We start from the raw sequence: 111,072 nt of genomic DNA on the forward strand, positions 1-111,072 counted from the left end.
TTACGCTGGGACCCGCGGCCACCAGCCGATCAGGGTTAGTCCACACAACCGACCATGATCAACTGGTGGCCGCACCTGTCTACGGGCAGCCCACCAGCGACATCACGAAGTCCGGCTGGAGTACTAGCCGCCACTTCGCCGCGAGTTCCGCCGCGGCGCATACGCCGACGTCGAGCAGGTACGGTCCGGCCTGACCGCAACCGGAACCCGGCGCGATCGGCTGGCCGTGCCCCATCCCGTTGACGGCGTGCGTGTCGACGGCGGCGCCGACGTCGGTCCACTGCTCGGAAAGCTCGCGCATGTTCATCGAAGCGACCGTGTAATCCGCGGTCCCGTGCCAGACGCTGACCGGCGAACGCGGGCCGGTGCTCGCGGCCCGGACCTTGTCACCCCACTGCTTCGGGGTCAGATCCTTGCCGGGATTCATGCACGAGTACGCGTCGACCATCGAGGCCGCGCACCCGTACGGCAGCCCGGCGACGACACCGCCACCCGCGAACAGTTCCGGATACGTCGCCAGCATCACCGAGGTCATCGCCCCGCCTGCCGACAGACCGGTCACGTAGGTCCGGCTCCCGGCCGCGTACCGCGCCATCTGCGCGATCGATTCCGCCTCCCCTACCCCGCGTTTGATGTCGCCCGCCTGGAACCAGTTGAAGCATTTGTTGAAGTTATTCGCCGAAACCTGTTGCGGCAGAACGAGTTTGAACCGCAGCTTGTCCGCGAGCCCGATCCAGCCCGAGCCACGCGCGTACCCGGCGGCGTCCTGGGTGCAGCCGTGCAGCACGATGACCGCCGGACGTCCGGACGGTAGCCCGTCAGGAACGTATTCGAACATCCGCAAAGCACCGGGATTGCTCCCGAACCCGGTCACGGGACGGATCGTCGCCGCCTGTGCCGGAGCCGAAGAGAGAAGGACCACTGTCGAAACCACCGCGCCGATGAGGAGTTTTCGCATCACCTCAGGCTAAAACCGCCGAGGCCGGGTTCCCACGTGGACGACCACCACAGCGGTCGCGCGTTTTGTGTGGTCACACCGGATACCGATCCCTGCCGGAGGCGCTTACCGTCGGCCGATGCGGCTCATTCTGGTCCTCGCGACGATGCTGGCCCTGATCACACCCGCCGAAGCGGCGGCGAGCGGATGCGCGAACGTACGCGTGCCCGGGGCCGCCAACCAACGATTGTCCTGTTTGGACGATCTGACCACCACCGGCACCCTCGCCACCGGGCACACCGTCCAGGCCGACTGGGCCGGGCTGACCTCGGCCGGTTTCCCGGTCACCGACGCCGTTCCCGGCATTCAGATCGACGGCTATTTCCCTGACACGTCGACGGCCAACACCACGCACGGCTGGAACCACGACGCGCAGTTCGTACTGCGGCTGCCCGATCGCTGGAACGGCGGCCTCGTGGTCTCGGGATCGCCCGGCGTCCGACGCCAGTACGCGAACGACCGCGCGATCGGCGACCAGGTCCTCGCCGACGGCTACGCGTTCGCCGCGACCGACAAGGGCAATACCGGCGCCGACTTCCACACTGACGGACGGCGCCCCGGCGACGCGCTCGCGGAGTGGAATTCGCGGGTCACCCAGCTGACCATCGCCGCGAAGGTCGCCGTGGCCCACCGTTACGGGCGCCTGCCGAACCGCACGCTCGCGGCCGGGATGTCGAACGGCGGCTACCTCGTCCGCTGGCAACTTGAGAACCGCCCGTGGCTCTACGACGGCGGAATCGACTGGGAAGGCACGCTCTGGCGCGAGGACGGCCCGAACCTGTTCACCTTCCTCCCGCCCGCGATCAAGGCTTACCCCGCCTACGCCGCCGGTTCCGAGGCAGCGCACCAAAAGATTCTCGACGCGGGATTCGCACCAGGCTCGGAGTTCCTGTGGCCGTACCACAACGACGTCTACTGGGGTCTGACCCAACGCATCTACCAGGCCGAATTCGACCCGGCGTTCACCGGGACCGACTACGACTACGCCACTCGGCCCCAGGCCGTGCACCGGGCGGTCGAACGGATCTCGCTGACCGGACGGATCGGCAAACCGCTGATCACCCTGCACGGAACCCTCGACACACTCCTGCCGATCAGCCACGATTCCGACGTCTACCAGCGGATGATCGCCGAGCGTGGCCGCGCCGGACTCCAGCGCTACTACCGGATCGTGGACGGCAACCACGTCGATGGCCTGTACGACGTCCATCCGGACAAACTGCGTCCCATCGGGCCTTGTTTCCGTACTGCTTTCACCGCACTCGAAGGCTGGCTGGACGGCGTCTCCCCGCCCGCCTCCGCGACGATTCCCCGCGCGAACGGTGACCTCGCGACCACTTGCGCACTAAGGGGTCCTAACAGAATGATCTCGAGTGTGGTTTGATGCTGTGTCTCGGTGATCGTTGTGTGAGGGGTGGGCTGGGTGGGGCAGCGGCGTCCGTGGGAGGTCGATGATGGTCTGTGGGAGCGGATCGAGCCGTTGTTGCCGGGGGTGGAGCGTCGGTTTCGGCATCCTGGGCGTAAGCGGTTGGACGACCGTAAGGCGTTGTGCGGGATCATGTTCGTGCTCTATACGGCGATTCCGTGGGAGTTTCTGCCGCAGGAGCTGGGCTACGGGTCGGGCATGACGTGCTGGCGCCGGCTGCGGGACTGGACCGAGGCCGGGGTGTGGCAGCAGCTGCACGAGCTGCTGCTGGCGGAGCTGCACGCGGCCGGCCAGCTGGACTGGTCACGGGCGGCGGTCGACGGGTCGCATGTGCGGGCGTTAAAAGGGGGCCGAAAACCGGACCCAGCCCGGTAGACCGAGCCCGCACCGGGTCCAAGCACCACGTGATCACCGACGGCACCGGTATCCCGCTGGCGGCGACCTTGACCGGCGGGAACCGGCATGACGTCACCCAGCTGATGCCGTTGATCCACGCGGTCCCGCCGGTCCGGGGCCGCCGTGGGCGGCCTCGCCGTCGGCCGCGTCGGATCTACGCCGACCGCGCCTACGACCACGACAAGTACCGCCGCCTGGTCCGCGCCGCGGGAATCACGCCTGTCATCGCTCGCCGCGGCGAGGAACACGGCTCCGGCCTCGGCGTCTACCGGTGGGTCGTCGAGGGCGCGTTCGCCCTGCTGCACTGGTTCCGACGCCTGCGCATCCGCTGGGAAGTCCGCGACGACATCCACGAAGCCTTCCTCACCCTCGGCTGCGCCATCATCTGCTGGCGCCGACTCAAAACCCACTCAATCTGTTAGGACCCCTAAGCTGATCGTATGGAATTCCAGGACGTCGTACGACGCCGTCGCATGGTCCGGAAGTTCACCGACGAACCCGTCGCCGACGAGAGTCTGCGGCGCATCCTGCGCAACGCGCTGCGCGGACCGTCGGCCGGTTTCTCGCAGGGGCAAGGATTCCTTGTCCTCACCGGTGAAGAACTCAAGCGATTCTGGGAGTTCGCGGCCAGCTGGGCACCCGCGTCGGTGACGACGGCACCGGTCGCGATCGTGCCGCTGTCGGTCAAGAACGCCTACCTCGACCGGTATGCCAAGCCGGACAAGGGTTTCGCCGCGGGCGACGACTCGTGGTGGCGCGTGCCCTACTGGGACGTCGACACCGGGATGGCGGCGATGCTGATCCTCCAGACCGCGGTGGACGAAGGACTCGGCGCGGTCTTCTTCGGGCTCGCGCCGGAAAGCGTGGAGCGCGTCCACAGCGAGTTCGGGGTGCCGGAGGATCACGACCCGATCGGCGTCATCGCGCTCGGCCACGGTGACGAACCCGGTCCGTCGCCCGACTCGTCGGCGAGGACGATCCGGCGCCGCGACTTCTCCGAGGTCATCCGCTTCGGTCACTGGTGAGCCGGTGCAGCCTGAGCGCGAGCTGGAGTTCCAGCGCGCGCTCGGGCGCCTGCCACTCCTCGCCCAGCAGCGACGCGATGCGGTCCAGCCGCTGCACGACGGTGTTGACGTGCACGTGAAGCAGATCTTTGGCCCGCGTCAAGTTGCCGCCACAGGCGAAATACGCCCGAAGTGTGCCGATCAGATCCGTGCCACGCCGTTCGTCGTAATCGAGCACCGGTCCGATCGTGGCCGTCACGTACGCGTCGAGATCGGCGTGTTCGCCGAGGAGCAGCCCGACGAACCCGAGGTCGGCCATGCTCGCGCCTTCGCCCGCCCGACCTAGGGCCAGCAACGACGCGACACATCGTGCCGCTTCGGCGTGTGCCTCGGCCAGTGCCCGCGGGGAAGTAGCCGGGCCCGCCGCGCCCACCGTCACCAGACAGTCCATTGTGGACGTCAGTTCGACGGCAACGGATCTGGCCAGTGCCCCGGGATCCTCGCCCCGGACCAGCAGGACGACCTCGTCGGCGTGGACTCCGACCAGAGCCGCGTGCCGTGCGGCGGCCATGGCCAGCCGCCGCCGGGAGACGTCGTCGGAATGCGCGATCAGCACCGCGTGCGATGTCGATAAATCGACTCCAAGGCGCTGACCTCGTGCCAGCAACGCGGCGGGATTGCGGCCGGGCGCGGTGAGCAGGTCCGACAGCAGTTCCCCGCGCACCTCGTCCTCGGCCCGAGCGACGGAACGCCGTTGCATCAGCAGCACCGCGGTGACCACGCCCGCCCGCTCGAACAGCCGCCGGTCGGCCTCGCCGAGCGATCGCCCGCCACCCAGCACCAGACTGCCGAGGAACTCTTGCCCCGCTTGGACGGCACACACCCAACCGTCCTCAGTGGACACCGCGCGCCCACTGGCGCGCGACGCCGAGACCGCGGCCCGTGAAAGGCGCAGCTCACCAGCTGTCGAAGCCAGCGCGTCGCCGTCGGCGTCGAAAACGGCGATCCCGCCGCCCAGCACGCCCGCCACCGCGGCGGCGACCTCGGCCAGATCACCGCCGCGCAGCACGAGATCCATCAGCCGGTCGTGCGCTTCTTCGGCACGGCGCATCGCGTCGTTGTGCGCGCTGATCGTCGCGTTGGCGGCGTTCAGTTCGGCGACCGCGCGACGCGTCTCGTCGAGCAGATGCGCGTTGTCCAACGCGATCGCCGCGTGGTCGGCCAGCGACGACAGCAGCGCGACCTCTTCCGGGCTGAACTCCCGCGTCGTCCGGTCGGAGGCGAACAGCACCCCGATCACCTTGCTGCCGATCGCCAGCGGCACGCCGAGGATCGCGGTCAGCCCCTCGTCGAGCACCCCGGTGTCGATCGACGAGGTGTGGTGGAACCGCTTGTCGTTGAAGTAATCCGCCGTCGCGTACGGCCGCGCGGTCTGCGCGACCAGCCCGCCGAGCCCCTCCCCCATCCCCAGCACGATGTCCTGGAACAGCGCGGAAACCGACCCGTCGGTCACACGGACGTAGGTGTTGCCCTCGGTTTCGTCGTTGAGGCTGAGATAGGAGACGTCCACCCCGAGCAGCGCCCGCGCCCGCCGCACGATCGACCGCAGGACGGCATCCGGATCGTCCAGCCGGGCGAGGTCACTGGCCGTGTCGAACAGCGCGGCCAGCTCCGCCTCGCGCCGCCGGTGCTCGGCGACGGTGTCCCGGATCCGCAACGCCAGCTCGGTGGCCTTCGGGTCGACAGGGACGTGCGCCAGCTGCTCGCTGCCCGCCCCGGAGGCGAGCAGTTCGAGCAGCCGGCGCAACTGCGCGGAACTGTCCACAACGGTCATGCTGACACGTGACTGCGCTCCGTGAGAACTTCGGAGTGCAGGGATTCCCCCTTCGTCTCGCGGGCGACGAGCAGCGCGATCACGGTCAGCGCGCACATCGCGACGACGTAGAGCGAGACCGGGACCGTGCTGCCGAACTCCTTGAACAACGCGACCGCGATGAGCGGCGCCACCGCGCCCGCCGCGATCGACGACAGCTGTCCGCCGACCGAAAGGCCGGTGTAGCGGACCCTCGTCGGGAACTGCTCGGAGAAGAACGCGGCCTGCGGGCCGTACATCGCGCCGTGCAACACGAGTCCGACGGTCGCGGCGAGAATGATGACACCGGAATTCTTGGTGTCGAGCATCGCGAAGAACGCGAAACTCCACGCGGCCATACCGATCGCGCCGAACAGATACACCGGGCGGCGTCCGATCCGGTCGGAAAGAATGCCCCACAAGGGAATGGTCAGGAAATGCACGGCCGAACCGATGAGCACCGCGTTGAGTCCGGCCGATTTCGACAGCCCCAGTCCGGTGGTGACGTAAACGAGAATGAACGCGGTGATCACGTAGTACGAAACGTTTTCCGCCATCCGCGAGCCGATCGTGATCAGCACCGCGCGCCAGTGGTTCCGGAACACCTCGACGACCGGCGCGTGCTCGGGCTTGCTTTTCTCCTGCGCCGCCAAGAAGACCGGCGATTCGCTGACCGCGAGCCTGATCCACAGCCCGATCACCACGAGGGCACCGGAAAGCAGGAACGGGATCCGCCAGCCCCAGCTGAGGAACGCCTCGTCGGACTGCGTCGCCGCGAGGATCGCGAGGACGGCCGTCGCGAGCAGGTTCCCGCCGGGCGCGCCGCACTGCGGCCACGACGCCCAGAACCCGCGGCGCTTGTCGTCACCGTGTTCGGAGACGATCAGCACCGCGCCGCCCCATTCACCGCCGAGCGCGAAACCCTGCACCAGCCGCAGCAGTGTCAGCAGGATCGGCGCCAGGACACCGACGCCTCCGTACGTCGGGAGGATGCCCATCGCGCAGGTCGAACCGCCCATCAGCAGCAGGCTCAGCACCAGCAGCTTCTTACGGCCGACCCGGTCCCCGAAATGCCCGAACACCAGCCCGCCGATCGGCCGCGCGAGGAAACCCACGGCGTAGGTCAGGAACGCGAGCAGCGTGCCGGTCAGCGGATCGTTGGTGGGGAAGAACAATTTGCCGAACACCAGCGCCGCGGCGGAGGTGTAGAGGAAGAAGTCGTACAACTTGATGCCTGGTGGACGCCACCTGGGGCCGAACGGGTCCAAAGGTGCTCTGACCTGCGTTTTCCGGCCGGTTGTGTCCTGTTGTGTCCGGCCGTGTCCTGACGTCTGACGGCCTGTAGACGGCCTGGCGGTGATCTTGGTGTCTGCTGTCGGACCAGGTTCGGCGGGCCGCTGCGATGCACAGCAGGACTCGGTGAAGGAGGCGGGTGGGCCTCGGCGGGATGCTGTTCTCCGGTCCTCGGGTGACTGCGGTCTCGGCGGGTCGGGGTTCAGCGCAACGGCCGAGTTCGTAGCGGCTCCACAAGGCGGTCTGGTGGGGGCTGAGCTGGCGGCGTAGCTGCTTCATCCCGATGCTCCCGTGAGTCGACGGCGGTGGCTGAGATGTCCGGGTTGCTGTTCGCTCCCCTTTCCCTCGCCCCTGCCGCGTCCTTGCGCTGAGTCGGTCGTGTCAAGGCATCTTTCCCGCCTTGATGCGGGCGGCTCGGCGTAAGACACTGAGAAGCGAGGGACCCCAGGTGAGTCGCGTTGCGTTCACCTGTCGGCGAGTTGCGGCCTCCACTTGCGGCGACAAGACTGGAACTCGGACCCCCTCAGTGCCTCCCTCCCCCTCTGGGCGCTGAGGGGGTTCCGCATGTCTCGGGGATGTGTCGTCGTCGTTGGCGGCGCGCTGCGGATGCTGCCCTGCGGCGGGCTCGCCCGGCGGCGCCTGCCGAGAGCGGAGCGGTAGGCCGGCGTCGCCTCTTGGGCGTAGCCCGCCGGACGGCAGGTGACCCGCGCGCCGCCAACGGCGGCGCCTTGATCCCATAGAGCCAAATTCGGCAAGCAACGCATTACCGGACTAGCTGCGCGGATGTGGAAGTATGGCCCCATGACTGAGAGCTCGGGGACCGTGGCCGCATCGCTGCCGGAAACGCTTGTCCTGTGGGACGTAGATCACACGCTGATCGAGAACGGCGGCGTCAGTAAAGCGACCTATGCCACCGCGTTCGAGCTGCTGACGGGGCGTTCGCCGGAGGTACGTCCGCAGACTGACGGCCGGACCGATTTTCAGATCATGCGTGAGCTGCTGGCGGCGAACTCGGTAGACGTCGAGGGGTATACCAGTATCTCGCAGTTCGAGGAGCCTCTCATCAAGGCAATGGAGCAGAACGCGCCGGATCTTCCCCAGCTTGGCTATGTCTTGCCGGGTGTGGTTGCCGCTTTGACGTCGCTCTCGACTGTTCCGGCCGTTGTGCAGTCGGTTCTTACTGGCAATATCGCTCCGAACGCGCTGGCCAAGTTGGTGCCGTTCCACCTGGACAAGTGGGTTGACCTGGAGGTCGGCGGCTACGGTTCAGATGATGTAGTTCGGTCCAATTTGGTCGGTGCAGCGCGCGGGAAAGTGCAGCGGAAGCACGGCCGGATTTTTGACGAGTCGTCTACCGTGCTGATTGGCGACACGTTGCTAGACATCAAGGCCGCGCATGACGGCGGCGCCAAGGTTATCGCGGTTGCGACAGGGATTTACGGCGTCGATGAACTCACTGCGGCTGGCGCGGATGCGATTCTTGAGGATCTTTCCGACTTGGATCGCTTCCTGGGTGCGCTGCATCGCGTCCGAACTGGAAACACCCCTGCGTAGCGTCTTACTGCTCGGTTCGCGCGTCCCGAATGTCGTACGCTTCTTCGTCCCACACCAGGTTGAGACTCTTCATATAGGTGTCGAAAAGGTCGCCCTCAGGCGCCTTTTGAAGATGAAGGATAGGGGCAATGTATCCATAGGTGCCATAGATGTGCTGGTTTACGAGCATCTGGTCGTCATAGCGAAATACCGAGTTGTACAGCGACGTTCCATGTAGCCGGAAATCGATTCCGTCAATACCAACCAAAGGTCGGTAGTAGGCAAGAGCCATACGGATACGACCGACTAGCCCTTCAAAGAGACGTTCCTCTTTACCGCGTAGCTCCATCGCGGGTTGCTCGGGGTCGCCGAGCAAGATTCGGATCTTCACGCCGCTTTTCGCCTTGTTCTTGATGATCTGAATTGCTTCCGGGTTATCTTCCGGTAGGAACAGGCTGGCATTGGCAAACAGATCAATTCTTTCCTGTGCACCGGTGAGTAAGTCCATCCAAAGTTGCTTGGGGACGTTCGCTCGATGTGCATAGAGGGCCACCATGTCGGATGGCTGATTGGCGTGCGTACTCACTGGCTCGCTGGCCACTGGAGCGGACAACTCCGGACTGGCGCTCGGCGGCTCGGGTACGAACTCGATTCCGCCGTCATGTGGCTCAAAAAGTTGTTCGACCTGCCATCCTGGAAGCATTCCTTCGAGGATGCGGCAGTGGTCAGCGTATGGCAGGCCAACCATGTGGCCGGATAGCCATCGGTAGAACTGAGCCTTGCTGGGGTGGCCGCCCCTGAGGGTCTTATCGACCTGTTCGGCCACCTTGTCGTACTCGCGACAGAACGCACGGTAGCTCTGCAAGTGCCGTCCCCTGAGCAGGACCTTAAGGACGATCGGGCGGACCTCCGCCGTGGCTGTGTCGATGCTCACGAGACCAATCTACCACGCGAGACAAGACCAGATGAGACCAAGTGAGTACTACATGCGTTCAGGCGAGTACTCCATGGTGTCGTGATGAGACACACGTTTGGCCGATTGTTGTAGGTACGCCGGTAAAGGCGTGTCCGACAAGCGGGAAGGTTTCACACAGCATGGCTATCAACAAAGGTATCCGGTTCGGCATCTCGCACGATGAGGCGTTTCCTCTGGGTTTGGTGATGGTGGGTGAGGTGTCGGCGGACAACGAATATCAGTCGCGTGAGGACCGGGCGGCGGGTCGGCCGGTGCGGCAGCGGGTTGATGAGGTCTCGGGTAAGCGGCAGTGGAAGTTCACAGCGACGGATCCGAGCGAGGAGAAGGCGAAGCGGGCGTCGTTCGAGGTGACGTTGCTCGCGGATGTTCAGCCGGTGCCGACGGTGGGTGAGGTGATGCCCGGTATGCGCCCGGTGGAACTGGAAGGGCTGACGGCGGAACCGAAGGTCGCGGGACAGGGTGAATACAAGTACCTGTCGTATGCGTTCCGCGCAACGGGGTTCAAGGCGGCGGGCAGCGGCAGCGGTTCGTCCTCGGGCGGGAAGGGATCGCGTCCGGCCTCGGCGGCTGCTGGCGAGTCGGCGGCCAAGGCCGCGTAGGCGGCATTACTTCAAGTCGGGAAGTGGTGTCGTTGTGCCGAAAAAGAAGCGCGTGCCGCGTGAGGAAATGTGGAGGACGGCGTACTACGCGTATAACGACGCGTCGAATGCCTTAGCGAGGGTGCGGGGCTCGAATACTCGGGAGTTGGTTCAGGCGGCGTCGGCGTCGCGGGCGGTGGCTCGGTTGTGGCGGGATCTGGCGGCTGGGCCTGATGTTCCGTGGTGGACGTATGCGGCGGTGGTGTCGGCGGTCCGGGTGTTCGAGGGACAGGCGGCAGTGTGGGAGCGACGCGCGGAAGGGAGTGACAATGTGGGACAAGCCGGGCCTGACCTGGGTGATCGGCCCGTGGGACGAAGTGACAGTCGAGGAAACGGGACCGGACCCGGCTTTCCCGCCAGTGATGATGATCTCCGGCACGTCGGGTCTCTTGACGATTCGTCCCCCAAGCACGCCAAGCACGTGGATAACCCGCGTGTCGTTCCTTCACCAACTCCGCGACGGAGCGGACGAACTAGCGGCATTATTGGCGAAACGGGCGATCGAGTAAAACAAATCGGGGGCCGTAATGAGTAAGGAAAAAGTGTCCCACGGCCCCGATTTTCCACGCACTCTTCTTGAGGCTCGGGGGGATATGGTGATGCGTACTCCCTCGGGTGAGGACGATTCGGTTGATTGGGTGAAGTATCACCGCCATAACGTGACGATGTTCCAGGCGGTCGCGGTTTCTGATCCTGATCACAAATGGGAATGCCTGGCGTGGGCCGATATCGAACGGCGGCGGGTGGAGGAGTTCACGAACCGGCCGGAATGGCGGCAGGCAGATGATGGGCCGTCGGAGGTGGTGTTGTGATGGTGGCGCGGCCGAACGCCTGGGGTAAGCCGTCGGGGCAATCGGAGTTCGGCGCGGCCGAGTATCTGCGGAGCCAGCGGGAGCGGATGAACTGGAGTCAAGCAGAGCTGGCCGCGCGGGTGGGGGTCAGCGACGCGACTATTTCCCGGATCGAGACCGGTCAGAGGCCGATTACGTCGTTGGAGACGTTGATGCGTTTGGCTCAGGAGCTTGCAATTGGTTTCGATGATCTGCTGTCGCTGGTAATCGGCGACTACCGGATGAAGGCGGGAGGCTGGCGTGACCGGACGTGAAACGGCTCAGGAGTTCGAACAGCGAATGTGGCGCATGTGGTCGGATCGTCCGTGTCCGGACACGTCGCGCGCCGGTGGCTGGATTCGGTGGCTGCGTGTCACTCGGGGTTTGAGTGCCGTTGAGGTCGCGGACCGCGCGGATATCTCGACTCAGTTCATCTATGAGGTGGAACGTGGTAGGCGGCGACTGAAATCAACGGACAAGGCTCTGCGTTTGGCGGACGCGTTGAATCACGACCCGTTGCGGTTCATGCTTCGCGTGCTGGCTGACATTCTGGAGGACCAGAAGTTATACGTTCCGGAAATCGGTGAGCGGGCGTGAACGGTCGCGACTCGGAAAAGGTGCCTCTCCTGCATGACGGTTCGGCGCTGGACGGGATGACGGCGGCGCAGTGGTTGCGGCGGGCTCGAAAGTGTCGACGTCTGACGCAAGTGCAGCTGGCCGAGCGATCCGGCGTCAGCAAGAACCATGTCAGCCTGTTGGAGCGGGGCGAACGGGCGTTGTCGACAGTGGATACGGTGGTCCGGCTGGCGGATGGCCTGAAGATTGCGCGGGAGCAGGTTTGGCTCGTCGCGCTGCGGGAGTTCGAGCGCAAGGAGCGTGCCCGCTCGAAGAAATGATCACGTAGTCGAGAATTGAATATCAACAATTTTCACACGTGGGGACGCGTGTTAGATAAACGCGTCCTCACGTGGCTAAAAGTGTCCCTATAAAACGCAGAACCGGCCGGTCGGCAAACTGAAACCGGTTCTGCGCCTGTCCACTGGAGCAGTGAACAATGACGAAGATAAATGATGACAAGCGGTGCGAGTCAACGGGGGTCACCCGAACGCGCTGCCCTGAATGCAAGAGGTTCGCTCGGCTGCTGCCGGGTGAGGAGAAATGCTCCCCGTGTCTGGGGATGCTGCCATTGCCGATCGTGGTTCCCGTTGCTGGTCTGCGGGGTGGTCGGCGATGAACACGCAGGAGATCATGACCACGCTTGCGGTCGGTGGTGGGCTGGCGGTGGTGTTGTGGGTGCTGGCGAAGGTCGGGCGTGTGCTGGCGGCTGTGTTCGAGGCGCTGGCCGCGTTGGCGGTGCTGGGTGTGGCGCTGTGGGGTCTGCTGCGGGCGGTCGGCTGGGTTGTTCGGCAACTGGTGACGCACTGGCGTACTTGCCTCGCCCTGGTGGCCTCGTGGGCCTGGTGCACGATGCTGGGCTGGGTCTCCCTGGCTGTCACGGTCGGCGTGCTGGCGGTCGTACAGCTCGTGTGGTGGCGCTGGGACGCGGTCGGCTATGACCAGTGGTGCGGCCGGTGGCTGCGGGCGTGGTGGCTGCGCTGGGCGCTCTACGGGCGGAAGCTGGCCGGTTGGTTGCACGCCTGCGGGCTGACGGTGCGGGATGAGGCGATCCCGGTCGACGTGACGGTGAACCTGGTGTCTCGGCGTCGTCGGCGTGAGGCGGTCGCGAAGGCTCGTCAGGCGTCCGGGGTGGCGGTGCCCAAGCTGCTGTCGGTCCGTTCCGGTCCGTCGTGGGATGAGGTCCGCGTGCGGCTGGTTCCGGGGCAGAAGCCGGAAGATTTCGATGAGGTCGCGCGGGAGCTGGCGGTGGCGCGCAAGGTCCAGCGGTGCCAGGTGCGGGAGCTGGAGCCGAATGTGGTGTCCATCGACTTCATGCGCCGCGATCTGCTCGACTCGGCGGTGATGTGCCTGCCGGTTCCGGAACTGATGCCTACCGATGGCACAGGCGTGGATCTGCGGGCCGTGTACGCGGGGTCGACGGAATACGGGACGCCGTGGACAGTGCCGTTGATGGGCCGTGGCGCACACACGCTGGTGGCTGGTGCGACGGGTGCGGGCAAGGGATCGGTGATGTGGTCGCCGCTGGTGTCGGCTGCCCCCGCGATCCGCGCCGGTTTGGTACGTCCGTCGGGGATCGACCCGAAGGGAATGGAGTTGTCGTACGGGCGCGGGATCTTCGCCCGCTACGGGCAGTCGGGTAAAGAGGCCCTGGAGATCCTGGACGCGCTGATCGATGAGCTGGAGAACCGTAAGCGCGTCTTCGCCGGTAACACCCGTGAGGTTCCGCTCTCGACGGAGTATCCGTTGGAGTTGCTGGAGTTCGATGAGATCGGCGCCCTGACCCGGTACACGGATCGGAAGACCCGTGAGGCCATTGTGGAGCGCGTGGCGGTCCTGGCCACGCAAGGCCGTGCGTTGCTGTTCACGGTGCGTGGGTATGTGCAGGAGCCGACGAAGGAGACGGTTCCGGTGCGGGAGTTGTTGCCTCGGCGGGTGGCGCTGCGGGTGACGTCGAAGACACAGGTTCCGATGGTGCTGGGTGATGGCGCCTATGAGCGTGGGGCGTGGGCGAACCGGATTCCGGAGGGCGCGGCTGGTGTCGGCTACGTCTGGGGCGAAGGCATCCGCGAACCTCTCCGTGTTCGGGCGGGCTGGGTGTCGGACCAGACCATCAAGCACCTTGAGCACTACGTCACCAACGGTGGCGCCTCGGTCGTCCACCTGTCAGACCGGCGCGGCGAGAGGGGGACGGCATGACCACCGTGACCACGAATCAGCAGGTCGAGGCCGCAAACGAGCGATTCCGCGGGGCGTTGTCCGCAGACGTCGTGAAGGCCACGGCGGAGAAGCACGGCGTGTGTGTCCGGCCGTTCACGATGGAGGTCGGCGACACCGACACCGGAGAGATTCGCTACGTCCCGGTGCCGTGCGGGTCCACAGTGGAATCGGTGTGCCTTCCCTGTGCTCGCAAGGCAAAGGCGCTGCGGCAGGCGCAGTGCCGTGAGGGCTGGCACATGACCGAAGAACCCGTGATCACCCGGGAAACCCCGTCGGAGACACAGACGGAGCTGGTGGCGTTCCGGGCGGATCTGGCGGCGGCCTACCGGGAGAGGGTGGCGGCCGGTGATGAGGTCGAGGTGGAAGAGATCCGCGCGGAGGTCGCCTCGGTGGATGAGGAGCTGCGGGCGTCGGGCATGACGGGTCGCCTGCCTGCCCTCGACGTGCCGGAACGGAAGGCGGTGAAGCGGTCCACGAAACGGCGGCAGGACGCGCCGAACCTGCCTCGTCGGAAGGTGTCGGCGTCCACGGTGGGACGCGAGTACGCGGGGCGGTTCCGGCCGTCGATGTTCGTCACGCTCACCTGCGACACCTACGGCCCGGTGCGGTCGGATGGTTCGCCGGTGAACCCGGCTTCGTATGACTATCGGCGGGCGGCTCGGGATGCGGTGCACTTCTCGGCGTTGGTGGACAGGTGGTGGCAGAACCTGCGGCGCGTGGTCGGCTGGGACGTGCAGTACTTCGCCACCGTGGAACCCCAACGGCGGGCGGCTCCGCACCTGCACACCGCCCTCCGTGGCTCCATCTCCCATGAGGTGATCCGCATGGTCACTGAGGCGACCTACCATCAGGTGTGGTGGCCCAACCACGACGAGATCGTCTACACGGATCGGGAACCGTTATGGGACATGAATTCCCGCTCCTTTGTGGACCCGGACACCCGGGAGTCGCTGCCGTCGTTCGATGAGGCGAAAGAGGCGGTCGAGAAACCCGCGCACGTGGTCACGTTCGGCCGTCAAGTCCACTCGAAGGGAATCCTTGGTGGCACGGAGGAATCCGGACGGCACATCGGCTACCTCACCAAGTACCTGACCAAGTCCACGGGTGAGGTGGTCGACGCCGACACCGCCGCGCAGCGGGATCACCACGACCGGTTGCACGCTGAGCTGGCGGTGACCCCGTGTTCGCCCCGGTGCGCGGTGTGGCTGCTCTACGGGATCAACCCGAAGGGGGCCAACGGAAAGACTGTCCCCGGGCACTGCAAGGGACGTGCACACCGCCGGACCACGTTGGGGCTGCCGGGGCGGCGGGTACTGGTGTCGCGGAAGTGGTCGGGCAAGACCGTGGCCGATCACAAGGCGGACCGGAAAGCGTTCGTGGTGTCCGCTCTGGCGGATATCGGTGTGGTGAAAGAGGAACCGGCGGCGGATCGGTTCGTGTGGCGGAAGGTCGAACCCGGCGACACTCACTGTCCTCCTCGGGATCACTTGGTGATGCGGGCGATCGCTGAGCGGATCACCTGGCGGGCCGAGTACGACAGGGCACTACTCGCCGCGCAAGGGCCACCCGGTGACGACGGGCCGGAAACTTCGGCAACTCGGCTGCGGGCTGCTTGATCGAGGGGAAGGGGGATCAGGTGAGCACGGACGTGGCTGGGGTTGAAGCGTTGTGGACGCCGGATGATCTGGCGTCGTTCCTGCGGATACCGGAGAAGACGTTACGAAATTGGCGGTCGGAGGGTGAATCGGGTCCGCCGTTTGTGAAGGTCGGGCGGCATGCGCGGTACGTCCCTGCGGAGGTGCGGGCGTGGCTGGCGAAGCTGTCCCGCTGAATCGGGTAGAGACCTGGGCCGTTCTGTCACGGATGGCCCGGGTCCCTTTCCCGCGTTTGCGTGTGAGCGCACCAAGTGTTTCGGCAATTCGACAATGAGAGGAACCTTCGATGAAGGGTCATGTTCAAGACCGGTGGTGGCGGCAGAAGAAAGAGGGCACACGGCTTGTCGTGGACGCCAACGGCCGTCCGGTGCGGGAGAAGACGGACCTGTTCGGCATAGGCGACCGGTACAAGGTCCACTTCTATGACGAGCACGACAAGGAACGGTCGAAGTCGTTCCCGGACAAGGAATTGGGCAGGGCCAAGAAGTTCCTGACCAAAATGCAGCACGATGTGCTGGCGGGCGAGTACATCGACCCGAACGCGGGCAAGATCACGCTCCGTGTCTACGTGAAACAGTGGCTGAAAGGACAGTCACAGGATGCGGCGACCATGCAGACGGTGGGGCATCGGCTGAACGCCCGGGTGTATCCGAAACTCGGTGATCTGCCTTTGGAGGTCGTGGCGAAGGTCGACACGCTGCGGGATTGGCTGGAATGGCTCAAAGACGGCGACGGAACGACTGGGGGCGTGGAGGCGTCCTACCGTGCCCAGTTGTGGGATCTGCTCTCGGCGATCCTGGAGTCGGCCGTGGCGGACAAGAAGATCCGCGCGAACCCGTGCAAGGCCAAGAGTGTCCGGCGCCCGAAACCGGAACAGCGGAAGATCGTTCCCTGGCTGGAATCGAAGATCCATAAGGTGCAGCTCGCGCTACCGCCGATCTACCAGATCATGGTGCCACTCGGTGGCGGGTGCGCGCTGCGGCAGATGGAGATGTTCGGGATGAGCCCGGACGATATCGACCGTGACGCCCTGGAGTTGCACGTGGAGAGGCAAATCAGGTGGATCGGGAGCGTTCCCGTGTTCGCGCCACCGAAGGGCGGGAAAACGCGAACCGTGCCGATCGGGGAAGGTGTCCTGGAAGCTATCGATGACTACAGCGAGAATTTCGAACCCGGCTCGCTCACGCTGCCGTGGCTGCAACCAGGCGGCGACCCGGTCACCGTGCGCGTGCTGATCAACAAACGGGCCTGCGAGATGGGCAAGCATCGGGGCGCGCTGGCCTCGGATGTGTGGCGGGGCGGGAACTTCACGGACGACGTGTGGCAGCCCGCCATCCGCGCGGCCGGATACGTCTACGGCAAACGACGCGACGGCTTGCACGCGCTGCGGCACTACTGCGCGTCGGCATGGCTAGCCAACGGTGTCTCCATCAAGGAAGTCGCCGAACACCTCGGCCACCACGACCCCGGCTACACGCTCCGCATCTACACCCACCTTGTGCCCTCCAGCCACAAGCGCGCCCGGCTGGCGGCCAACAAGACCTTCAAGCCCCGTCGACGGCCTGACACGGCCCCTGAATCCGCGACGGCCTGACGACGGCCTGACAAGATCAACAACACCATAATGGCAGGTCAGAGCACCTCGGAGAAAGTTGTCGTACCACTCGATCGTCGTACCGATGAGGCTGGCGCTGACGACCTTCGCGATCGAGCCACGGTTCTGCGTGGTCACCGGGCGTTCCTTTCCTTGGGGTTTCACGCGGCGGTCCAGCCGCCGTCGAGGGGGATCGAGGTACCGGTGACATGGGCGGCGTGCTCGCCGGAGAGCCAGAGCACGCACGCGGCGACGTCGGCGGGTTCGATGAGCCGCTTGATCGCCGAACGGCGCAGCAGGACCTGCTCGATGACGGCGTCGCGTTCGAGGCCGTGTTCTTCGGCCTGCGCCTGGAGCTGGCCGGTGACCAGCGGGGTCCGGACGTAACCGGGGCTGACGCAGTTGCTGGTCACGCCGTGTTCCGCGCCTTCGAGCGCGGTGACCTTGGAGAGTCCTTCGAGCGCGTGTTTCGCGGTGACGTACGCGGATTTGAACGGGCTCGCGCGGAGACCGTGGACGCTGGACATGTTCACGACGCGCCCCCAGCCGCGGTCGTACATCTGCGGCAGCACGCGGCGGATGAGCAGGAACGGCGCGGTGACCATGAGCGACTGGAGCCGGGTGAACGTCTCCGGCGGGAACTCGTGGATCGGCGCGATGTGCTGGAAACCGGCGTTGTTGACGAGGATGTCGATCTCGGCCGGGAGGGTCTCGATGGCCTGGCCGTCGGTGAGGTCGACGACGTGGGCGATGCCGCTGACCTCGGCCGCCGCCTTCTCGACGGCGTCGTCGATGTCGACGAGGTGGACCTTGGCACCGGCCTCGGCGAGCGCTTCGGCGCAGGCCAGGCCGATGCCGCTCGCCGCACCCGTGACCAGGGCGGACTTGCCGGCCAGATCGCTGTGATACGCACCACTCATGCCGGACGACGTTAGGTCGCTCCGCGCACTTAAGCCATGTGGTTACGCGCTACACCTACTCAAGATCCCGTATGCGATCCCCACACCTCCCGCAACTCGTCCCCTAGTTGCGGTAGTTGGCAGCGCGAACTACCGCAACTAGGGGACGAAACGCGACGGGGGAAGGGGGTCAGCCGGCGGCGTCCGAGATCGACTTGGCCTCGCGAGCGCCGGCTTCGAAGGCTTCGCAAGAGAAGAGCAGCCAGGACCGGACACCTTCGGAAGTCCCGGAACTGAAGGCCGAAGCGGCTTCGAGGTACTTCGGCACACGCCGGAAGTACGCGACCTCAGGCACCGTCAGTGCCTTCGGGTCCAGCCCCGTCGCCACCGCCGAAAGCCGCGCCGCCGCCCGCGCGACGACACCGTCCGCGGAGCCGAAAGGCTTCAGTGCCAACAATTCCCCGTGCACGACGGCGGTCAGCACCGGCCCCGGGACCGACGTCGCGCCGGTGATCAGTTGCGCCAGCATCTCCAGCCGCGGCCCGACATCGCCCGACGACCGCGGCCGCCCCAGCGTGTCGAGATCCGTCACCAGGTCCGACGCGGCGAGAAGGTGCAAGCGCGCCAACGCTTGCAGCGGCGCACGCCGCCACGTCGGGAGCAGGCCCTCCAGCGCTTCCGCGACACGCAGCGCGCCCGCCAGCATCGGATCGGACACCTCGCCGGATTCCGGCAGTTCGGGCGCGGCGCCTTCGATCCCGGCCGACGCCCGCGCCGACCGCACGGACGCTTCGGCGGCTGTCGCCGCGCCACCGCGCAGGTTCGCGGGCAGCCGGTGGACGGCGAACACCGCGTCCTGCGCCGATTTCGCGGCCGCCGCGACGCCTTCGAGGTCCAGCAGCGGCTTCAGCGGGTCGGTCATGCGTCCAGCACCTGGCCCGCGCGCCGCACCACGGGCGCCTGCACCGACCACGGGAAGTTGATCCACCGATCCGTGTGCTTCCAGACGTATTCGCATTTGACGCACGCGCGCGGCTTCTCGTAGACGACCGCGCAGCGCACCTCGGCGACGTGGTCGGCGCAGAAGTCGCGGACCAGCTTCAAGGTCGCGCCGGTGTCCGCGACGTCGTCGGCGACGAGCACCTTCTTCTTCGTCAGGTCGACGACGTTCGGCACCGGCGGCAGCATCACCGGCAGGTCGAGACGCTGGTCGACGCCGGTGTAGAACTCGACGTTCATCACGTGCAGGTTCTTCACGTCCAGCGCGTAGCCGAGCGCGCCCGCGACGAACAGCCCGCCGCGCGCGATCGACAGGATCAGGTCCGGCTCGAAGCCGTCGTCGGCCACGGTCTGCGCCAGATCCCTGCTGGCCGTCCCGAACAACTCCCAGGTGAGCTCTTCCCGCTCCTCGGCCATGCTGCCTCGCCTTCTCGATCGTTCCCGCGAGCATAGGCAACGCCTCAGTGGCCTTCTCGAATGCTTCGAAACTGGCTATCCAGCAAGGCCAATGCCGGGACGTAGCGTCAAGATCGTGACCGACTGGAACGACCACGCGCCCCTGTCCGGCGAACGCGTCCGCCTCGAACCGCTCACCCGCGACCACGCCAAAGGACTCTTCGAAGCCGGATCCGACCCGGCGATCTGGACCTGGCTCAGCCTCCGGCAGCCGCGGGACCTCGCCGTGGCCGAAGCGATGGTCGACGGCATCCTCGCCGACACCGGCCGCCGCGCCTGGGCGCAGATCGACGCGCACACCGGCGAGGTCGCGGGCACGACGTCGTTCTACGCGATGAACGCGCGCCACAAGATCCTTTCCGTCGGCTACACCTGGATCGGTTCCGCGTGGCAGCGGACCGGCCTCAACCGCGAGTCGAAACTCCTGTTGCTACGCCACGCTTTCGACGACCTCGGCGCGAACCGCGTCGCGTGGGAGACCGACATCCGCAACCTGAAGTCACAGAAGGCGATCGAACGCCTCGGCGCGCAACGCGAAGGCGTCCTGCGCGCCCATCGCGTCCGGCCGGACGGAACCGTCCGCGACACCGTCGTCTACTCCCTCACCGGACCAGAATGGCCGGCGGTCCGTACCGCTTTGTCCTCAAGCGGATGAATGCCGCGCGCAACCACGATGCAACCTTTTACTTCGCGTCGTAACGTCGATAGCGTGCCAACGGGCGTGAAGACACGCGAATCACAGGAGGCATCGCACCATGACCGAGCAGTCGCCGGCGCTGGACAATTTGCTCACGGAGAGCAGGACCTTCCCCCCGAGCGAGGCTTTCAGCGCGCAAGCGAATGCCACCGCCGACTTCTACGCCGAAGCCGACGCGGACCGGGAAGCTTTCTGGGCCAAGCAGGCCGACCGTCTCCACTGGGACACCAAGTGGTCGCAGGTACTGGACTGGACCAATGCGCCGGTCGCGAAGTGGTTCGTGGGCGGGAAGCTGAACGTCGCCTACAACTGTGTCGACCGCCACGTCGCGGACGGCCACGGCGAGCAGGTCGCGATCCACTGGGTCGGCGAGCCCGGTGACAGCCGCGACATCACGTACGCGCAGTTGAAGGACGAGGTCTCCAAGGCCGCGAACGCCTTCGAGTCCCTCGGCCTCACCGCCGGTGACCGGGTCGCCATCCAGATGCCGATGGTTCCCGAAGCGATCGTCGCGATGCTCGCGTGCGCCCGCATCGGCGTTCTGCACAGTGTCGTCTTCGGTGGTTTTTCCCCGACAGCACTGCGATCCCGGGTGGACGACCAGGCGGCGAAGATCGTCATCACCACCGACGGCCAGTACCGCCGCGGCAAGGCCGCCCCGATGAAGGTCAACGTCGACGAAGCGCTCGAAGGCGCCGAATCGGTCGAGAAGGTCATCGTCGTCCGCCGCACCGGCGACGAGGTGCCCATCAACGAAGGCCGCGACCTCTGGTGGCACGAACTGGTCGAGAGCCAGTCCGCGGAGCACGCGCCGCAGGCGTTCGACTCCGAGCACCCGCTCTTCATCCTCTACACCTCCGGCACCACCGGTAAGCCGAAGGGCATCCTGCACACCTCCGGCGGGTACCTGACCCAGGCGGCGTACACGCACCACAACGTCTTCGACCACAAGGCGGGCGAAGACGTCTACTGGTGCACCGCCGACATCGGCTGGATCACCGGGCACACCTACATCGTGTACGGGCCGCTGGCGAACCGGACGACGCAGGTCGTCTACGAAGGCACGCCGAACACGCCGCACGAGGGCCGCCACTGGGAGATCGTCCAGCAGCACAAGGTCTCCATCTACTACACCGCGCCCACGCTGATCCGCACGTTCATGAAGTGGGGCAACGAGATCCCGGAGAAGTACGACCTCTCCTCGCTGCGTGTGCTCGGCAGCGTCGGCGAACCGATCAACCCCGAGGCGTGGATCTGGTACCGCGAGAACGTCGGCGCGAACTCCGCGCCGATCGTCGACACCTGGTGGCAGACCGAGACCGGCGGGATCATGATCTCGCCGCTGCCAGGCGTCACCGCCACGAAGCCGGGCTCGGCGCAGAAGGCGCTGCCGGGTATCTCGGCGAAGGTCGTCGACGACCAGGGCGTCGAGGTCGGCAAGGGTGGCGGCGGCTACCTGGTGCTCGACAAGCCGTGGCCGGGGATGCTGCGAGGCATCTGGGGCGACGAGCAGCGTTTCCGTGAGACGTACTGGTCGCGCTTCGCCGACCAGGGCTACTACTTCGCCGGTGACGGCGCGAAGTACGACGCCGACGGCGACATCTGGCTGCTGGGCCGCGTCGACGACGTGATGAACGTGTCCGGGCACCGCATCTCGACCACCGAGGTCGAGTCCGCGCTGGTCTCGCACCCGACGGTCGCCGAGGCCGCCGTCGTCGGCGCGACCGACGCGACCACCGGGCAGGGCATCGTCGCGTTCGTCATCCTGCGCGGCAACGCGGTCGACGGTGGGGACAAGGCCGTCCAGGAACTGCGCAACCACGTCGCCAAGGAGATCGGGCCGATCGCGAAGCCGCGGCAGATCCTGGTCGTGCAGGAACTGCCGAAGACGCGTTCCGGCAAGATCATGCGCCGCCTGCTGCGCGACGTGGCCGAGAACCGCCAGGTCGGCGACGTCACCACGCTGGCCGACTCGTCGGTGATGGACCTGATCTCTTCGGGTCTGAAGTCGGGCAAGTCCGAGGAGTAGCCCCAGGCGTGTTATGAACGGACCGTTTATAACAGGACTTGTTATAAACGGTCCGTTCATAACATCCGACACGCTTAGCACACCCTGCCGCGCGATAGTCGAACGCCTGTTCTAGGATGTGCCGGGTACCACCCCACACCCGGGCAAGGAGACGACACCGACGATGACCGTGGATGCCTTGACACGCACTGACGCCGTGTCCGAAGAAGCGGCTACTGAAGCGCCCGTCGACTCGAAGCCGCAGGCAGAGTCCACCGAGACGGCCGAGAACGCGACGGCCACCGAGGCCGGGGACGCCCCGGCCGAGGACAAGACGGAAACCCCCGCCGAAGCCACGGCGGAGTCCCCCAAGCCCAAGCGTGGCCGCCCGAAGGTCGCCACGACGGCGAAGAAGACCCGCACCGTCGAGCTGATCCTCACGGTCACCGGCACCGCCGACGGCGAGTGGCAGGCCGAGCTCAAGAACGGCAGCAAGTGGGTCGCGAAGGGCCTGGAGATCCCGGCCGCCGCCGTGTCCCGTGCCGCCAAGGAGCTGCACTCGGACCTGTCGGGCCCGATCGATGAGGTCATCAACGCGGCCCGCGAGCTTCAGGCCGCGAAGGTCGCCCAGCTCGAAGCCGAGCTGGAGAAGGCGAAGCTGGCTCTGGCCGAGCTGGACGCGTAAGACTTTCCTCCCGACCGGGGCGGACGCTGGAACTTCAGTGTCCGCCCCGGTTTCTTTTTACCCGCCGATCGGCGGCCGTCCCGGCAGCGGCGTCTTGAACTCGACCCACTGACTGTCCACAATGGCCTCGACGCTGTGCGGGACACCGCGTGGATGGACGATGGTCTCGCCTGCTTCCAGTTTCACGTCCCGCCCGTCGAGTGTGCCGCGCAGTGATCCCGAAAACAGGTACACGATGCTGTCGTGATCGTGGCTGTGCACGGGCGACGCGACACCGGCCGGATAGAAGATCTCGTACGCCAGACCACCTTCCGCCGTGGCGAGCGTCCGGAACCGGCCCTGCCCGCCGATCAGCCGCTGACCCTCCACTGTAGACATTGGAGCCCAGGACGTCGGCTGCCAGCTCATCGCGCGGTCTCCAGCGCCGCTTCCTCTTCACGATCCGGGTCACGGGCGAGGACGACGCCGATGATGCTGACGACCGCCGTCGCGAGCAGGTACACGCCGATCGCGATCCAGGTGCCGTAGCCGGCGAGCAGCGCGGTCAGCAGCAGCGGCGCCGGCGCCCCGCCGATGACTCCGGCGAGGGTGTAGGCGAGCGAACTGCCGGTGTAGCGCAGGCGCGGCGAGAACTGTTCGGTGACGAGCGCGGCCTGTGGCCCGTACAACGCGGCGTGGATCACCAGCGCGAGCACGATGCCGGTCACCAGCATGAAGAACGAACCACCGCTGACCATCGGGAAGAACACGAACGGCCAGATCCCGGCGGCGATGGTCGCGACCAGGTACATCTTGCGCCGCGAGACCCGGTCGGAGAGCGCGCCGAACAGCGGCATCAGGAACAGCTGGAACGCCGAACCGATCATCACCGCGGCCAGTCCGGCGCCGCGCGAGAGGTCGGTGTGCGTGGTGACGTAGGTGAGGACGAAGACGGTGAACAGCGCGTACAGCACGTCCGGGCAGACGCGGATCAGCACGGCCGCGATCAGCGCGCGGCGTTCCGTGTGGAAGACCTCCGAGATCGGCGCCGACGAACGCTCGCCGCGCTCCTGGATCTGTTTGAAGACCGGCGTTTCCTCCAGTTTGAGCCGGATCCACAGTCCGAAACCGACCAGCGCGCCCGACAACAGGAACGCGATCCGCCAGCCCCAGCTGTTGAACTGGTCCTCGGTGAGCAGCGCGGCGAGGACGGCGAGGACGCCGTTGGCGAGCAGGTTGCCCGCGGGCGGGCCGATCTGCGCGGCCGACGCCCAGAACCCGCGTTTGTTCGGGTCCCCGAACTCACTCGACAGCAGGACGGCGCCACCCCATTCGCCGCCGATGCCCACACCCTGCGCGAATCGCAGCAACACGAGCAGGACGGCCGCGAAGCCGCCGATGGTCTCGTACGTCGGCAGGAGTCCGATGAGGAACGTCGCGACACCGGTGAGCACGAGCGTCATGACCAGGATCCGCTTGCGGCCGAGCACGTCGCCGAGGCGGCCGAAGAGGAACCCGCCGAGCGGCCGGGCGAGATAGCCGACGGCGTAGGTGGAGAACGCCGCCATCGTGCTCGCGAGCTGGTCCTCCGAGGGGAAGAAGAGGTGCCCGAAGATCGTCGCGGCCGCCACCGAGTAGGCCGCGAAGTCGTACCACTCGAGCGCTGTTCCCGAGAGGCTGGCCGCGAAGGCCTTGTGCAGCGAGCGCCGGTCACCGGCTGGTGAGGTCATGTCCACATCCCGTCAGTTCGAGGTCCTCAACCCCGCCGGGAGGGGTTGAATTGCGGATATACTCCTTGTATACAAGCTGTATGCGCAACCCCCAATCTCGGAGGAAAGATGCCTGAGCTGCGTTTCACCCTTCCCGACGGCCAGGAGCGGCGGACCGAGGTCCACACGCTGCTGAACGCCGGATACGCCGGTCGCAGCCAGGAAGACGTCGCCGCCCACGTGGCCGAACTGGCCGAACTCGGCGTCCCCGCGCCCTCGGTGATCCCGGCGCTCTACCCGGTCGCGCCGTACCTGGCGAGGCAGACCGGCGAGGTCCCCGTGCAGCACGAGCGGACCTCCGGCGAGGCCGAGTGGGCCATCGTCATCACCGGCCCCGCGCCCGAGGACGTCCTCCTGACCGCCGCCTGCGACCACACCGACCGGGCGCTGGAGGCACACGGCGTCGCGTGGAGTAAGAACGCCGGCCCCGACGTCCTCGCCGCCAAGGCCTGGCGTCTCGTCGACGTCCAGGACCGGCTCGACGACCTCACGTTGTCCGCCTGGGCCGGGGAAACCCTGATCCAGCAAGGAAAACTCGCGGAACTGCTGCCGCCGTCGTACTGGCTGGACGTGCTGCGCGAACGCGGCCTGCACGCTCCGGGCACCGTGCTGATCTCGGGGACGATCCCGATGGTGCACGGCGTCGACCAGTTCGCCGATTCCTGGCGCGTGGAACTGGGCGACCCGGCGACCGGCGAGACGATCGAACTCGCCTACCGCGTGCGGCGGCTGCCCGAACCGATCGGCTGAAGACTTAGGTAAGGCAATAATGAATAAGGCTTGCCTCAATTAACTGAAACGGTTTCCTCTCGCCTGAAACCGTTCTTCGTGTTTCACTGAAACGGTGACCGATACCGTATCGACCGCACATCCGCACGAACCACACGAGGACCTCGGCGGAAAGCTGAACTGGTTGCGTGCCGGGGTCCTCGGCGCGAACGACGGGATCGTCTCGGTGGCGGGCATCGTGGTCGGTGTCGCGGGCGCGACCACCGACTCCACCGCGATCGCGACCGCGGGAATCGCGGGACTGGTCGCGGGCGCGCTTTCGATGGCGGGCGGCGAATACGTCTCGGTGAGCACCCAGCGTGATACCGAACGCGCGCAGTTGCGGCTGGAAAAGCGCGAACTGAAAGAGATGCCAGAAGCCGAAGAACGGGAACTCGCGGAAATCTACGAGTCGAAAGGGCTTTCCCCGGAACTCGCCGCCGAGGTCGCCCGCGAACTGACCGAAAAGGACGCGCTGCAAGCGCACGCCGAGGCCGAACTCGGCATCGATCCGGACAATTTGACGAGCCCTTGGCAGGCGGCGTGGGCTTCACTGGTGGCGTTCACCGTCGGCGCCCTGCTTCCGCTGCTGGCGATCGTGTGGACGCCGACCTCGACGCGGGTCTGGGCATGCGCGTCGGCGGTCGTGGTCGGGCTGGTGCTGACCGGGTTCCTGAGCGCGAAACTCGGCGACGCCCGGGTCGGTCGCGCGATCGCGCGGAACGTCGGTGTCGGCGCGCTGACGATGCTGGTGACCTACTACGTCGGTGTGCTCTTCGGGACGACAGTGGGATAGCCCCAGTGCGATGAAAGGCCCCTTCATCGCAAAATTTGCGATGAAGGGGCCTTTCATCGCACGTCCGAGGATCACTCGTCAGTGCGTCACGAAGAGCGTCTAGTGAACGCCCTTCATCAGCTTGCGGATCATCGGCGTCGCCAGCAGGAGCGCCACACCGACCACAATGGCCACTCCGCCGACGATGCTGAAGTACGGTGCTTCGTCGTCCACCGAGTAGTATTCGGCGAGCTTCCCGGACAGCGCGGTACCGAGTGAGATGGACAGGAAGTTCAGCGCCACCATCTGCGTCCGGAACGCGTCCGGCGCGAGTTTGGTCGACAGCGAGAGGCCGACCGGCGAAAGCATCAGTTCCGCCATGGTGAACACGAACAGGATGCCGGCCAGCGCGAGCAGCGGGCTCGCGTTCTTGCCGCTGCCGACCATCGGGAGGAACAGCAGGAACGCCGCGCCCATGATGGCCGTGCCGAGCACGAACTTGATCGGCGAGGACGGCTGCTTCGAGCCGAGTTTCGTCCAGATCGCCGCGACCACCGGCGCGAACACGATGACGAACACCGGGTTGATCGAGTTGACCCACGCCACCGGCATCTCCCAGCCGAAGACGGTCCGGTTCAGTCGCTCGTCGGTGTAGGCCGCGACGACGGTGAACTGCTGCTGGTACAACGACCAGAAGGCCGCGCTCGCGATGAACATCGGGATGAACGAGTACACCCGGCTACGTTCGTCGGAGGTGATCTTCTTGCTGCTGATGATCACCACGAAGTAGATCACCGAGATGACCGCGACGGTACCGACGACGACGTCGACCAGGTTCGCCGGGTTGATCACGCCGAACACCACGAGCGCCACGATGGCCGCGACACCCACCGCGGTGCCCACGAAGACCAGCGGACGCTGCGACGCGGGCAGCGGGTTGGGGATCTCGCTCGCCTTCTCGCCGAGGTTCTTGCGGCCGATCGTGTACTGGATCAGGCCGAGCGCCATGCCGAACGCGGCGAGCCCGAAGCCGACGTGGAAGCCGATCTCGCTCTGCACGAGCCCGGTCAGCAGCGGTCCGATGAAGCCACCGACGTTCACGCCCATGTAGAAAATCGTGAAACCGCCGTCGCGGCGCTCGTCGTCTGGCGCGTACAGCGTCCCGACGATGGCCGTGGCGTTGGACTTCAGCCCGCCACTGCCGACGGCGACGCAGAAGAGACCCACGCCGATCCCCGCCAGGCCCGGGAGCACGGCGAGGCTGATGTGGCCGATCATGATCAGGATCGCGCTGTAGAACAGCGTCCGTTCGGAGCCGAGTACGCGGTCCGCGACCCAGGCGCCGATCACGGCCGACAGGTAGACCATGCCGCCGTACGCGCCGACGATGCCGAGCGCGGAGGCCTTCGGCAGCGCCAGGCCGCCTTGACTGACTTCGTAGTAGAGGTAGATGGGGAGGATGCCGAGCATCCCGTAGTACGAGAATCGCTCCCACATCTCGACGCCGAAGAGGTTCGCCAGCCCTCGTGGGTGCCCGAAGAACCTCGTGTCTTGCTGGACCTCGGTAGAGGTACTCACCATGCCGTCCTTATCGAAGACATCGTTGTCGGTTTTCAGTTGACATGCTAGAAGCCCAGCATGTGGACGGGACACCGACGTCCGGATGAGGCTTGTGGCAACCGTCATGAACGCGAGATTTCCGCAGCTCGAAGTATTAAAATCACGTCAAGGTGCGCCGGGAAGTCTGGTCGGCAACAGTATTCGTGTTGCCGAAACCGGAGGATGCCGTGACAACCGGCCCCAGCCGTCCCGCGAAAGCCGTCGTCGCCGACTTCGCCCGTTATCTCCGCACCGAGACCACCGGTGGGCTGATCCTGCTCGGGGCCACCGCCATCGCCTTGCTTTGGGCGAATTCACCCATCGACGACTTTTACCGCGCGATCCGCGATTTCCGGCTCGGCCCCGAATTCCTCCACCTGAATCTGACGATCGGCGATTGGGCCAAAGACGGGCTGCTCGCGCTGTTCTTCTTCGTCGCGGGACTCGAACTCAAACGCGAACTCGTGGTCGGTGAACTGTCCCGGTTCAAACAGGCCGTGCTGCCGGTGGTCGCCGCGATCGGCGGCATGATCGTCCCCGCCCTGGTCGCGCTCGCCGTCGGCTGGGGGACGCCGGGGATCGACCGCGCGTGGGCCATCCCGGTCGCCACGGACATCGCCTTCGCGCTGGGCGTGCTCGCCATCACGGCGTCCAACCTGCCGAGCAGCGCGCGAGTCTTCCTGCTCTCCCTGGCGGTGGTCGACGACCTCGGCGCGATCCTCATCATCGCGATCCTGTTCACCGCGAAGTTCGACCTCGTCGCCGCGGGCGTCGCCGTCGCCGCTCTCGCGCTGTACGCGTACTTGCAGCACCGCCGTGTCCGCAGCGCCTGGATCTACGTGCCGCTGGCCCTGATCACCTGGGTCGCGGTGCATTCGGCGGGCGTCCACGCCACCATCGCCGGCGTCGCGCTCGGCCTGCTCACCCGCGTCCGCGCCGACAAGGGCGAGGAGCACGCGCCGGCGATCCGGCTCGAGCACCGGTTGCAGCCGTGGTCGGCCGCGGTCGCGGTGCCGTTGTTCGCGTTGTTCGCGGCCGGGATCAAAGTGGACGGCGAATCGCTCGGCGCGGTCTTCACCACGGCATTGCCGCTGGCCGTGCTGATCGGGCTGGTCGGCGGGAAGCTGATCGGGATCTTCGGCGCCAGCCTGCTCGCGGTGAAGTTCAAGCTCGCGGAGAAACCCAGGGGGATGGGCTGGCGGGACATCGGCGCGCTGTCGATGCTCGGCGGCGTCGGGTTCACCGTGAGCCTGCTGATCGCGGACCTCGCGCTCGACGGGGAATCCGTCGAACTGGTGAAGGCGGCGGTGCTGATCGCGTCGGCCATCGCCTCGCTTTCGGCCGCCGCGATGCTCGTGCACCGCAGCCGCGTGCACGCGCGCGAAGATTGAGAAGGCGACACTCGCCGGTCCGCCGCGCCCGGGATGAGGGCACGTGGCACGATGACCGGTGTGAGCAGCCCCAAGCACGAACGCACCGGCCCCGACGGCGTGGGGGCCGTGCCCTACCTCCCCCTGTCGAGCGATGACGACGTGGTAGCGAGCGAGCAGTCCCTCGGGAAGCTCGTCGGCGATGCCACACAGCACGTTTCGACGCTGATCCGCGCCGAGGTCGAACTGGCGAAGTCCGAGGTCGTCGCGGAAGCGAAGAAGGGCGTCAAGGGCGCCATCTTCTTCCTTGTCGCGCTGGTCATCGGGCTGTACAGCTCGTTCTTCTTCTTTTTCTTCCTCGGCGAACTGCTGTCGGAGTTCCTGCAGCGCTGGGCGGCGTTCCTGATCGTGTTCGGGCTGATGCTCGTCTCGACCGCGGTCGCGGGCTTCCTCGGCTACCTCAAGGTGAAGAAGATCCGGGCGCCGGAGCGCACGATCAACAGCTTCAAGGACACGGCCGCCGCGTTCAAGCGGCACGACGCCGAAGACCAAGACTGAGTTTTCGAGCGGTGCAGGCGACACCGGACCCGTCGATCGTCCGGATCGACGGCCCGTGGACCCATCGTGACGTCTCGGCGAACGGCATCCGGCTGCACGTCGCCGAACTCGGCGAAGGGCCGGTGGTCCTGCTGCTGCACGGGTTCGCCGAGTTCTGGTGGACCTGGCACCACCAGCTGACCGCGCTCGCCGACGCCGGTTTCCGCGCGGTCGCGGTGGATCTGCGCGGGTACGGCGATTCGGACAAACCCCCGCGCGGCTACGACGCCTGGACGCTCGCGGGCGACGTCGGCGGGCTGATCAAGTCGCTCGGCGTCCGCAAGGCCCACCTCGTCGGACATGCCTGGGGCGGCATGCTCGCGTGGACGGTGGGCGCGCTGCACCCCCGGCTGGTCTCCTCGGTGACTGTGCTGGGCGGCGCGCATCCGCTGGCGTTGCGCCGGGCCGTCCGGCGGCCGGGACAGCTGCGGGCTTCCGGGCATCTGTTCCGCTTCCAGTTGCCGATGGCGCCGGAGAAATGGCTGGTCAAGGACGACGCGCTCGCCGTCGAGGAGCTGTTCCGCGCCTGGTCTGGTCCACAATGGACGGATACTTCGAACTTCGCCGAAACCGTGCGGACATTCCGGCAGGCGATGCTCGTGCCGGGGGTTCCGCACAGCGCGCTCGAGTACTACCGATGGGCCTTCCGCGCGCAGTTCCGCGGCGAAGGCCGCCGGTTCGGCGAAGCACTGCGAGGCCGCTACGCCGCCCGAGTCCTGCAACTGCACGGCGAGGACGACCTGTGCGTCCTGCCGGACACCGCGGCCGCGTCACGCCGCTGGGCCCCGGACGCGCGACTCGAACGCTGGCCCGGCATCGGGCACTTCCCGCACCTGGAGGCCCCGGAGCGCACTTCGGCCGCACTGGTGGACTTCCTCCGTATCTTGGAAGCATGACCGAGCGCAAACCGACGGGCGTCTCGTTCGAGTCCTGGGTGGACCGGCAGATCAGTGCCGCGCAGGCGAAGGGCGACTTCGACGACCTGCCCGGCGCGGGGAAACCGCTGCTGAAGACCGACGGCAAGGACACGGCGCTGGCCTGGGTGGTGAACAAGGTCCGCGGCGAAGGGCACGACGTTTCCGCGCTGCTGCCGCCGTCCTTGGCGATCGCCAAGGAACTCGACGACCTGCCGGACACGCTCGCCCGCGTGCGCCGGGAGGCGCGGGTGCGGGAGATCGCCGAGGACCTGAACGAACGGATCCGCACGGAGCACCGGCGCCCCGCGGGCGGGCCGGTGCTGCGGGCGCGGCCTTTGGACGTCGAGGAGACCGTGGCTTCTTGGCGGCAGGGCCTCTCACCGGACCGCTGATCCCCCCTCGCGCGCTATGAAGGACGCTTTCATTGCAAATTTTGCTATGAAAGCGTCCTTCATAGCACGTTTCGCACCCCGGGACGCGGAGAGCTGAAGGGAAAACTCAAGCTCCGGATGAGATGAACGGGGCTTTCATCTCAAATTTTGCAAGGAAAGTCCCGTTCATCTCACGCGCGCGGCAGTGAAAGGGCTAGCTCGCGCAGGGGCCGGTCGACGTGTTCGCGCTCAGCGACGAAGCCGTGTCCACCACCGGCCTCACCTGCTCCGACGTCAGTGTGAAGCCCGTCTCGGGATCCTCGACGGCCGCACCGAACACGACCCCGATGACCTCGCCGTCGGGGTTGATCATCGGCCCGCCCGAGTTACCGCTGCGGACCTGCCCGCGCACGGTGAACACGTCCCGCTGCACGGTGTTGGACTCGTAGATGTCCGGTCCCCGCAGGTTGATCCGGCCGCGCACTCTGGCGGACGTCGCGGTGTACGGGCCGTCGAGCGGGTAGCCGAGCACGATCGCGTCGTCGCCCGCCCGCGCGACCTGCTGTTTGAAGGGGAGCACCGGCGCCTGCAACCGCGGCACCGCGAGCACGGCGACGTCGGCCTCCGGATCGAAGTAGACGACGCGTGCCGCGAACTTGCCCGAAGTCGACTCGATGGCGACCTCGTCGGTGCCCGCGACGACGTGCGCGTTCGTCATCACCCGCTGCGGCGCGATGACGAAACCGCTGCCCTCCAGCGCCCGCGAGCACGAGATCGCATTGCCGCGGATCTTCACTACACTGCCGTGCACCTGCTTGACGATCTGCGTCGCCTGCAACGCGGTGTCCGGCGGGCTCGTGTCCTGGACGTTCGGCTTCTGGAACGGGTCCACAATGGACGGGAAGCCGGACGCGTCGAGCAGTTTCCGCAGTTCGCTCGGGAAGCCTTGGGCCGCCTCCGGCATGACGTCGTTGACGCCGCCGAGCACGACCGAGCTGTTGATCGACTTCGCCAGTCCCGGCACTCCGGAGACCGCCGTGAGCGGCGTCGCGATCAGCCACGCGACCACGAACACGACGGCGGCCTGCACCACCGCGCCGAGGGTCTTGTCGACACCGGAAAGCTTGTCCGGGTTGATTTTCTGCCGCAGTCTCCGCCCGGTCCAGACGCCGAAGGTCTCGCCGAGCGCGACCAGGAACACCACGGTGGCCACCGCGAAGGCGACCTTCGCCGCCGGATGCTCGAAAAGTTCGACGACCAGCGGCGCGATCTTGATCCCCGCGAGCGCGCCCAGCACCACCCCGACCAGCGAAGGCAGCGCGATGATCACCCCCTGGAACGCGCCGGACACGCCCGCCAGCAGCGCGAGCAGGATCACCAGTACGTCAACCCAGTTCACCGGCGCCTACTCCTTCTCCGGCACTTGCCGCCCGTCGACCCGCGCCTGATGTTCGGCCAACGCTACGTCAAGCTCCCGGACGTCGCCGTGGTCCCAGTCGCGTTCCCAGCCGCCGAGCGACAGCGTCATCGCCAGCAGGCCGCCCGTGAAGCCCCAGACGAACAGCCCGCCGACGTCGAACGCGGGGCCCTTCCAGCCGAAACCCTCGCGTTTGACCTGGAACCGGTTGGCCGGGTCGGTGAGTTCGGCGACCGGCACCCTTGCCACCGCCGCCGTCTCGCCGGGGTCGACCGCGTGCACCGGGGACGACGTCCGCCAGTAGGCGAGCACTGGCGTCACGGCGAATCCGGACACCGGCACGAACAGTTCGGGGAAGATCGCCACCGGCAGCACGCCGGAGGGCACCACGCCGGTCTCCTCCTCCGCCTCGCGCAGCGCGGTACCGACCGGCCCGTCGTCACCGGGCTCGGCGCCCCCGCCGGGGAAGGAGACCTGACCGGCGTGCGAGCCGAGGGTGTCGGCGCGGCGCTGGAGCAGGACGTCCGGCCCCTGCGGACCCTCGCCGAAGAGCATCAGGACCGACGCCGGCCGGTAACTGGCGTCCGGCGGGACGCTGAACCGGCTGAAGGTGTCCGCGCCGACGTCTCCGCTGATCTTGACCAGCGGTTGCAACCAGGCGGGCACGGCCTCCGGATCCACGAGAGGGCCGGTCATGGTGTCCCTTCCACAGCGGCGCGCACCTGGTCAGTGTTCAGGAAAACGCGTGGGTTCTCGATGAGCCGGACGTCCCCGGCCGCCGTGACCAGGTACGTCGCGGGAAGGGAGGGAGGGACCTTCAGTGCCGTCCGCACCGGCCCTGACTGCCCGTCACCGTCGAACACGGACGGCAGCCGGACACCCAGTTCGGCCAGCATCGCCAGCCCGTCGGCCCCGGAACTCGCGACCTGGACGAGAAGCACCCGCGCGGCGCCCGGCTGCTCGGCGTACTCCTGGAGTAACGGCAGTTCGGCGCGGCACGGCTGGCACCACGAAGCCCACAGGTTGACCAGCACGGGACCGCCGGAAAGCACCCTGGCGAGGTCGACCCGGGAGCCGTCGCCGAGGCATTCGACGTCGACCCCGCGCAGCTTCGCCACCTCACCCGGTCCGGGCGGCGGACACGCGCTGAGAGCTGCCTTCGCGCGGGCGGCCGTGAGATCGCCGGAAGTCTTGACCGGCCCGTCGCCGTCACGAGTCGTGAGCAACGCGACGATCAAGGCCACCACCAGCACGGCGGCGCCGAGAGCCAGCTTGGTGACTCTGGTCACCGGCGCGCCGCCAGATCGAGGATGTGCTCGCGTTCCTCGCCCTTGACCAGCTTCGCGGCCTCTTCGAACCCTGTCGGGCCGGTTCCGAACGAGGGGCACATCTTGGCCAGCGGACAGGCGCCGCAGGCGGGTTTGCGGGCGTGGCAGACGCGGCGGCCGTGGAAGATCGTCCGGTGCGAGAGGAGCGTCCACTCCTTGCGCGGGATCAGTTCGCCGATGGCGTGCTCGACCTTGACCGGGTCTTCCTCCTCGGTCCAGCCCCAGCGGCGGACCAGGCGGCCGAAATGGGTGTCGACGGTGATCCCGGGCACCCCGAAGGCGTCACCGAGCACGACGTTGGCCGTCTTACGGCCGACACCGGGCAGCGTGACGAGGTCCTTCAGCTTGCCGGGCACCTCGCCGCCGTAGCGCTCCACCAGTGCGGCACCGAGGCCCATCACCGAGTTCGCCTTGGCGCGGAAGAATCCCGTCGACCGGAGGTACTCCTCGAGTTCGGCGCGATCGGCACCGGCGTAGTCGGCGGCGGTTCGATAGCGCGCGAAGAGCGCGGGCGTGACCTGATTCACGCGGACGTCGGTGGTCTGCGCCGACAGCACGACCGCGACCAGCAGTTCGAGCGGAGTGGTGAAGTCAAGCTCGCAGTGCGCGTCCGGGAACTCGTCGTCGAGGCAACGCTTCATCCGCCTGGCGCGTCTCACCAATGCGAGCCGGCTTTCACCCTTACCCCCCGCTTGGGGGGCATTGGTGAGGGCAGGAGGCACCCCGATAGCCTACGGGCGCCATCGGACGAGCCAGTGGGGAGCACCCGCCGGTCGACGGCCGACACGCCAGAGCACCACCTCGGCGCTTCGATCGAGGACGCCATGAGCGAGGATCTGGAGTAATGCACAATTTTTCGGAATTCCCGGGGCAGGGCGCATGACCGTCTGGTTCGTCATCCTCGTTCCCTTGGTGATCATGTTCTTCGCGCTGTTCATGGAACGCGTGGAGACCAGGCTCAAGCACGTCGCGGTGCAGGAGAACGAAGTCGAGGAGTTCCTCGAGCAGGCGCAGCCCAACGAGGTCCGGGCACTTTACGGGCACGGAATCGGGCGCGCGCTCGAGCTGTTCCGGCTGCGCAGGCTGGGCGGGAAGGCGGCCAGGCTTCGCGCGCGACGCGTACGGAGTTAGGCTCCACGTTCGAGCGAGATCGTTCCCGGTACGGACGCGCCTGCGGCGTGCCGACGAGCGATCTCGCGCGCACGACCTAGACTGACGCAAAAGTGAGCGGCGACACGGGTCCCCGGCAGTGGGGGATCGACGTCGTATCTCGATGAGGAGGCACCCGAGGTGGACGAAACCCTGGCCCGAGCGGGCATTTTCCAGGGTGTTGAGCCGGCAGCCGCCGAGGCGCTGGCACAGACCTTGGAATCCGTGGAGTTTCCTCGCGGGCATGTCATCTTCAACGAGGGTGAACCCGGCGACAAGCTTTACATCATCCAGTCCGGCAAGGTGAAGATCGGCCGCAAGTCACCGGACGGCCGCGAGAACCTGCTCGGCATCTTCGGCCCGTCCGACATGTTCGGCGAGCTGTCCATTTTCGACCCCGGCCCGCGGACGTCCAGCGCGACGACCGTGACCGAGGTCCGCGCGGTGACGATGGACCGCCCGGCGCTGCGGCAGTGGATCTCCACCCGCCCGGAGATCGCCGAGCAGTTACTGCGCGTGGTCGCCCGTAGGCTGCGCCGCACGAACAACATGGTCGCCGAGCTGATCTTCACCGACGTCCCCGGCCGTGTCGCCAGGGCGCTGCTGCAGCTCGCGCAGCGGTTCGGCAGCCAGGAGGCCGGTCTGCTGCGGGTCACCCACGACCTGACGCAGGAAGAGATCGCCCAGTACGTCGGCGCTTCGCGCGAGACCGTCAACAAGGCTCTCGCCGACTTCGCGCACCGTGGCTGGCTGCGACTCGAGGGCAAGAGCGTCCTGATCCTGGACCCGGAGCGCTTGGCCCGCCGCGCCCGCTAGCCCCACCAGCACGCGATTCGGAACCTGGTTGCGGTACTTGCACACGCAAGGACCGCAACCAGGTGCCGAATCGCGTTCCAGAGACAACGAAGAGCCGGGCGCCACCCCCGACGTGGCGCACCGGCTCTTCGCTGTGCGCGGACCATCCCCCGACGATCCGCGCTCCCCGCCCTCCGGAAACAAGGCCCCGACCCGTACACCGGAGGGAGCTGGGAGATTGTGTGTTGTCGTACAACCATCCACGGCCTTCGGCCGTGAACTCAAGTTCTTTCACTCTCAAGGACGCCATCTGCGTCGATTTGTTGCCCCGAATGACTCAGAATGGGCCGACTGTTACCCGATCGTGATGAACCGGGGCACCTTAACGCGCGTAGTACCCGAATCCGGTGGTGACCAAACTTACCGCCATAGAACTGGTACTCGCGTACCAAAGTAGTTCATACTGGTACGCGTGTCCCAGTCTGTGTCCGCTTCCGCCGAGAGCCACCGCACCTCCCTCGCCGACTACCGCGCCGCGCTGACCGCGCCCGGATCCCGCGGGGCGGTCATCGCGTCCTTGCTCGCCCGCCTGCCGATCGCCATGATCGGCATTTCCGCGCTGCTCTACGTCCAGCGTGAGACGGGCTCCTTCGCCTCGGCCGGCCTGGTGTCGGCCGGGTCGCTGGTCGGCGTCTCCGTCGGCGCGGTCGTGCAGGGGCGGCTCATCGACCGCTTCGGGCCGACGCGGCCGCTGTTGACGACCACGGTGCTCTTCGCGCTGGCGATGACCGGGCTGGTGTTCGCGATCGAGGCGCACGCGCCGACGCTCGCGCTGGTCCCGCTCGCCTTCGGCACCGGGATCACCGAGCCGATGGTCGGCTCGGCCTCGCGGGCGCTGTGGACACGGCTCCTGCCCGCCGGGCCGACGCGGAACGCCGCGTTCTCGTACGAAGCCATCAGCATGGAGGTCTTCTTCATCCTCGGTCCGGGATTCGCCGGGCTACTGATCGCCGCGCCGTGGGCGGGCACCGGCATCGTGACCGGCGCGGTGACCATGATCGCGGGCGCGGTGCTGTTCGCGCTGAACCCGACCGTGCGGGCCTGGGGACCGGCGCCGTCGGCGGGCGGCAAACTGCTCGGCGCGCTGGCCAGCCCCGGGATGCGCACCCTCGCGATCGCCGCGCTGGGCTTCGGCGCCGTGATCGGGTTCGTCGAGGTCGCCGTCCCGGCGGCCGCCGCGGAAGCCGGGAACACGTCGATCGGCGGACTGCTGCTTTCGGCGTGGTCGGTCAGTTCGGTCGCGTTCGGCGTCGCGTACAGCCTGCGCCCGTGGCCGCGGCAGATGGGCCTGCGACTGCCGGTGCTGCTGGCCGGATTCGGCGCGCTGGTGGCGCTGCTCGCGCTACCGGGGTCGCTCTGGGGCCTCGCGCTCGCCATGCTCGCCGCGGGCGCGCTCATCACACCGCAGTCGACGACGCACTCGGCGGCCATCGAGATCGCCGCGCCGAAGGGCACGGCGGCCGAGGCGTTCGGCTGGGTCCTCACCTCGGTGACCCTCGGTCTCGCGTTCGGCCAGTCGATCAGCGGCTACCTCGTCGAGCACGCGGGTCACGAAGCCGCGTTCCTCGCCGCCGGTGTCGTCGGGTTCGCGCTCGCCGTGGTGGTCTGGCTGCTGCGCGGCACCTTCCGCCCTCAGCCGTCCGGAGCCGTCACCGAAGCCCCCGAACTTGTCGGTGCCGCCCGCTAGCTTGCGGGCATGGACCTGACTGCCGCCACCCGCTCCCTCTCGTCCGCCGTTTCCGCCGCCGCACGACTGCTCTCGGCGCGCTCCGGTCTGCTCCTGCGCGCCGGCCGCGACGGCCTGACCGTCGGCGGCAACGACAGCGAACGAGCGGTCCGCCTGACCAGTGACGCCGTCGTCCACACCGACGGCGAGGTCCTGGTCCCGGCGGGGCCACTCGCGGAGACGCTGCGCATGCTCGACGACGACTTGGTGCGCCTGGTCGTCGAGGGTTCGAGGCTGGCCGTGCGGGTCGAAGGCGGCCGGTTCGCGCTGCCGTTGCTGAGCCGCGAACTCCAGCTCTCGGAGATGCCGCCCAAAGTGTCCGAAGTGGACGGTGCCGCACTGGTGACGGCGTTGCGCACCGTCGCGGGCACGGCGGCCAAGGACGACGCGCTGCCGATGTTCACCGGCGTCCGCGTGCAGAGCTTCAGCCGCGAACTGCGGCTGACCGCGTCCGACCGGTACCGGATGGCCGTCGCCACCCTGCCGCTGCGCTCCGAAGGCGAGCCGATCGACGCACTCGTCCCGGCGGGCCTGCTGGCCGAGACGGCGAAGCAGGCGCGCGGCACCGTCGGCCTGCACGGCGACGGCACCCGGTTCGGGCTGAGCTGGGCAGGCGTCACCGTCACCACCGCCGTACTCGACGCGGGATTCCTGTCGGAGAAGCTGATCGAGGCGTCCACTGTGGACACGACGGTCGAGGTCTCCGCCGACGCGCTGGCCGCCGCCGTGCGCCGGGTCGGCGTCTACGCGGACGAGCGCCGGGTGCTGACGCTGGAGGTCGGCGACTCGCATCTGCGGCTGGCCAGTTCGAAGCAGGACACCGGCGAAGCCGAAGAGACCTTGAAGGCCGAGGTTTCCGGCGGCCGGACGTCACCCTCGTTCCAGGCGCGGTATCTCTTGGACGCGCTGCAAGGATTCGCCGGGGAACGGGTGCGGCTCGGCATCCAGCCCGGGATGCGGGCCTGTGTCATCCGCGCGGTTGAGCCCGGGGATGTGGACCTGACCTACTACGTGATGCCGATGCTGCCGCGCTGACATCGGCCCTCCGGGGGGGCGACCTGCCTACGAGACCTGTCACCCTCTCGACGTCCGTAGGCGGAGGGTGTCGCGAAAGCCACTTTGGGGACATCAGACGTCGCGAAAGTGGCTTTCGCGGCACCCGCTCCCCGTGCTGGAGCCCGCACGCATGCGCCAACAGCGGCCGCCAGTACATGAAGGCCCCCTTCCTTGCGCTAGGAGCAAGGAAGGGGGCCTTCATGTACTTCAGCTGCCAGCGACCTAGGCCGAAGCGGCCTTCACCGCGGCCTCGATCTCCGCGAACGAAGGGTTCACCATCGCCTTCGAGCCCACGAAAACCGTCGGCACGACCTCGTTCCCGTTCGCCACCGAGCGCACCCGCGCGGCCGCGTCCGGGTCCTCCCAGATGTTGACCGCCTTCACCTTGAAACCGCTCTTCGACAGCGGCCGCTCCAGCGCGGCGCAGAACCCGCATCCGGGGCGCCAGTAGAACTCGACCTCGACGTCACTCATTCGCCGTCCTCCGACCTCAGGTAGTCCAACTGCGCCCGCACACTCCACTCGGCGGGCGCCCACAAAGCCTTGTCGACGTCGGCGTAGACGACCTCGACCACCTGGCGCGGGGTGGCGTCCGCGCCGAGCACCTTCAGTGCCGAACGCACCTGGTTCAGCCGTTCTTCCCGGTGCGCCAGGTATTCGCGCGCGGTGGCGGCCAGGTCGGGCAGTTCGGGGCCGTGTCCCGGCAGACCGGTGGTGCCGTCGGGAAGCTCGATCAGTTTCCGCAGCGAGCGCAAGTAGTCACCGAGGTCGTGCAGCACGGTCGTCCCGCGGCCGAGGATGGTGTCACCGGTCAGGATCTGCCCGTCGGACACCAGGCAGATCGAGTCGCCGGTGTGGCCGGGTGTGTGCAGCACCGACAGCCGAACGCCGCCCGCCTCGATCACCTCACCGTCCACAAGGGACTTGCCACCGATGCACAGCGACTCGTCGAAGGCCCGCACCGGAGCCCCGACGCGCTCGGCGAACCAGGGCGCGCCCTCGGCGTGGTCGGGGTGGTGGTGGGTCAGGACGATCAGCTCGACGGCGCCGGTTTCCGCCAGCAACGTCAGGTGTTCGATGTCCTCGTGACCGGGGTCGACGACCACGGAACCGGCCGCACCGGATCCGTGCAGCACCCAGGAATTCGTGCCCTCCAACGTCATCGACGACGGATTGTGCTCCAGCAGCACAGAAGCCGTCGGCGTGACCTGGCGCAGCACGCCGTACGCGGGGGCGCTCACGCCGGGTCCAGCACGACGCGGACCTTGTCGCCGTCGCGCACCAGCGTCGGCATGATCTTCACGATCTCGCGCTCGACGGCCTTGGCCGCGGCCGCCGCGTCGAAATCGCCCAGTTCCGCGAGCGTGATCCAGGTCGGTGGCATGAGCATGCGGCGCCCTTCCTTGGCGTCGGCGATCGCTTCCTCCGGCCGCTGCCAGCCGGAGCTGACGGCCTCGGAGGTGGCGCTGTCCGCCTGTTGCCCCTCGGGCAGCACGGCGACGAAGAAGCAGGTGTCGTAGCGGCGCGGTTCCTGGGGCGGGGTGACCCAGTTCGCCCACGGGTGCAAGAGATCCGCGCGCAGGGTCAGGCCGTTCGCTTCGAGGAACGCGGCGAGCGAGAGTTCGCGCGAGACCAGCTTTTCGCGGGCGTCGTGGTACGGCGTCGTGTCGGTGACGACGGTGTCCCCAAGGCTCGCGAGCAGCACGCCCGACTCCTCGAACGTCTCCCGCACGGCCGCGCACACCAGGGCGCGGGCCAGCGATTCGTCGCATCCGAAGCGCTCCGCCCACCAAGCGGGCCTCGGGCCCGCCCAGCTGACCGAGGCGTCGACATCGCGGGAATCCACGCCACCACCGGGGAAAACGGTCATCCCGCCCGCGAACGGCATGCCCTTCACCCGATGTTGCAGGAAGACCTCGACCCCTTGCGCGCCGTCGCGGAGGAGGATCACGGTCGCCGCGTCCTTGGGTGTCACCGGCTCGCCGTCGGCGTTGGCGCGGGTGCCCACCCCGACCCCCACCGGGATGTCGAATGTCAGTTCTTCAGCCACACCACGCAACCTAACATCGCGATTCGGCACCTGGTTGCGATCGTTGCGCGTGCAACTACCGCAACCAGGTGCCGAATCGCGTAGGGCTTACGAAGACCAGCTCGAGCCGCTGCTGCGCGAAGCACCGTTCAGCCGGATCTTCGCCGCTTCGGCGCGCTCCCGTTCGGCGAGCTCGGCGTGCAGCTCGCGCAGTAGCGCACGGTCGCGCTCGCTCAGGCTGGGGTCGTCGAGGTCGAGAGCGGGCAGCTCGACGACCTCGTGCATGCTCGGCTTGCCCGTGGCGATCTCGCGGCCCTTTTCGGGGTCCTCCTTGAGCGCCTGGCGCAGCTGCGCCACCTCGGCCGGGGTCAGGTCAGCCGTGCGCTCGGCGCGGGTCTCCGCCCGCGACTTGCGCGGCGGCGCCTGCTCCGAAGCCGACGACGGCGCCGGTGACACCGGTGCGGGTGCCTGCTGCACGATCGGCACCACCGGTGCGATGGGTGCGATCGGCTCGATCGGTTCGTGACCGCCGCTGCCGACCGGCCGCAGCCCGTGCCTGCTCGGCTGCTCCTTGACCGGCTCGGGAGCCGGGGCGGGAGCGGGCGGCGGAGTCACCGGCTCTGACCGAAAGTCACTGGAATGGGTACTCCCGGTGACCCAGACAGGACTCGCGGCCGACGACGCGGCCTGGTGGTACGCGGACCGCGCGACGCCGGGTCCCGCGACCTCGACGACCGAGCGGATACCCGCGCGGCGAAGCGCGGTGTCCACGCGGAACGCGACCGCGGGCGGGTTGCCCTCCGGGCCGATCTCGACCAGGACGACCCGCTGCGGCAGCGCGCCGGGCACGCTGCCGGCGGGCGTGTTCCGCCACACCGCGTGCACCGAACGGACGTCCGGCAGCACCTGGAGGGTGCGGTCGAGCGCCTCGGCGAGGCCGAATTCGGGCGTGTTCTCACCGGTGAACCGGTGGGTGAGCACCGACTCGTCCTCCTCGACGAGCAGGTCGTTCGCCAGCGTGGCGTCGGACCGGCTCATCTCGAGGACGAGCGCGAGTTCACGCTGTTCGGACGAGCTCACCGGGATCTTCCCCGCGATCAGGGTGCCGGTGGTGAGCTCCACCGCTTCATCGATGTGCGCACGCGCGATCAGCTCACGCGCTTCGGTCAAAGCACTGTCGTCGATACGACCCGCCAAGGCCAGTAACAGGTTGTGCAGGCGCAGGGGCACCGAGAACCCGTCCATGGGCGGGCCGTCGTGGACCTCCACCATTGCTCTGCTCCCTCCCGGCTCGCCTGGTGGTGCGAGCGTTAAGCGGCGACCAGCCGACTTCCGGTGTCCACCGCGCCCACACAGACCAGCTCGGAGTTGGCGAGTGCGGCGCGGTGATAGCCGGTGAGGTCGATGCTCGGCGGGAGAACCTCGACGCCGGGCTCCTCGTCACCGAGCACGCGCAGGACGCGTTGCAGTTCGCCGGTCAGCCTCGGCAGCCCGTTGAGCGCCGTGACCAAGAGGACTCGTTTCGCCCCACCCTCGCCGACCACACCGAGGTGTCGCCAGCTTTGCCGCACTTCACCCACATCCGGCCGTCCCCGCAACGTCGCGTGGATCAATACGGACACAGAGTCGACGGAGTTCACCCATTCGGGCGCACTCTGCGTGAATGTGTACCTGGTCTCGGTGACGTCGTCTACCCCCAGGGTGGAACTCACCTGATGCCAGTCGGCCCCGTGAGGAATGAGCCCGGCGACTAGCAGGCGATACTCGGTTTGGTCCAGGTCGATCCTGTGCTTAAGCAAAGACCTGGGCAGGGTCCGCGCGAGCGTGCCCATCGCGCCTTCGCCCAGCCAGTCGCGGAACCGCCACAGGAGCTGGTCCGGCAGCCGTCCGGCCAGCCGGAGCAGAAGCTCGTGCGAGGACTTCTCGATATCCGGGTCCATCACTTCACCTCCACGATCAGTTCGATCTCGACCGGCGCCCCGATCGGCAGCTCGGCGACCCCGACGGCCGAGCGGGCGTGGATGCCCGCCTCGCCGAAGATCTCGCCGAGCAGCTCGGACGCCCCGTTGATCACCGCGGGCTGACCGGTGAAGCCCTCCGCGGAGGCCACGAACCCGACGACCTTGACCACGCGCGCGACGTTGTCGATCCCGACGATCGAGTCGACCGCGGCGAGCGCGTTGAGGATCGAAGTCCTGGCGTACTGCTTCGCCTTCTCGGGGCTGACCTCGGCGCCGACCTTGCCGGTCGCTTCGAGCTCACCCTTGACGAAGGGCAGCTGCCCGGACGTGTAGACGTACGAGCCGGTGCGGACGGCGGGCACGTAAGCCGCCAGCGGGGCGGCGACGCCTGGCAGTTCGATACCGAGCTCGGCGAGTCGATCGCTCCAGGTCATGGCTTCAATCCCCTAGTTCTTGGCTCGTTTGAGGTAGGCGACGTGCTGCTCGCCGGTCGGGTTCGGGAGCACGGTGACGAGCTCCCAGCCGTCCTCGCCCCACTGGTCGAGGATCTGCTTGGTGGCGTGGATCAACAGGGGGACGGTCGCGTACTCCCACTTGGTGGCGCTCATGTCCGGGAGCGTAGCCAAACCGGCAACCCCGCCCGACACACATCCGCGAAACCCTCTCGCGACCGGTTCGCCGATTTCCCGCCGATGTGGTTCACTTCACACCTACTCGCGAGTAGATAGGACGTTGACATGCGGACAACGAAGTCCCTTGCCGCCGCCTGCCTGGCCGCGGTCCTGGTCTTGATGGGTACCTCCCCGGCGAACGCGGACGAAAAACTTCCCGTTCCGTGGACACTCGCCGCGGCCCTGCCCGCGCAGGCGGCGAACCCCGGTGGCCCGCCGCCCGGGTCGAACGACTTCGGCTGCCGCCCGAGCGCGTCCCATCCGAACCCGGTCGTGCTGACGCATGGCCTCGGCGCCAACCAGACGGTGAACTGGCAGACGTTCGGCCCGCTGCTCAAGAACAACGGGTACTGCGTCTTCTCCCTGACGTACGGAGTGCCAGGGAAACCGCTGCCGATCTACCAGCCCGGCGGACTCCTGCCGATGGAACAGAGCGCGAAGGAACTGTCGGCCTTCGTCGACAAGGTGCTCGGCGCGACCGGAGCGTCCAAGGTGGACATCCTCGGGCACTCCGAGGGAACGCTGATGCCTTCTTATTACGTGAAGTTCCTCGGCGGGGCGTCCAAAGTGGACAAGTACGTCAGCCTGACCCCGCTGTGGGACGGCACGACCCTGTTCGGCGCCTCGCATCTGTACGCGCTCGCCGTCGCACTGGGCCTCAGCCCCGGCTTCAACGGCATCCTCGACCCCGCCTGCGGATCGTGCCGCCAGTTCCTGCGCGGCTCGGAATTCCTCACGAACCTGCGCGCGGGCAACGGCATTTTCCAGCCGGGCGTGACGTACACGAACATCCTGACCCGCTACGACGAAGCCGTCGTCCCGTACACGAGCGGGCTCGGGAAGGGAAAGAACGTGAAGAACATCGTCCTGCAGGACGGCTGCCTGCTGGACCTGGCCGAGCACGCCGGGGTCGCCGCCGACCGCAACGCCGCGGGGCACGTCCTCAACGCGCTCGACCCGGCGCACGCGAAGCCCGTCCCGTGCGTGCCCGCGACCCCCATCGGAAGCTGACCCCGCGGCGATCTCACGTGATTGCGCGGCGATCACGCGTGATCAGACGGCGATCTGGTTGATGTCCGTCTGATCACGTGAGATCGCCGCGCGATCACGCGTGATCGCCGTCTGATCACGCCGGACAGTTACGGTGGGCCGGTGGAGACCTGGCGCATCGTCGCGACCGTCCTGCTCGCCGTGGCCGGGCTGCCGCTGGTGCTGGTCCTGATGGCGAAGGCCCGAGACCGCACGGACAGCTCGGGGACGGTCGCCGTCACCGGTGCGGTGGCGTTCGTGGTACTCCTGCTGCTCGGTGTGGTGATGCTCACGATCCTGCCCGCGGCTCTGACCTGGGTCATCGTCGGACTGGTCGCGGCTGCGCTCGGCGTCATGATGCTGGCGAGCTGACCACTCAATTAGGGTGGGACCGGTGAGCACTCCCCTTGCCGGCTGGACCGACGAACTCGCGAGAGCACGGCTGCATTTCGTCACCGGCAAGGGCGGGACGGGCAAGACCACGCTCGCCGCCTCGCTGGGCCTCGCGCTCGCCAAGGGCGGGCGCCGCGTGCTGCTGATCGAGGTCGAAGGCCGCCAGGGCATCGCCCAGCTCTTCGACACCGAGCCGCTGCCGTACGCGGAGCAGCGCATCGCGGCCGTTCCCGGCGGTGGCGAGCTGCGCGCGCTGCACATCGACGTCGAAGCCGCACTCCTCGAGTACTTCGAAATGTTCTACAACCTCGGCTTCGCCGGGCGGACGCTGCGGCGGATGGGCGCGATCGAGTTCGCGACCACACTCGCGCCGGGCCTTCGCGACGTCCTACTCACCGGGAAGATCAAGGAATGCGTCGGCCGGACCGAATCCGACGGCCGCCACACCTATGACGCCGTCGTCGTCGACTCGCCGCCCACCGGCCGGGTGGTGAAGTTCCTCGACGTCACCAAGGCACTCACCGACCTCGCCAAGACCGGCCCGATCCGCGGCCAGGCCGACGGCGTCGTCCGCCTGCTGCATTCCGGCGAGACCGCCATTCACCTGGTGACGCTGCTCGAAGAGATGCCGGTGCGGGAAACCGTCGAGGCGGTGGCCGAACTCGACGGTGCGGATCTGCGCCCCGGCGCGGTCCTGGTCAACCGGGTCCGCCCGCCGCGGCTGCCCGCGCGTTCGGTGACCGCCGCAGCCGACGGCCGCGTCGACGCCTCGCGGGTCCGCGCCGGGCTCGCGTCGGCCGGGCTGAACCTGCCTGAGGGCACCCTCGACGCGCTGGTCGAAGAGACCGTCGAGCACGCCGTCCGGGTCGCGGCCGAGCAACGAGCCCGCGAGCAGCTGGCCGAAGCGGACCTGCCGGGGCTGGAGCTGCCGGACCTGACCGACGGCGTCGACGTCGCGGCGCTCTACGACCTCGCCGAAGCACTGACCGAGCAGGGGGTGCGCTGATGTCGGACGTCCTGGAGATCGACAGGCTCATCGACGATCCGGAGAGCCGGGTCATCGTCTGTTGTGGGTCCGGCGGGGTCGGCAAGACGACCACCGCGGCGGCGCTGGCGTTGCGCGCGGCCGAACGCGGGCGGCAGACGGTGGTGCTCACCATCGACCCGGCGCGGCGGCTGGCGCAGGCGCTCGGCCTGCGTGAACTGGGCAATCACCCGAAACAGGTGCAGGTCGAAGGCTTCGAGCCCAAGGGTGAACTCTGGGCGATGATGCTCGACATGCGCCGCACGTTCGACGACATGGTGCGGGTGCACGCCGGCCCGGAACGTGCCGAACAGCTGCTGCAGAACCCCTTCTACCAGACCATTTCCACGTCGTTCTCCGGTACGCAGGAGTACATGGCGATGGAGAAGCTCGGGCAGCTCGCGGCCACCGACGAGTGGGACCTGATCATCGTCGACACGCCGCCGAGCCGGTCCGCGCTGGACTTCCTCGACGCGCCGACGCGGCTCTCCAGCGCGCTCGACGGCCGGATGATCCGGCTGCTCACCGGCCCCGCGAAGGCGGGCGGCTGGGGCTTGCGCAAGGTCGTCAACGCCGGCTTCTCGATGTTCGCGAAGGCCGTCTCGACGATCATCGGCGGCCAGCTGCTGACCGACGCTTCGGCGTTCATGCAGGCCTTCGACAGCATGTTCGGCGGTTTCCGCGAACGCGCGCGCAAGACCTCCGAGCTGCTGCGGTCCGGCGGCACTTCTTTCCTCGTGATAGCCGCGCCGGAGCCGGACGCGCTGCGCGAGGCGTCCTACTTCGTGGAGCGGCTTTCGGAAGAGAGCATGCCGCTGGCCGGGCTGGTCGCGAACCGGACGCATCCGGTGCTCGCGGCGTTGACCGGCCCGGAGGCCGTCGCGGCCGCCGAGCAGCTGGCGAAGAGCGAGACCAGCGCACCGCTGGCCGAGGCCGTCCTCCGCCTGCACGCGGACCGGGTCGCGCTGGCCGAACGAGAGACGCGGCTGCTCGCCAGGTTCACGCGGGCTCATCCCGAGGTCCCGCTGGTGCGGGTGCCCGCGCTCCCCAGTGACGTGCACGATCTCGAAGGCCTGCGCGACATCGGAACCAGGTTGGCCACCCAGTCCTGAAAGTCCGTGAAGGACTCCTTCCCTACCTTGGACTCAGGGAAGGGGGTCCTCCACGGATTCCTGATCACGAGACTCGGACGCGTACGTCTTCTTCTTCGTCGATCCCGGTGAAACTGCGTTTCGCCGCTTCAAGCAGATCTGCCCAGCTGGTCACGTCCGGCCGCCGCCTCAGCAGCGCCCGCCGTTCCCGTTCGGTCATACCTCCCCAGATGCCGAAGTTGATCCGGCCATCGAGCGCTTCGGCGAGGCATTCCGTCCGGACCGGGCAGCCAAGACAGACCGCCTTTGCCCGGTTCTGCTCGGCCCCCCGGACGAACAAACCGTCCGGATCGGTGTCGCGGCACGACGCGTTGACCCGCCAGCTCGACTGGTTGGTTTCCATACCCCCAGCTCCCTACCCTGGTGTTCGACACACCACGGGGGGACGAAAAGCCTGCGCTCCTGCCCCCATGAGCGTGTCTCCCTTGTGCTCACGTCGGTTCGGCCGACACCTCCCCGGTGCCGGTGCCTCCGTTCGGTCGAATGCGACTGCCGCTCGCACTCACCCGTCTGTCGGCTTTTTCATACGTGAGACGTTGACGGACTGTAGGGGCCCTCGGTTCCCCCCGCCAAGACCTAGAATGCCTCCCGTTACCAGCCGTCACCGAATGGGGTCGATTTTGTGACCGGATCCGCACTGTCAGCCAGGTGACGTCACGGTGGGCTAACGGGATCCGCGTACCCTGGTCCGCGTGCGCAAAACGGACGGTCTGCTGAAGCTCATTGGCCTGTGTGTGCTCGCGGGGGTGCTGGTCGCGGGAATGTTGTTCCCGGTGGCGGGTGCCGCGGGTGTGATCTCCAACCAGGCGAGCGAGACCGTCGACAAGACATCTTCGGACCTTGCGGACATTCCGCCGCCACTGGTGACGACGATCACCGACAACACCGGCAAGCAGATCGCGACGCTGTACAAGCAGTTCCGCATCCCCACCACCGAGACGCAGATCAACGACGCCATGAAGTGGGCGCTGATCTCGGTCGAGGACAAGCGCTTCTACGAGCACAACGGGGTGGACTGGAAGGGCACGCTGCGCGCCGCGGTCAGCAACACCACCGGCGGGGACACCCAAGGCGCGTCGACGCTGACCCAGCAGTACGTCAAGAACTACCTGATCAACGTCGTCTACCGGGACGACAAACCGGGCCAGAAGCGCGCACAAGAGCAGTCGGTCGCCCGGAAGCTGAAGGAAGCCCGGATCGCCATCCAGCTGGAAACCAAGCTGAACAAGATGCAGATCCTGACCGGCTACCTGAACGTCGTCGAGTTCTCGCGCGAGATCTTCGGCGTCGGCGCGGCCGCGAACGCGTACTTCAACACGCCTGTCGAGAAGCTCACGGTGCCGCAGGCGGCACTGCTGGCCGGTCTGGTGAACAACCCGATCCAAAACGACCCGTGGAAGAGCCCGGCGAAGGCGACCGAACGCCGCAACCTGGTGCTGGACCGCATGGTCGACAACCAGAAGCTCGCGAAGGCAGACGCGGAACGCTTCAAGGGCGAACCGCTCGGCGTCGTCGAAGGCGGCCCGCAGAAACCGGCGTCGAACTGCACCGGCGCCGGGACCGAAAACGGTTTCTTCTGCCAGTACGTCGAGGACTACCTCCTCAAGAACGGCATGACGAAGGACGACCTCTACACCGGCGGTTACCGGATCAAGACCACTTTGGACGAACGGGCGAACCACGAAGCCAAGATGTCGGCCGAGGCCCAGGTCAAGAAGACGCAGGACAACGTCGCGAACACGCTCTCACTGGTGAAACCGGGCAAGGACCGGCACGAAGTGGTGGCGCTGGCGGCGAACCGTGACTACGGGCTGCACGAAGACCAGGGCCAGACGACGTTCGCGCTGCCTTCCGGCGTCTACAACACCGCGGGCGCGGGCTCGGCCTACAAGGTCTTCACCGCCGCCGCGGCGCTGGAAGCGGGTGTGGCCGGAATCAACAGCTCGCTCCCGGTGCCGGACCTCTACACCTCCAACGTGTTCGCCGGCGGTCCGAAAAAATGTCCCGTGGCTCCCCGGCCCCCTGCCGGGCCAGGTGGTAACTGGTACTGCGTCGGCAACGCGGGCGACTACAACCCCGCCGGTGGGGCCATGTCCATGCAGCAGGCGCTGGCGACCTCACCGAACACCGCGTTCGTGCACCTCGAGGACAGGCTCGGGAGCACCGGGCCGGTCGTGGAGATGGCCCGCAAGCTCGGCATGCGCGACACCATGGCCAGCAACCGGGGCGGTGGCGCCGTCGACCCGAACTCCAAGGACGACGGCGTCAATGTCAATCAGCTCCAGGCGTACGGGCCGAAGCCTGGCTGGAACGGATCCGGTGCGTTCACCCTCGGCGTGAGCCCGCTGTCCGGACTGGAACTGGCGAACGTCGGCGCCACGATCATGAGCGGCGGCGTCTGGTGCCCGCCGACCCCGCTGGCGAGTGTCACCGACCGGGACGGGAAACCGGTTCCGGTCAAGGAAGCCGCTTGCGAGCAGGTGGTGCCCGAAGGCCTCGCCAACACTCTCGCGGTCGGTATGAGCAGGGACAGTCAACCCGGCGGGACGTCGTTCGGCGCCGCGAACGGCGCCAGGTGGAACCGGCCGGTGATCGGCAAGACCGGCACCACGCAGAGCAACGGCGCGGGGTCGTACCTCGGGGCCACTCCGCAGCTCGCGGGCGCGGCGATGGTGTTCCGTCCGAAGGGTGGAAGCGGCGGTCTCTGCTACCTCGGCCCGGGTAACGTGTCCACTCGCGGCTGCGAAAACATGTGGGGCGGGAAGACGCCGGCGCAGACCTGGTTCGGGGCGATGTCGAAGATCCTCGAAGGCCAGGAAGCGCTGCCGTTGCCGCAGCCGGACCCGAAGTACATGGGCGGCGGACGCTGATCGGCCGCGGCCGCGTTTACCAGCGCAAATCACGATGAGTCACCTGGCTCTAACTTTGAGTGAGCGGCTGGCGGCCTAAGAGGGAACAGTGGTCGACGGAATCATGTCGATTGATCACCACACTCCTCGCCGACCACGGAAAGTGAAGAAAAGAGGCCATTCCAGCGATTTTTCATCGTCGCCGGAATGGGGGCGAACGATCACCCCGGACGAGCACGTAAACTGGACATTGTGAGCACGCTCAGTAACAGCAGCAGTTCAGGGAAGACGGTACGGCGCTTGGCCGTGGGAACCGTCGCCCTGGGAGCCGCGACCCTCGGTTACGCGGTCGGCATCGAAAGGCGCCGGTGGACGCTTCGCACCGCGGAGCTCCCGGTCCTCGCGGCAGGGGCGAAGCCCTTCACGATCCTCCACATCTCGGACCTGCACATGCTCCCCGGTCACGTGAGCAAGCAACGCTGGGTAGCCGCGCTCGACGAGCTCCAACCGGACCTCGTCGTCAACACCGGTGACAACCTGTCACATCAGCAGGCCGTCCCGTCCGTGCTGCGCGCACTCGGCCCCCTGCTCAACCGGCCAGGGGTGTTCATCTTCGGCAGCAACGACTACTACGCGCCGAAACCGAAGAACCCCGCGCGCTACCTCATGCCGAAGGGCAAGAAGAAGCGGATCCACGGCGAGCACCTGCCGTGGCGCGACCTCCGCGCGGCCTTCGTCGAACACGGCTGGGACGACCTCACCCACGTCCGGCGCACCATCGAGGTCGCGGACCAGTACGTCTTCACCGCCGGCGTCGACGACGCCCATCTCCGCCGCGACCGCTACGCCGACATCGCGGGCCCGGCCGACACCGGCGCGGCGGTCCGCATCGGCGTCACCCACTCCCCGGAACCCCGCGTCCTCGACGAGTTCGCCGGCGACGGCTACGACCTCGTCCTCGCGGGCCACACGCACGGCGGACAGCTCCGCGTCCCCGGCTACGGCGCGCTCGTCACCAACTGCGAACTCGACCGCACCCGCGCCCGCGGCGCGTCCCGCTGGGGCGCCCAGATGTGGCTGCACGTCTCGGCCGGTTTGGGCACCTCGCCGTACGCTCCGGCCCGCTTCGCGTGCCCGCCAGAGGCGAGCCTGCTGACGCTGGTCCCACGGGGCACGACCAGCGCCGATCACCGGAAAGCATCCCCCCGCAAAGCCCGAAACACCGTCCGCTAAACTTCTCCTCGACCCGCTAAGAAGTATCCGGGGTGTGGCGCAGCTTGGTAGCGTGCCTCGTTCGGGTCGAGGAGGTCGTGGGTTCGAATCCCGCCACCCCGACGCTAGATCGAAAGAGCCCTGCTCGCGTTTGTGAGCAGGGCTCTTTCGCGTTGCGAGGGCTCCGATGCCCCCCATGCGGCATTGGGTGCGCTCAACGCCTCCAATGTGACATTGGGAGCATCCGCCCCAAGCCTCACCGGGTGGCGAGGAGCTCCGTCCAGCACTGCGCGAAGTCACCATCGCCGGATCGCGCCCACGACCAGGCCGAGCGGGCGGCCGAAGCGAGTTGGTCGCGGTCCGGGGTCTTCGCGGTTTCCAGCGCCGTCACCAGCCTCGCCTCCACGTAGGTCGCCAGCGCCCGGTACGTCGCGTCCGTGCGGTAGCGGGTTTTCGTTCGCACGTCGGTGAAACCGGCGGCGGCGACCGCGGCGGGGATCCCGCGGCCGGCGAACGGATCGCCACCCGCGCGGCGACACAACAGATAGTGCCCGCGAAGGGCGGCGTCGACGTTCGCCGTCTTCGGCCGGAGCCGTGCCCGGCTCCAGTCCGAAGTGGACAGTGCGAGCGAGCCGCCCGGTTTGAGAATCCGCCGGATCTCCGCCAGAGCGGCGACCGGTTCCTTCAGATGCTCGAAGACAGCGTGCGCGAAGACCACGTCCGCCGAAGCTTCGGCGAACGGCAGCGCGCACGCGTTCGCCACCAGAAAGTCCACTGTGGACTTTCTGTGCCCGTGACCGATACCGAGGGTGATCGAACCCGGTCCGCAGCCGACGTCGACGACTCCCATCCCCGGCCCGAACAGCGGTTGCGCGAACACGGCCCGTTCGACCGCCTGGCGCGCTGACCGCGCGGACACCGCGGCGCGCGGCGCGTTTCCCTCCAGCACCCCGCACACAGTACGGCTCCGGAGTGGCAGGATCGAGGGGTGAGCACGCAGCCAGGCAACAAATATCCGTCCGCGGCGGTCCCGGACCGCCTGTTCGACGACGCCGAAGCCGAGGCCAGGTGGCGGGCCCGCTTCCACGCGCCGCGCATCTCGGTCCCCGAGTGGGCCATCGACGCCCCGAACGCGAACGTCTACGTCTCCAACGCCAGCGGCGTCTGGGAGGTGTACTCCTGGGACCGTGCGACCGGCGAGCACCGCCGCGTCACCGACCGGCCGGCCGGCACCATGCACGCGACACCGTCCCCCGACGGCCGCTGGATCTGGTGGTTCAACGACACCGACGGCGACGAATTCGGTTCCTGGGTCCGCGAACCGTTCATCCCGGGGACCGCCGCCGAACGCGCGGTGCCGGACGTCCACGACGGCTACCCCGCCGGGCTCGAGATCGGCACCCGCGTGATCGCCGTCGGTGTCTCGACCGACGACGGCAGCGAACTCTTCGCGCATATCGACGGGGAAACCACGAGCTTCTACCGGCATGACGACGACGCCGGGATCGCGTCGCTGTCCCGCGACGAATCCCTGCTCGCGATCTCCCATTCCGAGCACGGTGATTCGCGACACCCCGCGTTGCGCGTCCTGTCCACCGACGGCTTCGCAGCGGTTGCCGACAAATGGGACGGCGAAGGCAAGGGCCTCGGCGCGCTGGAGTTTTCCCCGGTCGCGGGCGACCAGCGGTTGCTGGTGCTGCACGAGCGGCGCGGGCGCGAGGAACTCCTGATCTGGGATGTGGCCGCCGACACCGAGCAGGAGATCGAACTCGACCTGCCCGGTGAAGTAGTCGCAGGCTGGTACCCGGACGCGCACGCGCTGCTGGTCGTCCACTTCCACCAGGGCCGCAGTTCCCTGCACCGGTACGACCTCTCGAGCGGCGGATTGTCCTCTTTGGACACTCCGCCGGGCCGGATCGGCGGCGCCGGGGTGCGGCCCGACGGCACCGTCGAGTACTCGTGGTCCAGTGCCGCGCGGCCGACGGCGGTGCGTGCGCGGACCGCGGGCGGCGCCGACTCGGTGCTCCTCGAACCGCCGGGCGAGCGGGCGCCGGAATCCGCGCCGGTCACCGACGCCTTCGTCGAAGGGATCGGCGGGCAGATCCACGCGCTGGTGTCCCGTCCGGCCGACGCGCCGGAAGGCCCGCTTCCGACGGTCTTCTCCTTGCACGGCGGGCCGCATTCCGCCGACGAGGACCGGTTCTCCGCTTACCGCGCCGTCTGGCTCGACGCCGGTTTCGCCGTCGTCGAGGTCAATTACCGCGGCTCGACCGGCTACGGCTCGGCCTGGCGTGACGCCATCGAGGGCCGCCCCGGCCTGACCGAACTCGAAGACGTCGCCGCCGTGCACGACTGGGCCGTCCAAAGTGGACTCGCGGATCCGGAAAAGTGCGTGGTGAACGGTGCTTCCTGGGGCGGCTACCTGAGTCTGCTGGCGCTGGGCACCCAGCCCGCTCGCTGGGCGGCCGGTGTCGCCGGAGTGCCTGTCGCGGACTACGTCGCGGCATACGAAGACGAGATGGAGCAGCTTCGCTCGTTCGACAGGGCCCTGTTCGGCGGTTCGCCGGAGACGGTGCCCGCGGTGTACCGGGAATGCTCGCCAATCACCTACGTCGAGGCCGTGACGGCGCCGGTGCTGGTGCTCGCCGGGGACAACGACCCGCGCTGCCCGATCCGGCAGGTCGAGAACTACCTCGACAGGCTCGCGAAACGGGAGCTCCCGTTCGAGTTCTACCGTTTCGACGCGGGCCACGGGTCGCTGGTGATCGCCGAGACGATCAAGCAGACGGCGATCGAGGTGTTCTTCGCGTTGCGGGCCGTCGGGCTTCGCTGACGTGTTATGAACGGACCTTTCATAACAAAATTTGTTATGAAAGGTCCGTTCATAACATCGGCGAGCGTGGTCAGCGCTCGGAGAAGAGAGTCCCGCCGGACGCCCAGTGTTCGGCTGGAATCTCGTTGATCGTCACCCAGACACCTTCGGCCTTGCCACCGCAGGTGCGGACGAAGGCGTCGGTCACCTCGCGCACGAGGGCCTGCTTCTGCTCGGCCGTGCGACCGGGGAACATCGAAACACTGATCATCGGCATGGCCGAACTCTAAAGCCCCCGGTCGTGCTTCCGGAGCCTGTCCACCGCGTAGGCGTCACCCTCGAAGGTGAGCCGGGCGGCGTCGCGGCCGAAGACGAACAGCAGCAGCTCGATCGGCGCGCCGATCACGGTCACCGTGTCCGGGCCTTCCTTCACGCGCGCCTCTCGGCCTTCGGGGGTCTTCAGGACCACGCCGACCGGTGATTTCCGCAAGTTCAGTTTCGACGCCTGCTTCGCCGACTTCCACGCCGCCGCGTCCCGCGAGGACTCCGCCGGACGCGGCTCCCAGCCGGGCTGCCCACGTCGGACGTCCTCGTGGTGCACCAGGAACTCCGCGCTGTTCGTCAGCTCGTCGACCGCGCCGATCGACGTCGGCCAGTACCAGGCGGGACCGGACCGGACCTTGCCGACGACGTCGGCCCACGGCCGCGCGGCATAGGAGTCCTGCACCCGCTGCGTGTACGACGCCAGCGCGGGCACCAGGATCCCGGGCATCGCGTCCGGCCGCCGCTCACGGACCAGCAGGTGCGCCGCGAGATCCCGCGTCTTCCAGCCCGTGCACAGGGTCGGCGCGTCCGGGCCGACCTCTTCGAAAAGCTCGCTCAACGCACGACGTTCGTCTCCGGCGACTCCCATACCCCCCGACGTTACGCGCCGGTAGGGCCCCGGGAAATCCGGCGTGACGCAGGGCACCCGGCTCAGTGATGGAACGCGGTCCGCGGTCGCGGGCGGTGATCGAGCTCGGGCAGCAGCCGCCGGAGGTCGGCGAGCAGCAGATCCGCGAGGTCGTGCGTGAAACCGTTGCGTACCACGATCCTCAGCACCGCGAGATCGGTCCGGTGCGCCGGGAACGTGTACGCCGGGACCAGCCAGCCACGCTCGCGAAGCCGCCGTGACACGTCGAAGACGTCGAAGCCCTCGACGTCCGCCTTCGTCGTGAAGGCGAACACGGGCAGCTGATCGCCGCGCGTCAGCAGTTCGAACGGGCCCAGCTCCGCGATCCCGTCGGCGAGCTGGGTCGCCACGTCACGCGAAGCCTGTTGCACAGCACGGAAACCTTCGCGTCCGAGCCGGACGAACGTGTAGTACTGCGCGGCCACCTCGGCGCCGGGACGCGAGAAGTTCAACGCGAAGGTCGGCATGTCGCCACCGAGGTAGTTGACGTTGAAGACGAGTTCCTCCGGCAGCGCCGCCTTGTCGCGCCACACCACCCAGCCGACGCCGGGGTAGACCAGCCCGTACTTGTGCCCGGAGGTGTTGATCGACGCCACCCTCGGCAGGCGGAAGTCCCAGACCAGCTCCGAATCGAGGAAGGGCGCGATCATCGCGCCCGAAGCACCGTCGACGTGCACCGGGATGTCCCAGCCGGACCGTTCCTGGAGCCCGTCCAGCGCGGCGGTGATCTCGGCGACCGGCTCGTAACTGCCGTCGAAAGTGGACCCGAGGATCGCGACGACGCCGATGGTGTTCTCGTCACATCGGGCGATCGCCTCGTCCGCGGTGAGGTGGAAACGGTCGCCGTCCATCGGCACCAGCCGCGGCTCGACCTCCCAGTACTCGCAGAACTTCTCCCAGCAGACCTGGACGTTCGCGCCCATCACGAGGTTCGGCTTCCCGGTGCGGCCCAGCTTCGACCAGCGGCGCTTCAACGCCATCCCGGCGAGCATGCAGGCTTCCGAAGAACCGGTCGTGGAGCAGCCCATGATCGCGGCGGGATCGGGCGCGTGCCACAGGTCGGCGAGGATGTTCACGCAGCGCCGCTCGAGTTCCGCGGTCTGCGGGTACTCGTCCTTGTCGATCATGTTCTTGTCGACGCATTCGGCCATCAGCTCGCGGGCCTGCGGCTCCATCCACGTGGTGACGAACGTGGCGAGGTTGAGCCGGGCGTTACCGTCGAGCATCAGCTCGTCGCGCACCAGCTGGAGCGCGGTGTCGGGCGGGAGCGGCTCTTCGGCGAGGGTGTCGTGCGGCAGGCGGATGCTCGCGGCGAGCGCGGGGTACATGCCGGCGTACAGCGGGTTGGCCCCGCCCTTGCGGTCCGGATCGGTCGGCTTCCCCTTGTGCAGCACCATGGACCGAACGTAGCCCGGTGGCGTGGAACCGGCACGTGGACTCACCCGTGACCGGTGCAATGAAGGACGCTTTCATAGCAAAATTTGCTATGAAAGCGTCCTTCATTGCACGCGAAGTGGTCCGGGACGGGAGGGTCAGGCCTGCTGCGCCTGCCACATCCAGTGCGCCTTCTCGAGTTCCTGGGTGATCGCGATGAGCAGATCCTGGGTGACCAGGTCGCTCTTGTCGGTTTCGTCGATGCGCTTGCGCAGCCGCTCGATCAGCGCCGTGAGGATGCCGACGATCGCGGCGACGGTGGACTCGACGGACTGCCAGTTGTCGGGGTAGGACGGCAGACCGGAGCTCTCGACGACGGCCTTGGCCTGGCCGTTCGGGGAGATGCCGATGGCGTTGGCGCGCTCGGCGACCTCGTCGACGTACTGGCGCGCGGTGGCGACCAGCTCGTCGAGCTGCAGGTGCGCGCTGCGGAAGTTCGCGCCGACGACGTTCCAGTGGGCCTGCTTCGCGATCAGCGACAGGTCCACGAGGTCGACCAGCGTGGCCTGCAAGGCGTTACCGGTGATCTCCTTGTCGGCTTCGCTCAGCGGACTCTTGATCGGGGACTTGCCCATTTTCGGTCTTCCTTTCAGAAATCAGCCGGTTCGGGAATGGACCTGCCGCGTACGGGATCAGACCGACGCGGACAGCGCGACCTCGATGTTGCCCCTGGTCGCGTTCGAGTAGGGGCACACCTGGTGCGCCTGCTCGACGAGTTGGTCGGCCTGCGCCTGCTCCAGACCGGGCAGCGAAACGTTGAGCGCGACGCCGAGGCCGAAGCCCTCGCCCTGCTTGAGCACGCTGACCTCGGCGGTGACGGTCGAACCGTCCAGCTTCACCTTGGCCTGGCGCGCGACGAGCTGGAGCGCGGAGTGGAAGCAGGCCGAATAGCCCGCGGCGAAGAGTTGCTCGGGGTTGGTCTTGTCGCCGCCCGGTCCGCCCATCTCCTTCGGGATCGCCAGCGACTCGTCGATGACGCCGTCGGAGGACGTGACCTCACCGTTGCGGCCGTCGCCGCGAGCGGTGGCCACAGCGGTGTACAGAGCCTCAGCCATTCTTCGCCTACCTCCTGGTCTCAAGACACGCCCCGTTGAGCGTCTCTTCAGTGCCAACGTCCCGCAACCGCGAAACCTTGCCACCCCATGGCAGGCATCACTTCCGGGAATTACCCGGACGACGACCGGAGCAAACGACTAGTGACCGGCGCGACTCAGCGCGAACTCGGCGACCTGGGTCCCGATCAGGCGAAGTGTGCGGACACTCTTCTCGTCCGAGGCGCCGCCGGCTTCGTCGAACTTCGTCTCCGCGGTGTTGATCGAACCACCCAATGGGGTGGCCCAGCCGCGCAGCGCGTGCGTGATCGTGCGCAGCTGCTCCAGCGTGGTGACCGCGGCCTGCCAGCCGAACGCGACGGCGGCGAGGCCGACCGCGCGGCCGTCGAGGTACGGCCTGGCGTCGTCGCGCAGGTCCTCGACGTAGTCCAGGGCGTTCTTGACCAGGCCGGACAACGCGCCGTGGTAGCCGGGCGAAACCACGATGATCCCGTCCGCGCGACGGATCGCCTCGACCAACCGGACGGCCCGTTCGTGCCGCTCTTCCAACGAGATGTCATAGAACGGCAGCACCAGGTCTGGCCCGGCGATCAGCTCGGTGGTGACCCCGGCCTCGGCCGCGCCGCCCAGTGCGATGCGCAGCGCGCGCTCGGATTGGGAACCCTCCCGCAGGGAGCCGCCGATACCGAGGACATGAACCGCGTTCGTCGAAGTCACGCTTTCGAGGCTAACCCCTCTACTTAAGTGGAGGACCAGGATCTGGAACGGAGGCTTGCGTCACACCCGTTCGCCGCAAAGGCCCGGTTCCCGCTGGACGGCATACCTACTCGCAAGTAACCTGACGGGAAGCCCTCAGGAGGAAGCATGGCGATACCGCTCCAGATCCGTGCCGAGGCCGCGTTTTCGCAGCTGGCGTTCTGGCTTCCGAGGCCGGTCAGGAGAGCTATCGCCGGACCGCCGCTCCGCCTGGACGGCCAGGAACTCGCCCTCGACGCCCAGCTTCTGCTTCGCCTGCAGAAGCTGGCGAAGGCATCACTGGTGCGAGGAACCGTCGAAGAGTCACGCAGCCTGCTCCTGGCGAGCAGGCATCTGGTCAGCGGTCCGGTCATCGAGCCGGTCGCCACCAGGGAGCTGCTCATACCGACGGGTGACGGCGACGTGCCTGCCACGCTTTACACCCCGGCCGGGCTGCCGGATCCGTCCGGACTGCTGGTGTTCTTCCACGGCGGCGGCTGGGTGGTCGGCAGCCGCGACTCCCACGACAACACGGTCCGCTACCTGGCGAAACAGGCAGGCGTGCGGGTTCTTTCGGTGGAGTACCGGCTCGCGCCGGAGACGCAGTTCCCCGGCGCCACCGAAGATGCGATCGCGGCCTTCGAGTACGCCTTCGCGAAGGCGCGGGACCTGGGCGCCGACCCGGCCCGCATCGCCGTCGGCGGCGACAGCGCGGGCGGGAACCTCGCGGCGGTGACCGCGCAGCAGGCGGTGAAACGCGGCGGCGGTGTCCCGGCGTTCCAGCTGCTGTTCTACCCGGCGACCGATTTCACCGTGCGCCGCCGGTCCCGGGAATTGTTCGCGGAGGATCTGTTCCTCACCGATTCCGATATGACCTGGTTCGAAGGACATTACGTGCCGAAGGGCACCGATCTGTACAACCCGAAACTTTCCCCGCTGCACGGCGACGTTTCCGGATTGCCACCGGCGTATATCGCGACGGCCGGTTTCGATCCGCTGCGCGACGAGGGTGAGGCTTACGCGGAGAAATTGCGGAAAGCCGGGGTTCCGGTGGCGCTCAGCCGCCAGCCGGACCTGATCCACGGGTACATCAACTTCCTCGGCGTCGGTCAGCGGTTCCGCGAAGCGACGGCCGAAGCGGCGGGAGCCCTGCGGTTGGGCCTCGCACCGAAATAACGGCCAAAGCCCGAGTGAGGAGAAATGTCCCCACTCGGGCTCCGGCCCCCATATCGCGGCCCGCCGCCCTGCACGGCGGAACCTGACGATTCTTGACGGACTACGACTGTCTCTCGGGAGCGCGTCAGCGCGAAGAGAGACTTCACCCCGCGCGCCTCTTTCGGCCGAAGGCCACGGAAACCTTTTGTAGGGCGCCCCTACCTGCCTACGCGAGCTGGTCGCGATCCCGCGCCCTGCGAAAGGTTTCCGTCAGCGCGCGGCGATATTACGGCGTGGGGAGCGGCATCGGCGGAACCGGCAGCGGCGGGACAGGGACTCCGCCGAGTAGGCCGGCGAGGATCCCGGTCACGGCTACGAGCAGGGCTTTCACCAGGTCACTGACGATCTTCAACGGTCCGGGCAGGTCCGGAAGCGACGGGATCGGCACCGGCAGCGGCGGCAGTTGACGTGCCTTGGCCGTCGGGTCGGCCAGCAGCCTGCTGGACTCGACGGAACGACCCTGGGCCAGGTCGCCGAGCTTCTGCGTTTCGGTCTGGATCTGGTAGCGCTTGCCTGCGGCGATGTCGCCGAGGACGGGGCTCAGTTTGTCCAAGTCCGCCCGCGTCTTGGAGACGTCACCGGCGTAGGCCACCTTGGTGAGGCCGTCTCGCATCTGCAGCACCTGTGCGGCGAGCGCCTGCGTGTTCGACGAACCCTTTCCACCATCGGTGCTAGCCGTTGCGGCGCCGGCTGAGGCCACCGCCAACAGACTGCCTGCGGCGACCGCGGCAATCGTCCGGGCAATGTTGCCTTTCATTCCCTTACCTCCTGGCCTCTGGGACCTAACGAGGTAAATCGATACCCGCCGTATCGAAGGAACACCACCCGATCACCGGTTTGCGCCGTTTTCTAACCCTTACGTGCCGGATTCATTCCCAGTGAAGACCCCCACAATTGATTAACGTCGAAATCTTGTGCTTCCCCCTGAAGATCATCTTTTTCGAACTCTTTCATGACCATCCGTGACCGATCGACACGGTCGTGCGGCTCGTTCACCCACAGCGGTGTAAACGGTGATTGTTTGGCTTCATCACTCCGTCGGACAGGCGTGTCGCACTACTCCACTCGGGTTGTCCCCCACGCACGCCACGCCACCTTCTGGTTTCACATGCGAGTGGGGACATGGGAACGCCCCCGGTGCGAGCACCGGGGGCGTTCAGTGGTGGGAGCAGCCTCTCGAAGAGGTCGTCTACTTGCGGAAGGCGTCCGCGACCTTGTCGCCGAGGTCCTTGTCGACGTTCCGCCAGTACTCGAAGACGCGCTCCAGCACCGGCTGCGAGACGTCGTTCGAAGCGTGGCCGATGATGTTGTTCGCGAGCCGCTCACGCTGCTCGTCGTCCATCACCTCGCGCACGAGGGTGCCCGGCTGGCCGAAGTCGTCGTCCTCGGCGTGGAGCTTGTACGCCGACCGGATGACCTCGTCCTCGACGCCGTAGCTCGACGCGGTCTCGGAGGCGATCTCCGCGTTGGCGTGCGGGCCGCCGTAGGAGTTCGGCGCGTACACCGGGTCGCCCGGGTTGTTGTAGCGCATCGCGCCGTCACGCGAGTAGCTGTTCACCGGGGACTTCGGCGCGTTGACCGGCAGCTGCGTGTAGTTCGCGCCGATCCGGTAGCGGTGCGCGTCCGGGTACGCGAACAGGCGGCCCTGCAGCATCTTGTCCGGCGACGGGCCGATGCCCGGCACCAGGTTGGACGGCTCGAACGCGGCCTGCTCGATCTCCGCGAAGTAGTTCGCCGGATTGCGGTCGAGCACCCAGCGGCCGACCTTGATCAGCGGGTAGTCGCCCTTCGGCCACACCTTGGTCAGGTCGAACGGGTTGAAGCGGTAGTCCGCGGCGTCGGCGTACGGCATCACCTGGACGTGCAGCGTCCAGCTGGGGTGGTTGCCCTTCTCGATGTTCTTGAACAGGTCGCGGATGTAGTAGTCGGAGTCCTCGCCCGCGATACGGTCCGCGTCGGCCTGCGGCAGGTAGCCGATGCCCTGGTCGGTCTTGAAGTGGTACTTGACCCAGAACTTCTCGCCGCCGGCGTTCTCCCACAGGTAGGTGTGCGAGCCGAAGCCGTCCATCTCACGCCAGTTCGACGGGATGCCGCGGTCGCCCATCAGCCAGGTGACCTGGTGCGCCGACTCGGGACGCAGGGTCCAGAAATCCCACTGGATGTCGTGGTCGCGCAGGTGGTTGTCGGCGCGGCGCTTCTGCGAATGGATGAAGTCGGGGAACTTGATCGGGTCGCGGATGAAGAACACCGGGGTGTTGTTGCCGACGAGGTCGTAGTTGCCCTCGGAGGTGTAGAACTTCACCGCGAAACCGCGCGGGTCGCGCCAGGTGTCGGGTGAGCCGTTCTCCCCGGCGACCGACGAGAAGCGGACCAGGCTCTCGGTGCGCACACCCGGCTGGAACAGCGCGGCCTTCGTGAACTGGCTGACGTCCTCGGTGACCTCGAGGAAGCCGTGCGCGCCTCCACCCTTGGCGTGCACGACGCGCTCGGGCACGCGTTCGCGGTTGAACTGAGCGTTCTTCTCGATCAGGTAGTGGTCCTGGAGCAGGATCGGGCCGTTGGCGCCCAGCGTCAGCGAGTCGTTGTCGCTCGCGACGGGGATGCCCACATTGTTCGTGGTCGGCAAGGTCACGCAGGTGCCTCCTGGTTCGTGGTGGTGTGCGGTCGGCCGGTCGGGGCGGTGTGTCCCACCCTCTCGCTTATTCTGGAATCAGTCAAGAAAACACCCCGGGCGGGTGACGCCCACCATGCGGAAAAAAACTTGCACGCGCGTACCAAGTTAAGTTCTCATCGACCGTATGGCCCTCGCTCCGTACCGTCGCGTGTTAGCCGTGCCCGGAGTCCCCAGCTCGATGCTGCTGATGTTCCTGGCGCGGCTCCCGATGACGGCCATGGGCGTGACGATGACGCTGTACGTGGTCAACGACCTCGGCCGCGGCTACGGCGCGGCCGGGCTGATCGGCGCGGCCACCACGCTCGGCAGCGCGATCGGGGCGCCGCTCGTCGGCCGGTACGTCGACCGCTACGGGCTGCGGCCGGTGGTCGCGATCTGCGGGCTGGCCTCGACGACTTTCTGGATCAGCGCGCCGCATCTGCCGTATCAGGTGCTGCTGGCGGTCGCGCTCCCCGCGGGCGTGCTGTCGGTGCCCGCCGGGACGCTCGCGCGGCTGGTGCTCACCGCGCTCGTGCCGCTGGAGCAGCGGCGGGCGGCCTACTCGCTGGACACGATCCTGGTGGAGGCGTCGTTCATGATCGGGCCGTCGGCCGGGATCATGGCGATCACGCAGCTGCCCGCGGTCTACGCGCTCACCGGCATCGGAATCTGCTTCGCGCTTTCGGCGACGCTGATCTACCGGATGAACCCGCCGATCCGCGCCGAGGCCGACGCCGAGGTGTTCACCGGCGAGCGGCCGCCCGTGCGGAGCTGGCTCACCGGACGGCTCGTGATGGCGATGTTCATCGCCGCCGGCGCGCTATTCTGCCTGGTCGGTATGGAACTGGCCGCGTTGGCGACAGTGCGCGCGAGTGGCGACATCGCCTGGTCCGGGTTGCTGATCACGGTGATGTGCGTCGCTTCCGTCCTCGGCGGGGCGATACACGGCGCGGTCCGGCGGTCGCTTCCGCAGGGCACGCTGATGGTGCTGCTCGCGGTGCTCACACTTCCGGTCGGGCTGATCGCCGAGCCGTGGTGGCTGCTGGCGATCGTGCTCTTCCCGAGCAACGTGCTGTGCGCGCCGACGCTGGCGGCGAGCACGGAGACGGTCAGCGCGGCGGCGCCGCCCCGGGTGCGCGGCGAGGCGATGGGCCTGCTGGACGCGGCCAGCCGGATCGGGCTGGCGATCGGGAGCCCGATCATCGGGTTCGTGATCGACCGCTCCAGCCCTGGCTGGGGGTTCGCTGCGTCGGCGGTGGGCGCACTGGCGATCGCGTCACTCGGCCTCTTCTGGCGACGCTCCCGCACCCCCGCCGCCTCGGTGCCCGCGCTCGCCTCTTCCTGACGCGATTCGGCACCTACTTGCGATAGTTGCGGGGCATCCATCGCAAGCAGGTGCCGAATCTCCATCGCAAGTAGGTGCCGAATCGCGGGGGTTTTAGGCGCAGACCTTGCGGAGGGCTTCGACCCGTTCGAGGTTGCGCTTCGTCCAGTCCGCGATCTTGCCCGCGTCGGTGATGTTCTCCTTCTGGACCTGCAAGTAGGAGTCGGCCATGCCGGTGAGCGCGCCCGCCACGTCCTGCTCGCCGACGCTGGTCGCCAGCTCGCGCAACCGCTTCTCCTTGTCCGCGGCCCGCTCCTTGATCGTGGCCGGGTCCGGATTCAGGTCGACGAGGCTGAGCGCCTCGGCGCACGCGCCGACCTTCGTCGCGGCCTTGTTCGTCTGATCGACCGCGTTCGTGACCTCACTACAGCCCGCCAGCGCGAGTCCGGCGGCCGCCATGAGCGCCGCGATTCCCAACCTCTTCATGACAACCACAGTAGCGAGAAACGTGGGTGGTATGTCGGGTTCCCCCGGCACACCACCCCGCCTCAGCCCTTCACACAGACAACCTGCTTCAGGTGCGCGACCACCTCGACGAGGTCGGTCTGCGCCTTGATGACCGTTTCGATGTCCTTGTAGGCGGCCGGGATCTCGTCCACCACACCGGAGTCCTTGCGGCATTCCACCCCGGCGGTCTGCGCGGCGAGGTCTTCGGCGGTGTACAGCTTCTTGGCCTTGTTCCGCGACATCCGGCGGCCCGCCCCGTGCGACGCGGACTGAAAGGACGACGCGTTCCCGAGGCCACGCACGATGTACGAACCGGTACCCATGCTGCCCGGGATGATCCCGAGGTCGCCCGAACCCGCGCGGATCGCGCCCTTGCGCGTCACCAGCAGTTCGACGCCGTCGTAGGTCTCTTCGGCGACATAATTATGGTGGCAGCTGATCGCGTCGTCGAACGTCGTCTGCGGGACGACGTCCTTCAGCGCCTGCTTGACGAGCGCGACCATGGTGGCGCGGTTGCGTGCCGCGTAGTCCTGCGCCCAGAACAGGTCGCGCCGGTACGCCTGCATCTCCGGCGTGCCAGCGACGAACACCGCGAGGTCCGGATCCGGCAGATCCGCGTTGTGCGGCAGCTTGCGCGCGACGGCCATATGGCGTTCCGCGAGTTCCTTGCCGATGTTGCGCGAACCCGAATGCAGCATCAGCCACACGCGGCCTTCGTCGTCGCCGCCCTGTTCGAGGCAGACTTCGATGAAGTGGTTGCCGCCGCCGAGGCTCCCGATCTGGCGGGCCGCGCGGTCGTGCAGGTCCTGGACGCCGGCGTGCAGGTCACCGAAGGACTTCCAGAACGCGTCCCAGCCACCGACACCGTGCACCTTCGCCGGGTTCACCGGGGTCTTGTGCAGGCCGAAGCCGACCGGGACGGTGGATTCGATCCGGCGGCGCAGCTTCAGCAGGTCGTCGGGCAGATCCGCGGCGGTGAGCGAGGTTCGCACCGCGCTCATCCCGCAGCCGATGTCGACGCCGACTGCGGCCGGGGACACGGCGTCGCGCATCGCGATCACGCTGCCGACGGTCGCGCCCTTGCCGTAGTGGACGTCGGGCATGACCGCGACGCCGTGCACCCACGGCAGGTTGGCGACGTTGTGCAGCTGTCGCATGGCTTGGTCCTCGACCGACGTGGGGTCGGCCCACATCCGGATCGGAACCCGCGAGCCTTCGACCGCCGTGTACATGACTTTCCCTTCGTGGAAAACGTTTTGTCGCCCTTGAGGATGCCCGGGCCTGGCGAACCGGACAAGGCAATTACCGCACTCCACAGTGGACTGTCCACGGACCGCTGCTTGCACTGGCGTTCGTCGGTGGGATGCGGGCCTACAGCGGGGACGCGCGGGGCGAGTTCCTCGCTACGCGGCCTGCTTCGGTGCCACGAAGCCCTGCCTTGGCGCAATTCGTCCTCTAGTTGCGGTCGGGCTGGTCGCCGGGTCGCGATGTAGTGAAGGCCTCCTTCACTACCTTGAGGGTAGGGAAGGAGGCCTTCACGGGGACCTTGCCATCGTCGCGGGGTGGAACCTCGCCGCAAGTAGTCCTCTGGTTGCGGTCGGCCCGCATCACGAGCGGAGCGTCAGGCGTTCGCGGCGACCAGTTCGGCGATCTGGACCGCGTTCAGCGCCGCACCCTTCCGCAGGTTGTCGTTCGACAGGAACAACACCAGACCGCGACCGCCGTCGACGCCCGGGTCCGTCCGCAGTCGTCCGACGTACGACGGGTCCTGACCGGCGGCCTGCAACGGGGTCGGGATCTCCGACAGTTCGACGCCGGGAGCGCCGGTCAGCAGCTCGGTCGCGCGGGCGACCGAAAGCGCCTGCGAGAACTCGGCGTTGATCGAGATCGAGTGACCCGAGAACACCGGCACCCGCACGCAGGTGCAGGACACCAGCAGCTCCGGGATGCTCAGGATCTTGCGGCTCTCGTTGCGGAACTTCTTCTCTTCGTCCGTCTCGAACTCGCCATCGTCCACAATGGACCCGGCCAGCGGGAGGACGTTGTGCGCGATGGGGCGCGCGTACTTCTTCGGCTCGGGGAAGGTCACCGCCGCACCGTCGTGGGTCAGCGCGCCCGCGTTCGAGGCCGCCGCGGCGAGCTGGCCTTCCAGCTCCTCGACGCCGGCGAGTCCGCTGCCGGACACCGCCTGGTAGGTGCTGGCGACGAGCCGCACCAGGCCCGCTTCGGCGTGCAGTGGCTTGAGCACCGGCATCGCGGCCATGGTGGTGCAGTTGGGGTTCGCGATGATCCCCTTGCGCGCTTCCTTGATCGCCTCCGGGTTGACCTCGCTGACGACCAGCGGGACATCCGGGTCCATCCGCCAGGCGGACGAGTTGTCGATCACCGTGGCGCCTGCCGCGGCGAACCTCTCGGCCTGCGCCTTGGAGGTCGAGCCACCGGCGGAGAACAGCGCGATGTCCAAACCGGACGGATCGGCGGTCGTCGCGTCCTCGATGACGATTTCCTCGTCCTGCCAGGAAAGCTTCGAACCGGCGGACCGCGCCGAAGCGAAGTACCGCATTTCGGCGACTGGGAAATCCCGTTCGGCCAGCAGACGGCGCATCACGCCGCCGACCTGACCGGTCGCCCCGACGACTCCTACCCGCAACCCGGCCATCAGCGACCACTCCCCGCGTAGACGACGGCTTCTTCGTCGCCGCCGAGTTCGAATGCCTCATGGATCGCGCGTACCGCGTCGTCGAGCTGCGCGTCCCGGATCAGCACCGAGATCCGGATCTCCGAGGTGTTGATGATTTCGATGTTGACGCCCGACTGCGCGAGCGCCTCGCAGAACGTCGCCGTGACACCGGGGTGCGAACGCATCCCCGCGCCGACGAGCGACACCTTGCCGACGTGGTCGTCGTAGAGGACCGACTCGAAGCCGATCTCGTCCTTGATCTTCTCCAGCGACTGCACGGCCTTGGCGCCATTGGCCTTCGACAGCGTGAAGGTGATGTCGGTGCGGCCGGACGACGTACTGGACACGTTCTGCAGCACCATGTCGATGTCGATCTCGTTGTCGGCGATCACGCGGAAGATCCTGGCGGCGGCACCGGCCGTGTCGGGCACTCCGGTCACCGTGATCTTGGCTTCGGAGCGGTCGTGCGCCACACCGGTGATCAACGCTTGTTCCACGGGGATCTCCTCGATAGAACCGGTCACCGTGGTGCCCGGCTTGTCACTGTAGGAAGAACGGACTCGGATCGGGACGCCGTAGCGGCGCGCGTACTCCACCGAGCGCAGGTGCAGGATCTTCGAACCGCTCGCGGCGAGTTCGAGCATCTCCTCGTAGGCGATGGTGTCGAGCTTGCGGGCGTCGGGCACGACCCGCGGATCCGCGGTGTACACACCGTCCACATCGGAATAGATCTCGCAGACGTCGGCGTTCAGCGCCGCCGCAAGCGCGACGGCGGTGGTGTCCGAACCACCGCGGCCGAGGGTGGTGATGTCCTTGGTGTCCTGCGACACGCCCTGGAACCCCGCCACCAGCGCGATGTAGCCCTGGTCGAGGGCTTCCGTCACGCGGCTGGGGCTGACGTCGATGATCCGCGCGTTGCCGTGCACCGACGTCGTCACCACACCGGCCTGCGAACCGGTGAACGACCACGCCTCCGCGCCCTGCGCCGAAATCGCCATCGCGACGAGCGAGTTCGAGATCCGCTCACCCGCGGTGAGCAGCATGTCCATCTCACGTTCCGGCGGCGCCGGGTTGACCTGCTGAGCCAGGTCGAGCAGCTCGTCCGTCGTGTCCCCCATGGCGGAGCAGACGACGACCACGTCGTTGCCCGCCTTCTTGGTGGCGACGATGCGTTCCGCGACGCGTTTGATCCGGTCGGCACTTTCCAACGACGAACCGCCGTACTTCTGGACCACGAGGGCCACGCCCGAACCTCCTCGACGGGCCGGGCGTGCTCCTGGTGGGCACCGAGGAGCCCCCGCGTCCCTTATTTGGGCGAAAGCCTACCGGGGTCGCGCACGCCCGCCACCCTCGTAAGTGGTCCTGACCACTACTTCGAGGACTCCTGGAAGTAAATCTTCCTTAACACCAACGAAATACTAGGAGGGCTTTCACTTTAGTGACGGAGAGCACCCCTTGTTATCCATCCATGCCCCCGCCGCCACCCTCAAACGAGGAGCTTCGCTCCGCTGTATCTTCCCGAGTCGTGCACAAACCAGCTCACACAAGTACCCCGATCGCGTCGATCCTGGCCCATCGCTGGAGTCCTCGCGCCTACGACGAGGCCGCCGTCGTCACCGAAGACCAGCTCCGCGCGCTGCTCGAGGCGGCCCGCTGGGCACCGTCCTTCGGCAACACCCAGCCCACCCGCTACCTGGTCGGCCTGCGGGGCACGCCGTCGTTCGACCGGATCCTGTCGACACTCAACTCGGGCAACCGCGATTGGGCCCATCGCGCCGGTCTGCTGCTGATCGGCGTGATGGTGACCACGAACGAGAAGGGCGAGGTCCCGTACGCCGAGTACGGGCTGGGGCTGGCGAGCGAGAACCTCGTGCTCCAGGCCGTCGAACTCGGGCTGATCGCGCACCAGATGGCGGGCTTCTCCGCCGAAGCGGCGAAGGACTTCTTCGGTCTTCCCGACGACGTCGTCCCGAAGGTCGCCATCGCCGTCGGCTCGCCCGCCGACCCGTCCGTACTCGAAGAGGACTGGCGGATCGAGCGCGAGAAGGCACCACGGGAGCGCCTCTCGCTGGCGGAGTTCGCCTACTCGGACGCCTGGGGCACGAGCGCCTTCTCCGAGTGAGGGAGCCAGCGCAGGGCCAGACCCCCTAGAGCGATGTGCAGCAGGCTCAGCACCACGACGGCCGTGTGCAGACCCGCGACGAAGGCCGACTTCGCGTCAGAGGCGGCAGCGGGCGCGATTCCGGGCAGCTGGAGGGTTTCGTCGAGCGTCGGTGCGAGATCCGGTCCGGTCAGGCGGAACACCAGGGCGGCGAGCGAGCCCATGAGCGCGATCCCCAGCGCGTTCCCGATCTCGTTGCTGGTCTCGGCGATCGCGCCCGCCGCTCCCGCCCGCCCGGCGGGCACCGCGGCGACGGCGGTGTCGGCCACCACGCTGAACGAGATGCCGTAGCCGACGCCCGCGACCACCGTCGAGGCGACGTACCAGCCGACGCCGCCCGAAACGCCGGTCATGAGCAACAGCAGCAGCCCGATGGCGATGGCGAAATGGCAGCCGATCAGCGCCGTCCGCTTGCCGACGCGCTCGACCAGCGCCGGTGTGACGACGCACATGGTCGTCAGGACGGCCGCCCCGGGCAGGGCCAGCAGCGCCGCGTGCAGAACGGGCAGCCCCAGCACGGACTGAAGGTGGATGCCCGCCAGGTACGCGGCCGCCGACCAGGCGGCGAGGGGCAGCAACCCGGTGACGATCGCGATCGTGAAGACCCGGTCGCGGAACAGGGCGAAATCGATCAGCGGATGGTCGAGCGTCCGCTGGCGGCGGGCGAACCACACCAGTAGAGCGACCCCGGCGATCCCCGCGGAGAGCGAGACGGCGGACAAGCCGTCCGCGGCCATGTGCTTGATGCCATAGATCGCCAGGAGCAGCCCGACCGCGGACAGCACCACGCTCACCGCGTCGACGCGACCCGGCCTCGTGGCCCGCACCTCACGCAGCAGAACGGGCGCGAGCAGCAGGAACACCGCGATCACCGGCAGGTTGACCAGGAAGACCGAACCCCACCGGAACCGCTCCAGCAGGACACCGCCGACGACCGGGCCGATCGCGAAACCGGCGGCGAACGCGGCCGCGAAGACGCCGATGGCCTGCGCGCGTCGTCGCGGATCGGTGAAGAGTTCGCTCAACACCGCCAGCGCGGACGGCAGCAGCGTCGCGCCCGCCAGCCCCATGAGTGCCCGGAACGCGATGAGCAGTTCCGGTGTCGAGGCGAACGCCGCGCCCGCCGAACCCAGGCCGAACACCGCGGCGCCGATCATCAGCAGCTTCAGCCGTCCGTACCGGTCTCCGATGTTGCCGAACGCGATCAGCAGCGATCCGACCGCGAAGCCGTAGACGTCGAGGATCCACAGGGCCTGGTCGGCGCTCGGGGACAACGCCTGGCTGATGCGCGGCATCGCGAGGAACAGGATCGACCCGTCCATCGAGACCAGCAGTACCGGGCAAAGGATCACGAGAAGGCCGAACCAGGCTCGCGTGCTCTGTCGTGTCATGACGTCGACGCTGTACCGGCTTCGGGAGAGCAGCCATCCCCGTGCCGTGGGTACACCCCGCAGGTACACCCACGGCGTCGCGCGGGAACCTAGGCTCGGAGTCATGGAAAGCCTCGGCCTGTACCTCAAAAGCCGTCGTGACCGGGTGACCCCGGCCGAGATCGGCCTGCGCACCTACGGCACTTCCCGCCGCGTGCCCGGCCTGCGCCGCGAGGAACTCGCCCAGCTCGCCGGGGTGAGCGCCGGGTACTACACGCGGCTCGAACAGGGACTGGCCGAAACCGCTTCACGGCAGGTGCTCGACGCGCTCGCCCGCGCGCTCCGGCTCGACGACGTCGAAACCGGCCACCTGCACAATCTCGCCCAGCGGTCCGCGCTTCCCCGGCTGTCCGATCCCGGCCCGGAAGACCCGCACCCCCGGGTCCTCGCGCTGCTGGAGAACCTCGGCGAGGCCGTACCCGCCCTCGTCTTCGGCCGTCGCGGCGACGTCCTCGCGTGGAACCACGCCGGGAACGCGCTCATGGCCGAGCACGTCGCGTTCGACGCGCCGCGGGACCCGGAGCGGCGCCCGTCCCTCCCAAGGATGTTCTTTCTCGACCCGCTCACCCGCGACCTGTACCGGAACCGCGCCGAACTCGCCCGCGTCCACGTCGCCTACCTGCGGTTGACCGCGGGCCGCTATCCCACCGACGCGCGCCTCGCCGGGCTCATCGGCGAACTGACCATGCGCAGCGACGACTTCGCGGCGCTCTGGGCGACCGGCGACGTCGCCGACTGCACCGTCGGCGCCCTGCGTCTCCAGCACCCCACGGTCGGCGCGGTGGACGTCGACTACCAGGTGTGGGTCCAGCCCGACAGCCCCGATCACCGGCTGGAGATCTACACCCCGCAGGACGCCGCTTCAGCCGACGCTTTGCGGCTCCTGACCCACTTCGATCGCTAACGCGAGAAGGCTAGGCGGAACCGCCGAGACGCCGGATGATCTTGGCGAGAATTCCCGTGACCACCATCCAGAAGATGGCCGCGATGCCGTAGTTGATCAGCACGCGGAGTTTGGCGTCGGCGGGCATGAAGAGGTCCTTGAAGCCCAAAAGCAGCCCGTCGGCCCAGCCGCGGACGAACGAGACGATGCCGTTGTCCGGGTTCGCCTCGCCGATCACGAAGACGACGTGCAGCACCAGGATCGCGGCGAAGATCAGGCCGACCCAGCGGACCACGCTCGCCAGCACTCCAGCCGCGCGGCCACCGCCCGCGCGCCAGTCGACCTTGCGCTTGGTCTCCTGATCAGCGGTTTCCTTCTCTTCAGCGTGCTCGCCCATGCCGGGCAGTGTGGCACGCTCCCTGGTCCGATTGCTACCCGCGAGTAACCCGAATGGGCGCCACTCTGGTCACGGTTCGATCGCGGCCCGGGTTTCCTTTCGAGAGATCTCGCGGTTAAGGTGGCGTCGTGGCTCGAGCTCTCCTGCTTCGCTGCCGCGACGGGGCCTGATCTGACCGGCTCCCCGTCGCGGGGCTTCGTGGTGCCGGTCGTCGCACCCGATTCTTCAGGAGAACCGTCCCCTCATGAGCATTCGCAAGCCCACGCGCCCGGCGGCGTCCGAGCAGGCTTCTTGGAACACCCAGCGCGGCACTTCGATGCCCGTCCACCGCTATCGCCCCTGGTACGACCTGGTCGAGAACATCGACCTGCCCGACCGCACCTGGCCGGACAAGCGCATCGACACCGCCCCGCTGTGGTGCGCGGTCGACCTGCGTGACGGCAACCAGGCCCTGATCGACCCGATGTCGCCCGCGCGCAAGCGCAAGTTCTTCGACCTGCTGGTCCGCATGGGCTACAAGGAGATCGAGGTCGGCTTCCCGGCGGCGTCGCAGACCGATTTCGACTTCGTCCGCGAGATCATCGACGAAGGCGCCATCCCGGAGGACGTCAGCATCCAGGTGCTGACCCAGTGCCGTCCCGAGCTGATCGAGCGCACCTTCAAAGCCCTCGAAGGGGCGCCGCGCGCGATCGTCCACATCTACAACTCGACGTCGATCCTGCAGCGTCGCGTGGTGTTCCGCGAAGAGCGGATCGGCATCACGAAGATCGCTTCGCAGGCGGCCGAACTGGTCGTCGAGTACGCGGCGAAGCAGCCGGACACCGACTTCCGCTTCCAGTACTCGCCGGAGTCCTACACCGGCACCGAGCTGTCCTACGCGCTCGAGGTCTGCAACACGGTCACCGAGATCTGGCAGCCGACGCCGGAGAAGCCGGCAATCCTGAACCTGCCCGCCACAGTCGAGATGGCGTCGCCGAACATCTACGCCGACTCGATCGAGTGGATGCACCGCAACCTGGAGCGCCGTGACTCGGTGATCCTGTCGCTGCACCCGCACAACGACCGCGGCACCGGCATCGCCGCCGCCGAACTCGGCTACCAGGCCGGCGCGGACCGGATCGAAGGCTGCCTGTTCGGCAACGGCGAGCGCACCGGCAACGTCGACCTGGTCGCGCTGGGCATGAACCTCTACAGCCAGGGCGTCGACCCACAGATCGACTTCTCCGACATGGACGAGATCAAGCGGACCGTCGAATACTGCAACCAGCTGCCGGTGCACGAACGCAGCCCGTGGGCCGGTGACCTGGTGTTCACCGCCTTCTCCGGCAGCCACCAGGACGCGATCAACAAGGGCCTCGACGCGCTGAAGGCCGCCGCCGACAAGGCGGGGACCCCGGTAGACGAGCACCCGTGGGAGGTCCCGTACCTGCCGATCGACCCGAAGGACATCGGCCGCAACTACGAGGCCGTGATCCGGGTGAACTCGCAGTCCGGCAAGGGCGGCGTCGCCTACATCATGAAGGCCGAGCACCAGCTCGACCTGCCGCGGCGCTTGCAGATCGAGTTCTCGAAGGTCGTCCAGCGCCACACCGACACCGAGGGCGGCGAAGTCGACCCGGCCACGATGTGGAACGCGTTCTCGGCCGAGTACCTGGAGCTGAAGTCGCCGCTGGAACTGGTCCGCCAGCACGTCAGGGACAACGGGGACGGCGAGTACGACATCACCGCCACCGTGCGGGTCGAGGGTGACGAGCACGAGGTCACCGGACGCGGGAACGGCCCGATCGCGGCGTTCTTCGACGCGCTGTCGACCGTCGGCTTCGACCTGCGGCTGCTGGACTACAGCGAGCACACGCTCTCGCCGGGCGACGACGCCCGGGCGGCTTCGTACATCGAGTGCGCGATCTCCGACCGGGTTTACTGGGGCATCGGGATCGACCCGTCGATCGTGACCGCTTCGCTGCGGGCCGTCGTCTCGGCCGTGAACCGGGCCCACCGCTAGCTCGCTCGATTGAGATGAAGGGGCCTTTCATAGCAAATTTTGCTATGAAAGGCCCCTTCATCTCACGTAGGTCGCCCGCACCACCGCGGCTAGTGTCGCGTGATCCCGCAGGTCTTACCCGTGACTGGACGGCGATCTCCCGTGATTGGACGGAGATCACGCGTGACTGGACAGAGGTTACGGAAGATCTCCGTCTGATCACGCGTAACCGCCGTCTGATCACGCGAGATCTCCGTCTGAGGAACGAAACCCCACGCCAAGCAAGCAGGATCACGCGCAACTAGGTGACTACTTGCGCCGGTTAGAGGGCCTTCACCGCGGCCAGGACGTCGGCCGGGTCGGTGCGGGTGGTGTAGTCCGGGTGCACGTCGATGTAGCGGATGACGCCGTCGCGGTCCACGACCAGGACGGTCGGGTACGGCAGTTCCCACTCCGGCTCGCCGTTGATCTTCTCGACGTCGCCGATGAGCGTGTCGAACGCCGGCTTCGTCTCCGGGGCCAGCCGGAACGTGATGCCGAGCGCGCGTCCGAGTTCGTTGCCCACGTCGGACAGCACGGTGAACTCCAGATCCTTTGTGGACAGCGACTCGTCCGGGAGCTGCGGGCTGATCGCGATCAGCTTCACTCCGAGATTCTCCAGTTCCGGCAACACTTCCCGCTGATACGCGCGCAGCGCGAGGTTGCAGTACGGGCACCACGCGCCGCGGTAGAACACCACGACGGCGGACCCCTCGGCGACCTGGACCTTGGCGCCGTTCGCGTCCGGCAGTGTGAGGTCCGGCATCGCCGTCCCCGGCTTCGCGGCCGCTTCGACGACCGTCCCGACGAACTTCTCGCGGTCGGCCTTGAGCACTTCGGCGATCTCCGCCGGAACGTGGCTCGCGACGGATCCTCGCAGCTCGGCGAGGTCGGTGTCGAGATCCCCCATCATCAGCTCCCTGGGTTGTACTGATCGGTACAGTGTGTCCGACTGTACTATTCGGTACATGGATGGTCAACCGGCGAAGACACCTCGCGGACGGCTGACGCGGGACGCGATCGTCGACGCGGCGGCGGAACTGATGTACGTCAACGGCGTCGCCGGGACGAGCGTCGACAAGGTCCTCGCGGCGAGCGGGGCCGGGAAATCGCAGATGTACCACTACTTCAAGAACAAGGATCAGCTCGTCGAGGCGGTCATCGCGCGTTTCCTGGAGAACATCCTCGGCAACCAGCCGACCATCTTCGAACTGCGCGACTGGGCCGATTTCGACCAGTGGGCCCAGGAGATCCTGACCATCCAGACGACCCCCAAGGGCCCGATCGCCTGCCCCCTCGGCAACCTCGCCGGCGAACTCGGGGACGACCCGAAGATCGGGCCGCTGCTCGACAACGCCTATCGCGAGTGGGAATCACATCTCGAACGCGGATTGAAGTCGTTGCGGGAACAGGGAAAGCTCGCCGAAGACGCCGACCCGGCCAGGCTCGCGCAGGCCGCGATGGCGTGTGTACAGGGCGGCCTGCTGATGGCGCATCTGCGGCACGACATCACGCCGATCGCCGACGCGCTCAAGATCGCGCTGGACCACCTGAAGAGTCACGCTCGCCGGTGAGCGCGGCGACCTCGTCGGCGAGCGCGTCGAGCACCTTCGCCACCGCGGGCCGTGAGGACGCGCCGAGCCGGCAGACCGCTTCCACATGCCGCGCCGCCTTGATCCCGGCGATCGGACGGCAGACCAGGCCGCTGCCCCGCCGAGTGTCCATTGTGTACCGAGGGAGCAGCGCGATCCCGTGCCCGGCGGCGACGAGCCGTTCGGTGATGCGGAAATCGTTGATGCGCTGGACGACCTGCGGGCGCACACCGGTGCGGATGATCAGCGACTGGAGGATGTCGTCGACCGGGAACCCGGCGTTGACGCTGATCCAGCGTTCGTCGGCCAGTTCGGCGAGTTCGATCCGGCGCCGCTTCGCGAGCCGATGCCCCGTGGGAAGCGCGACGTCGAGCGGTTCGCGCAGCAGATGCCGCGTCTCCAGCCGCTCAGAACCGAGTGACGGCGCGTGCTCGTCCCGGTGCGCGACCACGATGTCGTAATCCGCGACGAGCCCGGGAACCTCCGGCGGGGTCATGTCGACGTCGCGCACGATGACGTCCAGCCCCTCGAATTCCGCCGTCCGGCGCAGCAACCCCGGCAGCAGCATCAGCCCGGCCGACTGGAAGATCGCCACCCGGACCCGGCCGCGCGGGGCGCTGCGGTAAGTGTCCAATTCGGACTCCGCGCGGTCGAGCGCGGCGAGCACGTCGTCCGCGCGGGCGACCAGCGCGCGGCCCGCGTCGGTCAGCCGGAGACCCCGGCCCGCCGGTTCCGTCAGCGCGAGCCCGACGTCGCCCTGCAAGGCGCGGAGCTGCTGGGAAACCGCGGACGGGGTGCAGTGCAGTGCCTTGGCGGCCGCCGTCACGCTGCCGCGATCGGCGAACTCCCGCAGGGTCCGCAACCGGCCGATGTCCATGCCGCCAGCATATGTGAAGCGAAACTGAACGGTCACTGAAAATATTGTCGCTTGTCCTTCACGATATGCCCCCGTAAGAGTGAACGTATGCCCGCCCGCGACCGTTTGCTCGCCCTGCTCGTCGCCGTCCTCTGGGGCTGCAACTTCCTCGCCATCCACGCCACCCTCGGGCAGTTCCCTCCCGTCTTCGCCGGTGGCCTGCGCTTCGCGGTCATCGCGATCCCGACGCTCCTGTTCGTGCCGTGGCCGAAGGTGAAGATCCGCCACCTGCTCGGCTACGGACTGGGCTTCGGCACCGGGCAGTTCGCGTTCCTCTTCATCGCGATGGACACCGGCATGCCGACCGGCCTCGCGTCGCTGGTACTTCAGGCTTCGGCCCCGTTCACCGTCCTGCTCGGCGCCGTCTTCCTGCGGGAACGCGTCTCCAGGCGGCAGCTGGCCGGGATCCTGCTCGCCGTCGCCGGGATGGCGACGATCGCCTGGCAGCAGGCGGGCAACGCCGCCCTGCTGCCGGTGATCCTGACCCTGCTCGGCGCGCTGAGCTGGGCGTTCGGCAACCTGAGCACGCGGCAGGCGGCACCGGACAACCCGCTGAACTTCGTCCTCTGGATGTCCGTGGTGCCGCCGCTGCCGATGTTCGCGCTGTCACTGGCCATGGAGGGCCCGGCGGAGATCGGCCACTCGTTGACCACACTGGGTACCCCGACCGGGCTGATCGGCCTCGGCGGGCTCGCCTACGTCGTGCTGTTCGGCACTATCGTCGGCTCCGGGATCTGGACGTCGCTGATGCGCCGTAATCCGGCTGGCGTGGTCGCGCCGTTCTCCCTGCTGGTGCCGGTGGTCGGGCTGTCGATGGCGTTCCTCGTGCTCGACGAGCGGCCTTCGCTGCTCGAAGTCGTCGCGGCGGCGGTCGTCATCGGCGGGGTGCTGTTCGGTTCGACGAAACGCCGCGTGCGCGAGCCGGACTTCCTCCCTGAAGCCGAAACACCTCAGCCCACTGGCGTGCGGTGAGGTTTTTGGGCAAGGCGGTGGGCGGGATCCGCTCCTCCTGAAGCCAGCGCCGGGTCTCGCGGGACGCGCCGAGGATCTCCGCGATTCCCCGGCCCCGGCCGGTGAACACCCGCCGCACGAACTCCTGATAGCGGTCGCGGTGCTCGACGAGCGGAGACGTCCGCCGGGTCATGGTCAGCAGCCCGCCGTCGACGCCGGGCCGGGGACGGAACGCCGTCGCCGGGACCCTCGTGACCAGCCGGAAGTCGAACCACGGCCACCACTGCGCGGTCATCATGGTCGCGCCGCCGACACCCGCGCGGCGGCGCGCCACCTCCCATTGCACGAGCAGCACGGCCTCGGTCCAGCCGGGAGCGCGCAGGACGCGGCGCAGCGTCGCGGTGGTCAGATGGAACGGCAGATTGCCGACCAGCACATGCGGCGTCGCCGGGAGGGGGTGCCGCAGGAAGTCCGCGGTGACGATCTCCGTCGGCGGCTGGACCCGGCCCGCGAGCCGGGCGGCGCGCCGGTCGTCGAGTTCGATGGCGGTCAGGCGCCTGCCCAGCCGCTGCAACGGGACGGTCAGCGCGCCGTCGCCCGCGCCGATCTCGACGATGGGCCCGCCAGTGGCGGCGGCGAGCTCCACGACGGTTTCGATGGTGTTCCGGTCGATGAGGAAGTTCTGGCCGAGTTCATGACGGCCAGGACGCTGTGTGCGCAAGGGATCTCCGCGGCTTCGAGGTGAGCCGGGCAGCCTGAAGCAGGCCCGGCGATGACTCGCTCGGGCGACGGTTCCTTGCTGGATGCGTGGAATCCGCCGCTAGACGCGGCGGGTCCTGGTGAAGGCGGCAGCACACATGGCGGCGAAACTACCCCGGCCGGAGCACTCTCGCCAACGGTTTTCAGCAGGAGTCGCGCGGCGACAGAGTCAAGTACGCTTGATCTATGTCATGGACCGCGACGGACCGGTACCGGTCGCGCACCGCACCCTCGGGGCTGGCGCTCGTTCAGGACTTCCTCAACACGAAGGCGATCAAGACGCACGGCCTCGACCTGCTGAGCGAAGCCGACCTCGCACGGCCTTGGGCGGCCGAGGCACTGGGCGAGTGGTCGCGGACTCGAGACTCCGACGTGCCCGAGATCACGCTGGCCGACGGCGACCTTCGCGCGCTTCGCGACCTTCGGGAGTCGTTCGTAGGGCTCGTCGACGACGGCGACGCTTCGGCCGTGAAGCCGGCGAAGGCGGACCTGGTCCTGCGGGACGGCGTCGTCCGGCTGTTCCCGTCGGGCATCGGGCGGCAGTGGCTCACCTCGGCGCTGTGGACGGAGACGCTGCTCGCGCAGCAGTCCGGGATCTGGCCGCGGCTGAAACTGTGCCGTCTCGACGGCTGCCGTTCGGCGTTCTACGACGTCTCGCGCAACAACAGCGGAGTCTGGCACGACGTGAAGACCTGCGGGAATGTCGTGAACCTGCGGGCGTCGCGGGAGCGGAAGAAGGCGCTCAGCTGAACGAGGCCAACGCCGACGGGATCGGGATGTCGCCGCCGATGACGTCGAAACCCTGGTTCTCGGCCAAAGGTTCTTCGAGGGTCGCGACCATGACGGCGGCGACGTCGGCTCGGGAGATACGGCCCGGTTCGAGGTGACCGGCGATCTTGACGTGGCCGCTCGGCTTGTCGTCGGTGAGCGTGCCGGGGCGGACGATCGTCCAGTTCAGGCTGGAGCGGCGGAGGATGCTGTCGGAGATCTGCTTCGCCATCAGGATCGAGCGCACCAGGCGATCGCCCTGATCCGGCGAATCGGCGAACTGCGCGGACAACTGCACGAACCGCGAGACACCCGCCTTCTCCGCGGCACGGATCGCGGTGATCACGCCGTCGCGATCGACGAGGTCCACCGACGCCTGATCCGGATCGGGCGCGCCGATCGCACTGATCACCACCTCGGAACCGGCGAGGGCCTCGACGAGGTCTTCCGCGTCGGCGGTGACGTCCGCGACCACGGTTTCCACACCGAGACCGGCGACCTCCTCGGCGCGGCGGCGGCTGCGCAACCCCGCCCGCACCTGATGTCCCCGCCCCCGCAGAAGCCGGACCACGTGAATCCCCGTCCGCCCCGAAGCACCCAGCACTGTGACCCGCATGACACCGAGTCTGCCCGAAAGCGGCCGGTTTTGCCTGGTCGCGCCCGCCGCAATTAGTCACCTACTTGCGGGGCTTGGCGCCTCGCTGACGGGACCGCGCGTGTCGCGAAAGCCACTTTCGGGACGTGTGATGTCCCGAAAGTGGCTTTCGCGACATGGTCGCGCGCGATGCCTGGCGTCCGCGAGTCACCCCAGACCGCGTTCAGCCACCTGAAGGCGACGCAAGGAAGGCCCCCTTCCTTGCGCCTAGCGCAAGGAAGGGGGCCTTCATGTACTTCCGCGAAAGGAACTAGAGGATCTCGGCCGCCGAGCCGACGTCCGGCAGACCGCCGATGTCAGGATTCAGATCCCCGGCATCGACGAGTTCCGCCTTGACCTCGTGCCGCTGGATCCGCCCGTCGCGGATGTCCTCCGCGTAGTGGCAGGCGACCCGGTGCCCCGCGCCGATCTCCCGCAGCTGCGGGCGGTCGGTGTCGCACAGGCTCTGCTGCTTCCACGGGCACCGCGTGTGGAAACGGCAGCCGGACGGCGGCCGCGCCGGCGAGGGAAGGTCACCGGCGAGCAGGATCTGCTCCCGGGTGTCCTCCACCGTCGGGTCCGGCACGGGGATCGCCGAAAGCAGCGCCCGCGTGTACGGGTGCAGCGGGTTCTCGTACAGCGCGTCGGCGTCGGCTTCCTCGACCAGCGAGCCGAGGTACATCACGCCGATGCGGTCGGAGATGTGCCGCACCACCGCGAGGTCGTGCGCGATCACCAGGTACGTGAGGCCGAGTTTCTCCTGGAGGTCTTCCAGCAGGTTGACCACCTGCGCCTGCACCGAGACGTCCAGCGCGGACACCGGTTCGTCGGCGACGATCAGGTCCGGCTCGACGGCCAGTGCCCGAGCGATGCCGATGCGCTGACGCTGACCGCCGGAGAACTCGTGCGGGTACTTCCGCAGCGAGGACTCCGGAAGACCGACGGCGGACAGGAGTTCGCGCAGCCGCGTGGCGGTCGCTTCCTTGTCCTTGTCGAGGCCGTGCGCCTTCATTCCTTCCAGCAGAATGGATTCCACCGACTGCCGAGGGTCCAAAGAGGACATCGGGTCCTGGAAGACCATCTGCATCCGGCGGCGCGCCTTGCGCAGGGCCTCGCCCTTGAGCCCGGCGATGTCCGTGCCGTCGAAGACGACGTTGCCGTTCGTCAACTCGGTCAGCCGGAGGATCGCCCTGCCCAAAGTGGACTTCCCGCAGCCGGACTCCCCGACAAGGCCATAAGTCTCGCCCTTGCGGATGGCCAGGTCGACGCCGTCGACGGCGTACACGTGCCCGACCGTGCGGTCGACGACGATGCCGCGTTTGATCGGGAAGTGCACCTTGAGGTCGTTGACCTCGAGCAGCACTTCCTGCGTCGGTACCACTGAGGTCATCGTGCCCCTCCTTGTGCGGCCACGGCCGGGATCACCGGGTTGTGGCAGCGCAGCAGCCCACCGCGATCGGGGGTCAGCTGCGGTGAAACCTCCCGGCACACGCCGAGAGCGTTCGGGCAGCGGGGCGCGAAGGCGCAACCGCCGTCCCACGGGATGTTGTCGGCGACGGATCCCTTGATGGGGATCAGTTTCTCGCCGCGACCCGCGTCGAGACGCGGGATCGAGGCGAGCAGGCCGTGCGTGTACGGGTGCCGCGGCTCGGCGAACAGCGCGTGCCGTTCGGCGCGCTCGACGATCTTGCCGCCGTAGAGCACGTTGACCTCGTCGCAGAGACCGGCGACGACACCGAGGTCGTGCGTGATCATGATCAGCGCGGTCCCGGTGTCCTGCACCAGTTCCCGCAACAGCGCGAGGATCTGCGCCTGGATCGTCACGTCGAGCGCGGTGGTCGGCTCGTCGGCGATGAGCAGCCGCGGACGGCACGCCAGCGCGATCGCGATCAGCGCGCGCTGCCGCATCCCGCCGGAAAGCTGGTGCGGGTACTCGGAAAGCCGCCGCGACGGGTCGGGGATGCCGACCTTGTCCAGCAGTTCCGTCGCTTCCACCGACGCCGCCTTGCGCGACATCCCGCGGTGCCGTTCCAGCACCTCGGTGATCTGCAGGCCGATCGGGATGACCGGGTTCAGCGAGGACAGCGGGTCCTGGAAGACCATGCCGAGGTCACGACCCCGGCGGTCCCGCATTTCCTTGTCCGACAGGCGAAGCAGATCAGTGCCTTCGAACGACACCGAGCCGCTGACGTGGTTGCCGCGCTTCGCGAGCAACCGCATGATCGCCAGTGACGTCACGGATTTGCCGCAGCCGGATTCGCCGACCAGGCCGACCGTCTGGCCGGGTTCGACGTCGAAACTGATCTCGTCCACCGCGGTGAACGGCTTCTCGCCGCGTCGCTGGAAAACGACCTTGAGGTCGCGTACTTCAAGGAGAGCCATGAAAGATCACCGCCTGTTCTTCGGATCGAGGGCTTCCCGCAGTGACTCGCCGAGCAGCGTGAACCCGAGCGCGACGATGATGATCGCGATGGCCGGGTAGTACGCCAGCTCGGGGCGGATGTCGAGGAACTGCCGAGCGCTGCGGCTCAGCATGATGCCCCATTCCGCCCGGTTCGGGTCCGGGTCGCCGAGACCGAGGAACGACAGCGCGGCCGCCTCGAGGATCGCGGTCGCCAGCGTCAGCGTGGCCTGCACGATGAGCGGGCCGAGCGAGTTGGGCAGCATGTGCCGCAACACGATCGCCCCGCGTTTGACGCCGAGCGACGTCGCCGCGAGCACGTGGTCACTGTTTCTCTGCGCCAGCATCGAACCGCGCAGCAATCGCGCGAAGATCGGCACGCCGACCATCGACACGGCCACGATCACGGTCCACTGGCTCGGCTTCTGGAACAGCGCGGCGACCGAGATCGCGAGCAGCAGTGACGGCACCGACAGCATGACGTCGACCAGCCGCATCAGCACGGTGTCGACCCAGCCGCCGAAGGCACCGGCGAGGCCGCCGATGATCATGCCGACCACGACGCCGATGATGGTGGCGAGCACACCGACCAGCAGTGTGTTCTGCGCGCCGACCAGCAGCCGGGAAAGGTAGTCGCGGCCGAAGTCGTCGACACCGAGCGGGAAACCGGCCTGTGCGCCGGGGATGATGCCCTGGCCGAGGATGACCTCGCTCTGCAGGTACCGCTCGTAGGGGTCCTTCGGCGCGATGAACGGCGCCAGAATCGCCAGCAGCAGGAACAGGAAGGTGATCACGCCGCCGGCGATCGCCACCGGGCTCCGCAGCATCCGGCGGATCGCCTCGCCACCGAGGCTGTGCCCCTTCGCCGACGACGCGGCGAGCTTGTCGATCGGCTCTTTCTTCTTGTTCAGCAATGTGTTCATCGGACACGCACCCTCGGGTCGATGAGCCCGTACGAGACGTCGACCAGCATGTTCACCAGCACGTAGACCAGCGCGCCGAACAGCAGCAGCGCCTGCAGACGCGGGTAGTCACGCCGTTCGATGCCTTCGGCGAGCAGGAAGCCGAGACCGCGGAAGTTGAACACCCGCTCGGTCAGCACGGCGCCACCGAGGAGCGCGCCGGTCTGGAGACCGATGACGGTGACCACCGGCAGCAGGCCGTTGCGGAGCACGTGACGGCGCCGGACGACCGGCTGGGTCAGGCCCTTCGAGTTGGCCGTGCGGATGAAGTCCTCGTTCAGCACGTCCAGCACCGAAGCCCGGGTGATCCGGACGATGACCGCGAGCGGAATCGTGGCCAGCGCGAACGCCGGGAGGATCAGGTGGGTGATCGCGTCCCAGGCGGCGTCCCATTCCTGGGTGATGATGCCGTCGAGGACCGCGAACCCGGTGACCGTGGTGGCGTCGAGGCCCGCCATCTGACGGCCCTGTGAGGGAAGTCCCAGCGGGGCGGCCAGCGCGTCCTGCATCATGTAGCCGAGGAAGAACACCGGCACGGCGACGCCGATCAGCGAGAGCACGATGATGACGTTGTCGACGGCCCCGCCGTGGAAGCGGGCGGCCAGGTAGCCGAACGGGATACCGAGGCCCACCGCGATGAGCATCGCGCAGAAGCCGAGTTCGAGAGTGGCGGGAAGGAAGTTCCCGATCTCCGACATGACCGGCTGGGCGGAGACCAGCGAGTTGCCGAAATCGCCGGTGATGGCCCGGCCGAGGAATTTGAAGTACTGGACGAAAATCGGATCGTCGAGGCCGAGGAGCTTGTTCAGGTCGGCGATCTTCTCCGGGGTCGCCTTGTCACCCAGGAGGGCGCCGGCGGGGCCACCGGGCAGTGACCGGAGCCAGGCGAAGATCAAAATGGACAGGATCAAGAGCGTCGGTATCGCTTGTAGCAGCCGACGCACGAGAAAACGGAGCACGTGCGTTCCTTTGTTGCCAGCCCGGGAATGGACCACAGGGGGCAGGCGCGGTAGCGCCCACCCCCTGGTGGCTCAGTGGTGGTGGATCAGTTGACCGTGACGGTGTAGAAACGCTCGTCGGTCAGCGGGCTGGCCACCAGGCCCTTCACCTTCGGTCCGACGACGATCGCCGGGGGGCCGTAGGAGATGGGGATGGCGGGCAGGTATTCCATGATCTTCTGGTTCGCTTCCTGGTACGCCTTGGTGTGCGTCTCACCGGCGGGCGCGGCGTCCGCGGCGGAGATGGCGTTGAAGAGCTCGGCGTTGTTGAAGCCGAACTCCGGCTTCTCGCGGCCGAAGAAGGTACCCACGAAGTTACCGGCGTCGTTGTAGTCACCGGTCCAGCCGAGCAGGTGCACGTCCTGCTTGCCCGCCTTCTGGACGTCGTCCTTGTAGCCACCGTTCCACGGCTTGGCGATCGGCTCGACCTTGATGCCCATGGCCTTCATGTCCTCGGACAGCGAGGTGAAGATGTCCGCCGGGTTCGGCATGTACGGCCGGGTGACCTCGGTCGGGTAGTAGAACTTCAGCGTCATACCCTCGGCGCCGGCTGCCTTCAGCAGGTCTTTCGCCTTCTGAAGGTCGTACGGGTACTTCGTGACGTTCTCGTTGTAGCCGTCGATCGCCTTCGGCACGAACTGGGTCGCGGTCTCGGCGCCCTCGGGGAGCTTCGACTTCACGAACTGCTCGCGGTTGAGGCCGTAAGCCAGCGCCTTGCGGACGTTGATGTCCTTCAGCTTCGGGTTGTTCTTCTGGTTGATACCCAGGTACAGGATGTTGAACGACGGGCGGATGAGTACCTGCTCGCCGTCGTTGCGCAGCAGGCCGTAGTCCGCGGGCGACGGGTAGTCGTAGCCCTGGATGTCGCCGGCCTTCAGCGCCTGCTTGCGGGCGTTCTCGTCCGGGATGACCTTGAAGACCAGCTTGTCGAGCTTGGCCGTCTGGGTCGGGGAGTCGGTCGCCTTGGACAGCGTGATCTCACCCTTGGCCTGGTCCCAGCTGTCGAACTTGAACGGGCCGGTGCCGGTCGGGTGCTGCAGCGCGTACTCGGGGTACTGGAACGAGTCACCGCTCTGGGTGACGTTGTCCGCGTTGTACTTCTTCAGCGCGTCCGGGCTCTGCATGGAGAACGACGGCAGCGTGAAGGCCGCCGGGAAGGCGCCCTTGGCCTTGTTCAGGTTCAGGACGGCGGTCGACTCGTCCTTGACCTGGCAGTCCTTGAACACCGGGGCGCCGGAAGCGTCACCCTCGTTCTTCGCGAAGCCCTCGAAGACGTCGCCGTAGTAGATCATCTGGCTCTGGGCGGCGGCGCCCTTCATGTTGAACATGCGGTTGAAGTTGAAGCAGACCGCTTCGGCGTTGAACGGGGTGCCGTCGTGGAACTTCACGCCCTTCTTGAGGGAGAAGGTCCACGTCTTGCCTTCGTTGCTGCCTTCCCACTTCTCCGCCAGGCCCGGCTCGAGGTCCGCGGTGCCCGCCTTGTTCATGACCAGGGTGTCCATCACCTGGCGGATGATGCGGAAGGTCTCACCGTCGTCGTTGAAAAGCGGGTCGAACGTCTTCGGGTTACCGGCGGCGCCGAAGACCATGGTGCCTCCCGAGCCACCCCCTGCGCCTTCTTCACGCTTCGAATCGGCACAAGCGGAAATGGAGACCGCGAGTGCGCCGGCAAGCCCGATCAGGGCCACACGGCGTGCTCGGGTCACCCGCAGTTGCTGCATCTGGCACCCCTTGAGGAGAATTTCGGTGTTTTAGGCACCGCCGGCGTCGGTCGGTAACTCGAACTCCGCGGACGATCGGTGTGCTCGCCGACACTAGCGGGAACTCGGCTCGCACTTAAGCACGCGAGGTTACGATCGCGCTACGCGAAGGCCAATACGACCGCAAAGTGTCGGCAATTCCGGACGGAGCGTAATCAATTCGGCGCCACTAACGCGTAGAGTGCCGGACCACTAACGCAAATGGGTGTCCCCCACTACGCTCAATGGGTCACTGACAAAAGTGGACAAACACCGGCGGAAGCAGGTTCCTGCCGGATGTTAGCGGGTCCTTCACACCTGGCCCAGTACATGAAGGCCCCCTTCATGTACTTCAAGTGAGCGGCGGTACGGCCTGGGTCACCACACGGTCCGCCGCCGCCCTGGTCCCGTCGACGGTGAACCACCCGCGCTCGAACAGCTGCCAGCGCCGCAGGTCCGCCCGCGATTCCTCGCCGTCCCGGCCCGCGGCGCGGTCGAGGCGTTCGGTCTCGCTCCCGCCGTCCAGCCAGGTCAGCAGGGACAACGACGGCCGGATCCGCGCCCTGCCACTGGAAACGCCTTCCAGCACGAGGACGTCGGGGACGTCGATCTCGACTTCTTCACCCGGCCGCGGGACGCCGCTGGTCCAGTCCACGCGCCGGTAGCCACCCGGCCTGCCCGCGCGCAGCGGTGCCAGGACACCGGTTTCCAGCCTCGGCCACCACGAAACGGGCTCGTCCCAGGTGGCGAATTCGTCGGTGCTGACCAGGGCGACCCGGACGCCACGACTGTCGAGTTCCGCGACGACCTTCCCGGCGAGGGTGGACTTCCCCGATCCGGAAGGCCCGTCGATGGCGAGCAGGCGAACCGCGCCGAGCCGGGGCGGGGCCGCCAAGACCTCGTCGATCAGCGTGCGCGTGCGGGGCTCACTTCGGGGAGGCCTTTGACGTTGTCGGGAGCGGCCGTCCTCGCTTCGAGCGCGGCGACGCGTTCTTCCAGGTCACGCTGGGCGTCGGCGAGTTCGCAGCGGAGCAGCGCGATCTCTTCGACGGAGGTCCGGACCTCTTCTTCGAGATGCCCGACCTCGGTCGACAGATGCAACGCGACCAGTGCCAGCACCACGCCGGCCAAGAGGAATACGAAGTTCGACGGGGTCTGGACGCCGGTCACGCGAGCCAGGAAATCAGCGGCCTGCGGAACGAGCGCGAGAACCACGACGCCGAGCGAGAGGACGAGCCAAACGCCCGCGTACTTCTCGCGCAGTTTCCGCCGTCGCATCATCTCGAGAACGGCGAACAGCACCAAACAGGCGACGACGATGCTGAGAATGCGCCAGCCGTCCATGATCAGCTCCTTTTACGCCGAATCCGACGAGTCGACGGCGGGGCGGCGGCGCACCAGCGCCAGCAGCAGGGCAAGTCCGGCGCGGCCGAGGTAGACGGCCGATTTCACTGGCGAATGGCTCGGTGTCCCACCGATCCGTTCCCGCATGATCACCGGGATTTCCTTGATCTTCAGTTCGGCGCGGATCGCCATCACCAGCGATTCGACCGTGTCGCCGAGATATTCGGCCGGGTAGTAGCCCGCGAAAAGCTTGATCGCCTTCGGGCCCATCGCTTTGAACCCGGAGGTCACGTCGGTGAGTTTGGTCTTCCCGAGCCGGGAGAAAACGAGTGAGAGGACGACCATCGCGTATTTCCGCGGGCCGCTCGCCTTGTACGAACCCTTGCCCGCGAACCGCGAACCGATCGCGATGTCCGCGTCGTCGAGCGCGTCGAGCAGGGCGGCGACCTCGTCGGGATCGTGCTGGCCGTCGGCGTCGACCTGGACGACGACGTCGTAGCCGCGGGCGGCCGCGTACCGGAAGCCGGTACGCATCGCCCCACCGACGCCGAGGTTGACCGACAGGCGGGCCACCTCCGCGCCCGCGCCACGGGCGAGCTTGGCCGTGTCGTCGGACGAGCCGTCATCGACCACCAGCACGTCCATGCCCGGCAAGGACTGCTTGACCTGGGAAATGACCGCGGCGACGGTAGCCTGCTCGTTCAGGGCAGGCATCACGATGAGTACGCGACGGGTGGTCACGGACGTACTGGACACTGGATCACTCTATCTTCTTACTGGCCGTGAGCGGTGTCGGACCCGGTGGTGGCGCCGGCGGCGACCACACCTTGCTGACCTTCGATTTCGTAAACCGACGCGTCGGGGTTGTGATAGACGCGCTTGAAACCCGGAGTGATGTCGAGGCGCTGGAGGCCCACCGCGGACTGCGCGTTGGGGGCCACCTTGCCCTTGCCGACGATCGCGTAGCGCACCTTGAGGTCGGTGAGCGCCTCGCGCACGCGCGGCTCGCGGTTGATGTCGTTGAGGAACACGCTGAGCCAGCCCGCCTTGGTGGTGAACTCGGCGCCGTAGTTGGTCCACTCGACCGGCTGGACACCCGAAAGGGCGTACATCCACACCGAGCCGTCGGCCTTGTCGTTCATCACGCGCTCACCGGGCATGACGTGCTTCCCGAGCCAGGCGTAGGCCTCTTCCTCGCCCTTGCTGACCGAAGGGCCGTCCGCGCCGTAGTTCATCGCCAGCCGCGCGGAGTTGCGGCCGATGTAGCCGCCCCGGCTCAGCACCGCGACCACCAGCCCGACCACCAGCGCGCCGGCGATGGCCGCGGTGTACGGGTTCAGGTTCGGTTTGCGCTCGCCGAGCTTCTCGGCGAACTTGCCCGACGCGGTGTGCACGAACTCGCCGAACGCGACGGCGCCCGCCAGCGGGACGAGCGCGCCGATGCGCCAGTGGTCGTTGTAGAACACGCCGGTCAGGGTGTGGATGAGCGGCGTCTCCAGCGAGATCGTCGCCGCGAACAGGCCACCGAGGACGACGTACGCGCCGACCATCCAGAGCATCCGACGGTGCTTGACCAGGAAGAACACGCCGATGATCGCCGGGATGCCGATCCACCACTGTGGGAACGACGCCATCGGCGAGAACGTGATGGTCTGCCCGAGCGCGCCGGACACGCTGGTCTCCGACGCCCAGAACGCGCTGGTCACGCCGCCCGCGTTGTAGAGCGCGGGCAGGACCTGCGGAACGCCGAGCACGACCGCCATCACGATCGTGGCCACCAGTGAGGCCGCGCTGCGGCGCCAGCTGATCTTCTCGAAGCGGAACAGGACCGCGAGCAGGATCAGCAGGAAGTAGACCATGATCACGAAGATCAGGCTGGTGTGCAGGCCGGCCAGCCCGGCGACACCGACGCCGATCGCGACCGGTCCGGCGATGCCGCGCGGTTTGAGCAGCAGGCGGGCCAGCGCGAGCATCGCGGGCACGAGCGCCACACCGGCGACGTACGGCCACAGCGGGCCGCGCCACAGCGAGTCGTACGGGAAGGCGGTGAACCAGGTGGACACGGCCGCCGCGGCGGCGGTCGCGAGGACCGGCATGCGCCAGGCGCGGCACATCGCGGCGACGCCGACCGGGACGGTCAGCACGACCATGAGCGCCGCCAGGTTCAGCGTCGGCATCATCGTCAGGCCGCCCTTGCCGAAGATCAGGGCGAGCAGCGCGTGATAGGTGTCTGGGTAGAAGTAGTCGGTCTGGTTCGGCAGGTTGGCGATGGTGCCGACCGTCGACGCGCGCGCGTCGCCGTGCTCGGCGATCCAGCGCACCAGGTTGCCATGGAACGGCGCGTCCCAGCCCTGCTGGACGTTCTCCAAGGTGCGCGAACCGCGCAGGAAGGTCACCGTGCCGACGCCGAGGCCGACCACGACACCCGCGCCGATCAGCAGGTGATCGCGCAGGGAGCGTTTCGGCGCGTCCTCGTCGTCTTCGTCCCAGCCGGGGTGACGCTTCGCGGTGAAGCGGAGCACGAGGAAGGAAAGGCCGAAACCGACGACGGACAGCAGCAGGATCCACAGGCTGACGTTCAGCAAGGTCCAGCGGATGCCGGAACCGCCGAGGATCGGGATGCCGATGGCGACGAGGCCGAAGGTCAGCAGCGGGGCCGCGGCGGCGAGGGTCCAGCCGCGCAGCCTGATCGCGGCACCGAAGACGAGCCCCGGCAGCCAGAACGCCAGCAACACCAAAAGAACGTTCATCGAATTCGCTGTCCAACCCTATTCGGCGTTAAGAACGCCACCGGCCAGTTCCGGCCCGTGATGGCGCGGCCACACTATCGAGACGTTTCGGACGGCCGCGCGTTGCCCGTCTCGGGGGTGCCTCTCACCACGAACGCCATGACGACCAGGAGCCCGGCCGTCGGGCCGGCGGCGAGGCCGACGACGGCGCGCACGACGGTGTCGCCGGGGAAGAACAGCAGCACCAGCGCGGTCGCGACGACGACGACGGCCCAGGTGATCAGCACCTTCGTGGCCTTGGCCTGCGCGACAAGGACGGCGGCGAGGAGCTGCATCGCGGCCAGCAGCACCGACGACCAGACCAGCCCGGCCATCCACCAGGCCTCGGGGTCGTTCTTGTCGTCGTAGACGAAACGAACCACCCACGGGCCGATCAGATAGCCGATCAGCGCGCCGAGGGCCGCCAGCGCCAGCGCGCCCGCCGAACCCAGCGCGAGCAGCCTGCGCAGCCGGTGCTTGCCCTCGTCGGTGCTGGACAGGCGCACCACGGTCGGGACCGCGAGGGCCTGGACCGGCGCCATCAGCGTCAGCGGCGTCCTGGCCACGAACAGGGCGACGAACAGCACGCCGAGCTTGGCCTTGTCGCCGCCGGGCGCGAGCAGGCTGACCAGCGCCGGGTAGCCGGTGATGACGCTCGCGGTGAGCCCGGCGCCCGCGAGCAGCATCAGCATGTTCTTGACGATCGGTTTCGCGGGCTCGTCGGCGTCGAGTTTCGGGTCGACCAGACGGGCCGCGCCGCGGGCGAAGAGCAGCCAGGCGAACGAGCCGGTCGCGGCGGCGATGGCGAACCAGTACAGCTGGGTGAGCCCGGCGACCACCAGCGCGCCGACCACGAGGATCCGCACGGCCGCTTCGACCAGGATCAGCCAGGAGTAGGACCGGACGTGGTCCTGTCCGATGAGCAGACCGCGCGCCGCGAACTGGAAGGCGAACGAAAGCCCGCCGGCCAGCACGATCACGGCGAGCGCGAACTGGCCGCCGTAGACCTTGTCGGTCACCGCCGGGATGAGCGTGACCAGTGCCACGACGGCGACCGCGACCAGGCTGGTGACGAAGGCGATCACCGCGGGGCGTCCGGCCTTGCGGCCTTCGAGCGCGGCGTGCGCGGACTGGCGCGAGATCTCCTGTTCCAGCGGGGACAGGGCGGCGCCCAGTCCCATCAACACGCCCCAGAACGAGAGCAGGACGGCGTTGTCCGCTGTGGACAGTGTCCGGCCCCAGACGATGGTGAGCGCGTAGCCGAGGGCGATCGCGATCAGCAGGTAGACGCCGATCCGCCCGGCGGATTTGCCGGTGTTCTTGGCCAGTTTCTCGCTAGTCACCGCGGTGCTCATTTACCCTGCTGTTTTCGACCGAGCCGGGCACGCAGCGCCATGAAGAGGCCCCGGAGCGCTCCGGCCCCGAATCCGGCGGCGAACACCGGGGTGAGCTGGGCGACGGCCTTGGCCTCGGCCTTGGTCGCGCCGAACTTCGTCACCGCGAACCCGGCGGCCGTCGAACCCGCGGCGGCCAGCGCGACGGCGGTCTTCGGGCGCTTCGCGGCGACTCCGAGTCCGAGCACTCCGACGGCCATCGCGGCGAACAGGCCGTTGCGCGCGGGGCCGGGCGACGCGAGATACGAATCGACGAACGTGGTACCGCGGAAATACGACTGCCCGACGAACTTCTTGAACGAATCGCGGCCGTGATAGGTCGCGGAGAACTCCGGGGCGAGGAAGATACGGTGCCGTTCGGCGATCCAACGCAGAACACCGGTGTCGTCACTGGCGAAACGGACGTCTTCGAAGAGCGACTCGAACGCGTTGGACGAATCCTCGAGAACGTCCTTCGGCGCGGAAAAGAATCCGGTGCCTTTCGGGAAGACGTCGAACTCTTCGATACCGAACGACATCAACCGCGGGTTCGCGCAATAACGGCGCCACGGGATCTTGACCAGTCCCGCCATGAATCCCGCGTACGGATTGTGTTCGGACGCGACGTTGATGTGACCGTTCCACACCGTGCGCTCAGGGTGGTCGACGAGCTGGTCCCGGAGGAAGGTGAGCGAGCCGGAATCCACGATCACCCGGCTGTCGAGCAGCAGGATCTGCGTCCCGGACGCCTTCGCGATCCCCGCCCGGCGAGCCTCGAACCGGCCACTGTTCGGCTGGGTGAGGACGGTGATGCCGTAAAGCTCCTGCAACCTGGCCAGCTTGTCGCCGGTGCCGTCGGTACTGCCGTCGTCCACGACGACGACCTCGACCGGCCAGTTCGCCGCCTGTGCCGACGCGATCAGCGCGCCAACACTGCGGTCGATCCAGTCCTGCTCGTTGTAGACCGGGATCACGACGGACAGGGCAGGGAGGAGCGAATTCGCACTCACCCCGGCGAGGCTACCTTGCGCGGCCCACCAGTATCCTTCGGGCACCGCAGACCCCGACAGAATGGCCATCCCGGTGATTTCCTTCATTCTCGGCACCACGGCGGAACTGATCAAAATCGCGCCGGTCTACCACGGCATCCTCGAACGCGGGGTCCGGCCGAAGATCTGGTTCACCGCCCAGCACGTCGACGAGGTCTCGGACGTTCTCGCCGACCTGAACCTCCCGGAGCCCGACGTCTGGCTGGTGCCGAAGGAGAAGGCGCACAACCTGGAGTCGCCCGCGCAGGTCCCCGGCTGGGCCGCGCAGGTGCTGCGCACCGCGTGGAGCCGCCGCGCCGAGCTGAAGGCCGCGCTGGTCGAGGACGGGCGTCCGCCGCTGGTGCTGGTGCACGGGGACACCTTCACCACGCCGTACGGCTCGCTCATCGGGAAGCGGATCCTCAAGTCGCGGGTCGGGCACGTCGAGGCGGGCGCGCGGTCAGGCAGCATCATGTCGCCGCTGCCGGAGGAGCTGAACCGGAAGATCGCCGCGAAGATCGTCGACATGCACTTCGCGCCGAGCGCGCGTGAGGTGAACAACCTCCGCAACGCCCGCGGCGTCGTCGTCGACACGGAGGCCAACACCGCGATCGACGCGATGCGGCTCGCGATCAACGGACCGCTCGACATCGAGGGGCTGCCGGAGAAGTTCGGCCTCGCCACCCTGCACCGCTTCGAACTGGTCTCGCGCGCGGACAAGTACCGCGAGGCGCTGGAGATCCTGCGCGAACAGAGCAAGCAGATGCCGATCCTCTACATGGCGGGCGCGCCCGAGCGCGAAAAGATCCGCGCGCTGGGCCTGGCGAACCTCTTCGACGAGAAGAACTTCATCATCCAGCCGAAGATGCGGTACCTGAAGTTCCTGCCGCTGGTCGCGCGGGCCGAGTACGTCGTCACCGACTCCGGCGGCCTGTCGGCCGAGTGCTACTACCTCGGCCTGCCGTGCGCCGTGCACCGCGAGCGCACCGAGACGCCGCAGCACCTCGGCGAGACCGTCGTGCTGACCGAGATGCGCGGGGACAAGCTGCAGAACTTCCTCGACACCTACCAGAACCGCCGCGGCGAGTCGTGGGTCGAGAAGTTCCACCCGTCGGAGATCATCGTCGACACGCTGGCGCGCCTCGGCTACTGCTGACGCGCTTCGCGGGCCGTGTTATGAACGGACCGTTTATAACAAAATTTGTTATAAACGGTCCGTTCATAACATCCGGTAGCTAGAGAACCCGCCGCCCCGAGAGGGCGCGGCCCAGCGTCAGCTCGTCCGCGAACTCCAGGTCCCCGCCCATCGGCAGCCCCGAAGCGAGCCGGGTCACCGACAGGCCGGGGAAGTCGCGAAGCATCCGCACGAGGTACGTCGCGGTCGCCTCGCCTTCGGTGTTCGGGTCGGTCGCGATGATGATCTCGCTGATCTCCGCGCCGCCGATCCGCGCCAGCAGCTCACGCATCCGCAGCTGCTCCGGCCCGATGCCGGACAACGGGTCCAGCGCGCCGCCGAGCACGTGGTAGCGGCCCTTGAACTCGCGCGTCCGCTCGACGGCGAGTACGTCCTTCGGCTCCTCGACCACGCAGATGACCGTGAGGTCGCGGCGGGTGTCGCGGCAGATCCGGCAGGTCTCCTGCTCCGAGACGTTGCCGCAGACCTCGCAGAACTGCACGCCTTCCTTGACCTTGCCGAGCACTTCCTGCAACCGCGCGATATCCGCGGGATCGGCGGCCAGCAGGTGGAAGGCGATCCGCTGCGCGCTTTTGGGACCGACGCCGGGCAGCCGCCCGAGCTCGTCGATCAGATCCTGGACGACACCCTCGTACAAGCTAGCCGCCGAGCCCGGGGAAGCCGCCGAGGTCCGGCATCCCGCCACCGAGGCCGCCGGCGAGGGGGCCGAGCTTCTGTTCGGTGAGCTTCTGCGCGTTGGCCGAGGCGTCCCGCACGGCCGCGACGACCAGGTCGGACAGGGTCTCGACGTCGTCGGGGTCGACCACCTTGGGGTCGATGGACAGCGACTTGAGCTGGCTGTCACCCGACACGGTCGCGGTGACGAGACCGCCGCCGGAAGTGCCGGTCACCTCCGTGTTGGCCAGCTCTTCCTGGGCCTCGACCAGCTTCTGCTGCATCTGCTGGGCCTGCTGCATGATCTGCGACAGGTCGAAGCCGCCACCGGGTTGCACCATGATCCGATCGGTCCTCTCCTGGAAAATCCTGTGCCGCCTCCCAGCCTAGCCGTCACGCGTATGGCACCGTGGGCGCAGTGCGACGACGGCTGAGCCTGGTGATGGCGATCGGATTGGCGCTGTTCACGGCGTGCGGCGTGGAAACCCCGGCCGCGCCGCCGTCGACTCCTGCTCCACCGGGGACGACCACCGTCCTCACCACCCTTCCGCGGCCGAGCTCCGCGCCGAGCGTGCCGCCTTCGAGCGCGCCGCCCCCGAGCACGCAGCAGCCGAAGACCGGCAAGGTCGTCGTGCTCGATCCCGGGCACAACGGCGGCAACGCGGGCAAGCCCGGCGAGATCAACAAACAGGTCCCGGCGGGGCGCGGGAAGAAGAAACCGTGCAACACCACCGGAACCGCGACGAATTCCGGATATCCCGAGCACGCGTTCACCTGGGACGTCTCGCAGCGGATCGCGCAAGCCTTGACCGCCAAGGGAATCCGGGTCGTCCTCACCCGGCAGAACGACACCGGCGTCGGACCGTGCGTCGACGAACGCGCCGCGATCGGGAACGAGGCGCAGGCGGACGCGGTCGTGTCGATCCACGCCGACGGCTCGAATTCCGACGGCGCGCACGGCTTCCACGTCGCCTATTCGGCCCCGCCCCTGAACGCCCAGCAGGGCGAGCCCTCGACGAAACTCGCGACAGCGCTGCGGGACGGGATCCGCGCGGGCGGCTTCCCGACGTCGACCTACCTCGGTACGAACGGGCTCGCGCCGCGCGCCGACCTCGGCGGACTCAACCTCTCGACCCGGCCCGCCGCGCTCGTCGAATGCGGGAACATGCGCAACGCCGCCGAAGCCGCGGCGATGTCGAGCGAAGAAGGACGTCAGCAGTACGCCGCCGTCATCACGAAGGCCATCGCCGACTACCTCGCCAGCTGAGCCGCTCCCCGCACGTCGCGAGTAGGACACTAGTGTCGTGAGTGAGAAATTCGCGCCGTAGATTGATGCTGGAATCCGGTCACCCATCGCTGAATGAACCCCACCTGCTCGCCGGACCTGATGCGTCGCGAAAGCCACTTTCGGGACGTCAGATGTCGCGAAAGTGGCTTTCGCGACACGTGCTGGGCGGCTGGGCACGCAGTACACCGAACAGCGTGACACAACACCGGAATCTGAGCACGAACTCAAGTCGCGAACTAACGAATCACTCATCTAGGACCGCAGCAGCGCCGGGCTCCCGGTGATCTCGACGGAGCCCGCCCCGCTCTCCGGGCGGGTCCCGTCGAGGAGTTCCACAGTGCCTTGGGCGGGCAGCCGCGCGGTGCCCGTCGAGGTCCAGGCGATCCGGAACTCCTCGCCGTCCCGCTCGAACCGGCACTGCCACAGGTTCTCCGGCAGTCCGGCCTGCATTCCCTCGCCGCAGGACTGGATCCTCGCGCCGTCGAGCCACCGTCCGAGCCGCTCGACGTGGGCGGCGGCACGTGTCGGCGGTCCGCCGACCGGCTGGAGCACGATCGGCACGCGGCCACTTCCCCAGTTGTAGAAGTACATCCGCTTGAAGCGCGCGTAAAGACCGGTCAGAAAGAAGCGGGCCGCGTAGTCCGCGGCGCGGGCGGGGTCGACCGGCGGCTGGTACGGGACATCGAAATCGGTGCCGGTGCTCCACAGGTTCGCGTGCCCGGCGGTGCGGTGGAAGATCTGCTCGACCTCGTCCGCGACGGCGAGCATGGCCTCCGGCGGATCGGCCAACCGCCGCGGGTACAGCTTGACCGCCGCGGCGTCACAACTCTCATACCCGCGCAGTTCGCCGAACCGTTCGAGGGTCCGACGGTACGCGGGTTCGGCGAGCTGACCCATCGACGGGCAGACCACGAGGGCCTCGGGATCACTCGCCTTGATGATCCGGCTCGCCCGCCGGACCATCTCCACCAGCTGTTCGACCGGGCCGGTGAAGTACTTCGGGTGATTGGCCATGTCCCACAGTTCGTAGGACTCGATCCGGCCGCGGTAGCGCTCGACCACCTTCCCGACGAACCGGTCCCAGTCCGCGAGGTCGTCGGGCGGCGCGGCTCGGGAACCGTCCGGATAGGCCGACGGTGGCCCGCTGGGACTCGCCCAGCCGGGCGTGCCACCGAAGACGAACAGCACCGGGAACCCCGACCGGTTCGCACCTTCGACCAATCTGTCCAAAGTGGACCATTCAGGCCTGCCACGTTCGGGCTCGAGGTTCTGCCAGCGTGTCCCCGAATCCCAGAGCCGGACCGCGCCGACCCCGAACGTCGGCATCAGCCCGGTCGTACTGTTCGCCGTCACCCCGAAGAACTCTCTGTCCACAGGAGACGGTCTGTGTGTCCACATCGGAGCGTGGAACGACGGCGCCACCGTCTCGGCCTTCGGTTCCGCCACGGGCATCGCGCCTGCCCCGACCAAGGCGACCAGCGCGAGCGAGGCCGTCAGCGGCCACCACCCCGTCCGGTTCCGCACCCGGGGCTCCGGAACCGGTTCCGGAGCGGGAAGCGCGGACGCGGCACCGTTTCCCCGTGCCGCGTCCGCGCGTTCCCACAATCGGAAGAGCTTCGACATTTCGTCGCGCTCGGCACCGCAAACCGTCGCGATCCGTTCCACCGGCCCGAAAGCGGCCGGAACACTGGCGCCGCTGCAGTAGCGGTGCACGGTCGAGCGGCCCAGATGGGCCTTGGCGCCGATCCGTTCGTAGCTGTAGCCGCTACGCCGTTTCAGCTCCTCGAGCAGTTCCGCCAAGGCCCGGTCGTGGTCTCCCCCTGCCATGTTCCCTCCCCGGCCCCGATGATCCCATGGGGCACAAGGGGCGGGATCTCACTCACCGATCAGGGTGCGACCCACTTGACGCACCGGGAAGCGGCCCATCCCTCGGTGCCCTTGTAATTCACCTGGACCCAGCGGTTGTTGGTACCCGCCCCGCAGGCCGTGTAGCTCTCCCCCTTGATCGAGGTGCAGGCCGCAGCCGCCGTTTTGTCCTTGGGGATCGTGCCGACCTTGCCGCTGCTGGCGTCCGGCGAGACGTAGATGCCCGCGTTCACCCGGCCCTTGACCTTGCAGTCCAGCGCGGCGATCGCCGGATCGGACGACCCGAGCTCGCCGGCGACGGCAGGCCCGGCCAGCACTCCTCCCGCGACAGCGCCCGTGAAGGCCGTGATGACTGCGACTCGTTTCATGGTGTGCATTTATCTCCCCTTCGGTCTCCAAGCCGCGGAACGGCTTGCGGGGTCAGCCTGTCCGGCCGCACACGGGGTCGCGAGCCCTTTGCCGCCCAGCGAAAACCTCCGCATCCGGCAGGCGATCCCAGGCCGCGCACGGGCATCCCAGACAGCCGCGTCTCCGCAGGTCAGAACCGGGAATTCATCCCACCGTCCCGGATCGAGCCGAACCACTTGCTCCGCCGCGCCAGGAGCGTTTGGGTTGCCACCGGGGAAATGAAATGCCGTCTTGAGGGGGACGTGACATGACTTTACGTATGGTCTTCGACCGGGAAGATCTCCAACGGATCCGGATCGCCGAAACACCGGATCCGATGTGGGAACTGGTCCTGAGTTCACACCGGCTGCGGGATCCCCGCCCGTCGTCCTGGCGGCAGCGGGTCCAACTGAACGCGCGCCAGGACGAACACTCGGCGCGCGCCCTGAAGACGTTGTTCACGCTGGTCCCGCCGAAGGGGGATTTCCCGGATTTCCTCACCCCGGCCGTCCAGCCGGGGTCACTCGAAAGCGGATGCGAAGCGGTGGCGTGCACGCCTCGCCGACGACTGCGGGCCGATCTCCGGACCGTGTTCACCGGGGGCGCACCGCAGTGGGTGAAACGGCTCGCCGACGGTGATCGCGAGCAGGTCCATCGGGTCGTCGGCGCCCTGCGCGACGCGTACGACCTGGTGATCGCGCCGATCTGCCACAGCGTGCGCGAAACCGTCGCCGCCGACCGTGCGGAGCGGGTCCGCACGCTGTCGGGGGAGGGCGCGGGTGCGCTGGTGAGCGGTATCCCCGGCGTCCGCGGCTGGGACGGCGAGGTGCTGGAGATCGCATATCCGGCGGCGCGAACCGTCCGGCTCGACGGCCGGGGGCTGACCTTGGTCCCGAGCCATTTCTGCTCGGGCAAGCCGGTCACGCTCATCGACCCCGCGCTGCCGCCGGTGCTGATCTACTCCACCGGGCGCCCCGCCACCGTGCCCGCCGCCACCACACCCGCACTGGTCGCGTTGCTCGGCCGGACACGCGCGGAAAGCCTCGGCGCACTGCGCGTACCGCGCACGACCAGCAAGCTGGCCTCATGCCTCGGCACCTCGATCGGCACGGCCAGCAAACAGGCCGCCGTGCTGCGCGAGGCCGGGCTTGTCACGAGCGTCCGGCAGGGCGGCGCCATCCTGCACCACCTCACCCGGCTCGGTACGGCCCTGCTCGCCGCCGAACTCCACGAAGGGACCTGTCCATGAAATCGGTACTCGCCGCCGTCGTCCTGATCCTGGGTACTGCCGCCCCCGCCGCCGCGGCGGCGGATTTCCCGGTACTGCAGATGAACCTCTGCCGCAGCGGCGTCGCGAACTGCTTCAACCAGGGCGGGGCCAACCCGATGGCGAAGGCGGCGAGCACGATCGTCGCGGTGAATCCCGCCGTCGTGACGTTGAACGAGTCCTGTTCGTCGGAGACGACGAAGCTGGCCGCCGACGTCAAGGCGCAGTCGGGCCGGGTCTACACGGTCGTGTGGCAGCCGGTCGGCAAGAAGGAGAACGGCAAGACCACGCCGTATCCGTGCACGTCGGGACGTGGTGAGTACGGCATCGCGGTGCTGGCCCGGCAGGACCTCGGCGCGGTGCGGGCGCGCGAGGGCGGTTACTACGGGCCGCAGGACGGCGGAGCCGAGCAGCGCGCGTACCTGTGCGCCGAGTTCGGCTCGGTCAACGCGTGCACCACGCACCTCTCGACCAAGCGGCCCGCGGTCGAACAGCAGTGCCAGGATCTGAAGAACCTGCTGGCGAAGTACGGGACGGGGACCGTCTTCGGCGGCGACCTAAACCTGCGCTACCCGGGCGATCCGAGCGCGCAGGCGTGCGTGCCGTCGGGTTCGTTCCGGAAGGGCGACGGCGGCGTCCAGCACATCATCGCCGGTGGCGCCTTCGGCTTCGGAAGCTCCGGCAAGACGTCGATCGCCGGCACCGATCACCCGGCCTGGCGTGTCACCCTGACCCGCAATTAGTCACCTGCTTGCGGTCGTTACGGGGCGACCAGCGAGTTGGCAGGCCGCAAGTAGGTGACTAATTGCGGTCGTCGAGGGGGCGTGCGTTGAGGTGGTCGGCGAGTAGCTTCCGCGCGATCTCCTCGGGGTCCTTCTCGGGCGGGAGCGGCGGAGGTGGCGGCGCGGGGCTCGCGTCCTCGTTGTAGAGATCCTCGTCTTCCTCGACCGGCTCGGGCGGGAGCGGGATGTCCGGCTCGGTGGTCGCCACCTTCGGCCGCTGAGGCTCCGGCTTCGGCGCGGGAGGCGGGGGCGGCGGCTGCGTGGGAGCGGCGCCGGGCGCCTCGGCGGACCGGCGGGTGAAGGATCGTTCGGGCGCGGACGATGCAGGCGCGGCCTTGGGAGCGGCGGCCTGCCGGGGCTGCGCGGCGCCGTGGACGCACCGGACCTGCCAGTCTCCTTCGAAGACCGCCTTGAACGCGGCCGCGATGCGCTCCATGTGCTGCGGCTCGGAAAGCCTGCGTGCCACGGGTTCCGCGTTGTGCGTGAGTGTGACGGCGGTGCCATCGACACTCACCACACTCGCCTGCGTGAGCATCGCCCCGGTGACGGCGCCGCCCGGGAGCTTTCGGATCGCGGCCTGCACCTGCGGCCAGCGGCCGCGGATCCCGTCCACGTCCGTCTCGCCGCCCGAAGACGCCGCCGGAGCAGGCGCGGCCGGAGCAGGCGCTGGTGCGGCGGGCCGTTCGGCGACCGGCTCCGGCCGCGCGACGGGCTGCTGGGCCGGTGCGGGTTGCCGTGCCGGTGCCGGTTCCTGGGCGGGAGCGGGGGCCCGTTGCGACGGCCGCTGGAACTCGCGAACGGGCTCACCAGCGGGAGCGACGGGAGCCGGTGCGGCCTGAGCCGCCGGAGCGGACTGGGCGGCGGGAGCGACCGGGGCGGGCTGGGCAACCGGAGCAGCGGCGGGCGCCGGTGCCGAAGCGGCGCGGCGCTCGAGTCGTTCGAGACGGGCGAGCAGCGCGTCGGTGCCCTCGGCGACCGACGGCAGCAGCATCCGCGCCGTCAGCAGTTCCAGCACCAGCCGCGGCGAGGTCGCGCCCCGCATCTCCAGGAGTCCATTGTGGACGATGTCGGCATAGCGCGAGAGCGTGGCTGGCTCCAGTTTGCCCGCCTGCTCCTTCATCTTCTTGAGTTCGTCGTCCGGCGCGGCGACCAGGCCGCGCTCGCCCGCGTCCGGCACCGAACGCAGCATCACCAGGTCACGCAGGCGGTCGAGCAGGTCGGTGGCGAACCGGCGCGGGTCGTGCCCGGCCTCGGCGAGGCTCTCGACGGTGCCGAACACCGCGGACGCGTCGTCGGCGGCCAGCGCGTCGACCATGCCGTCGATGAGCGCGACGTCGGTGACGCCCAGCAGGGACACCGCCCGCGGGTAGTCGACGCCGTCCGGCCCGGCGCCCGCCAGCAGCTGGTCGAGCACCGACTGCGTGTCCCGCGCCGAACCGCCGCCCGCACGGATGACCAATGGGTACACCGCGGGCTCGACCTGCGCGCCCTCGGCAGCGACGTTGCGTTCGAGCAGTGCCCGCATCGACTTGGGCGGGATCAGCCGGAAGGGGTAGTGGTGCGTCCGCGACCGGATGGTGGCCAGCACCTTGTCCGGTTCGGTGGTCGCGAAGATGAAGATCAGGTGCTCCGGCGGCTCTTCCACGATCTTCAGCAGGGCGTTGAAGCCCTGCGTGGTGACCATGTGCGCCTCGTCGATGATGAAGACGCGGTAGCGCGAGTCCGCCGGGGCGTAGAAAGCCCTGTCCCGCAGCTCACGGGCGTCGTCGACGCCACCGTGGCTGGCGGCGTCGAGTTCGGTGACGTCGACACTGCCGGGGCCCTCGGGCGCCAGGTTGCGGCACGAGTTGCACTCGCCGCACGGATCCGGCGTCGGACCCTTCGCGCAGTTCAGCGACCGCGCCATGATGCGCGCACTCGACGTCTTGCCGCAGCCGCGCGGGCCGGAGAAGAGGTAGGCGTGGTTGATCCGGCCCGCGGCCAGCGCGATGCGCAGCGGATCGGTCACATGCTCCTGCCCGACGACCTCGGCGAAGGTAGCCGGACGGTACTTTCGGTATAGAGCTAGAGCCACGCGGCGAGAGTACCGGGAAGGGGCGACAGGGTGAGACCAGCACCGACCCCAGGCACGTATCCGGTCCGCTTCGGCACCGCCGAACTGCTCCGCGACGCCGACCGCGCCAACGCCTGGATGATCTCCGTCGACGGCGTGGCCCAGTCGCACGTCAACCTCGACGATCCCACGGATCTCGAGTTCGACTACATCCGCCGGATCGCCGACGTCGTCGACTGCCTCGGCGAAGGCCCGCTCGACGCGCTGCACGTCGGCGGGGCCGCCTGCACGCTCCCCCGCTACGTCGCCGCGACGCGCCCTCGCTCACGACAACTGGTCTTCGACGCCGACGGCGAACTCGTCGCGCTCATCCGCGAGCAACTCGGCCTGAAGGGGCTGAAGGTGCGTGTCGGCGACGGCCGCGAAGGTGTCTCCGGCAGGTACGACGCTTCGGCCGACCTGGTCATCGTGGACGCCTTCGAACGCGGAGTGTTCGCCGGCGGGCTCGCGACCGTGGAGTTCACGAAAGAGGTCGCGCGGGTCCTCCGCCCGGCCGGGACCTACGTCACCAACGTCAGCGACGGCCCGAACCTGCCGTTCCTTCGCCGATTCCTGGCGACACTGGCGACGTCGTTCCCGCATCTGGCCCTGCTCGCGGAACCAGGTGTCCTCCGAGGCCGCCGGTTCGGCAACATCGTGGTCGCCGCGTCTCGCGTCGAACTCCCGGTCACGGACCTGACCCGCCGGGCCGCGTCGTCCGCGTACCCGGCCCGCTGCGTCGCGGGCGAAGACCTCCGCGAGCTTCAAGGCAAGGCGCGGCCGATCACCGACGCGGAAGCCCTGCCGTCGCCGGTGCCGCCTAAGGACGTCTTCGGGATCTTCTGAGACCCGGAAATGAAAGGGGATCCCGCGCACCCGCCAGAGCCTGCTTATCCTTGCTGCCTTCCGGCCCTGGGGAGGTTCACAAGATGGACGCCGCGCGGGATCCGAGGACCAGTGTAGTCACTCCGGTCCGGACATGGAGGACAGTGGGGGGTATGAGCACTCCGACCTGGGCCGATGTCATCAAAGCCGCCGAAGCCGTCCATCCGTTCGTGCGACACACGCCGGTGTTGCGCGCCGAGGTCGACGGGCGGCCGCTGGTCCTCAAACTGGAGCATGTGCAGCGGAGCGGGTCGTTCAAACTGCGGGGCGCGGTGAACGCGCTGGTGAGCGGGCCGTTGCCGGAGCGGGTGCTGACGGCGTCCGGCGGCAACCACGGGTTGGGCGTGGCGACGGCGGCTTCGCTGCTGGGCCTGCCTGCGACGGTGTACGTGCCGGAGTCGGCTCCGAAGGCGAAGACGGTCCGGATCGAGGCCGCGGGCGCGAAGCTCATCCGTCACGGCGCGACGTACGCCGAGGCGGCCGCGAAGGCGCTCGAAGCCGCTTCTGAGCCGGGTACGCGGTACCTGCACGCGTACGACGATCCCGCCGTCGTCGCCGGTCAGGGCACCGTGGCAGCCGAAGTGGTCCAGGACGCGCCGGACGTCGACGCGTTCCTGGTCGCGGTCGGCGGTGGTGGCCTGGTCGCCGGGACGTCCCTGTCCGGGGTGCCGACGTTCGCCGTCGAGCCGGAGCGGTGCCGCGCGCTCGGCGCGGCGCTGGAGGCGGGTGAACCGGTGGACGTGGAGATCGACTCGGTGGCGGCGTCCGCGCTCGGCGCGACCAGGATCGGCGACGTCCCGTTCGAGGTGCTCCAGGGCCGGGTGACGTCCGTGCTGGTCAGCGACGCGGAACTGCTCGCCGCGCGAGACCGGCTCTGGGAGGAGTTCCGGCTCGCCGTCGAACCGGCCGCCGCGGTCCCGTTCGCCGCCTGGCTGGCCGGGCGGACCGGCGGCGAACTGCCCTGCGTCATCCTGTGCGGCGCGAACAGCGAGTGGACGCCCTGAGTCAGGCAGCCCGGAACCGAACCTGGAACTCCGTCCGCCCCGGACGGCTGGCGACCCGCACCTGACCATCGTGCGCGGCGACCACGGCCGCGACGATGGCCAGCCCGAGTCCGGTGCTGCCCGCCGCCCGCGACCGCGAATCGTCGCCGCGGGCGAACCGTTCGAAGACGTCCGGAAGGATCCCCGGCGGGATCCCCGGTCCACCGTCGACAATGGACAGTGTCACCACAGAATCCACAATGGACAGTGCGGTGGCGACCTCGGTACCGGCCGGAGTGTGCGTACGGGCGTTGCCCAGCAGGTTGATCACCACCTGGTGCAGCTGATCCGCGTCGCCGAGAACGGTGATCGGTTCCGGCGGAACCTCCAGCAGCCACTTGTGCTCCGGTCCGGCGACATGCGCGTCGGCGACGGCGTCCGCGACCAGCCGGGACAGATCGACCGGCTCGCGCACCACCGGGCGACCGGAGTCCAGCCGTGCGAGCAACAGCAGATCCTCGACCAGACCGGTCATCCGCGTCGATTCCGACTCCACCCGGCCCATCGCGAACGCGATGTCCGGCGGCACTTCGGAGCCGGAGCGCCGAGTGAGTTCCGCGTAGCCGCGGATGGCCGCGAGCGGGGTCCGCAGCTCGTGGCTGGCGTCCGCGACGAACCGGCGCACCCGGCTCTCACTGGCCTGGCGGGCGGACAGCGCGTGGGAGATGTGGCCGAGCATGCGGTTGAGCGCGAAGCCGACCTTGCCGACCTCGGTCCGCGGGTCGGTGTCCACTTCGGACACTCGTTCGGACAACGCCACTTCGCCGCGGTCCAAGGGAAGTTCGGCGACCCTCGTCGCGGTGGCGGCCAGCCGGTCGAGCGGTTTCATGGTGCGCCGCACGGTCACCGCGCCGAGCGCGCCCGCCAGCAGGATGCCGCCGATGGCGACCCCGCCGAAGATGAAACCCAGGTTCCACAAGGTGTCCGTGACTTCCTTGGTGGGCAGTCCGGTGATCGCGATACCGCCGCCCGCAGTCGGCTTCGCCACCACGCGGTACTCCCCGAGCGAGCCGAGGTCCACGTCGCTGGGCTCGCTACCCGCCTTTGACCGCAGAATAGTGGCGACCTGCGACGGGCTGATCTCGTCGTGCGGGAACGGGCCGGTGACCTTCGCGTCGTAACTGGACCTCAGCACCGCGGCGAGCACGCGTCCGTCCGGGAACACGTTCACGAACAAGGAACCGGCGCTCTGGCCATAGGCACGCAAGCCCTCGGGGACCCGATCCCCGCCGGGTCGGCCCGGTGGCGGCGGACGGCTGGCGCGTTGGCTGGTCTCGTCGAGCCGGGAGTCGAGCTGGTCGATCAGGAAGTCCCGCAACGCCAGTTCGGTCACCACGCCCACCACCAGGCAGACGAGCGCGAGCAGCCCCGCGACCTGCGCGATCAGCCGCCGCCGCAGGGACCAAGGCCGCTTACCCCGCGGGCTTGAGGACATACCCGGCGCCGCGCATCGTGTGGATCATCGGTTCCCTGTCGGCGTCGATCTTCTTGCGAAGGTAGGAGATGTACAGCTCGACGATGTTGGCCTGGCCGCCGAAGTCGTAGCTCCACACCCGGTCCAGGATCTGTGCCTTGGAAAGCACGCGTTTCGGGTTGCGCATGAGGTAGCGCAGCAATTCGAATTCGGTGGCGGTCAGCGGCACCAGATCGCCGCCGCGGTGCACCTCGCGACTGTCCTCGTCCAGGGTCAGATCGCCGACGACCAGCGTCGAACCGCTCGGCCCGGCGACCCCGCCCGCGCGCCGGAGCAGCGCCCGCAGCCGCAGCGCGACCTCCTCCAGGCTGAACGGTTTGGTGACGTAGTCGTCGCCGCCCGCGGTGAGCCCTGCGATCCGGTCCTCCACCGCGTCCTTCGCGGTCAGGAACAGCACCGGCAGGTTCGGCGACTCGGATCGCAGGCGGCGCAACACTTCCAGGCCGTTCATATCCGGCAGCATGACGTCCAGTACCACCGCGTCCGGCCGGAATTCCCTGGCGACGCGAACCGCCTCGGTGCCGTCGGCGGCGGCGCGGATGTCCCAGCCCTCCATGCGCAGGGCCATCGACACGAGTTCGGACAAGGTCGCCTCGTCGTCGACGACCAGCACCCGCACGGGGCTGCCGTCGGCACGGCGCAGGCCGGCCTTCGCGGAACCGGACGACGGGACGTTCACACTGGTCATGCTGCCATCCTGGGCGGCGCCGTTGAGGCTTCCCTGTGTCCCGGCTGTGCGTTTCCTGTGAACGATCACCCGGCCGTGGAGTCCCGGAATCACAGCGCGTCCCCACCGACGGCACAGCTTCCGCACAGCGACGGCGGCGAGCATGGCCGCAACCGAGTACACGGAGGCGACCAGATGACCGAACCGACCAAACCCGCCGAGCCCCCGTCGGGTGAGACCGCCGCCTGGGGCGCGCCCGCTCCGGCAGGCGAACCGAAGAAGGCCTGGTCGGGCCGCAAGACCGCGATCGCGGCCGGAGTGGCGGTGGTGATCGCCGCCGGTGGCGGAGCCGCGATCTGGGCCGGGACCGTCGCGAACGGCGCCGAACAGGGTCAGGGCGGGATGATGGGCGGCCCCGGCGGCAGGGTGATCTTCGGCCCTGGCGGGGGCGTGCCGCGCGACACGCTGCACGGCGACTTCGTCGTCTCCGACGGCAAGGGCGGCTACAGCACCGAGCGGCTGCAGACCGGGGAAATCACCGAGATCAGCGCGACGTCCGTCAGCTTGACCAGCAAGGACGGCTACAAGCAGGTCTACACGGTCGATTCGTCGACACGGAAGACCGGCGATCCCAAGACCGGTGAGACGGTGACGGTGACCGCCAAGGTCGCCGGGGACACCGCGACGGCGACGACCATCGGCAAGCCCACGCAGAACCAGCGTGGCGGGCCACCCGGTCAGGGTCAACAGGGACAGGATGGCCCGCGGCGCTACTGAGCCATGACGGCAAGCAGCGCGGCGGCCGTTTCGTCGGGCTTCTGCCCGGAGGTGTCGAGGACGACGCGGTCGGTGCGTGCCTGCCGCATCCGGGCCGCCTCGGTGACCGCGCGGGCGGCCACCCGGTCCCGCACACCGGGTGGCGCCCCGCGTAGCTCGTCACCCGCCAGCAGCGCGGATTCGCCCTCGGCCCGGCGCCGGACGCGTTCGGTGAGGGTCGCGGCGTCCGCGTCGAGATGGACGACGGTGACCTCCTCGAAGACCTGCCGGTGCTCCGGGCCGAATTCCCTGGCCACCACGAGCAACTGCCGCGCTCCGGCCTCGCGGTAGCCGCGCCAGACGGCCGCGAGGATCGCCGCTTCCGCAGCGGGATCCGGGCCGGGGTGCACGAACCCGAACTGCGCGAGATCGACGTAGGCGACCGGCGTCTCTCGCTGCCAGAAGTCCCGCAGCACGCTCCACGCGGCCGTCGACTTGCCGACCGCCGTCGGGCCGGTCACCACGGTCACCGGCCCGGGCTGTGGCTCCACGGGGCGGTCTGGCCGCCGGACCGGTCCGGCGGCCACGAAACAGCGCTGGAACAGGGCTTCCACGGTTTCGTCGGGTCGCTGCCCGGTCGTGTCCATCTCCTCGCCGAAACCGGTGCGGTCGTAGGCATCCGCCACCGCGAAGAGGTCAGGCAGCGCCTCAAGGGGCGAACCGCGCTCGAGAAAGCGGCTCCGGAGTTCGTCGCGATCGCACGTCAACCGGACGAGTGTGAGAACGAAATCGCTGCCCTCGAAGGACCGCTCGACGCCGTTTTCCGGATCCACCACCCCGGACACGACGAGCTGCCTGGCGCCCCGGCTGCGCAGGATCTCCAGCACCCGCAGCAGGTTGGCCGCTTTGATGGCGTGCGAGGCGTCGCCCCCGCCAGGCGGAGGGCCGATGAGCCCGAGCTGATCGATGTCGACGTACGCGACGTTGCCACCCGATTCGAGGACGCGGGTGTACAAACCCCAGGCGGTGGTGGATTTCCCCGCGCCCGGCGCCCCGGTCGTCCAGAGCACGGGCGTCTTCGTGGTCCCCATGGCTTTTGATCTTAGGAACCCCTGTCCACCGAAATAGGGCAGAGTTGGGCGCGTGCGGGACATCAGTGGTTCGCTGGCGAGGCAGGCCTGTGCGGTCGCGGCCGTCTGCCTGGTCGCCGACGCCGGGCTGTTCCTCATCGGCGGACCGCCGCTTTCGCTCGGCTGGCAGGCGTGGGTGCTGCTGGTGGGTGGAATCCTCGCCAACGCCGCGCTCGCCGGGCCTTCGCGGTACTCCGGCTGGGTTTCCGCCGCGCACGCCGTCCTGCTCACCGCCGCCCCGCTCCTGCTGTTCCCGTACGACCACTACCTCCAGGCCACCAACGCGGGCGTGCTGATCGCGGGTTACCGCGCGGGCGCCTGGCTGTCGGCCAAACCGGCGCTGGCGGCACTGGCCGCGATGCTCGCCGGGCTCGTCGCCTGCAACCTCATCCCGGTCGACCGGGGTGACCGGGACTGGCGGCTGTTGCTCATCGACGTCGGGGTGAGCGGACTGCTGCCGTGGATGGTCGGCCGCTACACGACCGCGCGGCGCGCGTACATCGCCGACCTCCAGCGCGCGGAGGAACAACGGCGGCAGCACGAAGCCGAGGCGGTGCGCCGTGCCGTCATCGAAGAGCGCACGACGATCGCCCGTGACCTGCACGACGTGATCTCCCATCACGTCAGCGCGATCGGTGTGCACGCCGGCGCCGCGAGGCTCGGGCTGCCGGAGGGCGAACCCGCCGTCCGGCGTTCGCTCTCCGCCGTCGAATCGTCGAGCCGGGCCGCGATGGCCGACCTCCGGCGCCTGCTGGATCTGTTGCACGGCAAGGAGAACGCGGACGCACAGCGGCAGCCGGGGCTGGACAATCTCGACGAACTGCTCGACAACGTCCGCACCGCCGGACTGCCCGCGCGGATGACCAGTCACGGCGGGCCGCGGGAACTGCCGGGCTCGGTGGACGTCGCGCTGTACCGCATCGCGCAGGAGGCGCTGACGAACGCGCTCCGGCACGGCTCCGGCGGAATCCTGGAAATAGACCTCGCCTACCGGCAGACCGAAGTCGTCCTCACGATCACGAACGAATTCGGCCGGGCGCACCGGCGCCCCTCGGCCGAGTCGACGAAACGTGGTCTCGCCGGGATCAGGCAACGGGTCGCGCTGTTCGGCGGGCAGGTGGAATGCGGGCCGCTCGACGACGGGCGGCGCTGGCGGGTTCGAGTCGGATTCCCTTTGGAGGCGGAATGATCCGGGTTCTGCTGGTGGACGACCACGCGATGTTCCGGTCCGGGATGCGCGCGGTGCTGGACACCCAGGCGGACTTCGAATGCGTCGGCGAGGCGGCGGACGGACGAGAAGCCGTCGCGCAGGCGGCCGCGCTGCGCCCGGACGTCGCGGTACTCGACGTCCGGATGCCCAAATTGGACGGTCTCGCCGCGACCGAGGCGATCATGTCCGCGCCCGGCAACGACACCCGGGTCCTCGTGCTGACGACCTACGACTCCGATGAGTACGTGTACCGCGCGCTGCGCGCCGGTGCGAGCGGGTTCCTGTTGAAGAGCCTCGCGCCCGAAGAACTCGTTTCGGCGATGCGGGTGGCCGCGCGCGGCGACGCGCTGATCGACCCGACGGTGACCCGGCGGCTGGTGTCGACCTTCGCCACCAGCATCGAGCCCGTGGCCGCCGAACCGGCGGAGCTGGAACGGCTCACCTCACGCGAACGCGAAGTCCTCCTGCTGGTCGCCGACGCCTCCAGCAACGCGGAGATCGCCGCGCATCTGCACGTGGGCGAAGAGACTGTGAAGACGCACGTTTCCCGTATTCTCGCCAAATTGGGCCTGCGCGACCGGGTACACGCCGTCGTCTACGCCTACCGGAACGGTCTCGTCGGCGGCCGGTGATCGGTTCGCCGGACGGGGCTCCCGGTGCCAGAATCCGGGAGGACACGTCGAGGCAGGGAGCTGCGGATGAAGCGCTGGGTCACGCTCACGATCGGGCTGGTCTTCCTGCTGGTGGGCGGCGTCTGGGTGCTCCAGGGCGCCGGGGTGCTGACCGGCAGTTTCATGACCGGGCAGAAACTGTGGTTCCTGATCGGGCTCGTCGCGTTCCTGATCGGGGTGGTGCTGGTGGCGGCCACCGCCCGCCGTTCGAAACGGGCCCCCACCGACGACTAGGTGCCTGACTTCGCGTGCCTGGATGGCGATCACACGTGCTTGAGCGCGTAACTCACGTGTCTGGGTGGAGATCTCGCGTGCTTGGGCGCGCAACTCGCGTGTCTGGATGGCGAACTCGCGTGCTTGGGCACGCGACTCACGTGTCTGGATGGAGATCTCGCGTGATTGGGCGCGGGACTCGCGTGATCCGGGTGGACGACGCACGACGCTAGGTGAGCTTGAAGATCGGGTAGCCGGGCGCGATCTCCAGCAGCTTTTCGTCCGACGCCTTCGCGTCGACACCGTCGAAGAACACGCCGACCTCGAACTTCCAGCGCTTGAGGTAGGCGCGCAGGATCTCGGGCTTCTCGTCGTCGGCGAGTTCGGTGTAGGTGAAGGTCTCGGTGCGGCGCCCGACGCTGAGCTGCCCTTCACCCGCGACGCGCAGGTTGCGCACCCACTGCGTCACGCCGCGAGGCGCCACCAGGTAACGCTCGCCGTCCAGTTTGAGCAGGTTGACCGGGACCGACCGCGGTTCGCCGCTCTTGCGGCCGCGAATCGTGAGCACCCGGCTCCCCAGGAAGCTCACGCCGAGCTTCGTCAGCTTGAGCACGCCCTCGTTGAACGCGTTGGTCGCCTTGGCCGGCTTGAGGTAGCGGGTGGTGGTCATCTCGTCTCCTCCCAGATCTTCGAGAGCAGCGCTCTCCGTTAAGAGCAGTGAACACCAGAGCATCGCGCCGCGTCAAGAGCGGTGCTCTCGTTTAGGTGCGATGCTCTATGGTGAGAGCATGGCCGCCACCCAGACCGCGCGCGAACGCGCCCGCGCCGAGCTCACCCGCGAGATCAAGGACGAAGCCCGCCGCCAGCTCGCCGAAGTCGGCGCGCTCGGCCTTTCCCTCCGCGCCGTCGCACGGGATCTGGGCATGGTCTCGTCGGCGCTCTACCGGTACTTCTCCAGTCGCGAGCAGCTGCTGACCGCCCTGATCGTCGACGCCTACAACGCCGTCGGCGAGGCCGCGGAGGCCGCCGACGACCCAGGGAAGACCCCCTTGGCAAGGTGGGAGTCGATCTGGCACGCGGTCCGCGCCTGGGCGAAGGCGCACCCGCACGAGTACGCGCTGATCTACGGCTCGCCGATCCCCGGCTACCAGGCGCCGCAGGACACCGTCACGCCCGCGGGCCGGGTGGCGTTCGCGCTGGTCGCGATCCTGCGCGACGCCGACCTGCGCGTCGAGACCGAAGTCGGCGAGATGCCCGTCGAACTACGGCGCCAGCTCGGCACCGTCACCGAGATCCTCAAGGTCAACCTGGGTCCCGAGACGGCTTCCCGGCTGATCATGGCCTGGACCCAGCTGTTCGGGATGATCAACTTCGAGCTGTTCGGACAGTACGTCGGCAGCGTCGACCCGCCGGACGCCTTCTTCGCGCACGGGATCCGTCAGATGGCGGAGTTCACCGGGATCAGGATGACCGGCTGAGCGCGGTCCACGACCGCATCAGCAACTGGACGGCGTCCACCACGTCCTCGTCGCCGGTCCCTTCCGGACTGAGGAAGCGTTGCAACAGGAGCCCGTCCTCGAGCGCGTGCAGGATCAGCGCGAGGAAGGCCGGGTCGGCGGGCGGCTCCACGCCCCGCGCGGCGAGTTCGGTCTTGATCGAAGTCTCCAGCAGCGCCCTTGTCGACTTCTCGCCTTCGCCGACCAGCGGACGCGCCTCGGGATTCCGCAGCGCGTAAAGAGCCAGCTCGGTGCGCAGGGTCAGCCAGCCGCCGAGGTGTTCGGCGCGCTCGACGTTCCACGCGCGCAGCCGGTCCATCATCTCGGCGAAGGAGCCGACGCCGTCACGCAACGCGGTGACCTCCTCGGCCTCGCGCTGGGTCCGGCGGCGCAGCAGTTCGACGACCAGCTCGTGCTTGCCGTCGAAGTTGCCGTAGAAGGCACCGCGCGTGAACCCGGCCCGTTCGGCGATCTGCTCGACGGACGTGCCGTTGACCCCGCGTTCGGCGAACAGCTCGGCGGCCGCCGTGAGCAACCGCTGTCTGGTCTGCTCGCGGCTTTCCTCCCGCGTCAAGCGTTTCGCCGTCACACGGCGATCTTAGAGTTCCCGACTCCCCTTACGACCGGTCAGCCACACCCCACCGGCGAGGACGGCGACGGTGACCAGGACGGCCAGCGCGGTGAGCGGCCACAGCGCCTGGCTCGCGAAGAACGCGGAAACCGCGCCGAAGAAGACGGCG

The 111,072-nt window shown here is 68.0% G+C and carries 116 protein-coding genes, 1 tRNA gene and 1 other RNA gene (1 of these 118 only partly in view); 54 read left to right on the forward strand and 64 right to left on the reverse strand.

Features of this window, described 5'->3' with window-relative positions:
• Positions 1–79: 79 nt before the first annotated feature.
• Positions 80–958 carry an alpha/beta hydrolase family esterase gene (locus ACLARN_RS32075; RefSeq protein ID WP_409495218.1) on the reverse strand — a complete coding sequence of 293 codons (879 nt, stop codon included), beginning with the start codon at positions 956–958 and terminating at the stop codon, positions 80–82.
• 118 nt (positions 959–1,076) lie between these two features.
• Between ACLARN_RS32075 and ACLARN_RS32080 the strand changes: the two genes are divergently transcribed.
• The 3 genes from ACLARN_RS32080 to ACLARN_RS32090 all read left to right on the forward strand — a co-directional run bounded on the left by ACLARN_RS32080 (position 1,077) and on the right by ACLARN_RS32090 (position 3,844).
• Positions 1,077–2,381 (forward strand): tannase/feruloyl esterase family alpha/beta hydrolase, encoded by a 1,305-nt coding sequence (locus ACLARN_RS32080; RefSeq protein WP_409495219.1) that lies wholly within the window; start codon positions 1,077–1,079, stop codon positions 2,379–2,381.
• Between the two features lie 39 nt (positions 2,382–2,420).
• A protein-coding gene (locus tag ACLARN_RS32085) for an IS5 family transposase (RefSeq protein WP_409489806.1) occupies positions 2,421–3,241 on the forward strand; the annotation gives its coding sequence in 2 pieces (ribosomal slippage) (positions 2,421–2,775 and positions 2,775–3,241; 822 coding nt in all).
• 18 nt (positions 3,242–3,259) lie between these two features.
• Positions 3,260–3,844, forward strand: coding sequence for a nitroreductase family protein (locus ACLARN_RS32090; RefSeq protein ID WP_409495220.1), 585 nt, complete (start codon positions 3,260–3,262; stop codon positions 3,842–3,844).
• Here ACLARN_RS32090 and ACLARN_RS32095 read toward each other — a convergent pair.
• Both ACLARN_RS32095 and ACLARN_RS32100 read right to left on the reverse strand, forming a co-directional pair.
• A complete protein-coding gene (locus ACLARN_RS32095; RefSeq protein WP_409495221.1) occupies positions 3,822–5,657 on the reverse strand; it encodes a helix-turn-helix domain-containing protein in 1,836 nt (611 codons plus the stop codon). The two genes, ACLARN_RS32090 and ACLARN_RS32095, sit on opposite strands and share 23 nt — an antisense overlap.
• Positions 5,654–6,943 carry an MFS transporter gene (locus ACLARN_RS32100; protein ID WP_409495222.1) on the reverse strand — a complete coding sequence of 430 codons (1,290 nt, stop codon included), beginning with the start codon at positions 6,941–6,943 and terminating at the stop codon, positions 5,654–5,656. The genes ACLARN_RS32095 and ACLARN_RS32100 overlap by 4 nt, the downstream gene beginning before the upstream one ends.
• An 826-nt stretch (positions 6,944–7,769) precedes the next feature.
• On the opposite strand from ACLARN_RS32100, the gene ACLARN_RS32105 reads away from it, so the two are divergent.
• A complete protein-coding gene (locus tag ACLARN_RS32105; RefSeq protein WP_409495223.1) occupies positions 7,770–8,522 on the forward strand; it encodes an HAD family hydrolase in 753 nt (250 codons plus the stop codon).
• A gap of 4 nt (positions 8,523–8,526) precedes the next feature.
• Here ACLARN_RS32105 and ACLARN_RS32110 read toward each other — a convergent pair whose 3' ends face one another.
• The gene (locus ACLARN_RS32110) at positions 8,527–9,435 is read right to left on the reverse strand and encodes a hypothetical protein (RefSeq protein WP_409495224.1); all 909 of its coding nucleotides are present in this window, start codon (positions 9,433–9,435) and stop codon (positions 8,527–8,529) included.
• Positions 9,436–9,596: 161 nt separating this feature from the next.
• On the opposite strand from ACLARN_RS32110, the gene ACLARN_RS32115 reads away from it, so the two are divergent.
• From ACLARN_RS32115 to ACLARN_RS32160, 10 genes are all read left to right on the forward strand, one after another.
• On the forward strand, positions 9,597–10,076 hold the full coding sequence (locus tag ACLARN_RS32115; RefSeq protein ID WP_409495225.1) for a hypothetical protein: 480 nt from the start codon (positions 9,597–9,599) through the stop codon (positions 10,074–10,076).
• Between the two features lie 308 nt (positions 10,077–10,384).
• A complete protein-coding gene (locus tag ACLARN_RS32120) occupies positions 10,385–10,624 on the forward strand; it encodes a hypothetical protein (protein WP_409495226.1) in 240 nt (79 codons plus the stop codon).
• 18 nt (positions 10,625–10,642) lie between these two features.
• On the forward strand, positions 10,643–10,927 hold the full coding sequence (locus ACLARN_RS32125) for an AMED_5909 family protein (protein WP_409495227.1): 285 nt from the start codon (positions 10,643–10,645) through the stop codon (positions 10,925–10,927).
• Positions 10,927–11,220 carry a helix-turn-helix domain-containing protein gene (locus ACLARN_RS32130; protein WP_409495315.1) on the forward strand — a complete coding sequence of 98 codons (294 nt, stop codon included), beginning with the start codon at positions 10,927–10,929 and terminating at the stop codon, positions 11,218–11,220. The genes ACLARN_RS32125 and ACLARN_RS32130 overlap by 1 nt, the downstream gene beginning before the upstream one ends.
• Positions 11,207–11,542, forward strand: a complete 336-nt coding sequence (locus ACLARN_RS32135; RefSeq protein ID WP_409495228.1) for a helix-turn-helix domain-containing protein — start codon at positions 11,207–11,209, stop codon at positions 11,540–11,542. Before ACLARN_RS32130 ends, ACLARN_RS32135 begins: the two co-directional genes overlap by 14 nt.
• The gene (locus ACLARN_RS32140; protein WP_409495229.1) at positions 11,539–11,841 is read left to right on the forward strand and encodes a helix-turn-helix domain-containing protein; all 303 of its coding nucleotides are present in this window, start codon (positions 11,539–11,541) and stop codon (positions 11,839–11,841) included. The genes ACLARN_RS32135 and ACLARN_RS32140 overlap by 4 nt, the downstream gene beginning before the upstream one ends.
• A 352-nt stretch (positions 11,842–12,193) precedes the next feature.
• Positions 12,194–13,759 (forward strand): FtsK/SpoIIIE domain-containing protein, encoded by a 1,566-nt coding sequence (locus tag ACLARN_RS32145; RefSeq protein WP_409495230.1) that lies wholly within the window; start codon positions 12,194–12,196, stop codon positions 13,757–13,759.
• Positions 13,756–15,396: a replication initiator gene (locus ACLARN_RS32150; protein WP_409495231.1), complete on the forward strand. Its 1,641-nt coding sequence runs from the start codon at positions 13,756–13,758 to the stop codon at positions 15,394–15,396. Before ACLARN_RS32145 ends, ACLARN_RS32150 begins: the two co-directional genes overlap by 4 nt.
• Positions 15,397–15,416: 20 nt before the next feature.
• Complete coding sequence (locus ACLARN_RS32155; protein WP_409495232.1) at positions 15,417–15,611, forward strand: helix-turn-helix domain-containing protein; 195 nt, start codon at positions 15,417–15,419, stop codon at positions 15,609–15,611.
• 110 nt (positions 15,612–15,721) lie between these two features.
• Entirely contained in the window at positions 15,722–17,029 is a 1,308-nt protein-coding gene (locus ACLARN_RS32160; RefSeq protein ID WP_409495233.1) for a tyrosine-type recombinase/integrase, read from the forward strand.
• Positions 17,030–17,190: 161 nt separating this feature from the next.
• On the opposite strand, the gene ACLARN_RS32165 is transcribed toward ACLARN_RS32160, so the two are convergent.
• The 3 genes from ACLARN_RS32165 to ACLARN_RS32175 all read right to left on the reverse strand — a co-directional run bounded on the left by ACLARN_RS32165 (position 17,191) and on the right by ACLARN_RS32175 (position 19,344).
• Positions 17,191–17,949: a 3-hydroxybutyrate dehydrogenase gene (locus ACLARN_RS32165; protein ID WP_409495234.1), complete on the reverse strand. Its 759-nt coding sequence runs from the start codon at positions 17,947–17,949 to the stop codon at positions 17,191–17,193.
• Between the two features lie 169 nt (positions 17,950–18,118).
• Positions 18,119–18,850 (reverse strand): oxidoreductase, encoded by a 732-nt coding sequence (locus tag ACLARN_RS32170; protein ID WP_409495235.1) that lies wholly within the window; start codon positions 18,848–18,850, stop codon positions 18,119–18,121.
• A complete protein-coding gene (locus ACLARN_RS32175; protein ID WP_409495236.1) occupies positions 18,847–19,344 on the reverse strand; it encodes a phosphoribosyltransferase in 498 nt (165 codons plus the stop codon). The genes ACLARN_RS32170 and ACLARN_RS32175 overlap by 4 nt, the downstream gene beginning before the upstream one ends.
• A gap of 115 nt (positions 19,345–19,459) precedes the next feature.
• Between ACLARN_RS32175 and ACLARN_RS32180 the strand changes: the two genes are divergently transcribed.
• The 3 genes from ACLARN_RS32180 to ACLARN_RS32190 all read left to right on the forward strand — a co-directional run bounded on the left by ACLARN_RS32180 (position 19,460) and on the right by ACLARN_RS32190 (position 22,773).
• Positions 19,460–20,038, forward strand: a complete 579-nt coding sequence (locus ACLARN_RS32180; protein WP_409495237.1) for a GNAT family N-acetyltransferase — start codon at positions 19,460–19,462, stop codon at positions 20,036–20,038.
• A gap of 100 nt (positions 20,039–20,138) precedes the next feature.
• Positions 20,139–22,109, forward strand: coding sequence for an acetate--CoA ligase (acs, locus tag ACLARN_RS32185; protein WP_409495238.1), 1,971 nt, complete (start codon positions 20,139–20,141; stop codon positions 22,107–22,109).
• 163 nt (positions 22,110–22,272) lie between these two features.
• The gene (locus ACLARN_RS32190; protein ID WP_409495239.1) at positions 22,273–22,773 is read left to right on the forward strand and encodes a DUF6319 family protein; all 501 of its coding nucleotides are present in this window, start codon (positions 22,273–22,275) and stop codon (positions 22,771–22,773) included.
• Positions 22,774–22,830: 57 nt separating this feature from the next.
• Here ACLARN_RS32190 and ACLARN_RS32195 read toward each other — a convergent pair whose 3' ends face one another.
• Together ACLARN_RS32195 and ACLARN_RS32200 are read right to left on the reverse strand one after the other, a co-directional pair.
• Complete coding sequence (locus ACLARN_RS32195) at positions 22,831–23,151, reverse strand: cupin domain-containing protein (RefSeq protein WP_409495240.1); 321 nt, start codon at positions 23,149–23,151, stop codon at positions 22,831–22,833.
• Positions 23,152–23,177: 26 nt separating this feature from the next.
• Positions 23,178–24,482 (reverse strand): MFS transporter, encoded by a 1,305-nt coding sequence (locus ACLARN_RS32200; protein ID WP_409495241.1) that lies wholly within the window; start codon positions 24,480–24,482, stop codon positions 23,178–23,180.
• Between the two features lie 108 nt (positions 24,483–24,590).
• On the opposite strand from ACLARN_RS32200, the gene ACLARN_RS32205 reads away from it, so the two are divergent.
• Positions 24,591–25,271: a DUF2848 domain-containing protein gene (locus ACLARN_RS32205; RefSeq protein ID WP_409495242.1), complete on the forward strand. Its 681-nt coding sequence runs from the start codon at positions 24,591–24,593 to the stop codon at positions 25,269–25,271.
• A 94-nt stretch (positions 25,272–25,365) separates the two neighbouring features.
• Positions 25,366–26,085 carry a VIT family protein gene (locus ACLARN_RS32210; RefSeq protein ID WP_409495243.1) on the forward strand — a complete coding sequence of 240 codons (720 nt, stop codon included), beginning with the start codon at positions 25,366–25,368 and terminating at the stop codon, positions 26,083–26,085.
• 99 nt (positions 26,086–26,184) lie between these two features.
• On the opposite strand, the gene ACLARN_RS32215 is transcribed toward ACLARN_RS32210, so the two are convergent.
• Positions 26,185–27,645: a peptide MFS transporter gene (locus ACLARN_RS32215; protein WP_409495244.1), complete on the reverse strand. Its 1,461-nt coding sequence runs from the start codon at positions 27,643–27,645 to the stop codon at positions 26,185–26,187.
• Between the two features lie 206 nt (positions 27,646–27,851).
• Here ACLARN_RS32215 and nhaA point away from each other — a divergent pair, with 206 nt between their 5' ends.
• From nhaA to ACLARN_RS32235, 4 genes are read left to right on the forward strand one after another with little or no spacing between them, the layout of a single operon-like run.
• Entirely contained in the window at positions 27,852–29,054 is a 1,203-nt protein-coding gene (gene nhaA, locus ACLARN_RS32220) for a Na+/H+ antiporter NhaA (protein WP_409495245.1), read from the forward strand.
• Between the two features lie 51 nt (positions 29,055–29,105).
• Positions 29,106–29,591: a phage holin family protein gene (locus tag ACLARN_RS32225; RefSeq protein ID WP_143252855.1), complete on the forward strand. Its 486-nt coding sequence runs from the start codon at positions 29,106–29,108 to the stop codon at positions 29,589–29,591.
• A gap of 11 nt (positions 29,592–29,602) precedes the next feature.
• On the forward strand, positions 29,603–30,526 hold the full coding sequence (locus ACLARN_RS32230) for an alpha/beta fold hydrolase (RefSeq protein ID WP_409495246.1): 924 nt from the start codon (positions 29,603–29,605) through the stop codon (positions 30,524–30,526).
• Entirely contained in the window at positions 30,523–30,939 is a 417-nt protein-coding gene (locus ACLARN_RS32235) for a DUF1992 domain-containing protein (RefSeq protein ID WP_409495247.1), read from the forward strand. The genes ACLARN_RS32230 and ACLARN_RS32235 overlap by 4 nt, the downstream gene beginning before the upstream one ends.
• A 193-nt stretch (positions 30,940–31,132) precedes the next feature.
• Here the strand turns inward: ACLARN_RS32235 and ACLARN_RS32240 are convergent, their stop codons facing one another.
• The 4 genes from ACLARN_RS32240 to nth are packed head-to-tail and all read right to left on the reverse strand — an operon-like array spanning position 31,133 to position 34,304.
• Positions 31,133–32,317, reverse strand: coding sequence for a MarP family serine protease (locus ACLARN_RS32240; protein ID WP_409495248.1), 1,185 nt, complete (start codon positions 32,315–32,317; stop codon positions 31,133–31,135).
• A gap of 6 nt (positions 32,318–32,323) precedes the next feature.
• Positions 32,324–33,031, reverse strand: a complete 708-nt coding sequence (locus ACLARN_RS32245) for an NUDIX hydrolase (protein WP_409495249.1) — start codon at positions 33,029–33,031, stop codon at positions 32,324–32,326.
• Entirely contained in the window at positions 33,028–33,624 is a 597-nt protein-coding gene (locus ACLARN_RS32250) for a TlpA family protein disulfide reductase (RefSeq protein WP_409495250.1), read from the reverse strand. Before ACLARN_RS32250 ends, ACLARN_RS32245 begins: the two co-directional genes overlap by 4 nt.
• Positions 33,621–34,304 (reverse strand): endonuclease III, encoded by a 684-nt coding sequence (gene nth / locus ACLARN_RS32255; protein ID WP_409495316.1) that lies wholly within the window; start codon positions 34,302–34,304, stop codon positions 33,621–33,623. Before nth ends, ACLARN_RS32250 begins: the two co-directional genes overlap by 4 nt.
• Positions 34,305–34,542: 238 nt before the next feature.
• Between nth and ACLARN_RS32260 the strand changes: the two genes are divergently transcribed.
• From ACLARN_RS32260 to dnaN, 4 genes are all read left to right on the forward strand, one after another.
• Positions 34,543–34,794: a hypothetical protein gene (locus tag ACLARN_RS32260; RefSeq protein ID WP_005166943.1), complete on the forward strand. Its 252-nt coding sequence runs from the start codon at positions 34,543–34,545 to the stop codon at positions 34,792–34,794.
• Positions 34,795–34,953: 159 nt separating this feature from the next.
• Positions 34,954–35,628, forward strand: coding sequence for a Crp/Fnr family transcriptional regulator (locus ACLARN_RS32265; RefSeq protein WP_003081747.1), 675 nt, complete (start codon positions 34,954–34,956; stop codon positions 35,626–35,628).
• A gap of 463 nt (positions 35,629–36,091) precedes the next feature.
• Positions 36,092–37,354, forward strand: a complete 1,263-nt coding sequence (locus tag ACLARN_RS32270) for an MFS transporter (protein ID WP_409495317.1) — start codon at positions 36,092–36,094, stop codon at positions 37,352–37,354.
• A 9-nt stretch (positions 37,355–37,363) separates the two neighbouring features.
• On the forward strand, positions 37,364–38,428 hold the full coding sequence (dnaN, locus tag ACLARN_RS32275; protein ID WP_409495251.1) for a DNA polymerase III subunit beta: 1,065 nt from the start codon (positions 37,364–37,366) through the stop codon (positions 38,426–38,428).
• Between the two features lie 243 nt (positions 38,429–38,671).
• Here dnaN and ACLARN_RS32280 read toward each other — a convergent pair whose 3' ends face one another.
• From ACLARN_RS32280 to ACLARN_RS32310, 7 genes are all read right to left on the reverse strand, one after another.
• Positions 38,672–38,923 carry a glutaredoxin domain-containing protein gene (locus ACLARN_RS32280; RefSeq protein WP_409495252.1) on the reverse strand — a complete coding sequence of 84 codons (252 nt, stop codon included), beginning with the start codon at positions 38,921–38,923 and terminating at the stop codon, positions 38,672–38,674.
• On the reverse strand, positions 38,920–39,690 hold the full coding sequence (locus tag ACLARN_RS32285; RefSeq protein WP_409495253.1) for an MBL fold metallo-hydrolase: 771 nt from the start codon (positions 39,688–39,690) through the stop codon (positions 38,920–38,922). The genes ACLARN_RS32280 and ACLARN_RS32285 overlap by 4 nt, the downstream gene beginning before the upstream one ends.
• Positions 39,687–40,499, reverse strand: a complete 813-nt coding sequence (locus ACLARN_RS32290; RefSeq protein ID WP_409495254.1) for an NUDIX hydrolase — start codon at positions 40,497–40,499, stop codon at positions 39,687–39,689. The genes ACLARN_RS32285 and ACLARN_RS32290 overlap by 4 nt, the downstream gene beginning before the upstream one ends.
• An 87-nt stretch (positions 40,500–40,586) precedes the next feature.
• Positions 40,587–41,750 (reverse strand): hypothetical protein, encoded by a 1,164-nt coding sequence (locus ACLARN_RS32295; protein WP_409495255.1) that lies wholly within the window; start codon positions 41,748–41,750, stop codon positions 40,587–40,589.
• A gap of 38 nt (positions 41,751–41,788) precedes the next feature.
• The gene (locus ACLARN_RS32300; protein WP_076156034.1) at positions 41,789–42,418 is read right to left on the reverse strand and encodes a hypothetical protein; all 630 of its coding nucleotides are present in this window, start codon (positions 42,416–42,418) and stop codon (positions 41,789–41,791) included.
• Positions 42,418–42,873: a RidA family protein gene (locus ACLARN_RS32305; protein ID WP_409495256.1), complete on the reverse strand. Its 456-nt coding sequence runs from the start codon at positions 42,871–42,873 to the stop codon at positions 42,418–42,420. The genes ACLARN_RS32300 and ACLARN_RS32305 overlap by 1 nt, the downstream gene beginning before the upstream one ends.
• 12 nt (positions 42,874–42,885) lie before the next feature.
• A complete protein-coding gene (locus ACLARN_RS32310) occupies positions 42,886–43,047 on the reverse strand; it encodes a DUF4177 domain-containing protein (RefSeq protein ID WP_005166970.1) in 162 nt (53 codons plus the stop codon).
• 129 nt (positions 43,048–43,176) lie between these two features.
• Here ACLARN_RS32310 and ACLARN_RS32315 point away from each other — a divergent pair, with 129 nt between their 5' ends.
• The 4 genes from ACLARN_RS32315 (at position 43,177) to ACLARN_RS32330 (ending at position 46,668) form a co-directional block, all read left to right on the forward strand.
• The gene (locus tag ACLARN_RS32315; protein ID WP_409495257.1) at positions 43,177–44,121 is read left to right on the forward strand and encodes an esterase/lipase family protein; all 945 of its coding nucleotides are present in this window, start codon (positions 43,177–43,179) and stop codon (positions 44,119–44,121) included.
• Between the two features lie 141 nt (positions 44,122–44,262).
• Positions 44,263–44,511, forward strand: a complete 249-nt coding sequence (locus ACLARN_RS32320; RefSeq protein WP_409495258.1) for a hypothetical protein — start codon at positions 44,263–44,265, stop codon at positions 44,509–44,511.
• 22 nt (positions 44,512–44,533) lie between these two features.
• The gene (locus ACLARN_RS32325) at positions 44,534–45,538 is read left to right on the forward strand and encodes an ArsA-related P-loop ATPase (protein WP_076156037.1); all 1,005 of its coding nucleotides are present in this window, start codon (positions 44,534–44,536) and stop codon (positions 45,536–45,538) included.
• Positions 45,538–46,668: an ArsA family ATPase gene (locus ACLARN_RS32330; RefSeq protein WP_409495259.1), complete on the forward strand. Its 1,131-nt coding sequence runs from the start codon at positions 45,538–45,540 to the stop codon at positions 46,666–46,668. Before ACLARN_RS32325 ends, ACLARN_RS32330 begins: the two co-directional genes overlap by 1 nt.
• A gap of 64 nt (positions 46,669–46,732) precedes the next feature.
• Here ACLARN_RS32330 and ACLARN_RS32335 read toward each other — a convergent pair whose 3' ends face one another.
• Positions 46,733–47,050 (reverse strand): WhiB family transcriptional regulator, encoded by a 318-nt coding sequence (locus tag ACLARN_RS32335; protein ID WP_020632155.1) that lies wholly within the window; start codon positions 47,048–47,050, stop codon positions 46,733–46,735.
• A gap of 349 nt (positions 47,051–47,399) precedes the next feature.
• Here ACLARN_RS32335 and ACLARN_RS32340 point away from each other — a divergent pair, with 349 nt between their 5' ends.
• The 3 genes from ACLARN_RS32340 (at position 47,400) to ACLARN_RS32350 (ending at position 50,891) form a co-directional block, all read left to right on the forward strand.
• A complete protein-coding gene (locus ACLARN_RS32340; RefSeq protein ID WP_409495260.1) occupies positions 47,400–49,577 on the forward strand; it encodes a transglycosylase domain-containing protein in 2,178 nt (725 codons plus the stop codon).
• A 285-nt stretch (positions 49,578–49,862) separates the two neighbouring features.
• Positions 49,863–50,789 (forward strand): metallophosphoesterase, encoded by a 927-nt coding sequence (locus ACLARN_RS32345; protein WP_409495318.1) that lies wholly within the window; start codon positions 49,863–49,865, stop codon positions 50,787–50,789.
• A gap of 28 nt (positions 50,790–50,817) precedes the next feature.
• Positions 50,818–50,891, forward strand: a tRNA-Pro gene (locus ACLARN_RS32350).
• Positions 50,892–51,024: 133 nt separating this feature from the next.
• Here the strand turns inward: ACLARN_RS32350 and ACLARN_RS32355 are convergent.
• Positions 51,025–51,717, reverse strand: coding sequence for a class I SAM-dependent methyltransferase (locus tag ACLARN_RS32355; protein ID WP_409495261.1), 693 nt, complete (start codon positions 51,715–51,717; stop codon positions 51,025–51,027).
• 39 nt (positions 51,718–51,756) lie between these two features.
• On the opposite strand from ACLARN_RS32355, the gene ACLARN_RS32360 reads away from it, so the two are divergent.
• Positions 51,757–53,601, forward strand: coding sequence for a prolyl oligopeptidase family serine peptidase (locus ACLARN_RS32360; protein ID WP_409495262.1), 1,845 nt, complete (start codon positions 51,757–51,759; stop codon positions 53,599–53,601).
• 70 nt (positions 53,602–53,671) lie between these two features.
• Here ACLARN_RS32360 and ACLARN_RS32365 read toward each other — a convergent pair whose 3' ends face one another.
• From ACLARN_RS32365 to ACLARN_RS32390, 6 genes are all read right to left on the reverse strand, one after another.
• Positions 53,672–53,857, reverse strand: a complete 186-nt coding sequence (locus ACLARN_RS32365) for a 2-hydroxymuconate tautomerase (RefSeq protein WP_101611157.1) — start codon at positions 53,855–53,857, stop codon at positions 53,672–53,674.
• Between the two features lie 9 nt (positions 53,858–53,866).
• Positions 53,867–54,493, reverse strand: a complete 627-nt coding sequence (locus tag ACLARN_RS32370) for a TIGR03085 family metal-binding protein (RefSeq protein WP_409495263.1) — start codon at positions 54,491–54,493, stop codon at positions 53,867–53,869.
• A gap of 62 nt (positions 54,494–54,555) precedes the next feature.
• The gene (locus ACLARN_RS32375; RefSeq protein ID WP_409495264.1) at positions 54,556–55,929 is read right to left on the reverse strand and encodes a glutamate decarboxylase; all 1,374 of its coding nucleotides are present in this window, start codon (positions 55,927–55,929) and stop codon (positions 54,556–54,558) included.
• Positions 55,930–56,064: 135 nt separating this feature from the next.
• Positions 56,065–56,541 carry a Dps family protein gene (locus tag ACLARN_RS32380; RefSeq protein WP_409495265.1) on the reverse strand — a complete coding sequence of 159 codons (477 nt, stop codon included), beginning with the start codon at positions 56,539–56,541 and terminating at the stop codon, positions 56,065–56,067.
• Positions 56,542–56,598: 57 nt separating this feature from the next.
• Positions 56,599–57,021 carry an organic hydroperoxide resistance protein gene (locus ACLARN_RS32385; RefSeq protein ID WP_076156049.1) on the reverse strand — a complete coding sequence of 141 codons (423 nt, stop codon included), beginning with the start codon at positions 57,019–57,021 and terminating at the stop codon, positions 56,599–56,601.
• 138 nt (positions 57,022–57,159) lie between these two features.
• The gene (locus tag ACLARN_RS32390; protein WP_409495266.1) at positions 57,160–57,735 is read right to left on the reverse strand and encodes an NADPH-dependent FMN reductase; all 576 of its coding nucleotides are present in this window, start codon (positions 57,733–57,735) and stop codon (positions 57,160–57,162) included.
• Between the two features lie 147 nt (positions 57,736–57,882).
• On the opposite strand from ACLARN_RS32390, the gene ACLARN_RS32395 reads away from it, so the two are divergent.
• Complete coding sequence (locus ACLARN_RS32395) at positions 57,883–58,929, forward strand: alpha/beta hydrolase (RefSeq protein WP_409495267.1); 1,047 nt, start codon at positions 57,883–57,885, stop codon at positions 58,927–58,929.
• 265 nt (positions 58,930–59,194) lie between these two features.
• Here the strand turns inward: ACLARN_RS32395 and ACLARN_RS32400 are convergent, their stop codons facing one another.
• Positions 59,195–59,725: a hypothetical protein gene (locus tag ACLARN_RS32400; RefSeq protein ID WP_409495268.1), complete on the reverse strand. Its 531-nt coding sequence runs from the start codon at positions 59,723–59,725 to the stop codon at positions 59,195–59,197.
• A gap of 432 nt (positions 59,726–60,157) precedes the next feature.
• Entirely contained in the window at positions 60,158–61,600 is a 1,443-nt protein-coding gene (locus tag ACLARN_RS32405; protein WP_409495269.1) for a catalase, read from the reverse strand.
• Positions 61,601–61,820: 220 nt separating this feature from the next.
• On the opposite strand from ACLARN_RS32405, the gene ACLARN_RS32410 reads away from it, so the two are divergent.
• Positions 61,821–62,966 (forward strand): MFS transporter, encoded by a 1,146-nt coding sequence (locus ACLARN_RS32410; protein ID WP_409495319.1) that lies wholly within the window; start codon positions 61,821–61,823, stop codon positions 62,964–62,966.
• A 93-nt stretch (positions 62,967–63,059) separates the two neighbouring features.
• On the opposite strand, the gene ACLARN_RS32415 is transcribed toward ACLARN_RS32410, so the two are convergent.
• The 4 genes from ACLARN_RS32415 to ACLARN_RS32430 all read right to left on the reverse strand — a co-directional run bounded on the left by ACLARN_RS32415 (position 63,060) and on the right by ACLARN_RS32430 (position 67,376).
• On the reverse strand, positions 63,060–63,431 hold the full coding sequence (locus tag ACLARN_RS32415) for a hypothetical protein (protein WP_409495270.1): 372 nt from the start codon (positions 63,429–63,431) through the stop codon (positions 63,060–63,062).
• A 62-nt stretch (positions 63,432–63,493) separates the two neighbouring features.
• Positions 63,494–64,684, reverse strand: coding sequence for an RtcB family protein (locus ACLARN_RS32420; protein WP_409495271.1), 1,191 nt, complete (start codon positions 64,682–64,684; stop codon positions 63,494–63,496).
• Positions 64,685–65,073: 389 nt separating this feature from the next.
• Positions 65,074–66,111, reverse strand: coding sequence for an aspartate-semialdehyde dehydrogenase (locus tag ACLARN_RS32425; protein ID WP_409495272.1), 1,038 nt, complete (start codon positions 66,109–66,111; stop codon positions 65,074–65,076).
• Positions 66,111–67,376 carry an aspartate kinase gene (locus tag ACLARN_RS32430; RefSeq protein ID WP_409495273.1) on the reverse strand — a complete coding sequence of 422 codons (1,266 nt, stop codon included), beginning with the start codon at positions 67,374–67,376 and terminating at the stop codon, positions 66,111–66,113. Before ACLARN_RS32430 ends, ACLARN_RS32425 begins: the two co-directional genes overlap by 1 nt.
• A 281-nt stretch (positions 67,377–67,657) precedes the next feature.
• On the opposite strand from ACLARN_RS32430, the gene ACLARN_RS32435 reads away from it, so the two are divergent.
• The gene (locus ACLARN_RS32435; RefSeq protein WP_409495274.1) at positions 67,658–68,254 is read left to right on the forward strand and encodes a nitroreductase family protein; all 597 of its coding nucleotides are present in this window, start codon (positions 67,658–67,660) and stop codon (positions 68,252–68,254) included.
• On the opposite strand, the gene ACLARN_RS32440 is transcribed toward ACLARN_RS32435, so the two are convergent.
• A complete protein-coding gene (locus ACLARN_RS32440) occupies positions 68,215–69,684 on the reverse strand; it encodes an MFS transporter (protein ID WP_409495275.1) in 1,470 nt (489 codons plus the stop codon). The genes ACLARN_RS32435 and ACLARN_RS32440 overlap by 40 nt on opposite strands.
• A 103-nt stretch (positions 69,685–69,787) precedes the next feature.
• Here ACLARN_RS32440 and ACLARN_RS32445 point away from each other — a divergent pair, with 103 nt between their 5' ends.
• Positions 69,788–70,627: a helix-turn-helix transcriptional regulator gene (locus ACLARN_RS32445; RefSeq protein ID WP_409495276.1), complete on the forward strand. Its 840-nt coding sequence runs from the start codon at positions 69,788–69,790 to the stop codon at positions 70,625–70,627.
• A gap of 10 nt (positions 70,628–70,637) precedes the next feature.
• On the opposite strand, the gene ACLARN_RS32450 is transcribed toward ACLARN_RS32445, so the two are convergent.
• Positions 70,638–71,003, reverse strand: coding sequence for a hypothetical protein (locus ACLARN_RS32450; RefSeq protein ID WP_409495277.1), 366 nt, complete (start codon positions 71,001–71,003; stop codon positions 70,638–70,640).
• Between the two features lie 244 nt (positions 71,004–71,247).
• Between ACLARN_RS32450 and leuA the strand changes: the two genes are divergently transcribed.
• On the forward strand, positions 71,248–73,005 hold the full coding sequence (leuA, locus tag ACLARN_RS32455; RefSeq protein ID WP_409495278.1) for a 2-isopropylmalate synthase: 1,758 nt from the start codon (positions 71,248–71,250) through the stop codon (positions 73,003–73,005).
• A gap of 301 nt (positions 73,006–73,306) precedes the next feature.
• On the opposite strand, the gene ACLARN_RS32460 is transcribed toward leuA, so the two are convergent.
• The gene (locus ACLARN_RS32460; RefSeq protein ID WP_409495279.1) at positions 73,307–73,933 is read right to left on the reverse strand and encodes a peroxiredoxin-like family protein; all 627 of its coding nucleotides are present in this window, start codon (positions 73,931–73,933) and stop codon (positions 73,307–73,309) included.
• 58 nt (positions 73,934–73,991) lie between these two features.
• Here ACLARN_RS32460 and ACLARN_RS32465 point away from each other — a divergent pair, with 58 nt between their 5' ends.
• Positions 73,992–74,597: a TetR/AcrR family transcriptional regulator gene (locus ACLARN_RS32465; RefSeq protein WP_409495280.1), complete on the forward strand. Its 606-nt coding sequence runs from the start codon at positions 73,992–73,994 to the stop codon at positions 74,595–74,597.
• Here the strand turns inward: ACLARN_RS32465 and ACLARN_RS32470 are convergent.
• Positions 74,554–75,492 (reverse strand): LysR family transcriptional regulator, encoded by a 939-nt coding sequence (locus ACLARN_RS32470; protein ID WP_409495281.1) that lies wholly within the window; start codon positions 75,490–75,492, stop codon positions 74,554–74,556. The genes ACLARN_RS32465 and ACLARN_RS32470 overlap by 44 nt on opposite strands.
• A gap of 87 nt (positions 75,493–75,579) precedes the next feature.
• Here ACLARN_RS32470 and ACLARN_RS32475 point away from each other — a divergent pair, with 87 nt between their 5' ends.
• Positions 75,580–76,503: an EamA family transporter gene (locus ACLARN_RS32475; protein ID WP_409495282.1), complete on the forward strand. Its 924-nt coding sequence runs from the start codon at positions 75,580–75,582 to the stop codon at positions 76,501–76,503.
• Here the strand turns inward: ACLARN_RS32475 and erm are convergent.
• The gene (gene erm / locus ACLARN_RS32480; protein WP_409495283.1) at positions 76,406–77,203 is read right to left on the reverse strand and encodes a 23S ribosomal RNA methyltransferase Erm; all 798 of its coding nucleotides are present in this window, start codon (positions 77,201–77,203) and stop codon (positions 76,406–76,408) included. The genes ACLARN_RS32475 and erm overlap by 98 nt on opposite strands.
• Before the next feature lie 224 nt (positions 77,204–77,427).
• Here erm and ACLARN_RS32485 point away from each other — a divergent pair, with 224 nt between their 5' ends.
• Entirely contained in the window at positions 77,428–77,991 is a 564-nt protein-coding gene (locus ACLARN_RS32485) for a CGNR zinc finger domain-containing protein (protein WP_409495284.1), read from the forward strand.
• Here ACLARN_RS32485 and ACLARN_RS32490 read toward each other — a convergent pair.
• The 12 genes from ACLARN_RS32490 to ACLARN_RS32545 form a co-directional block, all read right to left on the reverse strand.
• On the reverse strand, positions 77,984–78,625 hold the full coding sequence (locus tag ACLARN_RS32490; RefSeq protein ID WP_409495285.1) for an SDR family oxidoreductase: 642 nt from the start codon (positions 78,623–78,625) through the stop codon (positions 77,984–77,986). The genes ACLARN_RS32485 and ACLARN_RS32490 overlap by 8 nt on opposite strands.
• Positions 78,626–78,914: 289 nt before the next feature.
• A complete protein-coding gene (locus tag ACLARN_RS32495) occupies positions 78,915–80,033 on the reverse strand; it encodes an ABC transporter ATP-binding protein (protein ID WP_409495286.1) in 1,119 nt (372 codons plus the stop codon).
• Complete coding sequence (locus tag ACLARN_RS32500; protein ID WP_409495287.1) at positions 80,030–81,025, reverse strand: ABC transporter ATP-binding protein; 996 nt, start codon at positions 81,023–81,025, stop codon at positions 80,030–80,032. The genes ACLARN_RS32495 and ACLARN_RS32500 overlap by 4 nt, the downstream gene beginning before the upstream one ends.
• 6 nt (positions 81,026–81,031) lie before the next feature.
• Positions 81,032–81,967 carry an ABC transporter permease gene (locus ACLARN_RS32505; protein ID WP_409495288.1) on the reverse strand — a complete coding sequence of 312 codons (936 nt, stop codon included), beginning with the start codon at positions 81,965–81,967 and terminating at the stop codon, positions 81,032–81,034.
• Entirely contained in the window at positions 81,964–82,965 is a 1,002-nt protein-coding gene (locus tag ACLARN_RS32510; protein ID WP_409495289.1) for an ABC transporter permease, read from the reverse strand. The genes ACLARN_RS32505 and ACLARN_RS32510 overlap by 4 nt, the downstream gene beginning before the upstream one ends.
• Positions 82,966–83,051: 86 nt before the next feature.
• Positions 83,052–84,593 carry an ABC transporter substrate-binding protein gene (locus ACLARN_RS32515; RefSeq protein ID WP_409495290.1) on the reverse strand — a complete coding sequence of 514 codons (1,542 nt, stop codon included), beginning with the start codon at positions 84,591–84,593 and terminating at the stop codon, positions 83,052–83,054.
• Between the two features lie 502 nt (positions 84,594–85,095).
• Positions 85,096–85,638 (reverse strand): uridine kinase, encoded by a 543-nt coding sequence (locus tag ACLARN_RS32520; RefSeq protein ID WP_409495291.1) that lies wholly within the window; start codon positions 85,636–85,638, stop codon positions 85,096–85,098.
• Between the two features lie 11 nt (positions 85,639–85,649).
• Positions 85,650–86,087, reverse strand: a complete 438-nt coding sequence (locus ACLARN_RS32525; protein WP_076156096.1) for a DUF2304 domain-containing protein — start codon at positions 86,085–86,087, stop codon at positions 85,650–85,652.
• 12 nt (positions 86,088–86,099) lie between these two features.
• Complete coding sequence (locus tag ACLARN_RS32530) at positions 86,100–86,801, reverse strand: glycosyltransferase family 2 protein (protein WP_409495320.1); 702 nt, start codon at positions 86,799–86,801, stop codon at positions 86,100–86,102.
• 59 nt (positions 86,802–86,860) lie between these two features.
• A complete protein-coding gene (locus ACLARN_RS32535; RefSeq protein ID WP_409495292.1) occupies positions 86,861–88,837 on the reverse strand; it encodes a DUF6541 family protein in 1,977 nt (658 codons plus the stop codon).
• Between the two features lie 74 nt (positions 88,838–88,911).
• Positions 88,912–90,210 (reverse strand): hypothetical protein, encoded by a 1,299-nt coding sequence (locus tag ACLARN_RS32540; RefSeq protein WP_409495293.1) that lies wholly within the window; start codon positions 90,208–90,210, stop codon positions 88,912–88,914.
• Positions 90,207–91,238, reverse strand: a complete 1,032-nt coding sequence (locus tag ACLARN_RS32545) for a glycosyltransferase family 2 protein (protein ID WP_409495294.1) — start codon at positions 91,236–91,238, stop codon at positions 90,207–90,209. Before ACLARN_RS32545 ends, ACLARN_RS32540 begins: the two co-directional genes overlap by 4 nt.
• Positions 91,239–91,299: 61 nt before the next feature.
• Here ACLARN_RS32545 and ACLARN_RS32550 point away from each other — a divergent pair, with 61 nt between their 5' ends.
• Positions 91,300–92,412, forward strand: a complete 1,113-nt coding sequence (locus ACLARN_RS32550; RefSeq protein ID WP_409495295.1) for a UDP-N-acetylglucosamine 2-epimerase — start codon at positions 91,300–91,302, stop codon at positions 92,410–92,412.
• Between the two features lie 79 nt (positions 92,413–92,491).
• On the opposite strand, the gene recR is transcribed toward ACLARN_RS32550, so the two are convergent.
• The gene (gene recR / locus ACLARN_RS32555) at positions 92,492–93,088 is read right to left on the reverse strand and encodes a recombination mediator RecR (protein WP_409495296.1); all 597 of its coding nucleotides are present in this window, start codon (positions 93,086–93,088) and stop codon (positions 92,492–92,494) included.
• A 1-nt stretch (position 93,089) separates the two neighbouring features.
• The gene (locus ACLARN_RS32560; protein ID WP_007035126.1) at positions 93,090–93,446 is read right to left on the reverse strand and encodes a YbaB/EbfC family nucleoid-associated protein; all 357 of its coding nucleotides are present in this window, start codon (positions 93,444–93,446) and stop codon (positions 93,090–93,092) included.
• A 101-nt stretch (positions 93,447–93,547) separates the two neighbouring features.
• Between ACLARN_RS32560 and ACLARN_RS32565 the strand changes: the two genes are divergently transcribed.
• Positions 93,548–94,372, forward strand: a complete 825-nt coding sequence (locus ACLARN_RS32565) for an N-acetylmuramoyl-L-alanine amidase (RefSeq protein ID WP_409495321.1) — start codon at positions 93,548–93,550, stop codon at positions 94,370–94,372.
• A 273-nt stretch (positions 94,373–94,645) separates the two neighbouring features.
• Here ACLARN_RS32565 and ACLARN_RS32570 read toward each other — a convergent pair whose 3' ends face one another.
• Together ACLARN_RS32570 and ACLARN_RS32575 are read right to left on the reverse strand one after the other, a co-directional pair.
• Positions 94,646–96,220 (reverse strand): helix-turn-helix domain-containing protein, encoded by a 1,575-nt coding sequence (locus ACLARN_RS32570; RefSeq protein ID WP_409495297.1) that lies wholly within the window; start codon positions 96,218–96,220, stop codon positions 94,646–94,648.
• 59 nt (positions 96,221–96,279) lie between these two features.
• The gene (locus ACLARN_RS32575) at positions 96,280–96,627 is read right to left on the reverse strand and encodes an SH3 domain-containing protein (RefSeq protein ID WP_409495298.1); all 348 of its coding nucleotides are present in this window, start codon (positions 96,625–96,627) and stop codon (positions 96,280–96,282) included.
• Positions 96,628–96,914: 287 nt separating this feature from the next.
• On the opposite strand from ACLARN_RS32575, the gene ACLARN_RS32580 reads away from it, so the two are divergent.
• Positions 96,915–97,895 (forward strand): ArsR/SmtB family transcription factor, encoded by a 981-nt coding sequence (locus ACLARN_RS32580; RefSeq protein WP_409495299.1) that lies wholly within the window; start codon positions 96,915–96,917, stop codon positions 97,893–97,895.
• The gene (locus ACLARN_RS32585) at positions 97,892–98,656 is read left to right on the forward strand and encodes an endonuclease/exonuclease/phosphatase family protein (protein WP_409495300.1); all 765 of its coding nucleotides are present in this window, start codon (positions 97,892–97,894) and stop codon (positions 98,654–98,656) included. Before ACLARN_RS32580 ends, ACLARN_RS32585 begins: the two co-directional genes overlap by 4 nt.
• A 58-nt stretch (positions 98,657–98,714) precedes the next feature.
• Here the strand turns inward: ACLARN_RS32585 and ACLARN_RS32590 are convergent, their stop codons facing one another.
• A complete protein-coding gene (locus tag ACLARN_RS32590; protein WP_409495301.1) occupies positions 98,715–100,769 on the reverse strand; it encodes a DNA polymerase III subunit gamma and tau in 2,055 nt (684 codons plus the stop codon).
• 30 nt (positions 100,770–100,799) lie between these two features.
• Here ACLARN_RS32590 and ACLARN_RS32595 point away from each other — a divergent pair, with 30 nt between their 5' ends.
• Entirely contained in the window at positions 100,800–101,633 is an 834-nt protein-coding gene (locus ACLARN_RS32595; RefSeq protein WP_409495302.1) for a spermidine synthase, read from the forward strand.
• An 11-nt stretch (positions 101,634–101,644) separates the two neighbouring features.
• Here the strand turns inward: ACLARN_RS32595 and ffs are convergent.
• An RNA gene (ffs, locus tag ACLARN_RS32600) (signal recognition particle sRNA small type) lies at positions 101,645–101,739 on the reverse strand.
• 46 nt (positions 101,740–101,785) lie between these two features.
• Here ffs and ACLARN_RS32605 point away from each other — a divergent pair.
• A complete protein-coding gene (locus ACLARN_RS32605) occupies positions 101,786–102,676 on the forward strand; it encodes a serine/threonine dehydratase (RefSeq protein ID WP_409495303.1) in 891 nt (296 codons plus the stop codon).
• A gap of 1 nt (position 102,677) precedes the next feature.
• Here ACLARN_RS32605 and ACLARN_RS32610 read toward each other — a convergent pair whose 3' ends face one another.
• Positions 102,678–104,150 carry a sensor histidine kinase gene (locus tag ACLARN_RS32610; RefSeq protein WP_409495304.1) on the reverse strand — a complete coding sequence of 491 codons (1,473 nt, stop codon included), beginning with the start codon at positions 104,148–104,150 and terminating at the stop codon, positions 102,678–102,680.
• Positions 104,128–104,877, reverse strand: coding sequence for a response regulator transcription factor (locus ACLARN_RS32615; protein ID WP_409495305.1), 750 nt, complete (start codon positions 104,875–104,877; stop codon positions 104,128–104,130). The genes ACLARN_RS32610 and ACLARN_RS32615 overlap by 23 nt, the downstream gene beginning before the upstream one ends.
• 174 nt (positions 104,878–105,051) lie before the next feature.
• Here ACLARN_RS32615 and ACLARN_RS32620 point away from each other — a divergent pair, with 174 nt between their 5' ends.
• Entirely contained in the window at positions 105,052–105,633 is a 582-nt protein-coding gene (locus ACLARN_RS32620; protein ID WP_409495306.1) for a hypothetical protein, read from the forward strand.
• Here the strand turns inward: ACLARN_RS32620 and ACLARN_RS32625 are convergent.
• Complete coding sequence (locus tag ACLARN_RS32625; RefSeq protein WP_409495307.1) at positions 105,627–106,703, reverse strand: AAA family ATPase; 1,077 nt, start codon at positions 106,701–106,703, stop codon at positions 105,627–105,629. The two genes, ACLARN_RS32620 and ACLARN_RS32625, sit on opposite strands and share 7 nt — an antisense overlap.
• A 52-nt stretch (positions 106,704–106,755) precedes the next feature.
• Here ACLARN_RS32625 and ACLARN_RS32630 point away from each other — a divergent pair, with 52 nt between their 5' ends.
• From ACLARN_RS32630 to ACLARN_RS32640, 3 genes are all read left to right on the forward strand, one after another.
• Positions 106,756–107,931 carry a sensor histidine kinase gene (locus tag ACLARN_RS32630; RefSeq protein ID WP_409495308.1) on the forward strand — a complete coding sequence of 392 codons (1,176 nt, stop codon included), beginning with the start codon at positions 106,756–106,758 and terminating at the stop codon, positions 107,929–107,931.
• Entirely contained in the window at positions 107,928–108,584 is a 657-nt protein-coding gene (locus ACLARN_RS32635; protein WP_409495309.1) for a response regulator, read from the forward strand. The genes ACLARN_RS32630 and ACLARN_RS32635 overlap by 4 nt, the downstream gene beginning before the upstream one ends.
• Before the next feature lie 66 nt (positions 108,585–108,650).
• Positions 108,651–108,857 carry a hypothetical protein gene (locus ACLARN_RS32640; RefSeq protein WP_409495310.1) on the forward strand — a complete coding sequence of 69 codons (207 nt, stop codon included), beginning with the start codon at positions 108,651–108,653 and terminating at the stop codon, positions 108,855–108,857.
• Between the two features lie 208 nt (positions 108,858–109,065).
• Here ACLARN_RS32640 and ACLARN_RS32645 read toward each other — a convergent pair whose 3' ends face one another.
• The gene (locus ACLARN_RS32645; protein ID WP_409495311.1) at positions 109,066–109,506 is read right to left on the reverse strand and encodes a nitroreductase family deazaflavin-dependent oxidoreductase; all 441 of its coding nucleotides are present in this window, start codon (positions 109,504–109,506) and stop codon (positions 109,066–109,068) included.
• Positions 109,507–109,624: 118 nt separating this feature from the next.
• Between ACLARN_RS32645 and ACLARN_RS32650 the strand changes: the two genes are divergently transcribed.
• Positions 109,625–110,314 carry a TetR/AcrR family transcriptional regulator gene (locus ACLARN_RS32650; RefSeq protein ID WP_409495312.1) on the forward strand — a complete coding sequence of 230 codons (690 nt, stop codon included), beginning with the start codon at positions 109,625–109,627 and terminating at the stop codon, positions 110,312–110,314.
• Here ACLARN_RS32650 and ACLARN_RS32655 read toward each other — a convergent pair.
• Positions 110,298–110,921: a TetR/AcrR family transcriptional regulator gene (locus ACLARN_RS32655; RefSeq protein WP_409495313.1), complete on the reverse strand. Its 624-nt coding sequence runs from the start codon at positions 110,919–110,921 to the stop codon at positions 110,298–110,300. The two genes, ACLARN_RS32650 and ACLARN_RS32655, sit on opposite strands and share 17 nt — an antisense overlap.
• Before the next feature lie 9 nt (positions 110,922–110,930).
• On the reverse strand, positions 110,931–111,072 hold the 3' portion of the coding sequence (locus tag ACLARN_RS32660) for a hypothetical protein (RefSeq protein WP_409495314.1). 53 nt of this gene lie beyond the right edge of the window; only the last 142 of its 195 coding nucleotides appear in the window; its start codon lies beyond the right edge, outside the window; its stop codon occupies positions 110,931–110,933.

Origin of the sequence: Amycolatopsis sp. cmx-11-12 (assembly GCF_046269425.1) — a bacterium.
In the GTDB taxonomy this organism is placed as follows: Bacteria; Actinomycetota; Actinomycetes; order Mycobacteriales; family Pseudonocardiaceae; genus Amycolatopsis.

Coding starts and splice junctions, on each gene's coding strand:
- ACLARN_RS32075 (WP_409495218.1), bottom strand. CDS start 958: ATGCGAAAACTCCTCATCGGCGCGGTGGTTTCGACAGTGGTCCTTCTC.
- ACLARN_RS32080 (WP_409495219.1), top strand. CDS start 1,077: ATGCGGCTCATTCTGGTCCTCGCGACGATGCTGGCCCTGATCACACCC.
- ACLARN_RS32090 (WP_409495220.1), top strand. CDS start 3,260: ATGGAATTCCAGGACGTCGTACGACGCCGTCGCATGGTCCGGAAGTTC.
- ACLARN_RS32095 (WP_409495221.1), bottom strand. CDS start 5,657: ATGACCGTTGTGGACAGTTCCGCGCAGTTGCGCCGGCTGCTCGAACTG.
- ACLARN_RS32105 (WP_409495223.1), top strand. CDS start 7,770: ATGACTGAGAGCTCGGGGACCGTGGCCGCATCGCTGCCGGAAACGCTT.
- ACLARN_RS32115 (WP_409495225.1), top strand. CDS start 9,597: ATGGCTATCAACAAAGGTATCCGGTTCGGCATCTCGCACGATGAGGCG.
- ACLARN_RS32120 (WP_409495226.1), top strand. CDS start 10,385: ATGTGGGACAAGCCGGGCCTGACCTGGGTGATCGGCCCGTGGGACGAA.
- ACLARN_RS32125 (WP_409495227.1), top strand. CDS start 10,643: ATGAGTAAGGAAAAAGTGTCCCACGGCCCCGATTTTCCACGCACTCTT.
- ACLARN_RS32130 (WP_409495315.1), top strand. CDS start 10,927: ATGGTGGCGCGGCCGAACGCCTGGGGTAAGCCGTCGGGGCAATCGGAG.
- ACLARN_RS32145 (WP_409495230.1), top strand. CDS start 12,194: ATGACCACGCTTGCGGTCGGTGGTGGGCTGGCGGTGGTGTTGTGGGTG.
- ACLARN_RS32150 (WP_409495231.1), top strand. CDS start 13,756: ATGACCACCGTGACCACGAATCAGCAGGTCGAGGCCGCAAACGAGCGA.
- ACLARN_RS32160 (WP_409495233.1), top strand. CDS start 15,722: ATGAAGGGTCATGTTCAAGACCGGTGGTGGCGGCAGAAGAAAGAGGGC.
- ACLARN_RS32165 (WP_409495234.1), bottom strand. CDS start 17,949: ATGAGTGGTGCGTATCACAGCGATCTGGCCGGCAAGTCCGCCCTGGTC.
- ACLARN_RS32170 (WP_409495235.1), bottom strand. CDS start 18,850: ATGACCGACCCGCTGAAGCCGCTGCTGGACCTCGAAGGCGTCGCGGCG.
- ACLARN_RS32175 (WP_409495236.1), bottom strand. CDS start 19,344: ATGGCCGAGGAGCGGGAAGAGCTCACCTGGGAGTTGTTCGGGACGGCC.
- acs (WP_409495238.1), top strand. CDS start 20,139: ATGACCGAGCAGTCGCCGGCGCTGGACAATTTGCTCACGGAGAGCAGG.
- ACLARN_RS32190 (WP_409495239.1), top strand. CDS start 22,273: ATGACCGTGGATGCCTTGACACGCACTGACGCCGTGTCCGAAGAAGCG.
- ACLARN_RS32195 (WP_409495240.1), bottom strand. CDS start 23,151: ATGTCTACAGTGGAGGGTCAGCGGCTGATCGGCGGGCAGGGCCGGTTC.
- ACLARN_RS32200 (WP_409495241.1), bottom strand. CDS start 24,482: ATGACCTCACCAGCCGGTGACCGGCGCTCGCTGCACAAGGCCTTCGCG.
- ACLARN_RS32205 (WP_409495242.1), top strand. CDS start 24,591: ATGCCTGAGCTGCGTTTCACCCTTCCCGACGGCCAGGAGCGGCGGACC.
- ACLARN_RS32215 (WP_409495244.1), bottom strand. CDS start 27,645: ATGGTGAGTACCTCTACCGAGGTCCAGCAAGACACGAGGTTCTTCGGG.
- ACLARN_RS32225 (WP_143252855.1), top strand. CDS start 29,106: ATGACCGGTGTGAGCAGCCCCAAGCACGAACGCACCGGCCCCGACGGC.
- ACLARN_RS32235 (WP_409495247.1), top strand. CDS start 30,523: ATGACCGAGCGCAAACCGACGGGCGTCTCGTTCGAGTCCTGGGTGGAC.
- ACLARN_RS32245 (WP_409495249.1), bottom strand. CDS start 33,031: ATGACCGGCCCTCTCGTGGATCCGGAGGCCGTGCCCGCCTGGTTGCAA.
- nth (WP_409495316.1), bottom strand. CDS start 34,304: ATGAAGCGTTGCCTCGACGACGAGTTCCCGGACGCGCACTGCGAGCTT.
- ACLARN_RS32260 (WP_005166943.1), top strand. CDS start 34,543: ATGACCGTCTGGTTCGTCATCCTCGTTCCCTTGGTGATCATGTTCTTC.
- dnaN (WP_409495251.1), top strand. CDS start 37,364: ATGGACCTGACTGCCGCCACCCGCTCCCTCTCGTCCGCCGTTTCCGCC.
- ACLARN_RS32280 (WP_409495252.1), bottom strand. CDS start 38,923: ATGAGTGACGTCGAGGTCGAGTTCTACTGGCGCCCCGGATGCGGGTTC.
- ACLARN_RS32295 (WP_409495255.1), bottom strand. CDS start 41,750: ATGGTGGAGGTCCACGACGGCCCGCCCATGGACGGGTTCTCGGTGCCC.
- ACLARN_RS32300 (WP_076156034.1), bottom strand. CDS start 42,418: ATGGACCCGGATATCGAGAAGTCCTCGCACGAGCTTCTGCTCCGGCTG.
- ACLARN_RS32305 (WP_409495256.1), bottom strand. CDS start 42,873: ATGACCTGGAGCGATCGACTCGCCGAGCTCGGTATCGAACTGCCAGGC.
- ACLARN_RS32310 (WP_005166970.1), bottom strand. CDS start 43,047: ATGAGCGCCACCAAGTGGGAGTACGCGACCGTCCCCCTGTTGATCCAC.
- ACLARN_RS32315 (WP_409495257.1), top strand. CDS start 43,177: ATGCGGACAACGAAGTCCCTTGCCGCCGCCTGCCTGGCCGCGGTCCTG.
- ACLARN_RS32330 (WP_409495259.1), top strand. CDS start 45,538: ATGTCGGACGTCCTGGAGATCGACAGGCTCATCGACGATCCGGAGAGC.
- ACLARN_RS32335 (WP_020632155.1), bottom strand. CDS start 47,050: ATGGAAACCAACCAGTCGAGCTGGCGGGTCAACGCGTCGTGCCGCGAC.
- ACLARN_RS32365 (WP_101611157.1), bottom strand. CDS start 53,857: ATGCCGATGATCAGTGTTTCGATGTTCCCCGGTCGCACGGCCGAGCAG.
- ACLARN_RS32370 (WP_409495263.1), bottom strand. CDS start 54,493: ATGGGAGTCGCCGGAGACGAACGTCGTGCGTTGAGCGAGCTTTTCGAA.
- ACLARN_RS32375 (WP_409495264.1), bottom strand. CDS start 55,929: ATGGTGCTGCACAAGGGGAAGCCGACCGATCCGGACCGCAAGGGCGGG.
- ACLARN_RS32380 (WP_409495265.1), bottom strand. CDS start 56,541: ATGGGCAAGTCCCCGATCAAGAGTCCGCTGAGCGAAGCCGACAAGGAG.
- ACLARN_RS32385 (WP_076156049.1), bottom strand. CDS start 57,021: ATGGCTGAGGCTCTGTACACCGCTGTGGCCACCGCTCGCGGCGACGGC.
- ACLARN_RS32395 (WP_409495267.1), top strand. CDS start 57,883: ATGGCGATACCGCTCCAGATCCGTGCCGAGGCCGCGTTTTCGCAGCTG.
- ACLARN_RS32400 (WP_409495268.1), bottom strand. CDS start 59,725: ATGAAAGGCAACATTGCCCGGACGATTGCCGCGGTCGCCGCAGGCAGT.
- ACLARN_RS32410 (WP_409495319.1), top strand. CDS start 61,821: ATGCTGCTGATGTTCCTGGCGCGGCTCCCGATGACGGCCATGGGCGTG.
- ACLARN_RS32415 (WP_409495270.1), bottom strand. CDS start 63,431: ATGAAGAGGTTGGGAATCGCGGCGCTCATGGCGGCCGCCGGACTCGCG.
- ACLARN_RS32420 (WP_409495271.1), bottom strand. CDS start 64,684: ATGTACACGGCGGTCGAAGGCTCGCGGGTTCCGATCCGGATGTGGGCC.
- ACLARN_RS32425 (WP_409495272.1), bottom strand. CDS start 66,111: ATGGCCGGGTTGCGGGTAGGAGTCGTCGGGGCGACCGGTCAGGTCGGC.
- ACLARN_RS32440 (WP_409495275.1), bottom strand. CDS start 69,684: ATGACACGACAGAGCACGCGAGCCTGGTTCGGCCTTCTCGTGATCCTT.
- ACLARN_RS32445 (WP_409495276.1), top strand. CDS start 69,788: ATGGAAAGCCTCGGCCTGTACCTCAAAAGCCGTCGTGACCGGGTGACC.
- ACLARN_RS32450 (WP_409495277.1), bottom strand. CDS start 71,003: ATGGGCGAGCACGCTGAAGAGAAGGAAACCGCTGATCAGGAGACCAAG.
- leuA (WP_409495278.1), top strand. CDS start 71,248: ATGAGCATTCGCAAGCCCACGCGCCCGGCGGCGTCCGAGCAGGCTTCT.
- ACLARN_RS32460 (WP_409495279.1), bottom strand. CDS start 73,933: ATGGGGGATCTCGACACCGACCTCGCCGAGCTGCGAGGATCCGTCGCG.
- ACLARN_RS32465 (WP_409495280.1), top strand. CDS start 73,992: ATGGATGGTCAACCGGCGAAGACACCTCGCGGACGGCTGACGCGGGAC.
- ACLARN_RS32470 (WP_409495281.1), bottom strand. CDS start 75,492: ATGGACATCGGCCGGTTGCGGACCCTGCGGGAGTTCGCCGATCGCGGC.
- ACLARN_RS32475 (WP_409495282.1), top strand. CDS start 75,580: ATGCCCGCCCGCGACCGTTTGCTCGCCCTGCTCGTCGCCGTCCTCTGG.
- ACLARN_RS32485 (WP_409495284.1), top strand. CDS start 77,428: ATGTCATGGACCGCGACGGACCGGTACCGGTCGCGCACCGCACCCTCG.
- ACLARN_RS32490 (WP_409495285.1), bottom strand. CDS start 78,625: ATGCGGGTCACAGTGCTGGGTGCTTCGGGGCGGACGGGGATTCACGTG.
- ACLARN_RS32495 (WP_409495286.1), bottom strand. CDS start 80,033: ATGACCTCAGTGGTACCGACGCAGGAAGTGCTGCTCGAGGTCAACGAC.
- ACLARN_RS32500 (WP_409495287.1), bottom strand. CDS start 81,025: ATGGCTCTCCTTGAAGTACGCGACCTCAAGGTCGTTTTCCAGCGACGC.
- ACLARN_RS32505 (WP_409495288.1), bottom strand. CDS start 81,967: ATGAACACATTGCTGAACAAGAAGAAAGAGCCGATCGACAAGCTCGCC.
- ACLARN_RS32515 (WP_409495290.1), bottom strand. CDS start 84,593: ATGGTCTTCGGCGCCGCCGGTAACCCGAAGACGTTCGACCCGCTTTTC.
- ACLARN_RS32525 (WP_076156096.1), bottom strand. CDS start 86,087: ATGGACGGCTGGCGCATTCTCAGCATCGTCGTCGCCTGTTTGGTGCTG.
- ACLARN_RS32530 (WP_409495320.1), bottom strand. CDS start 86,801: ATGCCTGCCCTGAACGAGCAGGCTACCGTCGCCGCGGTCATTTCCCAG.
- ACLARN_RS32535 (WP_409495292.1), bottom strand. CDS start 88,837: ATGAACGTTCTTTTGGTGTTGCTGGCGTTCTGGCTGCCGGGGCTCGTC.
- ACLARN_RS32540 (WP_409495293.1), bottom strand. CDS start 90,210: ATGAGCACCGCGGTGACTAGCGAGAAACTGGCCAAGAACACCGGCAAA.
- ACLARN_RS32550 (WP_409495295.1), top strand. CDS start 91,300: ATGGCCATCCCGGTGATTTCCTTCATTCTCGGCACCACGGCGGAACTG.
- ACLARN_RS32560 (WP_007035126.1), bottom strand. CDS start 93,446: ATGGTGCAACCCGGTGGCGGCTTCGACCTGTCGCAGATCATGCAGCAG.
- ACLARN_RS32565 (WP_409495321.1), top strand. CDS start 93,548: ATGGCGATCGGATTGGCGCTGTTCACGGCGTGCGGCGTGGAAACCCCG.
- ACLARN_RS32570 (WP_409495297.1), bottom strand. CDS start 96,220: ATGGCAGGGGGAGACCACGACCGGGCCTTGGCGGAACTGCTCGAGGAG.
- ACLARN_RS32575 (WP_409495298.1), bottom strand. CDS start 96,627: ATGAAACGAGTCGCAGTCATCACGGCCTTCACGGGCGCTGTCGCGGGA.
- ACLARN_RS32580 (WP_409495299.1), top strand. CDS start 96,915: ATGACTTTACGTATGGTCTTCGACCGGGAAGATCTCCAACGGATCCGG.
- ACLARN_RS32585 (WP_409495300.1), top strand. CDS start 97,892: ATGAAATCGGTACTCGCCGCCGTCGTCCTGATCCTGGGTACTGCCGCC.
- ACLARN_RS32605 (WP_409495303.1), top strand. CDS start 101,786: ATGAGCACTCCGACCTGGGCCGATGTCATCAAAGCCGCCGAAGCCGTC.
- ACLARN_RS32610 (WP_409495304.1), bottom strand. CDS start 104,150: ATGTCCTCAAGCCCGCGGGGTAAGCGGCCTTGGTCCCTGCGGCGGCGG.
- ACLARN_RS32615 (WP_409495305.1), bottom strand. CDS start 104,877: ATGACCAGTGTGAACGTCCCGTCGTCCGGTTCCGCGAAGGCCGGCCTG.
- ACLARN_RS32620 (WP_409495306.1), top strand. CDS start 105,052: ATGACCGAACCGACCAAACCCGCCGAGCCCCCGTCGGGTGAGACCGCC.
- ACLARN_RS32625 (WP_409495307.1), bottom strand. CDS start 106,703: ATGGGGACCACGAAGACGCCCGTGCTCTGGACGACCGGGGCGCCGGGC.
- ACLARN_RS32635 (WP_409495309.1), top strand. CDS start 107,928: ATGATCCGGGTTCTGCTGGTGGACGACCACGCGATGTTCCGGTCCGGG.
- ACLARN_RS32640 (WP_409495310.1), top strand. CDS start 108,651: ATGAAGCGCTGGGTCACGCTCACGATCGGGCTGGTCTTCCTGCTGGTG.
- ACLARN_RS32645 (WP_409495311.1), bottom strand. CDS start 109,506: ATGACCACCACCCGCTACCTCAAGCCGGCCAAGGCGACCAACGCGTTC.
- ACLARN_RS32650 (WP_409495312.1), top strand. CDS start 109,625: ATGGCCGCCACCCAGACCGCGCGCGAACGCGCCCGCGCCGAGCTCACC.